Below are 115,343 nucleotides of genomic sequence, written 5' to 3'. Positions count from 1 at the left end.
CACGTTCAGCATCGGCCAGAATCAGGCGCCGCTGACCGTTCCTCCTGAAGACATCGAAAAGGCCGCTGCGAGCGCGCTCGAGCATCAGACCGGGGTTCGCCCTGACATCGACTGCGGCCAGGACCCGATCCCAGTCGAAGTTGACGGAGTCGTCACCTGCCTCCTGGTCGACCCTGTCGCCGGCCTGGAATTCAACACCGTGATCACCTTCGACACGGTCGAGGGTGACAAGTACTCATTCGACATCAAGGTCGCCGACGTTCCGAACAACGTGACGCAGCCGACCGCGGCTCCTGGGGCGAGCGTTCCGGTCACCGACATCGAAGGTCTCGCGATCCGGGCGCTCACCCCGACCCTTGACTTCGTGCCTGAGGTCACCTGCGACGCGACCGAGGTCGAAATCGTCGTCGGCAACACCGTGAACTGCTCCTACGATTCGCCCAATGGCACGGTCAAAGTCGTGGTCACGATTACGCAGTTCGATGGGTCGAACTACTCGATTCGCGTCGACTGACCTGCTGAGCCCCAGCTGGCCTGCTGAGGGTTCGCTGGTCTGCTGAGGGCTAGTCGAGGGCTGCGATGATTCGCAGGATGGTTGCCGCGTCGGCCGCCGCGTGCTCGCCCTTGGCGCTCGAGGGCGCGTAGCCGGCCAACGTCGCTCCGGCGAGCGGGAATCGGGCACGGAGCGCCTTGATCGCGCCGACCAGCGCGCCCACCGACATCCCGAATGGAGCTGGATCCAGCAGGCCGTCGACTTCGGCGGGATCGACAACGTCGAGGTCGACATGCACGTAGACCGAGTCGGCACCGCTCGCCGCGACAGTCTCGACCAAGGTGTCCGGGTCGAGGACCTGCTCGACCGCGAGCGTTGCCAGGCCGGCTCCTGCGGCAAAAGACTCCTCGTCGGGATCCCACGACCGCGCCCCGACCAGCACGACGCGACCGGCGCTCACCTCACCGCCGTCGATCAGTGAGCGCAGCACCATCCCGGAGTAGGCCCCCGACGGCGAACTCTGCGGGGTGTTGAGATCAGGATGCGCGTCGAACCAAACGACGGCGACCTCGGGATGCCGCAGCGCAGCCGTCGCGATTCCCGCCGCGGAGACGCCACAGTCGCCGCCGACGATCACGAACGGATCCGGCACTCCGCCGAGTGCGTCGGTCGTGCGCTCGCGCACCAGTTGGATCGAGGTGAAACGCGCAATGCCGCTGCCCTGGTCGTCGCCCGCCTCAAGCGGCACAGCGACTTCGGTGGTCGCCGAAGTCGGGAGGCCGGAACGCAGGGCGGCGACCCCTTCGGCATGACGCATCGCACGAGGGGAGGGCGAACCCTGCCATTGAGGCACGAGCACGAAATGGAGGGTCACGTGGACACTCTAGATCGCGCCGAGAGGGCGACTTCGAACGGGCGAGCGGTCAGTTGCCCGTCGTGATCGCGGTCGTGCCGCCAGCCTTCAGCGCGGCGAGACGCGTGTCGACTTCGGCTTCCTTGCCGAGGTCGTCGAGGCTCTCGAACTGCGAGTCGAGGCTTGACGCGTCGAGCTCGTTCTGGCCGATGACCTTGGACTCCTCGCGGCGCACCTTGTCTTCGAAGCGACCGAGTTCGCTGGTCGGGTCGAGCACGTCGATGCTCTTCAGTGCGTCATGCACCTGCGACTGGGCCTGGGCGGTCTTTGCGCGGGCGATCAGTTCGTCGCGCTTGCTGACCAGCTCGTTGAGACGCTCGTGCATCTTGTCGAGGCCATCCTTGAGCTGAGCCACCACGGCGGTCTGCGACGCAATCGTGGGCTCGGCGGTCTTGGCTTCGTTCTCGCTGGTGATCTGCTTGCCGAGAGCGATCTTGGCGAGCTTGTCGAACTTGTCGGCATCCTCGGTGCCACCGGCGGTGCGGAGCTCGTCAGCCTTCGCGCTGGCGGCGAGTGCCTTGCGGCCCCAGTCGGCAGCGGCGTCGATGTCTTCGGTGTGGTCTTGTTCCATCATCCGCAGATTGCCGATGGTCTGTGCGACGGCATCTTCGGCCTCGGCGATGGAGTTGGTGAAGTCACGCACCAACTGATCGAGCATCAGTTGAGGGTCCTCCGCCTGGTCGATGAGCGCGTTGATGTTCGCGCGCACGAGCTGAGAGATACGGCCGAGGATCGATTGCTTCGCCATTGAGAATGCCTTCCGTTACGGGGTTCGACGTCGTACCGAAGCCTAGCGACCCCGGCCCACACCGCGACATCCGCGATTTCAGCTCAGGGCGTGTTCAGCTCGGGGCGTGTTCAGCTCGGGCGGCGTTGAGCTCAGGGCGCGCGGAGCACGACGACGGCTGGGGCGCCGATGATTACGATCGGGACCGCGCCGTCGGCAGGATGGAACTCAATCGCGGCGCTGACCGCGAAGAGACCTGGCCCCGCGGCCGGAAGGTCATCCGGGAGTGGGGCGAGATCGTCCGGAGGGGTGCATCGGACCGCTTCGAAGTGCGTCGAGTACACGTAGGTCTCACCGGGCTCCAGGTTGATCACGGCGAAACCGTCGTTCGCGGGAGCCAGCGGATTGCGCCAGAGCACGATTCCGTCCGACGAGAAGGCGATCTCGGGAGTCGCAACCGTGGTCCCGACAATGCGCTCCTGGCCGGCGTTGTGCAGAGTGACGGTCACCGGGATCGCCGACGTCCCGGCCACGGCATCCACCGAGGTCAGCTCCAGGGTCAGACCGTTCGGCGCCGGGTTTTGCTGCGTTGAATCGGGGATGGGCTCGCCGCAGAGCGCTACGGACTCGGCCGCCCGCGAACCCTGATCGGCGTCTCCCGCCATAGGTGCCGCACCGCCAGCCTCCTGGGAGGTGAGGGCGGAGTGATCCGCTGTCGAATTCGCCGTCGGCAGCGACGACAGGACGATCGGCGTGAAAACGCCGACCATCGCGAGCGCGCCAACAGCGGTCGCCGCGATCACGCGGGGGCGGCGGCGCGAATGGGCGCGCCTCAGAACAGCATCGACGTCGATGGCGCCACCTCCACTGTGTTTCCGGGGTTCAGGTTCGGGATCGCGCAGGAGGTCGCGCAGGTCAGATTCGGTGGCCATGGGAAGCCTCCTTCCGTGAGCTCGAAGAGCCGGCCGGGCGCGGCGTCAGCCGGTCTTCAACTGTTCCGTCGTCGGCGAGGGAAATCGCCATCTTCGCGAGACCGTCACTGAGGTAGCGCTTCACCGCGCCCGAGCTGATGCCGAGGGTCTCGGCAATGTCGTCGACCTTGAGGTCGTCGTAATAACGCAGCACCAGACAGGCCCGCTCGCGGGGGGTGAGTTTGCGTAGTTCGTCGTGGAGGTCGAGCCGTGAATTCACGCCGCCCGCCGGCGATTCCTGCTCGTCGGGTCGGTATTCGAGGGGAGCGATGCGGCGCCAGCGCGTCGTACGGCGGCCGCCATCCAAATGTCCGTTGAGGATCGCGCGTCGCACGTACGCCTCGGCACTTTCGACGCTGAATCCGTTGCGAAGTCGACCGAAGGTCCGCACGAGCGCGTCTTGCACCAGGTCGGCCGCGTCGTCGCGATTGCCGCAGAGCAGGGTTGCGTAGCGCACGAGAGCCTCGCCGCGCTGGGCGACCAGCTCGACGACAACTTCTTCCCACGCAGCTCTCGCCGCCATCCACTCCACCTCTCACCTTCTAAGACGAGAAGGTAGGCGGAAACGTTGGGCTAAGTCCGGAATGGCCAAAAAATGAACGGCGCGCCGCCAGCGAGGTCGGCGCGCCGTTCCGTAGGGGACAAAGAATACTCCAGCGCTGCGCGCATCAGTGGTCGAACTTCCCGGCGGTGACGACGACAGTCGGCCGCGCCGCGAGACCGCGCGCTAGGAATGGGTAAGCCGCCGCCTGCGGATCATGGCTGCAGCACCGCGGGAACTCCAGCCTCCGAACGCGAGAAGCGCGAGGCCCAGAGCTACGAGCGAGGATGCCAGCGCCACCGTCGGTGTGATCGTGCTTCCCGTTGACGCCAGCGAGCCGGCGGACCGAATGGTGAGCTGTTGCGTCAGATTGCGGTAGATGCCGCTGGGGCCGACTCCGAGAGCCTGAGCTACGTGAATTCCCGAAAAGTTGCTCGGAAGTGTGGCGCTCAGAACCGCAATTCCCGACGAGTTTGCAATGGCCGAGCCCAGCAACAGCGGTGTGGAGTTGAGCCAGAAATCAACCTGGGTGCCCGGGCGGAATCCGTAGGCGGTGAGCACGATGGTCGTCCCCTCCACCGGATCATGGTCGTTGAGGGTCAGATCGGCCGAATCAGGGTCGGTGGTCGGCGCGACCGCAACGGGAACGCCGGGGGTGAGAGCGGCGCGAGTCGACCACGGGCTATCTCCAATTGCGTTGCTGGCACGCACCTCAACCAGATAGGCGGTCCCGTTGGACAGCCCACTCATGCTGCAGTAGTCGAGTGTGGCCGTTGAACACTCGACGGCTGGAGCAAGGGGGTTGCCCCCGGCGTCAAGAACCCGTGCCTGGTACGTCAGGATGGCGCTGCCCCCGTCGTCAGCGGGTGCTGTCCACGCGAGCGAGACTCGACCGTTTTCTGGCTTCACGCTCAGGCCTGTCGGGGCATCGGGCGCTGCGAGCGCCAACGACGTACAGGTGATCACCGTTGACCCGCTCGGATAGCCCGATCGAGTCGCACTGACGGTGATCGAGACGGACGCCCCGCGAGCGAGACCCGTGACGCTGAGCAAACCCGATGAGTCGATCGTGGCTGACCCCGCGCTGACGGAAGCGGACCAGTCAAACGCGGCGTCGTAGTTTGAGATCGTCGCCGTGCATCCGTCAGTTGTCGAGGTTGGCGTGCCGAGCGCGGGATTGAGCGGGTTCCCCGGGCCCGGGCCAGGGTCTGCCGCGCTCGTGATGAAGAACTCGGAACCGTTGTAGTGACCGACCATGTAGTAGTTGGCGACGTGGTTGTGCGACAAGTAGTGCATATTGTCGAACGGTTGGGTGTAGTTGCCGGCAAACGACACCGAGGCGCTCGAACCGCTCGACAGCTTCCACGACTTGAAGTTCGGATTAAAGTCCCGCCACTGGATGCGGTACAGATACGTGCCGTCCGTGGCGATTCCATGCTCGTCGACGGCAAAATTGTCAGGATCGAACATCACGTAGTCCTCGGACCACGCGATGGTGACCGCTGCCCCCGTGCCCGTTACCTGATAGGTGCGCAGTGTCGACTGATACCCGCCGCTGGTGGACGTGTACTTCGACACTTTGCCGATGCGGCCGTCGGGAAAATCGATCAGACTGCTGAACGTGTAGTAGAACCCCTCGGGAAGAGGGTAGCTCGCGGGTACGGCGACCTCAGTGACCGTCCAGTCAGCGACCGAAATGCAGTAGAGGTGAATAGAGCCTTCGGTGTTGTCGCCACTCGTGATGAATATGCAACCGTGGCTCGCGGCAATGCTGAGCCTCAGGAGGTTGCCGGGAAGCGCAGGTGCGCCAGCCACGCCCCACTGAACCGGATGCACCGTCCCGGTGGCGCTGAACGTCGAACCTGGCGTCAAGGGAATATCAGCGAGCGGAGTGCTGACGATGCTGCCGGAGCCGTTGAGCATGTAGGCGAAGGTGCCGTCGTTCGTCAAACCGGCCATGCCACTCATGCCGCTCACGGTCACCCGCACGCCGGTGGTCGCGTAGGGCTCAGCGATCAGGCGAGCGGCCAGCGGCTCCGGATCGACCGCGCGTGCCACGCTCGGCACTGCCCCCAGGCCGATCGCCGCTGACGCTAAGAGTGCAAGGGCAAGAAGTCCACTTCGCCGCCAAGGCTGCGAGCCAAGGCCGGATGATCGCGGGCTTCCACTGTTCACCGAACCACCCGTTTTTGTGACCAAAGTTGGTAAAAAGTAGCACGAAGTTTGGCCGGGGAATTGCGGTCGTCAGGCCGCGCGCATCCGCCTGCGCAGCTCCTCGAGTTGAGCTCGCACGGCCACCGGCACCCGGTCGCCGAAACCGTCGAAGAAGTCCTCCGCGTCGTCCGCCTCGGCCAGGTGCGCGGCCGGGTCGATCGCGAACAGCTGCTGCCAAGCGGTCTCGCTCACGTCAGCGCCGGTGAGGTCGATGGCGCCCGGCGCAGGGAGCCAACCGAGCGGGCTCGCGACGGCGGGGGCACGGCCCTCGACGCGGTCCAGGATCCAGGCGAGTACCCGGCCGTTGTCGCCGAATCCGGGCCAGAGGAAGCTGCCGTCGTCGCCCTTGCGGAACCAGTTGACCTGGAAGATCCGCGGAACGCCACCTGTCGCCCGGAGTGAGCTGCCGACCTCGAGCCAGTGCGCCCAGTGGTCGGCCATGTTGTAGCCACAGAAGGGGAGCATGGCGAACGGATCGCGACGCAGCTCCCCGAGAGTGCCCTCGGCGGCCGCCGTGCGCTCGGACGAGATCGTGGCGCCCATGAAGACGCCATGTTCCCAATCCCGTGCCTCCGCCACCAGTGGCACGTTGGTGGCACGCCGGCCGCCGAAGATGATCGCGTCGATGACGACGCCTCGCGGGTCTTCCCAGTCGTCGGAGATCGTCGGGCACTGGGAGGCGGCCACGGTAAAACGTGAGTTCGGGTGCGCCGCCGGACGACCGGAGTGCGGCGTCCACGGTTGGCCCGTCCAATCGGTGAGGTGCTCAGGCACCGCGTCGGTGAGCCCCTCCCACCAGACATCCCCGTCCGGGCGAAGCGCGACGTTGGTAAAGATGGTGTTGCCCCAGATGGTGTCGATGGCCGTCGAGTTCGTCGCCACGCCGGTACCCGGGGCGATCCCGAAGAATCCCGCCTCAGGATTGATCGCCCGCAGCTTGCCCTCGGAATCTGGGGCGAGCCAGGCGATGTCGTCGCCGATCGTCTCGACCATCCACCCGGGGATGCTCGGCTTGAGCATCGCAAAGTTCGTCTTGCCGCAGGCGCTCGGGAATGCGGCGGCCACATGAAACACCCGACCCGCTGGGTTGGTGACCTTGAGCAACAACATGTGCTCGGCAAGCCAGCCTTCCTCGCGTGCCATCACCGAGGCGATCCGCAGCGCGAATGCCTTCTTGGCGAGAATCGCGTTGCCGCCGTATTGCGAGCCGAACGACCAGATTTCGCGAGTGTCCGGGAAGTGCGAGATGTACTTGGTGTCGTTGCACGGCCACGCGACGCCGGCTTCGCCCTGCTCGAGCGGGGCTCCCGCGGTGTGCGCGGCCCGCACCCACTGCGTTTCAGGTTCGATCAAGTTCAGCGCCGCCGAGCCCATGCGCGTCATGATCCCCATGCTGACCACGACGTAGGGCGAGTCGGTGACCTGCACGCCGATTCGGGAGAGCGGGCTGCCGAGCGGCCCCATCGAGAACGGCACGACGTACATCGTGCGGCCGCGCATCGAGCCGGCGAACAACCCGTCGAGCGTGGTGCGCATCTCGGTCGGCTCGCGCCAGTTATTGGTGGGGCCGGCCTCGGCCTTCGAGGAGGAGCAGATGAAGGTGCGCGACTCGACCCGCGCGACGTCGTCGGGGTGGCTGCGGGCGAGAAAACTGTAGGGCCGGTGTTCGGCGTTGAGCCGCACCAGGGTGCCCTGATCGACCATCCGGCGGATGAGGTCGTCGGCCTCACGCCGGGAGCCGTCGCACCACACGACGTCGTCCGGGGTGGTCAGATCGGCCATCTGGGCAACCCATGCGACCACGCGGGGGTCGGCTCCGTCGGGCGCTGCCCGGGTCGCGTGGCGCTCAGCCGGGGCGGGAGACTCCGAGTCGCTGCCTTGGGGGCGCCGGTGTGCGGTGAGAGTCACGGTCAGCCCCTTGTCGTCGGCATTTCGGGAAAGCATTGCGGGGAAAAATCCCGCCTATGACAACCCTGCCTCTCGATTTGGTTCGAATCTTCTCGAATTAGAGGGCAAGAATCTCGATTCTTTCCCTATGGTTGATTTTGTGAAGGATCTCGCGATGCTGGGGCAACGGATGCGGTTCTTCCGCACCGAGGCCGGTCTCACCCTCCAGCAACTGGGAAGCGCGGTCGGTATCGCGGGCAGCCAGTTGTCCCTGATGGAGAACGGACATCGGGAGCCTCGGCTCTCGCTACTCGAAGCGATCGCCGGGCGGCTCGGCATCCAGCTCGCCCAGTTGCTCGACGCGAGTGCTCCCACGGAACGCGCCGGACTCGAAATCGAGTTGGAGCGCGCCCAGGCCAGCCCGGTGTACGCGCAGCTCGGCATCCCGGCCGTACGTGCGAGCAAGGGGATGCCGGATGAGACTCTCCGAGCGCTCGTCGGCCTGCACCGTGAGCTCTCTCGCCGGTCCCTCGAAGCGATCGCGACCCCCGAGGAAGCCCGCCGCGCCAACACGGAGCTGCGGGCCCGAATGCGCGAACGCGACAACCACATCCCCGAGATTGAGGATCTGGTCGAAGACACTCTGCGCGGTGTCGGTCACGCCGGCGGCGCCCTCACTCACCGGTCGGTCGGACGAATCGCCGAAAAGCTCGGGTTCGAACTGGTCTACGTCGGCGACCTCCCACATTCCGCACGTTCGGTCACCGATCTCGAGAACGGCCGCATCTACCTGCCGCCGGCATCGATCCCCGGGGGCCACGGACTGCGTTCGATGGCGCTTCAGGCGATCGCCCACCGGCTGCTCGGCCACCAAGCTCCGCTCGACTACGCCGGGTTCCTGCAGCAGCGTCTCGAGATCAACTACTTCGCGGCCGCATGCCTGATGCCCCAGACCCAGTCACTGCAGTTTCTGCGTCAAGCCAAAGACGACCGGGACATCGCTCTCGAAGACTTTCGGGATGCCTTCGGCGTCACCCACGAGGCCGCGGCGCTGCGCTTCACCAACCTCGCGACCGCTCACCTCGGGATGCGCACGCACTTCCTCAGAGTCGGAGGCGACGGCGCCATCGCGAAAGCCTACGAAAATGACGGGCTCCCGCTGCCTACCGACGTCACCGGATCGGTCGAAGGTGAGATCGTCTGCCGGTACTGGAGCGCTCGCCGGGCGTTCGTGCGTACCAACCGCACGACCGAGTTCTACCAGTACACCGATACCCCGAGCGGCACCTTCTTCGAGTCCACCCAGATCGGCACGAGCGCCGCGAACGACGAGTTCTCGATCAGCATCGGGGTGCCGTTCGACGATGCGAAATGGTTCCGCGGACGCGAGACCCAGCGCCGGGAGCAGTCACGGTGCCCCGATGCGTCCTGCTGCCGCCGCCCCCCGGCCGACCTGGCCGCGCACTGGTCGGGCAAGTCCTGGTCGAGCGCCAAGGTGCACGCGCACATCTTTTCGCCGCTGCCATCCGGAACCTTCCCGGGTGTCGATGACCGTGAGCTCTACGAGTTCCTGGAGAGTCACGCCTCGAGTTAGACGGTCTCTGCTGCTTTTCTCCCGGCTTCGATCAGCCAGTGGTGTGGGTCGGCCATGGCGGCTTCCGCTGATCCGGCGAGAACCGAGAGGGAGATGGATGCCACCAGCAGCCCGTCCAGCGACGGCGGCTCGGTCGTGAAACGGCCTGCAATCGCGATCACACCGGTGCTGTTGCGCTGCGCGAGTTCGAATGCGTGGCCGACGACCTTGCCCTGAGTCGAGGTCTGATCGAATGCTCCTTCGCCGGTCATCAGCACGTCAGCACAGCCGAGTTGCCGATCCAACCCGGTCAGCGTCCCGATCTCTGGGGCGCCGGGGTGGATCGTGGCCTGCCAGGCGGCGAGAAACCCGAATGCCGTGCCTCCGGCCGCACCCGCACCCGGGCTGGCCGGATCGGCGTCGAAGGTCGCTGCGAAGCGAGTGAGCCGATCCTCGAGTTCGGCGATCTGGGAGAGCGTCGCGCCTTTCTGCGGTCCGAACGTCGCGGCCGCACCGGTAGGTCCGAGCAGAGGTGCCGTGACATCGGTCAGCAGGCGCACCCCGCCGGCCGGTGGGCGGTAGCCGGCGAGAGCATCCAGAGCACCTGCCCCGCCATCCGTAGATGCCGACCCACCCAACGCGATGATCAGGGCGGTCGAGCCGGCATCCAAGGCGGCCGCGATCGTCTCGCCCATCCCGCGGGTGGTCGCGCCGATGGGGTCGAGACGTTCCATGAGCGCGATGCCCGACGATCGCGCCAATTCGACGACCGCGGTGCCGTCGGGCAGTTCGAGCCATTCGCCGGCAACCGGTCGGCCGTCGGGACCGGTGACCTGGCCCGCCGAACGGAACGTTGTGCCGGGCACCGAGGCAGCGATCGCGTCGAGGGTGCCTTCGCCGCCGTCGGCCTGAGGCAGGAGCACCAGGTCGTCGTCGGCGCGTACCGATCTCCAGCCTTCGCCGATCGCCTCGGCTACCGCTCGAGCATCCAGAGAACCCTTGAACGAATCCGGTGCGACGACGATCCGCATTGGCGAACTCCCGACAATCTGAGGTGCCCCCGACACGATTCGAACGTGCGACCTCTTCCTCCGGAGGGAAGCGCTCTATCCACTGAGCTACGGGGGCGCAGCGCCACCTAGGTTAGCAGTATGACTTCAGCCCAGCCCCGGCGAGAGGTGGGGTCGAGACTGGTTCTCGAGGTCGACGACCCGACCTCATTCGTGCTTGCGGCATCCGTCGCGCAAGGAGTTCCGACGACCGAGGAGTCGCTTCGGGTCTGGCTCGGCGATCAACCGATCCAGGTGCGGGAGATCGATGACGAGCACGGCACGCGCATGCGGCTCTTTGAGACCGGCCCCGGACTTCTGACCATCGAGTACGCCGCGACGGTCATCGGTCGCGCGTCTCGGCCGGGGGTCGACGACCTCGATCTGGTCACCTACCTGCGCCCGAGCCGCTACGTGCAGTCCGACAGCCTGACCGACCGCGCCCGCGATCTGTTCGGCGGCACATCAGGGGTCGAGCGCGTTCTCGCCGTCGAGCAGTGGGTGCACGACAACCTTTCGTACACGCCCGCGATGAGCTTTCCGACCGGCGGAGCGCTCGAAACGCTCGACCTCGGCGCCGGTGTGTGTCGCGATTTCGCGCATGTCACCGCGGCGTTCCTACGGGGGCTCGACGTTCCGGCCCGCATGGTGTCGGTGTATGCGCCGGGGCTCGAACCTCGCGATTTCCACGCCGTGGTTGAGGCCTACGCCGACAACCGGTGGATTGCTGTCGACGCGACCCGGCTCGCTCCGCGACGCAGCCTCGTGCGGATCGCAACCGGGCGGGATGCCACCGACACCGCGTTTCTCACCAACACGCTCGCCGACGTGCGGCTGATCACTCTCGAGGTGCGAGCAACGAGCGACGAAGACCTGACCGATGATCCGAGTGAGATCGTCGAACTGTCCTGATTTTTAGGGGAGGGCCGCGAGCGCCGAATCGATGATGTCGGAGGGTTCACCGGGTTCGGCGAAGGTGACCGACGTCGCGACCAGCCAGTAGTTGCCCTGGAAGACGATCGCGGTTCCGACGCCACCCTCGACAGAGAAGTACGCCTCGTCGCCGTAGGTCGGCACGGGCGTGCTCGTCGCGGAGGCATCGTTCTTCAGGGCGTCGATCCGATTGTCGGAAAGGCTCGCGACCGAGACGTCCATCGTGCCGCCACCCGATTCCAGCACCCAGCGGCAGGCAACTCCGCCGGCTGCCACCGCATCGGCGGCGGCGCTCCCGGCATCCGGCGTCCAGCTGCCGAGCAGCGCGAGGTTCGGATCGAACGCGTAGACCGCGTCGGGGTCGACGAGATCCGCACAGGCGACGTCGATCGGCGTGAGCTGATCGGGCGTCGCGCTCGGCGTGGGGGTAGCCGTTGGGGTCGGGGTGGGCCTCGGGGTACTGGCTGGCGTGGTGGCGGTCGGGGTCGGGATGCACCCCGCCAACACAACGGCGACAGCCACTGCGAGCAGCGCAGCACTCGCCGTGCGAATTGAAATCGTGGATGCGACAGCCATGCCTCCATCATCCCCCGGCTACGATCGAGCGTTGTGACCCCTGCCGAACTCACAGCCACACTTCTCGAGCTGACGCGCTCGGCGGCGGGCGACCGCGCGGTGGAGATCTCTGACGATGACGTGACCCTCGAACGCCCCCGCAATCGGGATCACGGCGACTGGGCCTCCAACGTCGCTCTCAAGCTCGGCAAGCGTCTCGGCATCGATTCACGCGCCTTCGCGGCCGACCTGGCGACGAGACTTGCCGCCACCGACGGCATCGCTTCGACGGATGTCGCGGGCCCGGGCTTTCTCAACATCACCCTGGATGCCGCGGCGGCCGGTCTGCTCGCGAAGAGCATCGTGGATGCCGGGGATACCTACGGCCGCGGTGACCTCTATCCGGGCGTGAGAATCAACCTCGAGTTCGTCTCGGCGAACCCGACCGGTCCGGTTCACCTCGGCAGCACTCGGTGGGCCGCCGTCGGTGACAGCCTCGCGCGCATCTTCATAGCGCAGGGCGCCGACGTCACGCGCGAGTACTACTTCAACGACCACGGCACGCAGATCGACCGCTTTGCACGCAGCCTTGTCGCCGCGCACCTCGGTGAGGCCGCGCCCGACGACGGCTACGGCGGGGACTACATCCTCGACATCGCGGCGCGCGTCGAGGAGGTCTACTCCGGCGACCTCAGCTCACTTCCGAGCGACGAATTGCTCGAGGTCTTTCGCTCGGTCGGGGTCGAGCTGATGTTCGGCGATATCAAGGCCAGCCTCCACGAATTCGGCGTCGACTTCGACGTGTACTTCCACGAGGACTCGCTGCATGAGTCAGGTGCCGTCCAGCACGCCGTCGATCGGTTGCGGGAACTGGGCCACATCTTCGAAGCCGATGGAGCGACCTGGCTGCGCACGACGGAGTTCGGCGACGACAAAGATCGCGTCGTCATCAAGAGCGACGGCGAAGGTGCCTACATCTCGGGCGACCTGGCGTATTACCTCAACAAGCGTGAGCGCGGCTTCGAGCGCAACCTGATCATGCTCGGCGCCGACCATCACGGCTACGTCAAACGGCTGATGGCCATGACGGCGGCATTCGGTGACGAACCGTACGTCAACCTCGAGATTCTGATCGGCCAGTTGGTCAACCTGGTGCGCGACGGCGAAGCTGTGCGCATGTCGAAGCGAGCCGGCACCGTCGTCACGATGGAAGACCTCGTGGATGCTGTCGGCATCGACGCCGCCCGGTATTCGCTCGTGCGGTCCTCGGCTGACTCGATGCTTGACATCGACCTCGACCTGCTCACCAAGAAGACCAACGACAATCCGGTGTTCTACGTGCAGTACGCGCAGGCTCGAACCGGAGCGGTCGCGCGCAACGCCGCGGATGCCGGAGTCACCCAGGACGAGTTCGACGCGAGCCTGCTGAGCCACGAGACGGAGAGCATCCTGCTCGGGGCGCTCGCCGAGTTCCCCCGCATCGTGCGCCAGGCGGCCGAACTGCGCGAACCGCACCGGGTCGCCCGCTACCTCGAAGAACTCGCCGGCGCCTACCACCGCTGGTATGACGCGTGCCGCATCATCCCGCAGGGCGACGACCCGATCTCGACTTTGCACCGCACCCGGCTCTGGCTCAACGCCGCGACCGGGCAGGTGCTGCGTAACGGTCTGGCGCTTCTCGGGGTCAGCGCTCCGGAGCGAATGTGAGCGGCGAACTGGTCGCTGTGCCGCCGACGCAGCCCGCGCCGGCCGCGACCACGGTTGTCGAGGCGCGCCCGCCGATGAAGAAGCGCAATCGCGCGTTGATCGTCGTGCTGATCATTGTCGCGATCCTCGCCGTGCTGACGGTCATCGCTTTTCTGATCGGCGAGAACTTCGCCAAGGACTATGCAAAGAACTACATCCGCACCCAAGTTATTCACGTGCTGGGGCTGCCCGCGGACGCGAAAGTGGATGTCGACCTCCACGACGGCTCGATCATCCTGCAGGCGATCTCGGGTCACGTGAATGACGTCGATGTGAGCGTTCCCGAGCTGGCTTTCGGCCCTCTCACGGGGTCTGCGACGCTGCACGCCGAAAACGTGCCCCTCGACGCGAATGCTCCGGTCGGCGTTCTGAGAGTCGAATTCGCGGCGAGTGAGACGGACCTGGCGAAGATCGCCGGCAACCTCAGCGGCCTCCAGCTCGACTCGATCAAGCTCAACGAACCCAACATCGTGATCGCTTCGTCGTTCACTATTTTCGGCATCCCGGTTCCGCTCGGGGTCAGCATCCTGCCGTCGGCTGCCGATGGCCAACTGGTCTTCACGCCCGACGTCGTGACGGTGGCCGACCAGCAGTTCGCGGTGAAGGACGTGCTCGCCAACCCGCTGTTCGGCGGTTTTGCGGGCGACCTTCTGAAGCAGACGTCGATCTGCGTCGCGGGAAACCTGCCGAAAGCACTCGCGCTGAGCAGCGTCGACGTCGAAGGGCCGCACCTGGTACTCAGATTCACCGCCGACGGCGCGGCACTCGGCGGCACCGAGCTCAGCACGATGGGCATCTGTGGCAACTAGCGCCTCGTTCTCGACTCTGATCCCGATCGTCATCGTCGTCGTCGTCGTGCTGATGGTCGTGCTCGCCGTGGCCGGGTGGCGCGAGCGCGCGAACAGCCTCAAGAAGGTTGACCTGTCGGATGGCGGCATCGCCTTCTCTACCGCGATCACCGAGTCGGTGCTCAGGTACCTTCGCCGGATCGACCCGGCAGTGCCGAAGCTCTCGTTCTTCGTCGAGACATTCCTCAAGCGTCACTACCTGGTGTGGGTCGCGGATGCCGAGTCGATCACGGTCTGGCGATCGGGACGGGAACCACTGCAGGTAATCCGCGTGCTGCCGAGCTGGCTGAAGAAGGCGGAACGCGTTCAGGGCATCGCAGGCGGTCCGCACCTGGATCTGACCTTCGTCGACCCGAACGGGTCCCTCATGGTGATCACCATGATCCCGGTCGCCTACCGGGGATCGAAAGTCGGCGGCGGCGACGTGATGACGCGCGTCGCACGTTCGCTGACCGCGCTGATCTCCGGCAGCCCGTGAATCGGTAGGCTGATCTCGGCTTCAGGGATCAATCCGGGTCCGCTCGCCTCACTTATCCGTATTCCTTCGTGAGGTCTGTCGTGTCTGCCAACCCGCTCGCACCCGAGTGGCTCGTCCACCCGGATGACGCCAACGCGCTCACGCCCGCCGTCTGGCCGCCTTCTGCCGACCGGGATGGCGCTGGTGCGATCACCGTCGCGGGCGCGTCGCTGACGGCGCTGGCATCCGAATTCGGGACCCCGCTGTACGTGGTCGACGAGCAGGATGTGCGCACCCGCGCGGAGACCATCAAGACGCTTTTCAACGAAGCCTTCGCCGCGCTCGGGTCGCGGGTCGACGTGTACTACGCGGGCAAAGCGTTCCTCTGCACAGCCGTCGCGAAGTGGGTCGTCGAAGCCGGCCTGCACATCGACGTCGCCAGCGGGGGAGAACTCGCGGTCGCCCTGGCGGCAGGGGTCGACCCCGCGCTGCTGGGATTCCACGGCAACAACAAGAGCCTCGCCGAGATCGATCGTTCGGTCGGACTCGGCGTGGGCGCGATCGTTCTCGACAGCGTCGTCGAGGTCGATCGCGTGTCGGCCGCCGCCGAGAAACACGGTCGCGTTCAGGCCGTGCGGCTGCGCATCAACTCGGGAGTGCACGCGAGTACCCACGAGTACCTGGCGACTGCCCGCGAAGACCAGAAGTTCGGCATCCCGCTCGCTGACGCCCCCGCGGTGGTCGCGCAGATTCGCGCGTCGAAGAACCTCAGGTTTCTCGGGCTGCATTCACACATCGGGTCGCAGATCTTCGAATCTGCCGGGTTCGCCGAGGCCGCCCGCCGCCTCCTCGCGGTGCACGCCGAACTCCTGAAAGACGGCGAGGTTCCCGAACTCAACCTGGGCGGCGGATTCGGCATCGCCTACACGAGCGCCGACGTTGTCACCCCGATCGCGAGCATCGCCGCCGACTTCGCGCGCGTCGTGTCCGAACAGTGCGCCGAACTCGGCATCCCGATCCCGATCATCGCGATCGAACCGGGCCGGGCGATCGTCGGCCACTCAACCGTCACCGTCTACGAGGTGGGCACGATCAAAGATGTGCGCGTCGATGACTCCATCCGCAAGTACGTGTCGATCGACGGCGGGATGAGTGACAACATCCGCCCCGCCCTGTACGGCGCGGATTACACCGTAAGGCTGGCGAACCGCCGATCGGATTCCGACCCCGCCCTGGTGCGGATCGCGGGCAAGCACTGCGAGTCGGGCGACATCGTTGTGCACGCGGACTACCTCCCGGGCGACGTCGCTCCGGGTGACCTCGTCGCCGTTCCGGCTACCGGTGCCTACTGTTGGTCGCTGGCCAGCAACTACAACTACCTCGGTCGCCCGGCCGTTGTCGCGGTGAAGGATGGCGCTGCGCGCGTCATCGTGCGTCGCGAGACCGAGGCCGACCTCCTTTCACGAGACGTTGGAGTGACCGCATGATCGAGTACCGCAATCTGCGCATCGCGCTGCTCGGCGCGGGATCGGTGGGAGCCCAAGTGGCGTCCCTGCTGATCGAGCACGGCACCGAACTGGGCGAGCGAGTAGGCGCCGGGCTGGAACTGGTCGGGATCGCCGTCCGCGACCTCAAAGCCGCCCGGACTGCCGATCTGCCCGAGCACCTCTTCACGACCGACGCCGAGTCGCTCATTCTCGGCGCCGACATCGTGATCGAACTGATCGGCGGCATCGAGCCGGCCCGCACGTACCTCGAACTCGCACTCAACTCGGGTGCCGACGTCATCACCGCGAATAAGGCGTTGCTCGCCACGCACGGCCCCGAGTTGTTCGAAATCGCCGAACAGGTCGGCGCTCAGCTCTACTACGAAGCCGCCGTCGGCGGAGCGATTCCGATCATCCGGCCGCTCCGTGACAGCCTCGCCGGTGACCGGGTGCGCCGCATCCTGGGCATCGTCAACGGCACCACCAACTACATCCTCGATCGAATGGATGTCGAAGGCGACACCCTGGAGGAGGCTCTCGCCGAGGCGCAGCGACTGGGCTACGCCGAGTCCGACCCGGCGGCGGATGTCGAAGGTTACGACGCCGCCCAGAAGGCCGCGATTCTGGCGAGTCTCGCCTTCCACACCACGGTGCCCCTCGACTCCGTGTACCGCGAAGGCATCCTCGCGATCACGTCGGAGCAGGTTGCCGCAGCCCGCCGGTCGGGTTTTGTCGTCAAACTGCTCGCGATCTGCGAGCGTCTGACCGATCCGGTGACCGGGGTCGAGGGCGTCAGCGCGCGGGTGCATCCGGCCCTCGTTCCTGACACGCATCCGCTCGCCGCGGTGCACGGTGCGAACAACGCGGTGTTCCTTGAGGCCGAAGCGGCCGGCAGCCTGATGTTCTACGGTGCCGGAGCCGGGGGAGTGCAGACCGCCTCCGCGGTGCTCGGCGATGTCGTGTCGGCTGCCCGCAGGCACGTCATCGGAGGCCCCGGGGTCGCCGAATCGACCCGAGCCGACATCCCGATCCTGCCGATCTCGAGCGTCTCGACCCGCTACCGCATCACCCTCGAGGTGGCCGACAAGCCGGGAGTGCTGGCCCGCGTCGCAACCCTGTTCAGTGAGCACGGTGTTTCCGTCGAAGCGGTGCGGCAGGATGCGCGGCCAGACGGCGCGTCGCCCACCGCTACCCTGGTGATTGGAACGCATGAGGCGACCGAGTCGGCGCTCGCGGCGACAGTTGCCGCGCTTGGGGCGACCGACGTCGTCAGCGCGGTATCCAGCGTTCTGCGTGTTGAGGGACTTTAAGTGAACTGCGAAGGACTGTGACCATGCCCGAGGCCAAGCCCACCAGTCGGCAGTGGCGTGGGGTGCTCCGCGAGTACGCCCACCGCCTCGATGTGACCGACGCGACGCCGATTGTGACTCTCGGCGAGGGTGGCACTCCGCTGATTCCGGCACCGGCCCTCTCGCACCGCACCGGCGCCGACGTCTACGTCAAGTTCGAGGGCATGAACCCGACGGGATCCTTTAAAGACCGCGGGATGACAATGGCCGTCACCAAGGCGAAGGAGCACGGCGCGCAGGCCGTCATTTGCGCGTCGACCGGCAACACGTCGGCATCCGCGGCCGCCTACGCGACCTACGCGGGACTCACCGCCGCCGTGTTGGTGCCGGACGGCAAGATCGCGATGGGCAAACTGGCGCAGGCGATCGCGCACGGCGCGCAGCTGTTGCAGGTCAACGGCAACTTCGATGATTGCCTCGACATCGCCCGTGAACTCGCAGCGCATTACCCGGTGCACCTGGTCAACTCGGTCAACAACGACCGCATCGAAGGCCAGAAGACCGCCGCCTTCGAGGTCGTCGAAGTTCTCGGCGACGCCCCCGACTTTCAGTTCATCCCGGTCGGCAACGCCGGAAACTACACCGCCTACACGCGCGGCTACTCGGAAGATCTGGCGGCCGGCAACTCCACGAAGCTGCCGCGGATGTTCGGTTTCCAAGCGTCGGGTTCGGCGCCCATTGTGCTCGGGCACGTCGTGAAAGACCCCGACACGATCGCCAGCGCCATCCGCATCGGCAACCCGGCATCGTGGGAGCTCGCGATCGCGGCCCGCGAACTCAGCAACGGCTACTTCGGCGCGATCGACGACGACAAGATTCTCGAGGCTCACCGCATCCTGTCGCGTGAGGTCGGCATCTTCGTCGAACCCGCCTCGGCGATCAGCGTCGCCGGTCTGCTCGAGCGTGCGGCCGCGGGAGAGATTCCGAAGGGTGCGACCGTCGTGCTCACCGTCACCGGCCACGGGCTCAAAGATCCGCACTGGGCCCTTCGCAACGCAGACGGCAGCGATGTCGTGCCGACCAAGGTGTCGGTCGACCCCGTCGAGATCGCCCGCGTGTTGGGGTTGACGCCCAGCTCATGATGGATCTGGCCTCATGAGTGCAGCCGCCCTGGTCGGGCGCTCGGTTTCTGTCAAGGTGCCCGCGACGACCGCCAACCTCGGCCCGGGGTTCGACACCCTCGGCCTCGCTCTGTCGTTGTACGACGAGCTTGAGTTCACCGCGCGCTCGAAGCCGGGTGCCACGATCCAGGTCGAAGGCATCGGTGTCGGCGAAGTTCCCACCGACGAGTCCAGCCTCGTGATCCGCGCCGCCGCGCACACTTTCGCTCACTTTGGCCAAGAGATGCCGGGCCTGGATGTCGTTGCGCACAACGGCATCCCGCACGGCCGCGGTCTCGGATCTTCGGGAGCCGCGATCGTCTCCGGCATCATGGCCGCGAAGGGGCTGCTTGAGGGCATCGTCGACATCGACGCCAACAGCCTGCTCGCACTCGCGACCGAACTTGAGGGCCACCCTGACAATGTCGCGCCCGCACTTTTCGGCGGGCTGACGATCGCCTGGACCACTCCGGAGGGTCCCCGGCACAAGAAACTCATCGTGCACCGCGGTGTCTCGCCGTTCGTTGCCGTGCCTCGTGAGTCGGTGATGTCGACCGCGCTGGCCCGAAGTCTGCAGCCCCAGTCGGTGCCGCACGAGGACGCGATCTTCAACGTCTCTCGGTCGGCTCTTCTGATCGCCGCGCTCATCCAGAGTCCCGAATTGCTGCTGGCCGCGACCGAAGACAAGCTGCACCAGAGCTACCGCGCAAGCGCCATGCCCGAGACGGATGCGCTGATCCGAATGCTGCGATCGAACGGTCTGGCCGCCGTGGTTTCGGGTGCGGGACCGTCGATCCTCGTCCTGGGTAGCGACCCCGCGCAGCGGCTCGTGGCCACCGACCTGGTCACCCGCAACTCCACCACGCCGTGGGATTGTCTGCTGCTCGCCGTCGATTTTAAGGGTGCTACAGTGGTCACGCGCGAAACCTCGGCCGTGGCATAAGCCCGCCGAAAGTAGCGCACATCCCACCCTCGGTCCCAAGTTTGCTCGCACGATTGTGTGCGACGAAGAACCTGTAGGACCACCCCGGGGCGTTCTAGCACCCGGGTCGAAAGGACACTCCGCCTTGACCGACGTCGACACTTCCGCGACATCCACATCCACTACATCCCCCGACGCGCATGCTGCGCTGAGTCGCCTCAAGCTCTCTGAGCTGCAGGCGCTCGCCGAAGCACGCGGAATCGCCGGCTTCAGCAAACTTCGAAAAGGAGAACTCGTGGAATCTCTGTCCGACGCGCCCCAGTCCGACGCGCCCCAGGCTGACGCTCCAGCCACTGAGGTGCCAGCCACTGAGGTCCCAGCCACAGCGGCGCCGGCACGGCGTTCGCGCCGGGCGACAGCGTCGACCGAGGAGGTCGCCGCACTCGCTGTGGAAATTCCCGTGGAGGCTCCGGCCGATAGCGGTGCGCAGCGTTCGCGCGAAGAGATCGCGGCTGAACTCGACAGTCTGTTGCCGCAGGTCACGTCGGGCAGTGAGTCCGAAGGCGAAGAGGGCACCGGACGCGGTCGTGGTCGCAGTCGCAACCGCCAGACAGCAAATGGCGGCCAGGGCCAGAACGGCCAGAACGGCCAGAACGCTCAGAACGGCCAGAACGCTCAGAACGGCCAGAACGGCCAGCCGAACCAGAACCAGCGTGGCCAGAACAACCAGCGCACGCAAAACAATCAGAACCAGAACAACCAGAACAACCAGCGCACGCAGGACAACCAAAACCAGAACGGTCAGAACGGCCCGGATGGCGAACTCGGTCCCGACGGCGAGCGCAATGGCCGCAGCCGGTACCGCGATCGCAAGCGCGGCGGCGGCCGCATCGGAACCCCCAACGACGAGCTCGAGCCCGAGATCAGTGACGACGACGTCCTGATTCCGGTGGCCGGCATCCTCGACGTTCTCGACAACTACGCGTTCGTGCGCACCAGTGGCTACCTGCCCGGTCCGAACGACGTCTACGTCTCGCTCGGCCAAGTCAAGAAGTACAACCTCCGCAAGGGGGATGCCGTTGTCGGCTCAATCCGTCAGCCGCGCGACAACGAACAGCAGGCTCGCCAGAAGTACAACGCGATCGTGAAGATCGACTCGATCAACGGTCAGACCGTTGAAGAGGCGGCGAACCGCATCGAGTTCGGCAAACTGACGCCGATCTACCCGAATGAGCGCCTTCGTCTTGAGACGACGCCTGAGAAGCTCTCGACGCGCATCATCGACCTGATCGCCCCCATTGGTAAAGGTCAGCGCGGCCTGATCGTCGCTCCGCCGAAAGCCGGCAAGACGATCATTCTGCAGGCGATCGCGAAGGCGATCTCGGTCAACAACCCCGAGGTTCACATCATGGTGGTGCTCGTCGATGAGCGCCCCGAAGAGGTCACCGACATGCAGCGCGCGGTGAAGGGTGAGGTCATCGCCTCGACCTTCGACCGTCCCGCCGAAGACCACACCACTGTCGCCGAGTTGGCGATCGAGCGCGCCAAGCGCCTCGTCGAACTCGGCAACGACGTCGTCGTGCTGCTCGACTCGATCACCCGCCTGGGCCGCGCCTACAACCTGGCCTCGCCGGCCTCGGGGCGCATTCTCTCCGGTGGTGTTGACGCGAGTGCCCTGTACCCGCCGAAGCGCTTCTTCGGTGCCGCGCGCAACCTCGAGGGTGGCGGCTCGCTGACCATCCTCGCGACCGCACTCGTCGAGACCGGCTCCAAGATGGACGAAGTGATCTTCGAAGAGTTCAAGGGCACCGGCAACTCGGAGCTTCGGCTCTCGCGTTCACTTGCCGACAAGCGCATCTTCCCGGCTGTCGACATCGTGGCATCCAGCACCCGTCGTGAAGACGAGCTGCTCACGCCCGACGAGGTGCAGATCACTTCTCGGCTGCGCCGGATGCTTGCCGGGCTTGACCAGCAGCAGCAGCTCGAGGTCGTGCTCAGCAAGCTCAAGGACACGAAGTCGAATGTCGAGTTCCTCGTGCAGATCCAGAAGTCGCTGCCGAACGGCAACGGGCACAAGGACTAGTCGTGTTCGAATCGGTCGCAACGCTGCTGACCGAGTACGAGCAACTCCAGCAGCAGCTCTCCGACCCCGCCATCCATGCGGATGCGGCGCGGGCGAAGAAGGTCAACCGGCGGTATGCCGAGTTGAGCCAGATCATGACCGCGCACACTCTGTGGTCGCAAGCGGAGGGTGACCTCGCGGCTGCGCGCGAGTTCGCGAAAGAAGATGAGGCGTTCGCCGCCGAAGTTCCCGTACTCGAAGCGAACCTGATTGACCGCACCGAGCGGTTGCGCCGACTGCTCATCCCGCGCGACCCCGACGACGGGCGCGACGTGATCATGGAGATCAAGGGCGGCGAGGGCGGCGAAGAGTCGGCACTGTTCGCCGCCGACCTCCTGCGGATGTACCTGCACTACGCCGAATCCCGTGGCTGGAAGACCGAACTGCTCGAACGCACCGAGTCCGACCTCGGCGGCTACAAAGACGTGCAGGTCGCCATCAAGTCCAACGCGACCGATCCGTCGCAGGGCGTGTGGGCATCCCTGAAGTACGAGGGTGGTGTGCACCGCGTTCAGCGCGTTCCGGCGACCGAGTCGCAGGGTCGCATCCACACCTCGACTACCGGCGTTCTCGTTTTCCCCGAGGTTGACGCCCCCGAAGAGATCGACATCAACCCGAACGACCTGCGCATCGACGTGTTCCGCTCGTCGGGTCCCGGCGGACAGAGTGTCAACACGACCGACTCGGCAGTGCGCATCACTCACCTCCCGACCGGACTCGTGGTGTCGATGCAGAACGAGAAGTCCCAGATCCAAAACCGCGAGGCCGGGATGCGCGTCCTGCGCGCCCGACTGCTGGCGCGGCAGCAGGAGGAGATTGCCGCGGCAGCCTCCGACCAGCGCAAGACGCAGATCCGCACGATGGATCGCTCCGAGCGCATCCGCACCTACAACTTTCCCGAGAATCGCATCGCCGACCACCGCACCGGCTACAAGTCGTACAACCTCGACCAACTGATGAACGGCGCACTTCAGCCCCTCATCGACTCCTGCATCCATGCCGACGAAGAGGCTCGTCTCGCTGACCTTTCTTCGGCGGCCGAGTAGTTCACCGCCGACCGACCGATCACTGGCATGAGTACGATTCGCAGCGTTCTTGACGAAGCTATTGCCGCGCTCACCGTCGCGCGCGTCCCGTCGCCAACCGCCGACGCGGAGCTGCTCATCGGGCACGTGCTCGGGTTCAGCCGCGGCCAGGTGCAGGCGGCGGCGATCGCCGGGGCCCGGCTGGATGCGCATCAGCAGGCAACGGTGAGCGACCTGGTCGAGCGGCGTGCAGCCCGCGAGCCGTTACAACACCTCACCGGTGTTGCGGCATTTCGTTCCCTCGAACTCGCCGTCGGACCGGGCGTCTTCGTGCCGCGGCCGGAGACCGAGTACGTGGCACAACTCGCGATCGACGCTCTCCTGGCGGTGCCGGTGCCGACTCCCCGTGGCGTCGATCTCGGTACCGGCAGCGGCGCGATCGCGCTCGCGATGGCAACCGAAGTACCGCACGCCGAAGTCTTCGCCGTCGAGGTCTCGCCGCAGGCCTTTATCTGGGCCCGCGAGAATGTGCGCAGACTCGGGGCCGACAACATCCAGCTGGTGTTCGCCGACCTCGCGGACGCCCTGACCAACCTCGACGGCACGGTGGATGTCGTCATCTCGAACCCGCCCTACATCCCGCTGGGCGCTATCCCGCGTGACCCCGAGGTGCGCCTGCACGACCCCGAGGTCGCCCTGTACGGCGGGCCCGATGGACTCGACGTCGTGCGCGCGGTGTCCGTGACGGCGGCTCGGCTGCTGCGCCCGGGCGGCACCCTCGTGCTTGAGCACGGCGAACTGCAGGGCGCCGACATCCGCGCTCTCCTCACCGCCGACGGCTGGCACGCTGCCGCGACGACGCGCGACCTTCTCGGTCGCGACCGGGCGACGACCGCCCTGCGCTAACTCGCCCCTGCGCTAACTCGCCCTCCGCTAACTCGCCTTGCGCTGACCTGCCGTCACCTTCCGTTTTCAGGAATTCTTGTGACTCGAGTTGCGGGAGTTGCGGATGAACGGCTCGTTGGGACTCCGAGCGATCACCAGTACCAGGGATTCCTGAAAACGGAAGGAACTCACCGCTGGTACCTGCGTGACCCTCCGACCGTGACGGGCGTCGGCGCTGGCGCCCCGACGGAGGTGCGAAAGCGCCTCCGCTATAGCGGGGCGCGCGCTGCAAATTGCTCGATCGCGGCGAGCAGCGCGGGCGCGTCGCGGTAGAGGTGGGCGGAAATTCCGACCGACCTGGCGCCCTCGACATTGACCTCGAGGTCGTCGGCGAAGAACACGTGCTCTGCGGGCTCGTCATACGCGGCGAGAACGGCTTCGAAGACCCGGGGATCGGGTTTACGCGCCCCGTAGTGGCTCGAGGCGAATAGATGCTCAGCGCCGAAGATCGGCACCAGGTCGGGGGCGACAACGCTGAGATTCTCGCCAACGAGTGGCCCGTTGTTCGTAAGCAGAGTGACCCGACCGAGGTCGGCGGCGCGCGAGACGGCAGCGAGGGCATCCGGGCGCACCGTCATTGCCGACCGTCGGTTCGCGAGCCATACCTCGGGACTGAGCGGGGTTCCGACCGCATCGATCCACGCCGAGAGGTAGGTCGCCCCGTCGGGGTAACGCCCGGCCTCAGCAGCCCACTCACCCTCGTCATGCCACCACCGGCGCCGGAGTTCGGGTAAGTCGAGTCCGGTCAGTTCGGTGAGTCCGCGCATCCGGGTTCGCCAGTCGTAGTCGTACAGGACGTCGTCCATATCGAAGACGAAGAGCAGACTCATGGTCGTTCCAGTTTGGTGCACCGCCGGTCGCTCTCGACTCGCGACGCGCACCGCCTAGGGTTGAGAGGTCATGGCTCTGTACGACACGAGCGTCCCGGAACAACTCCTCATCGGGATGCGACTCGCCCGCGGCGCGATCGGGCGTGGGGAACTCGTCGTCATCCCGACCGACACGGTCTATGGGCTGGCCGCCGATGCCTTTGCGCCCGCGGCAGTGCAGCGACTTCTCGATGCGAAGGGCCGCGACCGTACGGCACCGCCGCCGGTGCTCGTTCCCGGCATCCCGACCCTTGCCGCACTCGCCGAGGTGGTGCCCGACGAGGTGCACGAGTTGACGAAGCGCTTCTGGCCGGGCGGACTCACCATCGTGTTGCGTGCTCGCGCCACCCTCAATTGGGACCTCGGTGACACCCGCGGCACCGTCGCGATGCGGATGCCGAGCCACACCATCGCGCTTGAGCTGTTGAGCGAGACCGGTCCGCTCGCGGTCTCCAGTGCCAACCGAACCGGAGAACCCGCTGCGATGACCGCTGCCGAGGCGGAGGTCGCACTCGGCGACGCCGTCGCGGTGTATCTCGAGGCGGGGCTTGCCGGCACCGAGTATCCGGATGCGGGAGTCGGCACCGGCTCGACGATCGTCGACGCAACGGGACTCGAGCATCCTGACGGCAAGTTGCGTATCCTGCGGCACGGCGTGGTGCCGGACTCGGCGATCATCGATGTCGTCGGAGCCGATCGATGCGCATAATTTTCTACCTGCTCGTCGCCGGGGTTGCGGGCGTGGTGTCGGCGGGCGGGTCGTTCGCGATCTGGAAGTTGAGCCACAAGTACCGGCTGTACCCGAAGATCCGCGAGCGCGACGTACACACCCGTCCGACGCCGAGGCTCGGCGGGCTCGCGATGTTCGTCGCGATCGCTGTTGCCTTCGCCGTCGGATCGCAGCTGCCCCCGCTGGCCTTGATCTTCGCCGCGCCGCAGCAGGTGTACGCCGTGCTCGGGGCCGCCCTGTTGATCGTGATCATCGGGGTCGTTGACGACATCTGGGATCTCGACTGGTTCACGAAACTGGCGGGTCAGATCATCGCGGCCGGGCTGCTCGCCTGGCAGGGCGTGCAGATCGCCTCGGTGCCGGTGTTCGGCACGATCGCCCTGCTCGCGCCCTATCAGTCGCTCATTCTGACGATCTTCGTCGTTGTTCTCGTGATGAACGCCGTCAACTTCATCGACGGGCTCGACGGACTGGTCGCGGGTGTTGCCATCATCGCCAGCAGCGCGTTCTTCATCTACGGCTATGCGATCTCGTACGGGCCGACCGAGCAGAGCGACTACTTCAACCTCGCGCAGTTCATCGCCGCCGCGCTGATCGGGGCGTGTCTGGGGTTCCTGCCGTTCAATTGGCGTATCAGCGACGCCCGACCGGCACGCCTGTTCATGGGGGATGCCGGCGCGCTTCTGGTCGGACTCCTGATGGCGACCTCGACCGTCGCGCTCGCCGGCCAGATCGATCCTGAGACGACCAGTGCAACGCATGCGTTGCCCACCTTCATCCCAGTCATCCTGCCGCTCGCGGTTCTGATCGTGCCGATCGTCGACTTCACGCTCGCCGTCTTGCGTCGCCTTCGTGCGGGCAAGTCGCCGTTCAGCGCCGACCGCAAGCACCTCCACCACCGCCTGCTCGATATGGGACACAGCCACCGGCACGCGGTGTGGATTTTCTACGCCTGGACGACCGTTGCGGCAGGCGGGATGCTGCTGTTGATCCCCGCCCCGCTGTGGGTGGGCGCACTCGTGATGGTGACGGGCTTCCTGATCTGCACCATCGTGACGCTCTCGCCGCTCAGCCGACGCAAAGCCGTCGAAGCCGCTGTCCAACTTTCCGATCCGGCGACGGCGGCCGACAAGGCGCTCGCACCGTTCGACGCGCTTGACGCCGCCTCGGAAACGATCGACTCGGCGGCGGAACCGAGCGACGCCCAGACGGATGCCGCGCTGCGGCTGCTGAATGATTCGAAAGGCACGGCGTGACTACCGCTTCGATTCTGATTCGCGCATTGCGCTACGGAGTGATCATCGCCGTCGTCGTCGCGATCGCGTCAGGAGTGATCGGCTGGCTGGTCGCGAACGTCGCGGGTCTGCTCGGTGGCTTGTTCGGGGCTGCACTGTCAGCGATCTTTCTCGGTTTGACCACCATCAGCATGCTGGTCGCCGGTCGAGTGACCAAAGGCCGACCCGGAGATCCGATCTTCTTCGCGATCGTGCTGGGTGCCTGGGGCGTCAAGCTCGTGGTGTTCATCATTGCGGCAGTTCTGCTTCGCGGCGTCTCCACGGTGAACCCCTACGTGTTTCTCGCCGCGGTCATGGCGACGGTGATCGGTTCGCTCGTCGCTGACATCGTCGCGTTGGTGCGCACTCGCGTGCCGTACGTCAGCGACGTGCTTCTGCCTGGAGAACCCGGCGGGCCTGACCTGCCGGACGGGCCCTGACGGTCGGGAGCCCGCACGGGGATTCCTTGATAGGGTGGAGTGACCTTCCCCCCTTATGATCGCCCGCGGTGCCGCGCCCGATTCTGGAGAAAGCCCTGCTAGCCTCGATCTTCCTTCCGACCTTCATGTTGTCGGAATGCCCCCCCGGTGAGTTCTGCGGACCCTCGGTCGATGAGTTCTTTCCCGAGCCGATTCTGTTTGCAGGAACGCCGTTCGAACTGAACCGCGTTCTCCTCATCCGCGTCATCGCGTTCCTCGCCGTCGTCGTCTTGCTCTGGTTGGCGACGCGAGCGCTGAAGGTCGTCCCAGGTCGCGGTCAGGTCGCCGCTGAGTTCATCCTGGGATTCGTCCGTCAGGGCATCGTGTTCGAGACCCTGGGCGAACGCGACGGCAAGCGATTCCTCCCGTTGCTGATGACGATCTTCTTCCTGACTCTCGGGCTGAACCTCACCGGCACCATCCCGGGTCTTCAGATTCCGAGCACCGGTCTGATCGGCCAGGCGCTTCTGTTGGCGGTCATCGCATACGTGACCTTCATCTACGCGGGAATCCGTCGGCACGGCCTCAAGTTCTTCAAGAATGCGACCGTGCTTCCGGGCGTTCCGCTGCTGATCATGCCGATCATCGCGATCCTGGAGGCGCTCTCGACCTTCATCATCCGGCCGGTCACGCTGACCCTCCGACTGACGATGAACGTGGTCGCCGGGCACATGCTGCTGGCGCTGTGTTTTCTCGCGACAAACTTCTTCTTCTTCACCGTGCTCGCCCAGGGCAACTTTCTCGGGCTGATCGGCGTCGGCACCTTTGCCTTCGGCGTGGCCTTCACGGTGCTCGAGATCTTCGTCGCGGCCCTTCAGGCCTACGTCTTCACCATCCTGACCGCCATCTACATCCAGATGGCGCTGGCCGACGAGCACTGAGCTCGCCGCCGTTCGCATTCAACCAACCCCGGAAAGGAACACTCCGTTGAGCATCATCGTCGGACAACTCGCCCCACTCGCCTTCGGCCTGGCCGTCATCGGCTCCGGTATCGGCGTGGGCATCATCGTCGGCAAGACCATCGAATCGGTCGCTCGTCAGCCTGAACTTCAAGGCCGCCTGCAGACCCTGATGTGGATCGGTATCGCCCTCACCGAGGCCCTCTGCTTCATCGCGATCGGTGTCGCGTTCATCCCGTTCCCCGTTCCGGTCACGCCGTAACCCGTCGTTCTCAATTCGTTAGGAGTCTGAATGCTCACCGCATTCATCCTGAGTACCGACGCTGATCCGTCGCCCAGCATCCTGCTGCCGTCGCTGCCGGATCTGGTGTGGGGCACGATTGCGTTCCTCGTGGTCTTGATCCCGATGATCTTCCTGATCGTGCCGCGGCTCACCAAGGCGCTCGACGCCCGTGGCGAGGCGATCGAAGGCGGCATTAAGCGCGCCGACGAGGCGCAGGCTGAGGCTAAGGCGGCGCTCGCGAAGTACACCGAGCAGCTCGCCGGCGCCCGCGCCGAGGCTGGACAGATCCGTGAGGAGGCTCGCGAAGACGCGAAGGCCATCCGTGCGGAGCTGCTCGAGCAGGCTCAGGCGGATGCCGCCCGCATCGTCGCGAACGCTCAGTCGCAGATTGAGGCCGAGCGATCCGCCGCGATGGTGTCGTTGCGTTCCGAGGTCGGCACTCTTGCCCTCGATCTCGCCTCCGGTGTCATCGGTGAGTCGCTCGCCGATGACAAGAAGGCGTCGGGCATTGTCGACCGCTTCCTTGCCGACCTCGCCTCGTCTGAGAAGGCCAAGGCCTGATGGGTTCCGCATCCCGTGTCGCTCTCGCCGCGGCCGTCACCGCTCTCTCCGCCGAGAAGGGCGTTACTCGCGCCACCGGTGAGCAGCTGTTGTCGGCAGGTCGTGACATCGCGGGTTCACTGCAACTGCGTGCAGTGCTCGTCGATCCTTCGATCGACGCGAAAGACAAGACCGCTCTCGTCGGACGCATCTTCGGTTCGCTCGATGCCGCGGCGACTCGCCTGCTCAGTGGCCTCACGACGGCACGGTGGTCGGATTCCGACGAGCTAATCGACGGGATCGAACAGATCGGCATCCGCGCGATCGCCGAATCGGCCGGCGGTGCGGCGATCGAATCCGAATTGTTCGCATTCGCCCGAGCCGTGTCGAGCGACAACGAACTCGAACTGGCAATCGGCAGCACGCTGAGCGCACCGGAGCAGAAGGCGGCCCTCGTCGACCGGCTGTTCGCGAAGAAGGCGCATGCCGGCACCGTCTCGATCGTTCGGCACCTGGTGCAGAGCCCGCGCGGGCGTCGCATCGGCGAACTCATCCAGTCGGCAGCTGAGACGGTTGCAGATTCCTCGGGCGGCATCGTCGCAACTGTCACCGCCGCGGCGCCGCTCAGCGCGGCACACCTCGCGACCCTGACGGCGACCCTCAAGAAGCAGTACGGACGCGAACCGCGGATCGCGCTTCGGATCGACCCCGCCGTGATCGGCGGACTTCGCGTGCAAATCGGCGAAGACGTCATCGACGGCACGATCGCCGCACGCCTCGCCGACCTCCGACTCCAGCTCGCCGGCTGACCCGGCCTCCGCAGATACCACCAACGACCACCTCACAAGCCGAAACGGTAAAAAGGGACTTCCCCATGGCAGACATCACCATCTCTCCGGACGAGATCCGCAGCGCGCTCAAGGACTTTGTCGCCGGCTACAAGCCGTCGGGTGCGAGCAAGACCGAGGTCGGCACCGTTGTCGACGCGGCGGACGGCATCGCTCACGTCGAGGGTCTCCCCGGCGCAATGGCGAACGAACTGCTTCGCTTTGCCGACGGCACCCTGGGCCTCGCGCTCAACCTCGACGAGAGCGAGATCGGCGTCATTGTGCTCGGCGACTTCGCCGGCATCGAGGCCGGTATGGAGGTCACCCGCACCGGTGAGGTGCTTTCGGTTCCCGTGGGTGACGCCTACCTCGGTCGAGTTGTCGACCCGCTCGGTGCGCCCATCGACGGCCTCGGCGAGATCAAGTCCGAGACCCGCCGTGCCCTCGAACTCCAGGCGCCGGGCGTCATGTCGCGCAAGAGCGTTCACGAGCCGATGCAAACCGGCATCAAGGCGATCGACGCGATGATCCCGATCGGCCGCGGTCAGCGTCAGCTAATCATCGGCGACCGCCAGACCGGCAAGACCGCCATCGCGATCGACACGATCATCAACCAGAAGGCGAACTGGGAGTCGGGCGACACCACCAAGCAGGTGCGCTGCATCTACGTCGCGATCGGCCAGAAGGGTTCGACGATCGCGGCTGTGAAGGGCGCCCTCGAAGATGCCGGAGCGATGGAGTACACGACGATCGTTGCGGCTCCCGCCTCCGACGCCGCCGGCTTCAAGTACCTCGCCCCGTACACCGGCTCGGCCATCGGCCAGCACTGGATGTACAGCGGCAAGCACGTCCTGATCATTTTCGACGACCTGACCAAGCAGGCCGAGGCCTACCGCGCCGTGTCACTGCTGCTGCGCCGTCCGCCGGGACGTGAGGCCTACCCGGGCGACGTCTTCTACTTGCACTCCCGTCTGCTCGAGCGTTGCGCGAAGCTCTCCGACGAGCTCGGTGCGGGTTCGATGACCGGACTGCCGATCATCGAGACCAAGGCGAACGACGTCTCGGCCTACATCCCGACCAACGTGATCTCGATCACCGACGGCCAGATCTTCCTGCAGTCCGACCTGTTCAACTCGAACCAGCGTCCCGCCGTCGACGTCGGCATCTCGGTGTCGCGCGTCGGCGGCGACGCCCAGGTGAAGAGCATCAAGAAGGTTTCGGGAACGCTGAAGCTCGAACTCGCGCAGTACCGCTCGCTCGAGGCGTTTGCGCTGTTCGCGTCTGACCTGGATGCGGCATCCCGTCGTCAGCTGGCCCGCGGCGCCCGCCTCACCGAGCTGCTTCGTCAGCCGCAGTACTCGCCGTTCCCGGTTGAAGAGCAGGTTGTCTCGATCTGGGCAGGTACCAACGGTCACCTCGACGAGGTGCCGGTGCCTGATGTGCTTCGGTTCGAGCGCGAGTTGCTCGACACCCTCAAGCGCAACACCAAGATCCTCGACACCCTGCGCGACACCAACGTGCTCTCCGACGAGACCGTCGCCGAACTCGAGAAGGCCGTGACGAAGTTCAAGAAGGAGTTCCAGACCGGCGACGGGCGCATGCTCGACTCGGTCGGTACCGAGCAGTTCGACGAGATCCCCCTGGATGACATCAACCAGGAGAAGATCGTGAAGAGCCGCCGGTAGCCATGGGAGCCCAACTCAGGGTCTATCGGCAGAAGATTAAGACTGCTCAGACCACCAAGAAGATTACCCGCGCGATGGAGCTGATCTCGGCGTCGCGCATCCAGAAGGCGCAGTCGCGCGTCGCGGCGTCCGCCCCCTACGCGCGCGCTGTGACGCGTGCCGTCTCGGCGGTCGCGACGTACTCGAACGTCGACCACATCCTGACGCGCGAAGCCGAGAACCCCAAGCGCGCCGCGATCGTTCTCTTCACCTCCGACCGCGGTCTCGCTGGTGCGTTCAATTCGCAGGTCATCCGTGAGTCGAGCGAGCTGCGCACGCGCCTCGAGCGTGAAGGTAAAGAGGTTGTTCACTTCCTCGTCGGACGCAAAGCGGTTCAGTACTTCGCGTTCCGCCGCCGCGCCTCTGAGCGGGACTGGACGGGTGGCACCGACAAGCCGGAGTTCGGCATCGCCCAGGAGATCGCCGAGGCTGTCGTTGCGAAGTTCGTGCAACCGACCGATGACGGCGGCGTGGACGAAATCCACATCGTCTACAACCGTTTCGTGTCGATGCTCGTGCAAGACCCGCAGACCGTTCGTCTGTTGCCGCTCGAGATCGTCGAGGGCGTTGAAGAGTTGGATGCTGACGCTGACGCCTCGCTTCTGCCGCTGTACGAGTTCGAACCCGATGCCGACGCCGTGCTCGACGCACTGCTTCCGGTTTACATCGAAAGCCGCATCTTCAACGCGATGCTTCAGTCAGCGGCGGCCAAGCACGCCGCGACGCAGAAGGCGATGAAGTCAGCAAGCGATAACGCCGACAACCTGATCAAGGACTACACGCGACTGGCCAATAACGCCCGTCAGTCCGAAATCACCCAGCAGATCTCCGAGATCGTCGGCGGCGCCGACGCTCTCGTGAAGTGACGAAACCGAGAACAGGAAACCTATCGATGGCTACCACTACCCCTGCGAAGAAGCCGACCGCTGCGAAGTCAGCCCCTGCAAAGTCGGCCCCTGCAAAGTCGACACCCGAGAAGGCGAACCACGGCGGCGCGGCAACGCGTCCCGAGGGCGGCATCGGCCGCATCGCGCGGGTCACCGGGCCCGTCGTCGACATCGAGTTTCCGCACGATGCGATTCCCGAGATCTACAACGCGCTGAAGACCGAGATCACCCTCGCTGGTGAGACGATCCTGCTCACGCTCGAGGTTGCCCAGCACCTCGGCGATGACCTCGTGCGTGCGATCGCCCTCAAGCCGACCGACGGTCTGGTGCGCGGCCAAGAGGTGCGCGACACCGGCAACCCGATCTCGGTTCCGGTCGGCGATGTCACCAAGGGCCGAGTCTTCAACGTCATCGGCGAGGTGCTCAACGCGGCACCCGGCGAGAAGATCGAGATCACCGAACGCTGGCCCATCCACCGCAAGCCGCCGCCCTTCGACCAGCTCGAGTCGAAGACGAACCTCTTCGAGACCGGCATCAAGGTCATCGACCTCCTCACCCCGTACGTGCAGGGTGGCAAGATCGGCCTCTTCGGTGGTGCCGGCGTCGGCAAGACCGTGCTCATCCAAGAGATGATCTACCGCGTCGCCGCCAACCACGGTGGTGTGTCGGTGTTCGCCGGTGTCGGGGAGCGCACCCGTGAGGGCAACGACCTCATCGCCGAAATGGAGGAGGCGGGCGTCTTCGACAAGACCGCCCTCGTCTTCGGCCAGATGGATGAGCCGCCGGGAACGCGTCTGCGCGTCGCTCTGTCGGCACTCACGATGGCGGAGTACTTCCGCGACGTGCAGAAGCAGGATGTTCTGCTCTTCATCGACAACATCTTCCGGTTTACGCAGGCCGGTTCCGAGGTCTCGACGCTGCTGGGCCGGATGCCGTCCGCGGTCGGTTACCAGCCGAACCTCGCCGACGAGATGGGTGTGCTCCAGGAGCGCATCACCTCGACCCGTGGCCACTCGATCACCTCCCTTCAGGCGATCTACGTGCCCGCCGACGACTACACCGACCCGGCCCCGGCCACCACGTTCGCGCACCTCGACGCCACGACCGAACTGTCGCGTGAGATTGCCTCGCGCGGTCTTTACCCGGCCGTCGACCCGCTGTCGTCGACCTCGCGCATCATGGACCCCCGCTATTTGGGCGAGGACCACTACCGTGTCGCGACCAGCGTGAAGGCGATCCTGCAGAAGAACAAGGAACTCCAGGAGATCATCGCCATCCTCGGTGTCGACGAACTGTCGGAGGAAGACAAGATCACGGTGTCGCGGGCTCGCCGCATCCAGCAGTTCCTCTCGCAGAACACCTACATGGCGACCAAGTTCACCTCGGTCGAAGGCTCCACCGTGCCGCTCAAGGACACGATCGAGGCGTTCGACGCGATCGTGAAGGGCGACCTCGACCACGTGGCCGAGCAGGCGTTCTTCAACGTCGGCGGACTCGACATGGTCGAAGCACAGTGGGCGAAGATCCAGAAGGAGAACGGCTGAGCATGGCCGATCCCAAGTCGCTCAACGTCAGCGTCGTCGCGGCCGACCACGAGGTGTGGTCGGGCCAGGCGAGGCAAGTCGTCGCGCGCACCACGATTGGTCAGATCGGCATCCTCGCCGGCCACGAGCCGGTGTTGGGCATTCTCGCCTCGGGCGAGGTGCGGGTGACGTTGCTCGATGGCGAGGTCATCACGGCGAACGCTGAGGATGGTTTCCTTTCCGTTCAAAACGACACTGTTACGATCGTCGCCGGTAGCGCGACTCTCGTCTCCTAGCGTCGAAACGCTCCACCGAAAACCAGGGGGAGGGTTCACATGGTCGTGATGGTGGTCATGGCTGGTTTGCCAGGAACGGGCAAGAGTGCGGTTGCCGGCGGCGTTGGTGCGGCGTTGGGAATCCCGGTGGTCTCGGTTGACCCGATCGAGTCGGCGATTCTCTCGGCGGGGATCGACGCCGATCAGCCCACCGGGCTTGCTGCGTACCTCGTCGCTGAAACTATCGCGGAGTCGGTCATCGCGGGGGGCGGCGGGGTCGTGATCGACGCGGTCAACGCGGTCGAGCCGGCACGTGAACAGTGGCTCAAGTTGGCCGCCCGATGTGGGATTGCGATCCGCTTCGTCGAAGTGGTCTGTTCCGACGTGGGCGTGCATCGCGTCCGACTCGAAGCCCGCGGACGTCAGCTCGCACATATCGCCGAACCCACCTGGCACGCCGTCGAGCAGAGTCTCGATGAGTGGGAGGCCTGGACGGGTGAGACCGGTTCCCTCCCGCGAATCACCGTCGACTCGGTGAATCCGCTGCCGGTGTTGGTCGAGCAGGTCATCGCGTTCGTGCGGTCCTGAGCCCCGGACCGAAGCCGGGTGTTCATTCTTCTTCCGCCGTCCGAGACCAAACGCCTGGGCGGCATAGCGGGCTCGACCCTTGATCTCCCGGCCCTGAGCTTCCCCGAGCTGACGTCAGCTCGCAAACAAACGCTCGCTGCCGTGAAGGTGCTCTCGCGCAACCTCGCCGCCGCCGCGGCGATGCTGCGGTTGGGGCCCGCCAGCGCCAGCGAGGCCGGACGCAACCGCACCCTGACGTCGTCGCCCGTGATGCCGGCGATCGACCGTTACGACGGCGTGCTCTTCGAAGAATTGGATGCCGCATCCCTCCCGGCTCAGGCGCGCCAGTTCGCGGCAGAGCATGTCGCAATCGGGTCGGCACTCTTCGGGCTGTCAGGCGCGCTCGACCCGATCCCCGCCTATCGGCTCTCCCACGATTCGCGGCTGCCCGGAACGACGGTCGGCAGAATCTGGCGTACTCCGCTCTCGACCGCCGTCGCCGGAATTCCGGGTCTGCTGCTCGATCTGCGCTCGGAGGGCTACGCCCATCTGGGGCCGATTCCCAATCGACCTGACGCGGTGTATCTGCGGGTGGTGAGCGAGGATGGCGCCGGTCGCACCCGCGCCCTCAACCACTTCAATAAGAAAGGCAAGGGCGCGTTCACTCGTGCGCTCCTTCTGGCCGGGATCGATCATCCCGATGTCGACTCGCTTCTGGAATGGGCACGCAACTCGGGAATTCACCTCGAACCTGGTGTGCCGGGAGAGCTTGATCTCTTCGCGTGACCCGACGCCCGGGACGGGCGTCGGCGCTGGCGTCGCGGCGGAGGTCCGAAAGGACCTCCGCTCTAGTGCTCCAGCGCGCGCCAGCATCCGCTGAGGTGATCGTCAACGAGACCCGCCGACTGCATCAGGGCGTACATCGTGGTCGGCCCGACGAAGCGGTACCCCAACCGGCGTAGTTCTGTGCTGAGAGCCTCGGACTCCTTCGTCACTGCCGGGATCTCCGCCCAGGTTTGCGGTCGCGCCCTGCCGGCAGCGGGGGCGAAACTCCAGATGAGCGCATCGAGCGCACCGGGCGACTCGCGCACCAGGTCGACGGTGAGGCGTGCGTTGCCGATCGTGGCGAGCACTTTGGCCCGATTGCGGATGATGCGGTCGTCGAGCATCAGGCGTTCGACATGGGCCTCGTCGTATGCCGCAACGGCGTCGATCTCGAACCCGTCAAACGCCGCCCGAAAGCCTGGACGTCGGCGCAGGATGGTGATCCACGACAACCCGGCTTGGAATCCTTCGAGCGAGATTTTCTCGAACAGCGGCCGGTCGCCGTGCAGCGCCGTGCCCCACTCCTCATCGTGGTAGCGGGCGTACTCGAGGTCGGAATCGACCCAGCCGCAGCGTGAGCGACCGTCGTCGCCGAGGAGTATTTCTGAGCGCGTCACGCGTGCTCAGCTGCCGAACATCGCGTCATCGAGAGTCGCTGCTCCTCGGGTTGCTGCGCTCCCAAACGCCGGTGTTCCCCGCGGAACTTTGTGCGCAATTCCCTCGTGCGCGAGCAGCCAAGACTTCGTCGGGATGCCCTCACCCCCGCTGTAGCCGGTGATCGTGCCGTCGCTGCCGAGAACCCGGTGACACGGCACGATGATCGGCACGGGATTCGCACCGACGGCGCCGCCCACGGCTCGGCCCGCGGCGGCGCGGCCCGTTCCGCGGCCGAGGTCACCGTAGGACACGACTTCGCCCCACTCCAGGTCGACGAGTTGCTCCCACACTGAGAGTTGGAACGCCGTGCCGGCCAGGTTCACCGGAACATCGAAGTCGTGGCGGTGGCCGGCGAAATACTCATCGAGTTGGGCGACCGCCCGGTCGAGAGTCGCATCGGAGGTTTCGGCAAGCTCGTCGTGGGGGAGCGTGCCATCACTCTCGATCGAGAGCGACACGACGGCGGCACCGTCGCCGACGATTTCGATGCGCCCGATCGGGCTCGGCATCCGCCGTAGGGATACGGGAGCCAGGCTTGCGGGAGCGGGGGTGACGGTCTTCATGATTTCGAGCGTAGACCGGAGGCGCGACACCGACTCGCGGGAATCGGACACCGCGCAGAACGCCCTACGCACAGCGCTTGGGGAGGACGCTGCCTAGGCTGAGCAGATGGAAACACGACGTCTGGGCCGTTCTGATCTCACTGTCTCCGTGGTGGGACTCGGGTGTAACAACCTCGGCCGCCCCGGAGCGCTGACCTTCGAGCAAGAGGGCACCGACGCGGTCATCCACGCCGCTCTCAACGCCGGGGTCACCTTCTTCGACACGGCGGATGTCTACGGCGCCGAGTACGGCTTGAGTGAGACGCGACTCGGTGTCGCGCTCAAGGGGGTGCGCGGCGAAGCGGTCATCGCGACCAAGTTCGGCCACTCCGGGATGGGCAGCGGGCTTGAGGAAGTCGGGGCGAAAGGGTCGCGCGCCTACATCCGAGCCGCCGTCGAGGGGTCCCTGCGCCGACTCGACACCGACCACATCGACCTGTACCAGATGCACACTCCCGACCCGGCGACGCCGATCGCCGAGACTCTCGCGGCGCTCGACGAACTCGTCACCGAGGGCAAGGTGCGGGCGATCGGCAACTCGAACTTCGACGCCGCGCAACTCCGCGACGCGGATGCTGCGGCGACCGGGCTCGGGACGGCGCGCTTCGTCTCCGCGCAAAACCACTACAGCCTCCTCGCGCGCGACGCCGAACTTGAGGTGCTGCCTGCCGTCGAAGAACTCGGCATGGGATTCCTTCCGTACTTTCCGCTCGCGAATGGCCTGTTCACCGGCAAGTTCTCGCGCACCGAGATTCCCGCCGACACTCGGATTGGCCGGCAGCGCCCCGAGGTGCACGAGAGTGCCCCGTGGGACGAGATCGAGGCGTACGTTGCCTTTGCGCGCGAGCGTGGCGTTGACATCCTCGGCGCCACCTTCGGCTGGCTGCTGTCGAAGCCGTACCTGTCGAGCGTGATCGCCGGGGCGACGAGGCCCGAGCAGATTCGAGCCAACGCGATCGCCGGGGATGCGTGGCGCCCGACGCCCGCCGACCTCGACGAGGTCGACTCCTTCTTCGAGCCGCCCGCAGCGCCGATCGACGAGAGCTAACGCTGAACGAACCCTGGGCGTTGCCCGATCCGCTGCTCTCCGAGCGGCTCGAGCTGCGCACCCATCGCGTCGATGATCTCGACGACCTTCTGGTGTTTCACAGTGATGCGGAGGTCATCCGCTACATCCCGTGGCCGGTTCGTACCCGCGACGAGACGGCGGTGGCACTCGAGCGCAAACTCGGCCAAGTCGTCGCGCGTGAGTCGGGGGAGTGGATCGTACGCGCGATCGTCGAACGTACCACTGGCGTGGTCATCGGCGAGGTTCTGCTCAAGCGAGAGGACGCTACGACGGCCGAAATCGGCTACGTGATCCGTCGCGACCGCTGGGGGCACGGACTCGCCTCCGAGGCGGTGCGCACGATGATCGAGGCCGCCGTCCCGTCCCTCGGTTTGACCGAGCTGGTGGCGATGGTCGAGGCCGAGAATCACGATTCGCTGCGCTTGCTTGAGCGGCTCGGTTTTAAGCGACTGGGTTTCAGCGTCAGTGGCGTTCAGGATGATGGCGCTGTGCGGCTCACTCGCCGCATCTGAGTCGCTCGCCCTGAGTCGCCTCGCCCTGATTCGCCTCGCCCTGATTCGCCGCACCCGAATTGCTTTCGCCCGACTAGTCGTGCGAGAGTAGTCGCGTGTCGTCGATTCGGTTGTTCATCCTCGCGGCGCTTGCCGACGGCGGAGAGACGCATGGCCACCAGCTCAAGCAGCTGGCCGAGAAAGAGCACATCGATGAGTGGACCGACATCACGGTCGGCGCCCTGTACGGCGCGATCAAGCGGATGGCGGCCGAAGGTCTCATCGAAGAAGTCCGCGTCGAGCAGATCGGCTCCTACCCAGAACGACAGATCTGGGGCATCACGTCTGAAGGCCGCGTCGCACTCACCGCCCTCCGACTCGAGGCATTCAGCGAGATAGTCCAACGAGCCGACCCGGTCGACCTCGCGATTTCGCGACTTGATCGCCATCGGCTCGACGAGATCCCCGCACTGCTTGAGACACGGGCGGCGAACCTGCGGACCTTGCTCACCGAAACCGACGCGCATCACCGCGGCATCGACCAGTACCTCACCCCGTTGGAACGCGTTGTGATGACGCACCGCACCGCCCGCATCCGTGCCGAGATCGCGTGGCACGACGACCTCCTGAAGAAACTCCCCGAATTGCTCGCCGACGAAGCCTCCCGAAAGGACACACCCCGTGACTGACCCTGCCGCCTCGGTACTGAAGACCACCTCGGTACTGAAGCCTCACGCCGCCGCGACCAGCGTTCCGCGTCGAACCTGGATCGCACTCGCGATCCTGTTGGCGGGAGTGGCGATGAGCATGATCGACAACTCGATCGTGAACGTCGCACTGCCCACCATCCGCACCAGCCTCGATTCGGCGACCGGGGGAGCTTCCGAGGCGACCCTGTCGTGGATCATCTCGGGCTACGCGCTCGCGTTCGGTCTCGCGCTCATCCCGGCAGGGCGTATCGGCGACCGCATCGGTCACAAGTGGGTCTTCCTGGTCGGGCTCGCCGGGTTCACGATCGCGAGCCTCGCCTGTGGTCTCTCCAACGACTCAACCCAGCTGATCATCGCTCGCGTCGCCCAGGGTCTCTTTGGCGGCATCTTCTTCCCCGCGGTGACAGCCCTCATCCAGCTCATGTTTCCGCCGCGCGTTCGCGCCAAGGCGTTCGCCGTACTGGGAGTGGTGATCGGGGTCTCGACCGCCGCCGGACCATTGGTCGGAGGGCTGCTGATTCAGGCGCTCGGCGATCAGGATGGCTGGCGCTCGATCTTCTTCGTCAACATCCCGATCGGCGTGATCGCGGTCGTGGCAGCGCTGTTCTTCGTGCCTTCGGGTGCAGAAGCCCACGGCAAGTCCGGGCTCGACCTGATCGGTGTCCTCCTGCTCGCGGGGTCGCTCGTTGCGATCCTGGTACCTCTCATCCAGGGACAAGACGAGGGGTGGCCGCTGTGGACCTATCTCTCCCTCTCGGCCGGCGTCGTTCTGCTCGCCGTGTTCGCCCTGTGGGAGCGTGGTGTCGCCAGCCGTGGAGCGTTCCCGGTGGTGCCTCCGCGACTGTTCTCGCATGCGTCGTTCACCGGCGGCACGATTCTCGCCCTGGTGTTCTTCGCGGCCTTCACGAGCATCTTCTTCACGATCTCGATCATGTGGCAGGCCGGTCTCGGCCACTCAGCCCTCGAGTCGGGGCTTGTGACGATGCCGTTCGCCCTCGGGGTTCTGGTCGGCGCGACGCTCGGCTCTCGACTCACTGACCGCCTCGGACGAAACGTGCTTTCACTCGGAACGGGCTTGGTTGCTCTCGGGTTGATCGGAACGTGGCTCGTCGTGCTCCTCGTGCCCGCCGCCGACCTGACCAACTGGGAACTGCTGGGACCGCTCGCCCTCGGCGGCATCGGCTCGGGCTTCTTCATCGCCCCGAACGCGCAGTTCATTGTCGCGACAGTCGACCGCACCGAGGCGGGCGCCGCATCCGGAGTGGTCGGAACCGCTCAGCGGGTGGGAAGCGCGATCGGCATCGCGGTCATCGGCAGCGTGCTGTTTGGCACTCTCGACATCACGTCGTCGGTCGCCGGGCCGCCGACTCCCGCCGATATTGCGACGGGATTCACGCACGCTGCGACCTTCGCGCTCGGCACCAGCGCCGCGTTTGCGGTCGCCGCGTTCTTCCTGGTCTTTGCCCTGCCGAAGAAGGTCGCGGCCTACGGTGCGCCGCCGGCAGTCACTGCCGACTAACGCGAACTAGGACTGCAGCACCGCAATGGCGACGTTGAGGGTCGTGGCGAACAGCACCCATGCCCAGTAGGGGATGAGGAGCACCGCTGCGACCCTCTTCACGCGCCAGAACGCGAGCATCGTCAGCAGCACGAAGACGTCGAGTGCGACGATCACGGCGAGTGCCGCCCACAGAGCGGCGACCCCGACCACCGGGTAGAGGGCGAAGAACAGGGGAGTCCAGATCGCATTCAGGGCGAGCTGGATGACATAGATCGTGAGCGGGCGGCGCACATCCGTCGTCCCGCGTTCGCGCCAGACCAGCCAAGCAGCAACGGCCATCAGCGCGTACAGGACGGTCCAGACCGGGCCGAAGAGCAGGTTGGGCGGACTCCACGATGCCTTCTCGGCATCGGCGTACCAGCCGTCGACGTGGGTGATGGTGGCGATGGTGCCGAACGCCGCGACGCCATACGCGATCGCCAGAAAAGCGACCAGGACGAGGGCTGACTTCAGTCTGCTCATCCCCTGACGCTACTCACCGAACTGCGGGTGGCCAGGGGATTGACGACGGGCGTATCGCTAGTGGCCGACCAGCGGACCCATCACCTTCGCGATCACCGAAGGTCGACGCGTGACGCGCTCTTCGAGGTCGGCAGCGGTCATCGCGAGCATCCCCGCATTCGCTCCGAGGAACCGCAAGGGTTCGGGCTCCCAGGACGGGGAGTGGTGCCCGACCCAGGGCAACCGAGTGAGCTGGGTGTCGGCATCGGTGAGCAGGTCGGCGAGGGTGCGCCCGGCCAGGTTCGTGGTCGACAGCCCGTCGCCGACGTACCCTCCGGCGCGCCCGATCCGAGTGGCGCTGTCATAGGTCACGGCCGCGTGCCAGTCCCGAGGGACCCCGAGCGGTCCACCCCAGCGATGGGTGACCGCGGCCTCGGCCGCCGACGGAAATAGGTCGACGAGCGCGCGACGCAGGTGCTCGAATACGCGAGGGGAGCGGTCGTACTGCGGCTGGATGGCGCTGCCCCAGTGATAGCGAGCACCGCGGCCACCGAACGCGAACCGGTTGTCGGCGGTGCGTTGCCCGTAGATCAGCAGGTGGCGGTAGTCGGTGAACGTCGCGCCATGCGGGATTCCGATCGCGTCCCAGAAAGTATCCGGTAGCGGCTCGGTCGCGATCATCAACGAGTACAGCGGCAGGATGCGGCGGTGCGACTGCGGCAACGTCGCGGTATACCCCTCAGTCGCCACGACAATCTTGTCGGCGCGAACGAGACCGCGGGTGGTGGTCACGACACCCGGGTCGACGCGCAGCACTTCGGTCTGTTCCAAAACTCGCACGCCACGGGACTCGAGGGCCGCAGCCAGCCCGCGGACGAGTTTCGCCGGATGGATGCGCGCACAGTTGCGATCGAAGGCCGCCCCCAGCGCTCCCGCAGCGTGCACCGCGTCGGCACCACGCCATCCGAGGTCATCGACGCCGTAGCGCTGGGCTTCGACGATCTCGGCCCGCGCGGCCCGCTCTTGAACACGGGACCTTGCGTAGGCAATCGTGCCCCCTTTGGCGTAGTCGCAGGGAATCAGCTTCGACATCCGGCCGACCTCGTCGACGGTCTCGATCATCGCCCGCCGCATCGCGAGGGCGGCGTCGCGGCCGTGCGCCTTCTCGAGCGACGCCGTCGAGCGGGGAAAAAGTGCCGAACACCAGCCGCCGTTGCGTCCCGAGGCGCCGAACCCGGCGATCTCCTTCTCGAGCACGACAATGCGCAGCGTCGGATCGCGCTCCAGCAGGTACCACGCCGTCCACAGCCCGGTCAGGCCGCCCCCCACGATCGCGACATCAGCCTGGGTGTCGCCGTCGAGTGCCGCCCGTGGGGCGAGGTCGCCGACGGTCTCGTGCCAGAACGACAGGCCGCCATAGAGGGATCCATGCGCGGTTGGACCCTCTCGGCCGGGGGTCCAACCCGCCCTAGATGGATCTAAGGCGGAAGGGTCGGCAGCGTTCAGAGTCGAGTCCACGCCTCGGTCAACACCCCGCGCAGAATGCCCTCGATCTCGTCGAACTCTGGCGGCCCAATGGTCAGCGGGGGAGCGAGTTGGATGACGGGGTCGCCGCGGTCATCCGCCCGGCAGTACAGGCCCGCATCGAACAACGCCTTGGAGAGGAAGCCGCGCAGCAGACGCTCTGACTCGTCGTCGTCGAAGGTCGCCTTGGTCGCCTTGTCTTTGACCAGTTCGATGCCGAAGAAGTACCCGTCGCCGCGCACGTCACCCACGATCGGCAGGTCTTTCAGCTTCTCCAGAGTTGACCTGAAAATCGGCGAGTTTTCGCGCACCCGCTCGGGCAGCTTCTCTTCTTCAAAGATGTCGAGGTTTTCCAGCGCCACCGCAGACGAGACCGGATGCCCGCCGAAGGTGTAGCCGTGATAGAACGTTGTCGAGCCATGGCGGAACGGTTCGAAGATTCTGTCCGAGACGATCGTTGCGCCGATCGGCGAGTATCCCGAGGTCATCGCCTTGGCACAGGTGATCATGTCGGGCACGTAGCCGTAGGCGTCGCAGGCGAACATCTCGCCGATGCGGCCGAAGGCGCAGATCACCTCGTCTGAGACGAGCAGCACGTCGTACTGGTCGCAGATCTCACGCACCCGCTTGAAGTAGCCGGGCGGGGGAGGAAAGCATCCACCAGCGTTCTGAACCGGCTCGAGGAACACCGCCGCGACAGTCTCCGGCCCTTCGAAAAGGATCATCTCTTCGATGCGATTCGCCGCCCAGAGTCCGAACTCGGCCTCGGTTTTGCCGGTGAACCCCATCTCGTCGGAACGGTAGAAGTTGGTGTTCGGTACCCGGAAGGCGCCGGGCACCAGAGGTTCAAACATTTCTTTGATAGCCGGGATACCGGTCAGCGACAGCGCGCCGTGCGGGGTGCCGTGGTACGCGATCGCCCGGGAAATGACCTTGTGCTTCGTCGGACGGCCCTGAAGCTTCCAGTAGTACTTGGCGAGCTTGAACGCGGTCTCGACAGCCTCGCCGCCACCGGTGGAGAAGAACACCCGGTTGAGATCGCCCGGGGCGTAGTTCGCGAGCCGGTCGGCGAGTTCGATCGCGCCGGGGTGGGCGTACGACCAGATCGGGAAGAACGCGAGCTCCTTCGCCTGACGTGCCGCGGCATCCGCCAAACGGTCACGACCGTGGCCGGCGTTGACGACGAACAGGCCGGAGAGGCCGTCGATGTACTTCTTGCCCTTCGAGTCCCAGATGTGGTGACCCTCGCCCTTGACGATGATCGGGGCGCCGCTCTCTTCGACGGCGGAATGCCGCGTGAAGTGCATCCAGAGGTGGTCTTTCGCCTTCTGCTGAAGGTCGGCTTCGTTCAGTGTCACGTGCTTCTTCTTCCCGTAGCCTGCGGCTACCGAGTTCCCCAGTTGTAGAACTGCTTCTGCAGTTTCAGATAGACAAATGTCTCGGTTGAGATCACGCCCGAGATAGCACGGATGCGGTGGTTGAGCAGTTCGATCAGGTCGTCGTCGCTCTCGCAGACGACCTCGGCCAGGATGTCGAAACTGCCCGCGGTGAGCACGACGTAGTCGACCGACGCCATCGCGCCCAGTTCTTCGGCGACTCGGGTGGTGTCGCCGGTGACGCGAATGCCGATCATCGCCTGGCGGTAGAAGCCCAGTTGCATCGGATCCGTCACCGCAACGACCTGCATGACGCCGGATTCGGTGAGCTTCTGCACCCGTTGGCGTACGGCTGCTTCTGACAACCCCACGACCTTGCCGATGTCGGCGTACGAGCGTCGGCCGTCTTGCTGTAGCTGCTCGATGATGCCTTTCGACACGTCGTCGAGCGCAGCGGATTTAGGGCGCGCCATGGTCCGATCATGGCAGCCGGGAAGGTCGCTCACAAGCGATTCCGCAATTTCTGGCGGCCAAAAGTGACGAAATCGGCAGTTTCAGCACCGAAGGGTCGCCGGTAGGGTGTGGTCATGGTCGATCGAATCCTGCGCAACTTCATCAACGGCGAGTACGTCGACGCGAAGGGTGACGATTCGTTTCCCGTCGTCGACCCTGCGACCGAAACGAGCTACGCGACCTCGCCCGTCTCGGGGGCCGCGGATGTCGACGCCGCCTTCTCGGCAGCCGCGGCGGCCTTCGAGGAGTGGGGCGAATCGACCCCATCCGAACGGCAGCTCGCCCTGTTTCGCATTGCCGATGCGATGGAGCAGCGTGCCGACGAGTTCGCCGACCTCGAGTCGCAAGACACCGGCAAACCGCGAACCACCCTCGTCGACGACGAGATCATGCTCTCCGTCGACCAGATCCGCTTCTTCGCCGGCGCCGCTCGCATCCTCGAAGGTCGTGCGACGGGTGAATATATGAAAGACCACACGTCGTCGGTTCGGCGCGAGCCGATCGGAGTCATCGGCCAAGTCACCCCGTGGAACTATCCGCTCAACATGGCGGTCTGGAAGTTTGCGCCCGCGATTGCCGCCGGTAACACGACGGTGCTGAAGCCCTCAGACACGACCCCGCAGTCGACCCTGCTCCTCGCCGAGATCGCCGCAGAGTTCCTCCCCAAGGGCGTGCTCAATGTCATCACCGGTGACCGCACAACCGGCGCCGCGATGATCGAGCACAAGACCCCGCAGATGGTCTCGATCACCGGGTCAGTTCGGGCCGGCATGGAGGTTGCCAAGTCCGCGGCATCCGACCTCAAGCGCGTACATCTCGAACTCGGGGGTAAAGCTCCGGTCATCGTCTTCCCGGATGCCGACATGGCCAAAGCCGCCGAAGGCATCGCGATCGCGGGATACTTCAACGCCGGCCAGGACTGCACCGCCGCGACCCGCGTGCTCGTGCACAAGGATGCCCACGATGACTTTGTCGCGGCGCTCGCTGCTTACGTTGCCGCGAACGTGACTACCGGAGACCCGAAAGACCCCGACACCTTCTTCGGCCCGGTCAACAACTTCAGCCAGATGGAACGCGTGCTCGGGATGCTCAACGCGCTCCCGTCGCACGCCAACGTTGTGACCGGAGGCGACCGCAAGGCCGGCAAGGGCTACTTCATCGAACCCACGATCGTCGACGCCCTCAACCAAAACGACGACGCCATCCAGAACGAGATCTTCGGCCCGGTCATCACCGTGCAAACCTTCAGCGACGAGACCGAGGCGCTCACCTGGGCGAACGGCGTGCAGTACGGGCTTGCCTCGTCGGTGTGGACGGCCGACCACGGCCGGGCGATGCGCTTCGCGAAACACCTCGACTTCGGCTGCGTCTGGATCAACACCCACATCCCGCTCGTCGCCGAAATGCCGCACGGCGGGTTCAAACACTCCGGCTACGGCAAAGACCTCTCGATGTACGGGTTCGAGGACTACACGCGGATCAAACACGTCATGTCGTATATCGGCTCGTAGTTTTCCTCCGGGTCTTGCGCTCCGCGCTGAGGACCGGCGGTGTCCTCGGGCCGAAGGAGCGGGGACCCCTACCCCGATCGACCCGAGGACACCGCCGGACCTCAGCGCTGCGTGACTCCGGTCTCGGGCAAGTGGAGGACAATGGGGCGCGTGGAGCCCGACCTCGACGACACTGTCAGAGGTGTCCCGCGTGCCCCCGTCGCGAGGCCGGAGTCGGATGTTGAGGACACCGTCGCACGGGGGAGCGTGCCTCCGCCCCTCGTTGAGCCGCCTTCCGCAGATACGGCGGCGCGCATCCCGTCGGGTGCGGTCGTCGTGGCGCCGATCAACTCCATCGTGCCGGCCGCCCCGCGCGTGGTTGCGCTGGCGCCGCCGTATCGGATCGTGCTGCCCGACGGCACCGAGGTCGCCGTGGTGGGGCGGGTCTATGTCGGCCGAAAGCCCAGCGCTCCGCGCATCCATGTGGGACCGGAGCCGACACTGATCTCGCTGCCGTCGCCGTCGAAAGAACTCTCCAGCACCCACCTCGAACTCAGGATCGTCGGGGGAGCGCTGGTAGCAAGCGACATGCGATCCACCAACGGCACCATCGTGCAGTTCCCCGGCGCCGCGCCGCGCACTCTCATCCGCGGGGAGTCGGCCGTCGTCCCGGTCGGAACGCGCATCGACCTGGGTGAAGGTGCGGTGCTGGGTGTGCTTCCGCCCCTTGTGCTCGCGCCCCTTGCGGTCGAGGCGGAGTTGTCGTGAGCATCGTCGGCAGAGATCGCACCGGGTACAAATTGATGGTGCCCGGGAAGCGTCGGGGATTCGTACTCGATTGGGCGGGGCGCAGCGATATCGGGCGCAAGCGCGCCGTGAATGAAGACAGCGTCATCTTCGGCCCACCGGTGTTTGCGGTCGCCGACGGAATGGGTGGCCACGCCGCGGGGGATCGAGCAAGCGCCGCTGTCGTCGAGCGACTCGCCGCGCTGCGCGCCGCCGCCGAGCACGGCTACGTCGACTTTGAACGCGTCGAGGGCGCTCTGTCTGCGGCTGCTTCTGACATTCAACTTTTCGCCGCGCACATTCCGATCGGTGCGGGCACAACCGTGACCGGCGCGGTACTGGCGATGCACAACGGCAAGCCGCATTTTGCGGTCTTCAACATTGGCGACAGCCGGGTCTACCTGCTCGACGGCCACGCGTTCTCGCGGGTCACCGTCGACCACTCCGTTGTGCAGGAGCTGATGGATGCCGGGCTCCTCGCCGAGGCCGAGGCTGAACATCATCCCGACAGCAACGTCATCACTCGAGCGGTCGGATTCCGCGAGGAACCGCGTCCCGACCTGTGGATGCTGCCGGTGCACGCCGGGATGCGGCTGCTGCTGTGCTCAGACGGTCTCACCAAAGAGCTGGACGATCGCATGATCCGCGAACACCTCGCCGCGGGTGAGTCGGCCGCCGCAACCGCCGACTCGCTGATGGATGCCGCCCTCGCCGCCGGGGGTCGCGACAACGTGACCGTCGTGATTATCGATGTTGTCGCCGCGGCGGTGAAACCCAAGAAGCACCCGCAGACCTCGTCGTCCGGCTCCGTACCCACCCCCCGATGAGGGGTCAAGCCCCCCGTAAAGGCGGGTGTTAGGCCAGGATCGTCGTCTTACAATGAGGGGACCCGCGGCTTGAGAGGGGGGTCTCGTGGCGAGACGCCTTCCATCTCAACCACCCGTACTGCCCGGATTCTCGTACGTCCACATCCTGGGTTCCGGGGGATTTGCGGATGTCTTCCTGTACGAGCAGAACATGCCGCGCCGCCAAGTCGCGGTCAAGGTCATGCTCAGCGAAGTCGTCAACGACCAGGTGCGGCAGATGTTTCAAGCCGAGGCGAACCTGATGGCTCAGCTCTCCAACCACCCGTCGATCCTCACGGTGTACGAGGCGAGCGTCTCAAGCGACGGTCGCCCCTATCTCGTGATGGAACTGTGTTCAGCCTCGCTCTCGGAGCGTTACCGGCGCGAGCGCATCCCGGTACCCGAAGTACTGCGCATCGCTGTCAGGATCGGCAGCGCGATCGAAACGGCCCACCGCTCCGGCGTTCTGCACCGTGACATCAAGCCGTCCAACATCCTGATGACGGCCTACGGCCACCCGGTGCTCTCCGACTTCGGTATCGCGTCGACGCTCACCACGCAGCGTGAAGAAGATTCCGTCGGCCTGTCGATTCCGTGGTCTGCCCCCGAGGTGCTGCTCGACGAGACATCCGACCCGATCGCGTCCGAAGTGTGGGCCTTCGCAGCGACCGTCTACTCGCTGCTTGCCGGACGCTCGCCGTTCGAGGACCCCGAGGGGTCAAACTCCTCAAGCGACCTGATGGCACGCATCGCGCGCGCCAAACCGCACCCCATCGGACGCGACGACGTTCCGGCGAGCCTTGAGCAGTTGCTGCGTCGCGGGATGTCGCGGCGTCCCGAGGCTCGACCGCACAGCATCATCGAGTTCGTGCGTGCGCTTCAGACCATCGAAGCCGAGCTCGGTGTTCCGCAGACTCAACTCGAGATTGCGATGGACGAGTGGGCACTGGGCACCGCATCCGACCTCGAGGATCGCACTCGACTGCGCCCCATCGCTGGGGTCTCACTCAAGCCCGCGAAGAAGCGACGTCGTCGACCGGTTGCGCAGTCTGCGCAGTACGCCGGAATCGGTTCGGTGCGCGATGCCTCGCCGACGCCTCGCCGTTTCTCGCACACTCGTCCTGCTGCGCCGCGCCGTCGACTTCAGATCACCACCTGGGTCCTCATCGGCGCCGCTGCTCTGGTCATCGGGTTCGGTGCCATTGCGCTCGCGGTCGTGCTCCGCGCCACGGGAGCAGACGGCATCCCGGTGGTCAGCGATATCCAGGCGTCCCAAACTCAGGGCACGATCGAGTTCTCGTGGCGCGACCCAGGAATTGACGACGGCGACCTCTACCAGATCGCGGTCGGAGGGGTCTCGTCGAGCATTCAGGAGCAACCGCGCTTCGTCGTGGATGCCGACCCCGGGCAGACTGTCTGCGTCACGGTCACCGTGAACCGGCAGGGAAAGAGCGGCGCACCGAGTTCGGAAAAATGCGTCGACGTCACCGATAGCCGATGAAGATCCTGGAATGGATCGCCGGCCACCGGTCGCTCGTGGCGACGGCTACGAGTGGTACCGTCGTCGTCGCGCTCGTCGCTGGCCTCGCGATCGCGTCGACCGGCTACACCGCTCACAAGCTCGACCTCGGTGACGGGTCGGTCTGGGTCACTAATGACACCGCCCAGGCCGTCGGGCGAGCGAACCCCGAAGTGCTCGAACTCAACAGTGTCGTGCGAGCGGGGGGTCAAACTCTCGAGATTGTGCAGAACGGCGACACCGTGCTGGTCGTCGATCACGCGAACGCGACAGTGCAGGTTCTCGACCCGGCGTCATCCACTCTCGGGGATGCGATTGCGCTGCCGCCCGACGACCCGCAGGTTTTCCTCGCCGGAAGCCGGGTCGTCATCCACTCTGCCGGTACCGGCGAACTCTGGATCGTCCCGCTGGGCGAGCTCAACACTTTCGACACCACCCAGCCGGTGTCGCTCAGCCTCGGGCTGAAGTCAGTCGTGAACGTCGGACCTGACGGCATCCTCTACGCATATTCCGCAGAGGTGGGTGAGGTCTTCCGGGTGGATGCCGCGCACACCGACGTCGTCGACTCGCGCTGGAAGGTGGACTTCGGTTCAACGACCGAGGTGCAGGTCAGCTCGGTCGGCAGTTCGTGGGCGGTCCTCGACGCGACCGGGCGTCGTCTCGCGCTCGAGCGAGGCACCGTCGACCTCTCAAACGTGATGCCGGTGGGCACCCGTGCGGTTCTGCAGAAGCCCGCTGCCGCGGGCAACCGCGTCCTGGTTGGGACTGACACCGGTCTGCTCGCGGTTCCTCTGGCATCCGGTGATCCGGTCGTGCTGGTCGACGGCCAGACCGGAGTACCGGCGGCGCCGCTCGCGCTGGGCGGTTGCGACTACGCGGCCTGGGCCTCGGGAGAAGCCTGGCGTCGTTGTGCCGCGGATGGCGACGGAGTTTCGTTCGCTCTGGACGGCGCGACCGGAGGTGCTCTCAACTTCGCGGTCAATATCGATCGCGTGGTTCTCAACGATGTGCAGCGCGGAACGTCGTGGGCGATTCAGGATGAGGCGCAGCGGATCGACAACTGGGACGCACTCCTCGTGCAGGAACCCGACGCCCAGTCGCCCGAGAACGACCCGAATATTCCACCAACGATCGACGAGGTGCAAAAGCCGCCCGTTGCTGTCGACGACCAGTTCGGTGCGCGCCCCGGTCGCGCGACCGTGCTCCCGGTTCTGCTGAACGACTACGACCCGAACGCCGACGTGCTCGTGATCGACCAGGTTGACCCGATCGACGAAAGCATCGGGCGCCTCGACCTTGTGACCCGCAACCAACAGATTCAGCTCACTCTGCAACCCGGAGCGTCGGGCACCGTCGGCTTCCGTTACACGATCTCCGACGGCCGCGGCGGCATCGCAACAGCGAGTGTGGTCGTCACGATCCGCACCGATGCCGAGAACTCGCCCCCGCGTCAGGTGCGCGCCACCCGGTCAGCGGTCACCGCCGGCGGGCGGGTGAGTACCCAGGTTCTCAGCGACTGGGTGGATCCCGACGGCGACGCCTTCTATCTGACCTCCGCGACCACGGCCTCGCCCGACCAGGTGAGCTACAAACCGGATGGTGTGGTCGTCTTCGCCGACTCCGGGCTCGGCGGAGAGCTCAAGTCGGTGACTCTGACCGTGACCGACGGTCGGGAGGAGGCCACGGGCAGTCTCGCGATCGGGGTCAGCCCTGCGGGTCAACTCCCGATCCTGATCGAGCCCTGGTTCGCGATCGCGACGGCCGGCCAGGAGATTACCGTTCGGCCGATGTCGCACGTCACGGGCGGCAACGGACCGTTGCGCCTCAACGCAGTTCCGGCGCGCGCCGGATCCACGGTTACTCCGAGCTTCGAGGCGGGAACCTTCACCTTCTCGAGTGACGAGGTACGCACCCACTACGTCGAGTTCACCGTCACCGACGGAGACCAGACCGCGACGGGTTTGGTGCGCATCGATGTCTCGGCGCCGCCCGATGCCAACACTCGACCGATTACGGTGCCGCGCACCGTTTTCGTGACCACGCTCTCGAGCGATCTGATCGATCCCACGACTACCGACATTGACCCGGCGGGTGGCGTGCTCGTCGTCACGGGCGTCACCAATCCGGCGAGCAATCGCGGGGTGCGCGCTGAGGTGCTCGACCAGCGGCAGATTCGGGTCACGCTGACGGCTCCGCTTAACGGGCAACCCGTGACCCTCAACTACCGCATCAGCAACGGCCTCGCTGACGCTGAGGGCACCATCACCGTGGTGGAGATTCCGGACCCCGCACAGTTGCAACCCCCGATCGCGGTCGACGATACGGCGACAGTTCGAGTCGGGGATGTCGTCGACATCCCGGTCTTGGCCAACGACGAGCAGCCCGAGGGCAAGCCGATCATGCTGCTGCCCACCCTGGCCGAGCCGTTGCCGGAGGGCGCTGGACTGTTGTTCGTCGCGGGGGACCAGTTGCGCTATCTGGCTCCCGAAGTCGCGGGCAACTACGTCGCCGCGTATAGCGTCGCGGGCCCTGACGGCCAACACTCCGAAGCACGGGTCACGATTTCCGTTCGAGAAGAAAACCCGGCAACGAACAGTGCTCCGGTGCCCCGCCAGGTCACAGCTCGCGTTCTCGCGGGCGCGACCATTCGCATCCAGATTCCTCTCACCGGCGTCGATCCCGACGGCGACTCGGTGCAGCTGATCGGCATCACGAGCAATCCCGATAAGGGAATCGTGTTGGGGAGCGGCCCGACCTACATCGAATACGAGGCCGGCGACTACTCGTCCGGAACCGATCAGTTCACGTACGCCATCGTCGATACTCTCGGCGCGCGCGCGGAGGGCATTGTGCGAGTCGGCATCAGCCCGCGTCTGGATGGCGCGCGAAACCCCGTCGCCAATGAGGATGCCGTCTCAGTACGGCCCAATCGCACGGTCAGCGTTCAAGCTCTGGTTAACGACTCTGACCCTGACGGCAGCCCGCTGAGAATCATCTCGGTCGATTCTCGCTCGACGGGCACGACGGCGACGATCGTGAACGATTCGGTCGTCGATATCACCCCGCCCAGTGCTCCGGGCAGCTATTCGGTGATCTATACGATCCAGAACGAGTACGGCGGCACGAGTCAGAACTTCATCAATGTCGAAGTCGATCCCACCGCGCCGCTCTCGTATCCCCTAGCAGAAGACAGCGTCCTGACCGCGAGCGACGTCGTTGACCGCACGACGGTCGACGTCAACGTGCTCGACAACGTGTTCTTCGCTGACGGGGCGGTGTCGGCACTCGGCGTCACCCTGCTCCCGGGATTCGCCACGACCGCCCAACTGTTGCCGAACAAAAGCGTGCGGGTGACGATCGGCGACAAGAGCCAGATCATCCCGTTCTCGGTGTCGCATCCCGACGACGACACGATCCGTTCGTACGCGTTCATTTGGGTGCCCGGCTATGACGACGCGCTGCCGCAGATCAACCGAACAGCGCCGCTTCTCACGGTCGCGAGCGAGTCCACCCTGACGATCGACCTGAACGCGTACATCGTGACTCTGCGCGGCCGGGGCGTGCGGCTCACCGATTCCAGTACCGTGCGTGCAACCCACGCCAACGGCGACAGCCTGGTCGTCGACGGCGACACCCTGGAGTTCACCTCGGCGGACCAGTATTTCGGGCCCGCCTCGATCACGTTCGAAGTCACCGACGGGTCCAGCGCTTCCGACCCGAACGGACGCACCGCGATCCTCACCCTGCCCATTGACGTCAAGCCGCGCGAGAACCAGCCGCCGGTATTCATCGGCGGCGTCGTCGACTTCGAACCGGGACAAGAGAAAGAGCTCGACCTCGTCAAGCTGACCAACTATCCGTACGACGACATCGACGAGCTCGCGTACACGGTGCTCGAGCCGTTGCCCGAGGGCTTCACCTTCGAGCTCAATGGACAGCGCCTCGTGATCCGCGCCGCCGAAGACGCCCCCAAAGGCACGACGACGGATATCACTCTTGCCGTGCGAGACGCGCTCAACGGCGGGCGTGCGGGGCGCATCAAGTTGCAGGTCGTGCCGTCGACGCTTCCCCTCGTGAAACCCGTCGCGGATGTGGCGATCACCCCGCGCGGAACAACGACGACGATCGACGTACTCGCCAATGATGAGGCGAATAACCCGTTCCCCGAGACCCCTCTTCACGTCGTCGACATCCGCGGTCTTGATGGAGCCTCGCTGCCCGACGGCGTGACCGTCGTGCCGAGTGCCGACAAGTCGCGGCTCACCGTCACGGTGAGCGACACCGCACTTCCGGCAGATGTACGACTGCAATACGAAGTCGCCGACGCGACCCAGGACGCCGATCGCTATGTCTGGGGCTCGATCACGATCTCGATTCAAGACGTTCCCGATCCCGTGACCGGAGTAACGGTGACCGAGTTCGGCGACCACGTGCTCAAGGCATCGTGGGTCCCCGGTCAGTTCAACAACTCGCCCATCAGCCGGTACGAGGTCGCGATGACGTCCGTCGCGACCGACACTCTGCTGAGCGTCACGTCGTGTACCTCGAGCGTCAACTGTGCTCTCGCGACCCCGGGCAACGGCCCGGCCTACGCCGTGCGGCTCGCGGTGATTGCGGTGAATGCGATCGGACCCTCATCGCCGACCTCTCTGGCCGGCCAGATCTGGTCGGATGTCATCCCACCCCCGCCGAGCAACCTCACCTGGACCCCGCTTGATCAAGGTCTGAGGTTGACCTGGGCGAAGCCCGCGGATACCGCAGGAAGCCCGATTGACATGTACGTGGTCACTGTCGGGGACGCCGTTCAGAGTCTCAGCGTTGGCGCGTCCGACCCGATCGGCACCGTGTACTCCGCCAACCTGACGTCGGCTTCGATCGCGAACGGCAGTTCGGTCGGATTCTCGGTCAGCGCCCGCAATAGTGCCCCGAACTCCCTGGCGACCTGGAATCAGGCCACGGGGGCGGGCGTGCCTGCCGGGGCGCCGACGCTGTCGGGTACAGCGGTCTCGGCGTCGGCATCGCTCACCGACGGGTCGACGGCAAACGCGTCCTGGGCCGGAGTGTTCGGTGGAAACGGAAAGCCGGTCAGCGACTATTGGGCAGTCATCCGTAGCGATTCGAGCGTGCCGAACTGCACCGTGACCGGTGTCGAGAGCGGGTCGCCGGTTGTGGCGCCCCCGAGCGGAGCCCAGCACTTCACGAGCGAAGCCGCGACAGTGACCTTCACCGGTCTGTCGGCCAACCAGACCTACACGATCTGGGTGTTTGGGTACAACGGGCAGGGCTGCACGGCGGCGACCGCAGTGCAGGTGACGCCGCGCGCGGTTCCCGGCACTGTCACCGCCATCGACACCACCGGTCCGTCTCTGAACGGCACCGACGACGAGTTCTTCGACTTCCGGCTCAACGGCTTCACGATCGCGAGCGGTTCGACCGACGCCGACATGTTCAGCTACCGGTTCACCGACGGCACGACGGATGGCAGCCAGAGCGCCGTGCTCAGCCCGGCCGCCTTCTTGACCGCGGGGACCAGCCAGTACGGCCATCCGGTGACGGTGGAGGTCAAGGCATGTCGGGCCTACCCGGAGGGCACGCTGTGTAGCGCTGACTGGTCGGCCGACTTCGCTCTGGGCGTGCCGGTTCGGAACTCGACCCCCGGCGGACTGCAGTTCGACGGCGGAATCCTCGGGAGCGGCGACGGCTGGAGCTGGACCTCGATCCCGGGACCTGGCTACGACGCCGTCGCGTACCGCTGCGATTTTGGCAACGACGCGGCGGGTTGGATGCCCATGCCCGACGTCGGATCCTGCGATCCGGGCGTCGTGCCCCTCACCTTGCGGGTGCGAATCTCCGCCAATGAACAGACCTATCAACGAAGCTATGACACGGGCCCGTAGCCCGCGTCACGACAATCAAAAGGACGACCGAAGATGACCATGACCCCCGAGCAGGCCTCTGCCTTTCAGGAGACCTTCGGTCGCCTCGTGACCAACGTTGAGCAGGTCCTGCTCGGAAAGACGTTCGTCATTCGCCTGGGATTTGTCGCGCTCTTCAGCGAGGGCCACCTGCTCTTGGAGGATTTCCCGGGCACCGGCAAGACGTCGATGGCGCGAGCGATCGCCCAGAGCGTCGATGGCACGCACAACCGCATCCAGTTCACCCCCGACCTTCTTCCCGGCGACATCACCGGTGTGAGCGTCTACGACCAGAAGGGCGGGACTTTCGAGTTCCACCGCGGGCCGGTCTTCGCCAATATCGTGCTCGCCGACGAGATCAACCGCGCGTCGCCGAAGACCCAGGCAGCGCTGCTCGAAGTGATGGAAGAGGGCCGCGTCACCGTCGACGGCGAGACCCATGAGGTCCCCAGCCCGTTCATGGTGATCGCCACCCAGAATCCGATTGAACAGGCGGGCACCTATCGCCTTCCCGAAGCGCAACTCGACCGGTTTCTGTTGAAGGCATCCATCGGCTACCCGGATCACGCGTCAACGCTGCGCATCTTGGAGGGGTCGAGCGTCAAGGCGCACGACGTCATCCTTCCTGCTGTGGTGACGGCGGATGCCGTGCTCGAGATGGCGGGCCTCGCACGCACCGTGCATGTCGACCCCAGCGTCAACGACTACGTTTCGCGGCTGGTCGAGGCGACTCGTTCGGCGACCGAAGTTCGGCTGGGTGTCAGCGTGCGCGGGGCGCTCGCTCTGGTTCGGGCCTCGAAGGCGCTCGCAGCCGCGAGTGGACGCCACTATGTCGTCCCCGACGACGTGAAGTCGCTCGCTGAACCGGTGCTCGCGCATCGCCTGGTCCTCGACCCTGAGGCGGAGTTCGACGGCGTGACCTCCTCGAGCATCATCGGGCAGCTGCTGCTCGAAACGGCCCCACCGAGCGACCGGCAGGCCGTGTGAGCACTCCCGCACCGGGTCGTTCCGCTCGGCGTCCGCGCACCGCGAGCGCCATTCGCGCCGAGCCTCCCGTCGGCACCGGGGTCTCTGGGCCGACCAACATTCGCTCCCGCATCGTCGGGGCGCGCACCGGTGTGCTCGCTGATTTCGTTGTCGCCGTCGTACGGTTCTTGACGATCGCCGGAGCGTTGGCGGCGCGGATCGGCTCGCGCGTGACCGCCGTTGTGACACCGCTCGGCTGGGTCATGGTGGGTGTCATCCCGGCCGCGTTCGCGTTCGGATATGGGCTCGGTTGGCTCGAACTCGTTGTCGTCGGGTGGGCAGGCGTTGTGCTCGTAGTCATCGCGGCGCTGTACCTGATCGGGCGCTCCCCGTTTCGAGTGACGCTCTCGCTCGTGCACCGTCGCGTGATTGTCGGCGAGCCCGCTCTGGGTGCCGTCACCCTTCACAACCCGACGGGTCGACGCGTGCTGGGCGTGAAGGTTGAGGTGCCGGTCGGCGACGGCCTGGCCGAATTGGCGATGCCCAGTCTCAAAGCGCACGCCCAGTTCACAAACGACTTCGCCATCCCGACGCTTCACCGCGGCGTCATCCCGGTTGGCCCGGTTCGTACCGTGCGCGCCGACCCGATCGGTCTTGTGCGGCGAGAGCTGATCTGGACCGACACGACGGAACTCGTCGTGCACCCGCGAACGATCGGCGTTCCCTCGACCAGCACCGGGTTGATCCGCGACCTCGAAGGCGCGACCACGAAAGACCTCACCTCGTCCGATGTCGCGTTCCACTCGTTGCGTGAGTACCAGGTCGGGGATGAGCGTCGCTACATCCACTGGAAGTCCACCGCCAAGACCGGCACTTACATGGTGCGGCAGTTCGAAGAAACTCGACGGAGTCACCTCGTCGTTGCGCTGTCGCTGGCCACCTCCGACTACGCGAGCGAGGTCGAGTTCGAACTTGCCGTGAGTGTCGCCGGCTCGCTCGGAGTGCGCGCCATCCGCGACGGCCGCACGGTGTCGGTGGTTGTCTCCACCGTCACTCCCGACTTTGCCAAACGGCGCACGTATGCCGTGCGGTCGCTGTCGACTCTGGTGCCCGCGCGACTGCTCGACGACCTCGCCGTCGTGGATGCCTCGTCGGCAGCACTCGGACTTCGGGATGTCGGGCGCATCGCCGCCGAAACCAGCGCCGGAATCTCGGTCGCCTTCCTGGTCTGCGGTTCGCTCGTGACGGCGACCGAGCTGCGGGCGGCCTCGAACTCGTTCGCCGTTGATGTCTCGGTTGTCGCGATCGTCTGCAACCCGGAAGCCGTGCCCGGTTTCCGCCGGATTGCTGGCCTGAGTGTGCTGACGATCGGCTATCTCGAAGACCTTCGGATCGCCCTCGCCCGCAGCGCGGCGGTCGCATGAGGCCGCCGCGCACCGTCGGGTCGACGATTCTCAGCGTCGTCCTGATCTGGGTAATGACCGCGATTGCGGCGGCCGCCTTCTGGCCGGTCTATCGGGATGTGCGGTTCGTCATCCTGGTCGTCGGTGCTCTGATTGGCGGCACCCTGGTCGCTGCGCTGGGAGCACGCTTCCGGTGGCCGTCGTACGTCGTTGTGGCGGCGACGTTCGCGGTCTTCCTGCTGAGCGGTGTGCAGCTCGCCGTGCCCGCTCGCGCCATCGCCGGTGTCCTGCCGAGCCTCGGCGGTCTGGCCGACCTTTTGGGCGGGGTAGCCCTCGGCTGGAAGCAGCTACTCACCATCACCCTGCCGGTTGGCGCCTACCAGGCTCTCTTGGTGCCCGCCTTTGTGCTGCTCCTCACGACAACGGTCGTGGGTATCAGCGTCGCGTTGCGCGCCCGGTTCGGCGAGCTCGCCGTGATTGCGCCGGTGGTTGCCTTTCTGGTCGCGATCGCTTTCGGCTCCGCCGAGCCGCTCTGGCCGGTCCCGCTCGCCCTGGGCATGCTCGTCACCGTCTTGACCTTCCTCATCTGGCGCCGCTGGCGCCGCCGACGCGAGGCGATCCGCGCGCTGGCACGGGCGACACCGGATGCCGCCGGCCGCCCGCTCGAGACGGCTGGTGACGGCGTCCTCGGCGTGCGCACGATCGTTGCCGGGGGTGTCATCCTCGCTATCGCGGCGGCATCATCGGTCGGTGCGACCCTCATCGCACCCGTCACCGGGGGTCGGGATGTGCTGCGCACCGCGATCGAGCAGCCCTTCGATCCGCGCAATTATCCCAGCCCGCTGGCTGGCTTTCGTCGCTACCTCCGCGAGGACCGCGCCGACCAGGTCATGATGCGCGTTCAGGGTCTTCCCGACGGCGCGCTGGTGCGTATTGCGACTCTCGACAGCTACGACGGCGTCGTCTATGCCGTGGGAAGTGCCGCCGTCGACAGCGCCTCCGGCACCTTTGTGCGCATCCCGCAAGCCGTCGACCAGTCGGCAGTCGCGGGTAAGCCGGTCGATGTGAACGTTGAGATCGAGAACTACAGCGGAGTCTGGGTTCCGACCGTCGGTGACTTCTCGTCGATCGACTTTGGCGGTGCCGACGCGGCGTCGCGTGCCGACTCGTTCCGCTACAACGCCTCCTCCGGGACGGCCGCCGTGCTAACCGGGTTGTCTTCGGGGGATTCCTATCGATTGCACGCCGTCATCCCAGACCAGCCGGCCGAGGCGAGCCTCGCCGACGCCTCACCCGGGGATGCGGTCGTGCCGCGCGTGCAGGGACTCCCCGAGGAGCTCTCGCTCTACCTCGAAGACAAAGTGCGGCTGCTCTCCTCGCCCGGTGACCGACTTCTCGCGATGCTGGCGGCGCTGCGCACCGATGGTTACATCAGCCACGGGCTGAGCCCTGACGAGCCGTCGAGCCGATCGGGGCATGCCGCAGACCGCATCGCGGAGTTGGTGACGGCGCCGCAGATGATCGGCGATGCCGAGCAATACGCCGTCGCGGCCGCTCTAATGGCACGGCAGCTCGGATTTCCGGCCCGCGTGGTTTTCGGCTTCGCTCCGCAGAACGGCGTGGTCACCGGCGCCGACGTCACGGCCTGGATCGAAGTCGACACTGCGCAGTACGGCTGGGTTGCCGTGAACCCGGTCCCGCAAGATCGCCCGATTCCCGCCGTGGTTCCCGAGGAGCAGAGCCAGGTGGCCCGTCCTCCGTCGGTCGTGCCGCCGCCCCCGGACCGTCCCGATCAGCAGGTGGATCAGTCCGCTCCCGACAGTGCCCAGGACACTCCCGATGCGCTCGATCCGCTGCTCGTCGCCCTGCTCACGGTCGCGCGGGTCACGGGAATCACCCTGTTGGCCGCCGGAGTTCTCCTGGCCCCATTCCTCGTCATCATCGCGGCCAAGGCACGCCGCCGACGACTGCGTCGCACCGCGCCGACGGTCGTGCAACGAATTAGCGGCGGCTGGGATGAGTTCGCTGACGCCGTCGTCGATCACGGATTCAACCCGCCCCCGGCGGCGACGCGTTCCGAGTTGGCCGCGGTTGCCGGAGGCCTGCCGTCGCGCGTCCTGGCAGCGGTAGCCGACCGTGCCGTGTTCGCGCCCGAGCAGGCGGAGTCTGTCGATGCCCATCGAGTGTGGGACACAGTTGCTGATCTTCGCCTCACGCTCGATCAGGGTCTCACGCGCCGGCAGCGCCTTCGCGCACTCGTCTCGGTTCGCTCGCTCGGTGCATATAGTGTTCGCAGTCTGTTCCGGCGAGAGGCGAAGCAACGGTGACCTGCACGTTCTGCGACACGGCGCTTCCCGATGGCGCCCTGTTCTGCGGCGAATGTGGTCGAGCCGTGAGCGCCGATGCGACGACGCACAGCGTCCCGGCGGTGCCGATCGAAACCCGGTCAGAGCCAGATGCGGCGCCTGGCGCAGCAGTGAGTGTTGAGAACATCGTGCGCTGCCCGCAGTGCGGCGAACCGATTTCTGACGAGGATGTCTTTTGCGGCGAATGCGGTTTTGTCCTCAGTCTGACGCCAGCACCTGGTGCACCCGCGGCAGCCGAATCCGCGGCACTCGTTGAACCCGGTATGACCCCTCCTCCGGGCGGCGAGCCCGCGGTCGACGAGGCCGACATCGAGTCCGAACCCGAGGTCGATGACGGCGCGCCGCGTCGATCTGTTCCTCCGATCGTGCTCGCGAAGAAGTCGTTGCGCAAAGTGCCTGACCCGTTCCCCTGGGGCGGGGGCGTCGGAGGTGTCGGGGGCGCGGCCGAGGTCGGGGGAGAAGGGTCCCACGAGGGCCGTTCCGACCTGGAGGCCACTCGCGTCTCGGCACCGAGGTCGCTTGAGCAACGCTTCGTGTTGCAGTTCAGCACGGGTGAGAGCATCACGGCCGTGGGCGCGGGACTTGTCGGCCGCAACCCCTCGTCCCAACCGGGCGAGTTCGTCGACCAGTTGGTGTCGATCTTCGACGCCGGAAAATCGGTTTCGAAGACTCACCTCGAGTTCGGTCAAGACAGCGGTCGGTTCTGGGTGAGCGACCGTTTCTCGACGAACGGGTCGACCGTGCGCCAGCCCGACGCCGACCCGAGGCGCTGTGAACCCGGACGTCGGTACTTTGTCGTTCGCGGGACGCGAGTCGATATCGGCGACCAATTTTTCGTCGTGAGTTAGTCCTCCCCACCCACCCCCTGACTCACCCCGGCCCCCGGTCGCAGAGCCGGGGGTTCGCGGCAACCGTTGAGGTCCGACCCTGGACCGATGATCGAGCCGCCGGCCATTCGCATCCCGTTGCCCGTCGAGTCGCCCGAACTGCCGCGCGCCGGGTTCCCGCTCGTGGCCACCCTCGCGCCGTTAGTTGTCGCGGGGGTTCTGTTTGCGGTGACCGGTTCGCCATACATGTTGCTGATGGCGGTGCTGGGCCCGGTGATCGCGGGGGCTTCGATGCTCGACGGGCGACGTCAGCGCGCAAAAACGCGGCGAGCAGCCGTTGGGCACCAGGCCTCGACACTCGCGGCGGTGCGAGACCAGGTGCGCGAGGCCCATGATGCGGAACGCCAGCGACTGCGAGGTTTTGCTTCGACAACGCCGGTGTGGATGTCGTCGGCAGACGGCCCGCTCGAGCTCGCGATCGGGCGGGGGAATGCCCCGAGTGGGATCGTGCTGGGTGACGGAACACGCGGGACTCGTTCGCCGGAGTCCGACGCCCTGCGAGAGGAGGCCGCCTGGGTCGCGGGAGCGTCAATCGTTCGTGATGTTACGGGCGGGATTGAGGTCGTCGGATTCGGGGTCGTCGCGGCGGCTGCGGCCCGGTTGATCGCAATCCGCCTCGCCGCCCGCCTCTCCCCGGTTTCAACCATCGTGACCGCGCCACGCGGCGAGACCTGGGCGCGCGCACTTCCGCACGAGGTGCGCGACGGCCCCGACCAGCGGTTCTCGTTCGCCGTCGACGGCCGGGTCACCGCCATCGACTGGAGCGCGGGTCACGGCGCGGGCCACGGCGCGGGTCACAGCGTTCCAGGTCACCGCACCGCCGCCGTCGCAGGAGTGATCGTCGACGCGCCGGGCGCTGACACCATGACGGCAGCCGGTGCGCGGAAGGTCGCACTCCGCCTGGCCGAGACGGCCGATGCCCGCGGCATTCGCTCGCCGTCCCGCGCGTTGCCTGAGCAGGTCGTCCTTGCCGATCTGTTGACGGCCGCACCTGCGGGCCCGGGACTCACGGCACCGCTGGGCTGTGACGACACCGGCGTCTTCCTGCTCGATCTCGTCACCGAGGGTCCGCACGCGGTGGTCGCGGGCACGACAGGTTCGGGCAAGAGCGAACTGCTCGTCTCGTGGGTGCTCGGGATGGCGTCAGGTCGGTCTGCCGACGAGGTCGCTTTCGTGCTGGTCGACTTCAAGGGCGGAGCCGCTTTTGCCCCGCTCGAGAAGTTGCCGCATGTGCTGGGGACCCTGAGCGATCTCGATGGTCGGCTCGCCGGCCGGGCGATGGAGTCACTGCGCGCCGAGGTTCTGCGCCGCGAGCGGGTGCTCGCTGGCGCAGCGGCTCGGTCGATTGACGAACTTCCCGCCGGCACGCTGGCCCGTCTCGTCGTGGTCGTCGATGAGTTCGCTGCAGTCGTCACCGACCGTCCCGAGTTGCACGGGCTGTTTGCCGATCTGGCAGCCCGCGGTCGCTCGCTGGGCCTTCATCTCATCCTGTGTACCCAGCGACCGGCCGGAATCGTGCGGGATGCCGTGCTCGCCAACGTTGCCGTGCGCATCGCGCTGCGTGTTTCGGACCGGGGCGACAGCATCGGCTTAATCGGATCGGATGCCGCAGCCCGACTGCCCGTGACGCCGAAGGGACGGGCGATCGTCATCGACGGCGCCGGGCAAGAGCGTCTCGTGCAGCTGGCGATTGCGGTGCCAGACGACGTGTCGCGGATCGCGGCGGCAACTGTCCCGTCGGTTGCCTTCAGGCCGTGGACCGATCCGCTCCCTCCCGTCATCGCACACGACGCCCTCCCCGCCGCGACCGAGGGCATCCCGTTCGGACTTCGGGATCTGCCCGCCGAACAGCGGCAGCCGGTTGCCGCCCTCGAGCCCCGCCATGGTCACCTTCTGGTGTTGGGCGCACCGGGATCGGGGGCGACGACGACTCTGGAATCGATCGCCGCGGGCGCTCAGGGCGCCGCCCAGTGGCTTCCCTCCGATCCGGTGGCGTTGTGGCAGGCGCTGGTCGACCCCGCGGTGGCGTCACGCGGGGGCGTCCTTCTGCTCGATGACCTCGATCTGGTGCTGGCGCGGTGCGGCGCCGATCACTCCGTCGAGTTGACCGAGCTGGTCGCCCGACTGCTGCGCGAGGCTACTCAGCGCGGCACTCGGGTTGTCGCTTCGGCACGCCGCCTGACCGGACCGTTGCACGCCCTCGGTCCGCTCTTCGTGTCGCGACTCCTGCTGCGCCTGGCATCGCGCGAGGAGCATCTGCTCGCGGGCGGTGATCCCGCGTCGTACGACTCCCGCGCCCTCGCCGGCGCGGGTACCTGGCAGGGAGCCGCGGTTCAGGTTGCGCGTCCCTCACCCGCGCCACGTCGCGCGGTGCCGGTCGAGTCGCCCGTGCGCATCCGCCTGCCCGTGTCAGGAGAACTGGCCGTCGTATCCACCCGGCCGCGCGCTCTCGCCGGTCGTTGGGATGCGGATGTCGTGAGGGTGAGGGTGATCGGCGAGCCGGCCGACGCGAGCCTCGTGATCGCGGCGCAACAGGTGGTGCTGCTCGGCGATCCCGACGGCTGGCAGTCGGACTGGGCAGAACTCGCCCGCGCCCGACGCGACCTGCCGATCGTGCTGCATGAATGCGGGGTGTCGGAGCACAGGTCGATTACCCGGTCCCGCGAGATGCCGCCGCCGCTGGGCCCCGGCGAAGTGTGGCTGGTCGAGCACGGTCGCACCCGGCGCGCCGTTTGGGACTAGTTCGCGAGGGCGCTCTCGAGCGGAGTCGCGTCGAGTCCGTGCGCTGTCGCGACAGCGCTATTGACGACGTGGCCGGCATGCACGTTCAGCCCCAGTGCGAGAGCGGGGTCGGCGCGCAGCGCATCCCGCCACCCGGAGTCGGCGATGGCTCGCACGTAGGGGAGGGTCGCGTTGGTCAGCGCGTAGGTCGAAGTATGGGCAACGGCGCCCGGCATGTTCGCGACGCAGTAGAAGATCGAGCCGTGCACCGCGTACGTCGGGTCGGCGTGCGTCGTCGGCCGGGTGTCCTCGAAGCATCCGCCCTGGTCGACGGCAATGTCGACGAGAACGCTCCCCGGTTTCATCCGGGCGACCAGCGCGTTGCTGACGAGTTTGGGGGCCTTAGCGCCCGGCACCAGAACCGCTCCAATGACCAGGTCGGCAGCGAGCACGGCTCGTTCGATCTCGAAGGCGTTGGAGGCGATCGTGATGATTCGCCCCGCGTAGTCGTCATCCATTTCGCGAAGCCGCTGGATGTTGGTGTCGAGCACCGTGACTTGGGCGCCCAGTCCGACGCTCAGCGCAACGGCGTTAGTGCCGGCGACACCTGCGCCAATGACGACGACGTTCGCAGGTCGGGTGCCGGCAACTCCGGGCACCAGCAGTCCCGGTCCGCCGGCCGAGCGCAGCATCGCGTTGGCGCCCACGATCGGGGCGAGCCGTCCGGCCACCTCGCTCATCGGAGCCAGCAGCGGAAGCGCCCGGTTGGCAAGTTGCACGGTCTCGTAGGCGATTGCCGTGACGCCGGCATCGACGAGCGCCGTAGTGAGCGGCGCCTCGGCCGCGAGGTGGAGGTAGGTGAAGAGCACGAGGTCGGTGCGAAAGTGGGGGTACTCACTCTCGATCGGCTCCTTGACCTTGAGCAGGAGATCGGCAGCATCCCAGACCTCGGCGGCCGTCTTCGCGATCCCGGCTCCGGCGCCCCGGTAGTCGTCGTCACTGATCGAGGACCCCAGGCCCGCGCCCTGTTGGATCAGCACTTCATGGCCGCGTGCAACCAGATCATGCACCCCCGACGGCGTGATGGCGACGCGGTACTCGTTGTTCTTGACCTCGGCCGGGACGCCCACCTTCATGTGCGTCAGTGTAGGTCGCGACTACGGATTCCGCACCGATTAGGCCTGAGAACGGCGCTTTACGTGAAATTCGTGTTACAAAACCCGCGATTTGTTCCGTCAGCGGGCCTCGCTGTGTCAGGATCGTGCCAGCCGGAAGGAGTCGTTTCATGACCAGGTCGCTTCCCGAGGATCCCCTGATCCGTCGTCTCGTTCAACAAGCGCGTGCGTCACAGGTGTCGCGCCGTGCCGTGCTTGCCGGGGGAGTTGGGGGCGCCACCGCTCTCGCCCTCGCCGCCTGCGCGCCGGGCGGAGCTGCTGCGCCGACTTCGCCTCCGGATGTTTCCGACAGCGACAAGACCATTCGTTGGTCGAACTGGCCGCTCTATCTCGACACCGACGACGCCAAGAATCACCCGACGCTCGACCAGTTCAAGACCGCGTCCGGGATCACGGTGACCTATACCGAAGATGTCGACGACAACAACACGTACTACGGCCGGGTCAAAGACCAGCTCGCCCTCGGGCAAGACATCGGTGCCGACACGGTCTGCCTGACCGACTGGATGCTCGCGCGGATGATCCGCTTCGGGTACACGCAAGAGTTGACCGCAGCCAACATCCCGAACAGGTCAAACCTCAACCCCGAGCTTTTGAATGTCGATTTCGACCCGGGCCGGAAGATGTCGATGCCCTGGCAGGGCGGGTTCGGCGGGATCTGCTGGAACAAGGAACAATTCCCCAACGGGCTCACCCACGTTTCGGAGCTGTGGGACTCTGCGCTCAAGGGCAAGATCTGCGTGCTCAGCGAGATGCGCGACACGATCGGTCTGATCATGCTCGAGGCGGGTATCGATATCTCCGGTGACTTCACCGATGACCAGTTCACGGCGGCACTTGAGACATTCAAGAAGCAGGTGACGAGCGGTCAGATCGGCGCGGTCAAGGGCAATTCTTACGTCGAAGATCTCACCAACGGCGACGCTGTCGCCGGCATCGTCTGGTCGGGCGACATCGCCAACCTCAACGCCGAGCTGGGCGAAGAGAAGTTTGGATTCGCCGTCCCCGACGCCGGGGGCACGCTGTGGAACGACAACTTCATGGTGCCGATCGGCTCGCCGCGCAAGAAGAACGTCGAGAAGATGATCGACTTCTACTACGAACCCGAGATCGCAGCGCAAGTCGCCGCGTACGTCTATTACATCTCGCCGGTTGTGGGCACGCAGGAAGCGATGGCAACTGTTGATGAGTCTCTCGTCGACAACCCGCTGATCTTCCCCGACCAAAAAACGTTGGCGAAATCCCGCGTTTTCCGCACGCTCACTCCCGCGCAGGAACAGTCCTACGGGTCTGCCTTCCAGTCCGTGCTGCTCGGGGCCTGACCCTGGGCGAGTCGGGTGGCGCTGAGTCGGGTGGGTTCGACGCGGGAGGTGTCGCGCCCGGCGGAGCCGACCTCGAATTGGTCGGTGTCACCAAACGCTTCCCGGGTTTCACCGCGCTCGAGGGCCTCAACCTGACGATCCCGTCGGGATCGTTTTTCGCACTGCTGGGTCCTTCGGGGTGTGGCAAGACGACGACTCTGAGGCTCGTGGCTGGGCTTGAGGAGCCCACTGCCGGTCGGATTCTGATCGGCGGCAAGGACGTCACCGATACCAAGTCGTACCGGCGTCCGGTCAACACGGTGTTTCAGAGCTACGCGCTGTTCCCGCACATGTCGGTGCTCGAGAACGTCGCGTTTGGCCTGAAACGTCGCGGGGTTCGGGATGCCGGCGCGCGCGCCCACGAAGCACTGCGGTTGGTGCAACTCGATCATCTGTCGGCGCGGCGCCCCATCCAGCTCTCCGGCGGTCAGCAGCAGCGGGTTGCTCTGGCGCGCGCCGTCGTGAACCGTCCCGCCGTGCTGTTGCTTGATGAACCGCTCGGCGCTCTCGACCTGAAGTTGCGGCGCGAGATGCAGATCGAGCTCAAGCAGATTCAGAACGAGGTCGGTCTGACCTTTCTGCACGTCACGCACGACCAGGAGGAGGCCATGACCATGGCCGACACCGTCGCCGTGATGAACCGCGGCGAAATCGAGCAGCTCGGTGCTCCCGAAGAGTTGTACGAACTTCCGAAGACGGCGTTCGTGGCCAACTTCCTCGGCCGCTCGAACCTGCTCACCGGCCCCGTTGTTGCGTCGAAGGGCGACACGATCGTCGTTGATGTGGCGGGCACCAAAATCGAGGTGCCGAAGGCGCGCGCGCAGCGTCACGCCGGTCATGTCACCATCGGGGTGCGCCCCGAGAAGTTGCTGCTCCATGTGAGCAAGCCGCAGCCCGCTGCGGGTGTCAATGTTCTCGGACCCGGCCGCGTCATCGATGTGTCGTTCACCGGGGTCAGTACCGACTACCTGATCGACGTTCCCGGCATCGGCACCATGAGTTTGTTCGCCCAAAACATGGTGTTCGGTCCGGTCGTACAGACAGGTTCGGAGGTCTGGGTTGCCTGGACCGTCGACCACGGTTTCGGCCTATCGGACGGACCTTCGTCAGATGTGTCGACGGCTTCTGATACCCCCACCGAAACGGACGACTGAGCATGGCTTTCGGGGCGTTCGGCAGTTCGGCGCCCACAGCAGAGGTGGCGGTGCCGAGTCGGCGCAGCCCCGTCGCCATCCTGTTGTTGCTGCCCGGACTTGCGTACCTGACCCTGTTCTTTTTAGTACCGCTGGTCTCGCTGATCATCACGAGCCTCGAAACCCCCGACCTGCGCGGTGACTTCGGCGAATACATCTACGCGTTCCGTTGGCAGAACTACGCCGACGTGATCGTCCAGTACTGGCCCATCATCGTGCGCTCGTTCGTCTACGCGCTGATCGCGACGGTCTGCGCGCTGCTGATCGGCTATCCGATCGCGTACTTCATCGGCGTCAAGCTACGCAACTACAAGCTCATTCAAGCGCTCGCGCTGACGCTGGTCATCGCGCCGTTCTTCATCTCTTTCCTGCTGCGGACTCTCGCCTGGAAACAGATCCTCTCCGATGAGGGTCCTGTGGTGTCCTTCCTGCAGAACCTGTCGATCCTGCCGCCGGACGCGCAGATTACGGGCACCTCGTTCTCGGTCATCTTTGGCCTCACCTACAACTTCATCCCGTTCATGACGCTGCCGATCTACACCTCACTCGAGCGTCTCGACCTGAGGTACGTCGAGGCTGGCGGTGACCTGTATGCCAGCCCACGCTCGACCTTCTGGCGGGTCACGCTGCCGCTGTCGCTGCCGGGCGTGATCTCGGGAACGCTGCTGACCTTCATCCCCGCGGCTGGCGACTACGTCAATGCGAGTCGCGACTTTCTGGGCGGAACCGAGACGGCGATGATCGGCAACGTGGTCGAGGCGAACTTCCTCGCGCTCGGCAACTATCCGGTTGCCGCGTCGCTGTCCATCATCCTGATGGCTGCGATCCTGCTGGTCGTCGGGTTGTACGTGAGATTCGCCGGCACGAAGGATCTCGTCTGATGCGCCGGTTCCGGATCGGAACGTGGGGGCTTGGCCTCTTCACGACGGTGATCTTGGCCCTGCTGCTGGTACCGATCGTTTACACAATCGTGTTCTCGTTCAACGACTACCGACGTACCAACATCGTTTGGCGCGGCTTCACGCTGAACAACTGGCTGGGGGTGTGTAACGCGGATGTCGTGTGCCAGTCGTTCGGGACCAGCCTGTTCGTTGGCGCGATTGCCACGCTGGCGGCGACGGCGATGGGCACCGCGATCGCAATCGCACTCGTGCGCTATCGACTGCGCTTCCGGGCAGCGGCGTCGCTGCTGCTCTTCCTGCCGATGGCGACCCCCGAGGTCGTTCTCGGGGCGGGTCTCGCAGCCCAGTTCCTGACCGCCGGAGTGCCCAAGGGCGTCGTCACGATCATCCTGGCCCACACGATGTTCTGCATCAGTTTCGTTGTCGTGACGGTTCGCGCTCGGGTGGCAGGTCTCGATCCTGCGATCGAGGAAGCCGGTCGCGACCTCTACGCCAGCCCCGCGCAGGTGTGGTGGCGCATCACCTTCCCGCTGCTGCTGCCCGGCATTATCGCGGCCATGCTGCTGTCGTTCGCCCTGTCGTTCGACGACTTCATCATCACAAATTTCAACGCCGGAGCCGCGTTCACCTTCCCGAAGTACATCTACATCCAGGCTGCGAAGGGCATCCCGGGTGAGGCGAACGTGATCGCGAGCGCTGTCTTCTTCTTCGCGATCATCCTGGTCGTTGCCACGCAGGTCGCCTCGGCGGTGCGCCGCAAGCGGCTTGCTCGGGGTTGAATGAAGGCATGGTCCGTGCTGCTGCCGCCACCTCGTATGGCGGTCCCGAATCCATCGAGCTGATCGACGTCGCATCGCGCGCTCCCGTGGGTGGTGAGGTCGTGATCTCGGTTCGAGCAACCGCACTCAACCCCTACGACGCCAAGCTGGTGGCCGGGGTTGGCACGAAAGATCCGGCGCGTCTTCCGATTCGACTCGGCAGCGAGGCATCCGGCGTCATCACCGCGGTAGGACCGGATGCCGTGGCTCTCGACGGCTCACCCCTCGCAGTCGGCGACGAGGTCTACGGACACCGACTTTCGGGGGCGCAGGCCGACGAGCTCACCGTTCACGCCGACCGGCTGCTGCACAAGCCCGAGGCTGCGTCGTTTGCGGAAGCGGCCGGACTGCTTGCCGTCGGCACGACCGCCGTGCACGCTCTCGAAGCGGTGCGAGTCGGCGCCACCGACGTAGTGCTCGTCCATGGCGCGAGCGGGGGAGTCGGCCGGATGGCGGCCCAACTCGCGATTCTGCGCGGTGCCCGAGTCATCGGCACCGCCTCGGTGAAACGCCACGCCGAGCTCGAGGCGCTCGGGGTCGAGCCGGTGGAATACGGCGAGGGGCTGCTGGACCGCGTGGTGGCACTCGCCCCGAACGGCATCGACGCCGCGATTGACACGGTCGGTACCGATGAAGCCCTCACGGTTTCGCTGCAGCTGATGACTGATCCCGCGCGGTTCGTCTCGATCGTCAACTTCGCTGCGGCGCTGGCAGCCGGCGGTCAGGCGATCGGTGGGGGTCCTGGCGCGGATCCGGGCCGCGAGATCCGGGCCGCCGCGCAAACGACTCTCGGCGAGCTCTTTGCCGACGGGCAGCTCGCTGTCGAGATTGCCGCGGAGTTCCCGCTTGCGGAGGTTCGAGCCGCCTATGAACTCCTGGTCGGCGGCCACGCTGGCGGCAAGATCATCCTCGTCCCGTGAGAGCCTCGCTGCTAGCATCACGGGGTCGGCGCCTAGCGGCCGGAGGCAGTTGCCTCTCCCGGTCCCGCGAGTCGGGGTCGACGAGAGTCTAAAAAACTCATTTGGTTCAGCCGTTCGACTCGGCACTCATGGAAAGGCCCGTCCTCCGCAGGAACATCGACGACGGGCTCTGCGCGACTTCGGGTCGCCCGCTCCTCGTGGATCTGCGGAGGGCGGGTCACCCCCAATCCGTCACAAGGAAACAGGATGCTCACCCGACAAGTCACCGCCGGACGCTGGGTCGTCGTGCAATCGGGCGAACGCGCCGTCGTCCGCAAAGACGGAACATACGTTCGTACCGAAGTAGAGGGTCGGCACCGTCGCCACCGCCGCGAAGAGTTCTGGGTCGTCGACATCCGGGAACGTCGCATCGTCATCCCGCCCCAAGAGGTTCTCACCTCTGACGGTCTTCAGGTGCGCACGTCGCTCTTCCTCGCGTTCTCGATCACTGACCCCACGGCATGGTTGACCAACGTCGCCGACGCCCAGGGCGAGTTGCATGCGCTTGCGCAGGTCGCCTTGCGCAAGGCGGTCGCCGCGATGACCCTCGACGAACTCCTCGCAGCACGGGACACGATCGCGACGACCGACGTGCTCGGCGAAAATGCGACCCGGCTCGGCGTCGCGATCACCTCGTTCGAGCTGCGCGACCTCACCCTCCCGCAGGAGTTGCGTCGTGCGTACTCCGAAACCGCGCTGGCGAGGGCCGAAGCTGGCGCCCGGCTTGAACGCGCCCGTGGTGAGGCGGCGGCGGTGCGATCTCTGGCCAATACCGCCCAGGTGCTCGAGGCGCACCCCAGCATCCTGCAATTGCGCGCACTAGATGCCGCGGCTCAGGTCATCGTCAAGATCGTCCCGGCGGGCGACACCGAAAGTTAGCTACAGCCCGGCGAATGATCTACAGCGCCGCGAAACAGGCGTCGAGTACCGACAGGGCATCCGCGAGCTGCACGTCGGTAATCGCCAGACTCGGCAGGAACCGCAGCACGTTGCCGTAGGTTCCCGCAGTCAGCACGATCACGCCCTGCTGTGCGGCAGCGGCGGCGATCGCCGCAACGGCGTCGGCCCGCGGCGCGTGAGTCGACGGGTCGAGCAGTTCAACGGCGAGCATCGCGCCGATGCCGCGCACCTCGGCGATGATCGGGTACTTCGCCTGTAGGGCGAGAAGCCCGGTCTTCAGGGTGCCTTCGATCCGCGCTGCCTCGGCCAACAGACCGTCTGACTCGATGCGATCGAAGACGGCGATCGCGGCCGCGCAGGCGACGGGATTACCGCCGAACGTGCCGCCGAGGCCGCCGGGCTGGCTGGCATCCATGATTTCGGCGCGGCCAGTGACAGCTGCGAGCGGGAGGCCGCCCGCGATGCCTTTCGCGATCAGCACGAGGTCCGGCACGAGTCCCAGGTGCTCCGACGCGAAGTACGCACCGGTGCGTGCCATTCCGCTCTGGATCTCGTCGGCGATGAACACGATGCCGTTTGCCGTGCACCATTCCTGCAGTGCGGGGAGGTAGCCGTCGGCGGGAACGACGAAGCCGCCCTCGCCCTGGATCGGCTCGACCACGAGACAGGCCAGGTCCGACGCACCGACGGTCTTCTCGAGGTACGCGATCGTGCGCGCGGCCGCGTCCGCTCCCGACAGCCCGTCGTGAAGCGGATACGAGTTCGGGGCGCGGTAGACGTCGCCCGCGAACGGCCCGTATCCCAGGGAGTACGGCATCGCCTTGAAGTTCATGGCCATCGTGAGGTTGGTGCGGCCGTGGTACGCGTGCTCGAGCACCGCGACCCCGCCGCGTCCGGTGTACTTGCGGGCGATCTTGACGCCGTTCTCGACAGCCTCGGCGCCTGAGTTGACGAGCACCGACTTCTTCGCAAACGATCCCGGAGTGTGAGCGGCCAGCAGCTCGGCGACCCGCACGTACTCTTCGTACGGTGTGATCGTGAACAGGGTGTGGATGACTTCCCCGAGCTGAGCTCGCGCTGCCGCAACGACGGCGTCGTCGGTGTGTCCGATCGTCGTGACACCGATCCCCGCCCCGAGGTCGAGGAACGCGTTGCCGTCGACATCCACGATGATCGCGCCGTGCGCCCGCTCGATGTAGACCGGGAGAGCCGACGAAACACCGTTCGATACGGCGGCCGAGCGACGCTCCTGAAGAGCGCGCGACTTGGGGCCGGGGATCTCGGTCACCAGCCGTCGCTGCAAGGGAACTACCGTGGGATCGACGAGCGTGTCAGCCATGCTGTTGATTCTACGGAGGAGTAAAGGGATGGCTCAGGACCACACGTTCTCCGTGGCACTCTCCTGGACCGGTAACCGCGGAACGGGCACAAGTGGCTCCCGCGACTTCGGTCGTGATCATGTCGTTTCCCTCGATGGCAAGCACCTGATCGAAGGTTCGGCTGCCCGGGCGTTCCATGGAGATCTGGAGCGGTGGAATCCGGAGGAACTTCTCATTGCCGCCCTCAGCCAGTGCCATCTGCTGAGTTACCTCTATGTCGCGGTGCAGAACGGCATCGTCGTCGCGAGCTACACGGATGCTGCCGTCGGCACTCTGGTCACCGACGCGGATGGCGGCGGACGCTTCACCGAAGTCGTTCTGAGGCCCGTTGTGACCATCTCGGCGGGGGATCCGGATGTCGCGACCCGCCTCCACGCGGAGGCGAACCGCCTGTGCTTCATCGCATCGAGCGTCAACTTTCCCGTTCGCCACGAGCCGAGCATCCAGGTGGTCTCAGCGCCGACGGCCGTCGATGGGTGAGCGAATCTGGACCGCCCTTCCTGCCTTGTTGCGGGTCGGACCTCACAGTGAGGAGGGCGCAAGGGTCACGACTTTCGAGTTGTTCTTCGATCTGGTGTTCGTGTTCTCGTTCACCCAGGTCAGCAGGCTGATGGCGCAACAGCACAGCGCGTTCGGGGTGCTGCAAGGCATTCTGGTGCTCGGGATGCTGTGGCAGCTCTGGGTGTCGTACGGCTGGCTGGCAAATGAAACCCGTGCCGATCGCGGCATCGTACGGTTCGGTTTCGTGCTGGCTTCAGTGCTGATCTTCGTGCTCGCGTTGACGATCCCGGCGGCGTTTCCTGAGGCGGGGCAGTCGTCGGCACTGCCGCTGATCCTGCTCGCTGGATATTTCGGCTCCCGCCTCATCCACGGCCTGCTCTACCTCAAGGCTGCGGGTCGCAGCCGCGAGCTGCGCAGCGCAGTGATCCGCAACTCGTTGCTGCCGATCCTGCCGAGTGCCGCGATCTTTGCGACCGGGGCACTGATCGGCGGACCCTGGCAGACCTGGATTTGGCTCGGGATGTTCGCCCTCGACTCTTTCGGGGTCTACCTCGGCACAGCGTTGAATGGCTGGCGGGTGCACTCTGCCGCGTATTGGTCGGAGCGATTCGGGCTGATCATCATCCTGGGGTTGGGGGAGTCGATCGTCGCTCTCGGCGTCGGGGCTGCCCAGGTTGAGTTGAGCCCCGCCCTGATCGGTGGGGTGGCTTTTGCTGTGCTGATCGGCTTCGCGCTGTGGTGGGCCTACTTCGAGCGAATGCAGCCAGCATCTGAGCACATCCTGAGCGAGGCCCGCGGCCAGGAGCGCGCCAAACTCGCGGGCGACGCCTACACCTACCTGCACTACCCGTTGCTCATCGGCATCATCCTGACCGCGCTCGGGATCGAGGTCGCGATCGGCCACTTGGGCAGCGATCATCCACTCGGCTTTTACGGCGCGATTGCGCTCGCTGGCGGGATCTCGCTGTATCTCGCGAGCACCGGTTTCTACTGGCGCAGGATGGCGCACTGGTGGGTGTGGACCCGCTTCATTTCCGGCACGATCATGCTCGCGATCATCCCGGCGCTTGCCGCAGTGCCGCCGTTCGCGGCGCTCGCCCTCGCGACCGGCGTCTTCGTGCTGCTGCTGGTCGCCGAGGAGGCAGTCCACAAGTTGTGGACGACCCGCGGGGCCGCTACGGCGTGATGGTTTCGGGATCGTCGCTCGGGTCGAGGGCGCTGTACAGGTCGGCGTAGTCGGAGTCGAGCGTCGTGAGTTGATCCACCAGCGAGTTGTAGTGCTGGATGTCGGTGTCGAGCGTCGCATACTCCGCGTCGAGTGCGGCGCCGCGATGGTTGAGCGCGTTGTATTGGCGGGTGGCCTCTTCTTGACTGTCGAAGACCCGATTGTTGTACGCGGTCACGTCGGAGTTGAAGGCATCCAGCTTCGCCTCGTAGGCCGCGATCCGCGCGTCGAGCTGAGGAGCCGACGCGTCGATCTCGGTGACGAGGGCGTCGATCTTCGCCTGGAGTTCGCGGAAGGCCGCTGTCGACTTCACATTGAGCGCGACGACCTTGGTGCGGTCGTCGAAGTAGAGCGCGTAATGCGCCTCGAGGTCGGGGGAGAGGTCGGCGAACTCAGTCCCCAGTCGTGAATGCCACTCGCTGGCGAGCTGGTCGTCGGGGTAGAGCGCCATATCTTGGTAGACCGGATCGTCGGCGGGAATTTCGGCGACCCGCGCGGCGACAAGCTTGTCGACCGCCGCACGTTCGGAGTCCGAGAGTCGCTCGTAGGCGGCGTGCAGCATCTCGTGGGCGCCGGTCACCTCTGCGGTTCCCGCGAGCCGCGCATCGGTCACGTGGTAGATGAAAATGTTGCCCTGGTAGTAGCAGCCGAGTACCGCGCCGCCCTCGACCGAGCAGTTGGCATTGAACTCGGTTCCTTCCTCGACATCGGGCGTTGAGGCTCGGAAGATCAGTTCGCCCTCCGGACTCATCCCGGTCTCGTCGGCGATCGCCGCAACATCCGCCGGGATCGGTTGCGCCCACGCAACGTAAGAGTCGTGGAACCACTGGATGCGGTCCGGCGTGACCGCGAGCACGGCCGCCACCATGCCACCCAGTACCGCAAACGCCATTGCGCCCAGCAGAAACGGCCAGATCGGGATGCGGCGGCGCGGTCGCGCGTCGTGGACGGGATCTGCGGAGGCCAGCGGCGTGGCAGCCGAGGGTGGCGCTGGGTGGCTCGGCGGAGTCGTATCGATTGCCGGACCAACGGGCGGCGGCAGCATGGCTAACTCGCCCTCGCGAGAGCGTCTTCGATGACTCCCGCGGCGTCATCGATCAGTTCCTCACTGATGACGACGCTCGGCATGATGCGCAGCACCGAGTCCCACGATCCGGCGTCGAGGGGGATGACGCCGTTGGTGGTGGCGTGTTTCAGCACTGCCGTGAGGGCTTCCGGGTTGGGTTCCTTGGTGCCGGGCTTGACCAGTTCGACGCCGAACATCGCACCCTTACCGCGTACGTCTCCGACCACGGGGAACTTCTGCGCCCAGTCGCCGATCCGCGCGAGGAGTGCCTTCTCGACCCGCTGCGCTTCACCGAGCAAGTTGTCGCGCTCAATGACCTCGAACACCGCGAGTGCGGCCGCGGTCGAGACCGGGTTGCCGCCGAAGGTGCCGCCGATTCCGCCGGGCTGCACGGCATCCATGATTTCGGCCCTGCCGGTGACGGCGGCGAGCGGGAAGCCGCCGGCGATGCCTTTGGCGCTCGTGATCAGGTCGGGTACGACACCGTGGTGCTCGATCGAGTACCACGTGCCGGTGCGCCCGATGCCCGCCTGGATCTCGTCAGCGACGAACACGATGCCGTTCTCCTCGCAGAACGCCTTGATCGTCGAGAAGAATCCGGGGGCCGGGATGATGATGCCCCCATCACCCTGGATCGGCTCGGCGAAGAAGGCGGCCACTTCGGTCGCGCCGATGTGGGTGACGATGTAGTCGATCGTCTTGGCCGCGGCTTCTTCGCCCGACAGCCCGTCGCGGTAGGGGTACGAGATCGGCACCGAGTAGATCTCGCCCGGGAATGGACCCATGCCGGCGCGCTCCGGCCACGGGCGGTAGGTCATCGCCATCGTCAGATTGGTGCGGCCGTGAAAGGCGTGGTCGAGGGTGACGATTGCACGACGACCGGTGTACTTGCGCGCGATCTTGACGGCATTTTCCACCGCTTCGGCGCCCGAGTTCACCAAAATCGAGTGCTTCTCGAAGTCACCCGGAGTGATCTGCTGCAACTTTTCAGCGACCCTCACGTAGTTCTCATACGGGGTCACGGTGAACAGAGTGTGCGTGAGTTTCGACGCCTGGGCGGCCGCCGCGGCGGCGACGTCGGGATGCGCGTGCCCGATCGTCGTCACGCCGATGCCGCAGCCCAGATCGATCAGCTGGTTGCCGTCAACATCCACCAAAATGGCGCCTGAACCGTGGTCCATGTAGATGTTCGCGAGCGTCCCGGCACCGCGCGACACGCTCTTCACGCGGCGCTCCTGGAGGGCCACAGAGTTCGGTCCCGGGAGTTCGGTCACGAGCTTGCGCTCCTGCGGCACGCTGAATTCCATGCCTTCAGCCTACGACCGCCGGATCGGCGCGTCGGTGAAAATGGGAGCGCCATGCACCGACTCACGTCCATCCCGATTCTGGCGCTCACGACGGCTCTCATCCTGGTCGGCGGCGCGCTCGTTGGCTGCGCCGCGCATCCGGTGAGTATCGATTCGCCAACGCCGACCGCGACGCCGAAAGCTGAGTGCGCTGCCCCGGGTGCCGCGTCGGATGCTGTCACGGCCACGGGTGCGCTCGGCGAGGCCCCGAAGATTACCGCGAACGGGCCGTTCGACGTCGACACGGTGCAGCGCACCGTCCTGAGCACGGGCCCCGGGGATGTCGTGCAGCGCGGCGACTACGTTCAGTTGGCGGTCACGATCCTGAACGCGACCACGGGGGATCAAGCCCCGGGAACTGCCGTCGCACGCACGCTGCTCGACCCGGGTTCGATGCAACCGGGTTTGCTCGACACGGTCCTGTGCTCGACCGTCGGCAGCCGCGTGGTGGGGGTCGTCCCGTCCGACGAGGCGTACGGGACGGCAGGGCAACCCGACCTCGCGATCGGCCCCGACGACGACGTCGTGTTTGTGGTCGACGTGATCGCCGTCATCCTTCTGCACGCGAGTGGAACACCCCAGGCGCTGCCCGACGGGTTCCCGAGCCTCCGACTCGACTTCGACACCGCGGGGCGGCCGACGGTCGGCATTCCGGCGGTGGATCCGCCGGCGACTCGGCAGGTCGCGACCCTCATCGTCGGGCCGGGCACGGTCGTGGCTGCGACCGATGAGTTTCTCATCCAGTTCGAGGCTGTCAACTGGCGTACCGGTGCGGTCTTCGACCAGACCTGGGGCGACGCACCGCGGTCGCTGCTCAGTGTCGTGCCCGGGGTCACCTCGGCCATCATCGGCAGCACCGTTGGCTCCCGGCTGATCGTGATCTGCCCGCCGGTCGACGGGTTCGGCGCGATCGGCGATCCCGCGGCGGGAGTACTCGGTACCGACACGGTTGTCTACGTCGTCGACATCCTCGCGGTCACAGCAATCCCATAACTGCGCCCGGATACGGTAGCTCTCGTGCGTCCACTCAATCACCGCCTCCTTCGCCGTCTTCCGATCGCGTCCTTCACCCTTGCCGCCGCGCTCGTGCTGGCCGGCTGCGCGGGTACCCCGGCACCCGCCGGGTCGGCGACCCCGACGACGACGTCAGTCGCCACCGCTGATATCTGCGACACGGCGGGTGGTGCAGGAGTCGACGCCGTTACGGTGACCGGCGCCTTCGGCAGTGCGCCGAACGTCACCTTCGCGACTCCACTCACCGTCGACACGACCCAGCGCACGATCGTCATCGATGGCGGCAAGACGGTGGCCCCCGGAGCCAACGTTGAGGTCGCGTACACGCTGATCAACGGCACGACCGGCGCCACCATCGACGCCGGCGGCTATGACGGCACGGCGTTGACCCAGTTCCGCGCCTCACTCGACACGTTGCGCGCCGGTTTCGTGCGCACACTTGCCTGTGTGGGTCCCGGCAGCCGCGTGGTCGGCGTCATCCCTCCTGCCGAAGGCTTCGGCTCGGACGCCACTGACTCCGGCGTTGGCGCGGACGACTCGATCGTCTTTGTGGCTGACGTCGTCAACGACCTCTCACCCGCCGTCTGGACGACCGACCTTCCGACGATTGGCGGTTCGGCAACGGCTCCCGTGCTGACTCTGCCCGCAACCGCACCGAAGGCCGATCTCGAACTCGCCGTGCTGACGCAGGGCGACGGCGCTGTGGTCGGACCCACCGATTCGGTGACCGTGAACTACTTGGGCATGAAATGGGAAGACGGTCAGGTCTTCGACGAGAGCTTCAGCAAGTCGCCGGCCACCTTCTCGGTGACCAAAGTTGTGGATGGCTTCGCGGCCGCGCTGATCGGCCAGAAGGTCGGCTCGCGCGTCCTAGTGACGATGCCCCCGGCGCTCGGCTACGGCCTCGCCGGAAGCAGCACGAACGCGTTGGCCGGTTTCACGCTGGTGTTCCTGATCGACATCCAGGCGACCAAGGGGTAAGGGCTCCCCTAAAATCGGGGCATGCGTCGCGTCCTCGTCCTCGGTTCCACCGGATCGATCGGCACCCAGGCACTCGAGGTCATTGCGGCGAACCCCGAGCTGTTCGAACTCGTCGGTCTCGCCGCGGGATCTGACCGCGTCACGCTCGAGGCGCAGGGCGTCGCGACGGGTGTGACACGTCTCGCGTTGGGTATCGACGAAACCGTGCACTTGATCCGCGATACCCCGGCGGATGTCATCCTGAACGGCATTACCGGGTCGGTTGCGCTCGCGGCGACCCTCGCTGCTCTTGAGACCGGCGCGATCCTCGCGCTCGCGAACAAGGAGAGTCTCATTGTCGGAGGCGACCTCGTGCGCGCCTCCGCGAAGCCCGGCCAGATCGTGCCGGTGGACTCCGAGCACTCTGCGATCGCCCAGGCACTGCGGTCGGGCACAGCGGCGGAGGTGCGGCGGCTGGTGCTGACCGCGTCGGGCGGACCGTTCCGCGGGCGCAGTCGCTCCGAGCTGGGCGCGGTCACTCCGGACGAGGCCCTGGCCCACCCCACCTGGAACATGGGTCGAGTCGTCACCACGAATTCGGCGACCTTGGTCAACAAAGGGCTCGAGGTGATCGAGGCCCACCTGCTGTTCGACGTTCCGTACGAGCGGATCGATGTGGTCATCCATCCGCAGTCGATCGTGCACTCGATGGTTGAGTTCGTCGACGGCTCGACGATCGCTCAGGCATCGCCGCCCGACATGCGCCTGCCGATCTCTCTCGGTCTGTCGTGGCCCGATCGCGTACCGGGGGTTGGCGCGCCGCTGGACTGGTCACACGCCCAGTCCTGGACCTTCGAACCCCTTGACGAGCAAGCGTTTCCGGCGGTCGCCCTCGCGAAGCGCGTCGGCATGGCGGGCGCGACCTATCCCGCAGTCTTCAATGCCGCCAACGAGCAGGCGGTGGACGCGTTCCACGCGGGGCGAATTGGCTATCTCAACATCGTCGACACGATCGCCCGGGTGGTCGATGCTCATGAACCGGGAGAGATGACTCTCGAGGGCGTTCTCGACGCCGAACGCTGGGCGCGCGCGACCGCAGATGGCATCCTGGCTGCATGAGCCCTCCACTCGACGGGTCGCCCACCCGACGGCGTCGCGCCGGCGCCATCTCCGTCGTGATCGGCTGCGCCCTGGGCCTGCTTCTCGCCGCGCTCCCCGCGGTTCCTGCGGCCGCGTGCGCCTGTGGCGGTGTGGCGCCGTCGCCCGGATCTCAGGTCGCGGTCAACGAGGAGCACGCGATCGTGTCGCGCGCCGGCGGGGTTGAGCAGATCGATCTGCTGCTCGGGATGCTGAGCACCGACACCCAGACCGGGCTGATTTTTCCGACGCCGACGCCCGCGACGGTGACGCTCGGCGACCGTGCCGACTTCGAGGCACTCGACCGGGTGACCACGCCCACCCGCGTCGAGGACTACGACCCATGGACCACGAGAGGCGACGGGTATGGGGCACCTGCGGGCGGCGCTCCACAGGTCTTGGCTGACGTCGACCTCGGCCCGATCCGGGCGGTCACCCTCGCCGCCGACGACGCGGGTGCGCTCAGCACCTGGCTTGCCGACAACAATTTTGTGCTCCCGGATGCCGTGTCGGCTCTGCTCGGGTCGTACGTCGAGCGCGGCTGGTATTTCGTCGCGATGAAATTGACCGGGGAAGCACCGCTCGAGGGCGACCTCGACCCGATCCGCTTCACCTTTGACAGCGACACTCTGGTCTACCCGCTCGAACTCTCGCGGGCCGCCACCGACCCGCAGACTGTGCGCCTGTACGTCGTCGACGACCACCGTCAAGTCGTGGCGTTCGACGATCACCACCCTGTTGACACGGCCTCGGTGACCTGGGCCGCTCCGGTCACCGGTACCGAGGTCGGCCACTTCGGTGACTTCCTCACGGTGTTCGACCTGTTCTTCCCGGACCCCGGCTCGCAGATCACGGGGGACCTCACCTTTACCGACGACACGACGGATGCCACCTTCGGCACCGAGGTCCACGTGTCGGTGCCGCTCGGGATCTTCGGCATCCCGCTGGGCTGGTTGCTCATCGCGCTCGGTGGGATCCTGGTGCTCGCCGTGTTGCTCGTCGTCGGAATGGTCAACACCAAGCATTCCTAAACAGGTTTCACAGGAACGCTGCCGTACCCTGAGCCCGTGGAATCCGCGCTGCTCTATGTGCTCGGTGTGGTCATCATCGTGGTGGGCCTCGTCATCTCGATCGGACTGCATGAAGTCGGACACCTGATTCCCGCCAAGCGGTTCGGGGTGCGGGTCGGGCAATACATGATCGGCTTCGGTCCGACGGTCTTTTCAAAGAAGGTCGGCGAGACGCAGTACGGGTTCAAGGCGATCCCGCTCGGCGGCTACATCTCGATGGCCGGGATGTTTCCTCCCGCTCGTGCCGGTGAGAAGCCGCGCACGGCATCCACCGGATTCTTCGACACACTCGTTCAGGACGCGCGCGACGCCTCGCTGGAGACCTCGAAGGAAGCCGGGATCGAGGGGATTCCAGCGGGCCAACGAGACCGACTCTTCTACAAACTTCCGTGGTGGAAGCGCATCATCATCATGCTCGGTGGGCCGTTCATGAACCTGATCCTCGCGTTCGTGTTTTTCGGCATCGTGCTCGTCGGCTTCGGTCTGCCGCAGTCAACATCGACCGTCGGCACCGTCTACCAGTGCGTCGTCGCCGCGACCAGTACGCAGACCGAGTGCACGGCTGCCGACCCCGCGTCGCCGGCCGCGGCGGCAGGCCTCGTGCCCGGTGACCGCATCGTGTCGATCAACGGCACGCCGGTTTCGGGTCCGGCCGACGCGTCGCCGATCATCGCGTCGGCCGCAGGCACGCCCCTGACCTTCGCGATCGTGCGCGGCGGCAAGGACCTCACCCTCACCATCACGCCGTTGCTGACCGACCGGCCGGTCGTCGATGCCGACAACAAGCCCGTCACCGACGCCGACGGCGTGATCGTCACGCACAAGGTCGGATTCATCGGAATCGGGTATGCGGTACAGAACGTGCAGCGGCCTGTCACCGAAGTTCCGGGGTTCGTGCTCGACAGCGCTCGCCGAATCGGCTACTCGATCATCACCCTCCCCGGACGCGTCGTCGAACTCGCGCAATCGACCTTCGGCGGCACACCGCGCGACCCGAACGGCATCATCGGGGTGGTCGGCATTGGCCGCCTAGCTGGCGAGATCACCAGTCTCGACACCCTTCCGGTCGCGGATCGCGCCTCGAGCCTGATCGGTCTGCTCGGCAGTCTTAACCTCGCACTCTTCCTGTTCAACCTCGTGCCGTTGCTGCCGCTGGACGGCGGGCACGTCGCGGGGGCGCTCTGGGAAGCAATCCGGCGACGGTTCGCGAAATGGTTCAAGCGTCCCGATCCGGGACCGGTGGATGTCGCGAAGCTGATCCCGTTGACGATGGCGATTTCGAGCGTGCTCCTGGTGCTCACGGTTTTCGTGGTCTTCGCCGATATCGTCAACCCGGTCAGTTTGTTCTAGCCCGCGTAGGCTGAAGCCCGTGCCTGCGATCAACCTCGGGATGCCCAAGCCGGCCCCCGAAACCCTCGCCCCTCGTCGTAAGTCGCGCCAGATCAAGGTCGGCAAGGTGTTGGTCGGCGGCGACGCGCAGGTGAGCGTGCAGTCGATGTGCACGACACCGACGACGAACATCAACGCGACGCTTCAGCAGATCGCCGAGCTGACGGCATCCGGCTGTGACATCGTGCGCGTTGCGGTGCCGAGCCAAGATGACGCCGATGTGCTGCACATCATCGCTAAGAAGAGCCAGATCCCGGTCATCGCCGACATCCACTTTCAGCCGAAGTACGTCTTCCAGGCGATCGACGCCGGGTGCGCGGCGGTTCGGGTCAACCCCGGCAACATCCGCAAGTTCGACGACCAGGTCGGCGCGATTGCGAAGGCCGCGAAAGATGCCGGGGTGTCGATTCGGATCGGCGTGAATGCGGGCTCGCTCGAACCGTCGATCATGGCGAAATACGGCAAGGCGACCCCCGAGGCACTCGTGGAGAGCGCCCTGTGGGAGGCGAGTCTGTTCGAGGAGCACGACTTCCACGATTTCAAGATCTCGGTCAAGCACAACGACCCGGTGATCATGGTGAAGGCCTACCGACTGCTCGCCGCGGCGGGGGACTGGCCCCTGCACCTCGGAGTGACCGAGGCCGGGCCCGAGTTCCAGGGCACGATCAAGAGCGCGACCGCTTTCGGCATCCTGCTCGCTGAGGGGATCGGCGACACCATCCGGGTCTCACTCTCGGCCCCTCCCGCACAGGAGGTGAAGGTCGGTCTGCAGATTCTGCAGTCGCTCAACCTCCGCGAACGCAAACTCGAGATCGTCTCCTGCCCGTCGTGCGGACGTGCGCAGGTGGATGTTTACACCCTCGCCAACGACGTCACCGCAGGTCTTGAGGGCATGACCGTGCCGCTGCGTGTCGCCGTGATGGGGTGCGTCGTGAACGGCCCAGGGGAGGCCCGCGAGGCCGACCTGGGCGTCGCCTCGGGTAACGGCAAGGGTCAGATCTTCGTGAGGGGTGAAGTCATCAAGACCGTTCCGGAATCCGAGATCGTCGCGACTCTGATCGAAGAGGCGAACCGTCTCGCGGCTGAAATGCCGGCCGGCGAATTGGGGAAGCCCGAAGTCATCACCGCATGATTCCGCTGAGATTCGTCGGGTTTGGACTGGCGGGTCTGCTGGTCATCGGCGTGGCCGCAGGGGCGGTCGCGGGTTCGGTGACGAGAACCCAGACGTGCGTGTCGTGGGTCAGTTACGCCGACGAGGCCGCGATGGCGAAGGACTCGGATGTGGTGGTCGAAGGAGTCGTCGGCGCGGTGACCGGAAAAGTCGACCTACTGGGCGGCCCCGGTGACGGCCACGTTTTCGAGGTGAGCGCGGTACGTCAGGGCGTCCTTGACGCCACGACGATCACCGTCGTGTCACCCCGTGACTGGTGCACCGCGAACCCGCCGCAACCGGCCGACCCGTTGCGCGAAGGAGACAGGGTGGTGCTTTACCTGCGTGACCTGCCGACCTCCGACGCGTGGTCGACCCTGACTCCGTTTCAGGGCGTCATCCCTCTCGATTCGTCGGGGTAGCCGACCGGCCTCGGTAGGCTCGACAGGTGTCAACGCGCCTCTCCCAACTCTTCGTCCGCACCCTACGTGAGGACCCCTCCGACGCCGAGGTGACCTCGCACCGGCTGTTGGTGCGTGCCGGGTACATCCGCCGTCAGGCGCCGGGGATTTTCGCGTGGCTGCCGCTGGGGCTCAAGGTGCGTCGCAAGGTCGAGGCCGTCATCCGCGACGAAATGGATCGCGCCGGCGCTCAAGAGGTGCTGTTTCCCGCGCTGCTTCCCCGCGAGCCCTACGAGGCGACAGGTCGGTGGGAGGAGTACGGCGACGGCATCTTCCGGCTGAAGGATCGCAAGGGTGCCGATTACCTTCTGGCACCCACTCACGAGGAGGTCTTCACCCTTCTGGTGAAAGACCTCTACAGCTCGTACAAAGACCTGCCGCTCTCGATCTACCAGATCCAAGACAAGTATCGGGATGAGGCCCGCCCCCGTGCTGGCCTCCTGCGCGGCCGCGAGTTCTCGATGAAAGACGCCTACTCGTTCGACGTGTCGGATGAAGGATTGGACGTCTCCTACCAGGCGCAGCGTGACGCCTACGAGCGCATCTTCACCCGCCTCGGACTCGACTACGTCATCGTGCAAGCCGATGCGGGCGCCATGGGTGGTTCACGGTCGGAAGAGTTTTTGCACCCCACCCCGATCGGCGAAGACACCTTTGTGCGGTCAGCCGGTGGGTATGCCGCGAACGTCGAAGCCTTCACGACCCTGGTGCCGCCGATGGATGTCGACCTCGCCACGCTCCCGGCACCCCGAGTGTTGCCCTCGCCCGGCACCGCGACGATTCAGACCGTGGTCGATCTCGCGAACGCCGAATATCCCAAGCCGGGCTATGCCTGGACGGCTGCCGACACCTTGAAAAACGTCGTGCTTGCCCTCACTCATGTCGATGGCAGCCGCGAGATCGTCATCGTCGGGCTGCCGGGTGACCGCGAGGTCGACCTCAAGCGCGCCGAGGTGGCGTTCGCTCCCGCCGAGGTGGAGCCGGCTACCGAGCAAGACTTCGAGAAGAATCCGCTGCTGGTCAAGGGCTACATCGGCCCCTGGTCGGCGCTCGGCCCGATCCTCGGCGAAGAGTCGGCGACCAACATCCGATATCTGCTTGACCCTCGCGTCGTCGACGGCACCGAGTGGATCACCGGCGCCAACGAAGACGAGCGGCACGTGTTCGGGCTCGTCGCCGGCCGCGACTTCACGTCGGACGGCACGGTCGAGGTAGCGGCGGTACGTGCGGGTGACCCCGCACCCGACGGCTCCGGCCCTGTGGAACTCGCGCGCGGGATGGAGATCGGGCACGTCTTCCAACTCGGACGTAAGTACGCCGAAGCGCTCGGACTCAAGGTGCTCGACGAGAACGGCAAGTTGGTGACGGTCACGATGGGCTCCTACGGCATCGGCGTCACCCGCATCTTGGCGGCGATCGCTGAGGCGACGGCCGACGACAAAGGTCTGCTGTGGCCCAAGGAGATCGCGCCCTACGACGTGCACCTGATCGCGACCGGTCGCGAGGAGATCGTGTTCGAGGTCGCCGAGAAGCTGGTTGCCGATCTCGAGGCGGCGGGCCACGACGTGCTGTTCGACGACCGACCGAAGGTGTCGCCTGGTGTGAAGTTCGGCGACGCCGAGCTGCTCGGAGTGCCGACCATTGTGATCGTGGGACGCGGTGCCGCCGACGGCCTGGTCGAGCTCTGGGATCGCCGCTCGGGAGACCGCACCGAGCTCCCGGTCGCTGACGTGCTCGGGGCGCTCGCCGGGTAAGCTCGGTACCCAGAACTGAAGAGTGGAGATTTACCTTGGACATCGACCTTTCCGTGCTTCGGCTCATGGAGCGCGAACGCGAGATTCCGTTCGAGGAACTCGTTCAGATCATCGAGCAGGCGATCCTGACCGCCTACCTCAAGCACACCGACCAGGCTCCGGAGCTCGGCGCTCGCGTTGAGCTAGACCGCAAGACAGGTCACGTCACCGTTTTCATTCCGGAAACTGACGATGACGGCGAAGTGATCGGCGAGGCCGTCGACAGCCCCGAAGACTTTGGTCGCATCGCCGCGTTCGCCGCGAAGCAGGTCATCAACCAACGGCTGCGCGACATTGGCGACGAGAAGGTACTCGGCGACTTCCGCAACCGCGAGGGCGATATCGTCGCCGGGGTCATTCAGCAGGGACCAAACCCGCGGATGATCCACATCGACCTGGGGTCGGTCGAAGCGATCCTCCCGCCCGAAGAGCAAGTGCCGGGCGAGGACTACAGCCACGGCAACCGCATCCGCGTCTATGTCACGAGCGTGTCGAAGGGTCTCAAAGGCCCGTCGATCACGGTGAGTCGCACGCATCCCGGACTCGTTCGAAAGTTGTTCGCGCTCGAGGTTCCCGAGATTGCGTCGGGCGTCGTCGAGATCGCAGCGCTCAGCCGCGAGGCTGGCCACCGTACCAAGATCGCTGTCCGTGCGACCGAACCGGGGATCAACGCGAAGGGTGCGTGCATCGGCGAACTCGGGTCGCGGGTTCGGGCGGTGACGGCGGAACTCAACAACGAGAAGATCGACATCGTGGACTGGTCGGACGATCTGGCGACCTTCGTCGCGAACGCCCTGTCTCCGGCGAAGGTGTCGAGCGCCTTCATCGTCGATGAGGCGACGAGGGCCGTGCGCGCACTGGTTCCCGACTACCAGCTGTCGCTTGCGATCGGTAAGGAAGGGCAGAACGCCCGACTTGCCGCGAAACTGACCGGCGCCCGCATCGACATCCAGCCTGACTCCGTGATGGAGTCCTGAGCGCATACAGTCCGGGTCTCTGCAGTTCGGCGCTCTACAGTTCGGCGACGATCGCCGTCGCGAGCGCGAGAAATGCCTCGACGCTGATCCCGGGGTAGGACCCGGTCACAAAGACGCCGACCCCACCCTTCACGACGACGAGGGAGCCGTCGACGGCGTATCCCCGATCGGCACCCGGTACCGGAACGGAACCGGGGAGATCATGGCCGTCGTAGAGATTTGCGGGGAGATAGAGGTCAGGACTGGTCGTGACCTGCACATTCATTTGCAGGTCGGCGTACTTGCACGACGGCGGTCCGCCGGTGAAACTCGCCTCCACCTCCGCAGCACCTGCGGCAACCCCGAGCGTCGACTGCAGTAGCTCGGGGGTGACGAGGTCGCAGCCCGCAGGCCCGTTGGCGACGGGAGCGGTGGAGGGCGCGTCACTCGGTGCGTCGGATGCTGCCGTCGGGGGAGTGCTCCCGTGATCGGATGCCGGTGCCGAGCACGCGACGAGGGCGAACGTCAGCAGGGCGGCAGCTCCGAGGCCAGCGAGGACACGCGTCATGGAGCCAGCATGAACGGCGCTACCGTGCCGCGCAATGAGGGGAATCCCTCAGGGGACGTCGCCGTGGAGTCGGCGCAGCGCGGCGATCCGGTTGGTCACGCCAAGCCGCCGATAAGCCTCCTGCAGATGGTTCTCGAGCGTCTTCTCGGAGATCCCGAGCTGCTGGGCCGCCTGGCGCGCCGTCTCGCCATTTTCGAGCGCGTGCAGGGACTCGCGCTGGCGCCGGGTGATCCCGAGTTCGTCGTTGGTGCGCACCTTCTGCGACATGCGGGTCGTCGCGAGGCGGAGGTGTCGGGTCAGCTCGGCCACGACGCCCACCTCGCGGTCGGAGAAGTCACGGTCCGAGCGGAACAACGACAGACCATGAAGCACCGACCCGCGGAAGGCGAGTCGCGAAGCCACCTGATACTCGCCACCATTGGGACCGTAGAGCTCCGCCCAGATCGGCATCGCGTGCCACTCGGAGCGGCTCCACACGTCGCTGATCCGCACCGGGGAGCCTGTGACTCGAAGAGGACCGACGAGCGGAACGACGGAAAGGTCGCGCGGGACGGCATCCAGGAGATGCGGGATCGGGGTTGGCCAGTGGACTCCGCGCAAACGGCCGCCGTGGAGGTCGATTTCGACCCATCCAGCTCGCTCGACGGAGAGCAGCTCGAATGCGACGTGGGCGGTTGTTTGTCGCAGCGCGGCCACGTCATGCGCCGCCCCGATCTCGGCGAGCGCATCAAGTACTCGCCGAGCGTCGCGAGCGTTGAGGGCGACCATGGCGCCATGTTAGACGAGGTCAGGAAGTGGTCATACCGAGGCCGAAACGGCTCGCTGGCCGCTCGCCAACAGCTGAACTGTAGAGCGACCGGCTCCGGGCCATAGCGCCCAGTTCCGGGTTCCGGCTCAGTGCAGCAAGTCGTCGGAACTTGCCATGAACATCCTGGTGATGGTGTGGTCGTTCCCGATAAACGAGAAGACGTGGCCGTCGTGGGAGCGCGCAACGATCGCTCCCACCGGAAAGTAGCCGCCGTACGGTCCAGCGCGGTATCCGGCAAGGGTCGCGTCGGAGAGCGCGAGATCCCACGGGTTGGGGTCGGAGGGCGTGAACATGAAGTTCATCGCGGCGACGGCATCCGACGGCGACATGTTCTGCGTTAGACCGCTGTTTGCCGCCAACACGAAGACCGGGTTGCTGAAGGTTCCGCCTTGATCGAGCACGGCGGTGTTCTGAGAGTCGAGAACCGACGACAGGTAGGCATCCATTCCGCTGTCAAAAGTGCCCTGCCCCGACGCATCCGGCGTTTCGGTGGGGGTCGGGCTCAGGGTCGGCGTCTCGCTCGCGGTGGGGCTCGGCGAAGCGGCGGATGGGGTGGGACTGGGGCTCGACGATGCCTCGCCCTGGGCGCCACCGGAGAACAGGCGGACCCCGATGAGCAGCAAACCGACCACCAGAACCATCGTGATGAGTACCCAGGCCCAGACGGGCAGCGGACCGAGCCAGCCACGTCGACGATCATTGGTGTTGACCGGTGTCTCGCTCATGAAGCGCAAGGTACCGGACATCACCGCGCGACGCACGGATTGCAGACGCTCGGGATACCAACCGGCATGATGGGGGTAGCATGGAAGCCGTTAGAACCTGCCTGGGTTGCCGGCAGCGCGCTCCCCGAACCTCACTTCTGAGAGTCGTCGCGCGCGAAGGACGAGTCGTGGTCGATACCGCGGCACGACTTCCAGGCAGGGGCGCATGGGTGCATTCAGACCCCGGATGCGTTGATACGGCAGTAAAGCGTCGGGCCTTCGGGCGGGCGCTTCACGCCGAGATCACGGATACCACCACATTGTCAGAACTTCAGAAATGGACTGATCGGCACATGGACAACTAATGAGCAACTCGAAATGAGTTTCCTCACCCTTTAGCGTCCGACCCTGTCTAGGGCTGGACCCCAGACAGGAGAATTGTGGCCAACCCACGAGTTCACGAAGTCGCCGCCGAACTCGGCATCGACTCGAAGATCGCTCTCGACAAGCTCAACGACATGGGCGAGTTCGTGAAGAGCGCATCCAGCAGCATCGCGCCGCCGGTCGCGCGGAAGCTCAAGGCGGCACTTGAGGCCGACGGCTTCAAGGCACCGGCAGCGCCGGCCGCCGCCGTACAAGCCCCCACCGCCCCGCGCCCGGGCCCACGCCCCGCGCCCGCGAGCGAAGCAGCGGCGCCCGCAGCCGCATCCGCTCCGACCGCGTCAGCACCTGCTGAGACCACCCCGGCCGCTGCACCCGCGGCCGCCGCGCCCGCACTCCCGGGACCCGCCGCTGACGGCGACCGGCCGGCCGGCATCCCGCGCCCCGGTACACCGCGTCCGGGCAACAACCCGTACGCCTCCGCTCAAGGAATGTCGCGACCCGGCGCACCGCGCCCGGGCAACAACCCGTTCGCGAGCACTCAAGGTATGGCACGGCCCGGTCAGGGCGCGATCCCGCGTCCGGCCGCACCGACTTCGGGCGCTCCGCGACCCGGCGCGCCCGGAGCCCGTCCCGGTGCACCCGGACGTCCGGGCATCGGATTCCAGCAGCGTCCCGGCGGCCCCGGCCGTCCCGGCGGCGCGCCCGGCGGCTTCCAGCGTCCCGGCGGCGGGGCTCCTGGCACCACAACCGGTGGCTATGCCGGTCGTCCCGGTGGCGGCGGCGGTCGTGGCCGCGGACCCGGCGGTGGTACCGCAGGTGCCTTCGGTCGCGGTGGCGGCAAGAGCAAGGCACGCAAGTCGCGTCGTACGAAGCGCGCCGAATTCGAAATGCGGGAGGCCCCGACGATCGGTGGCGTGAGCGTTCCCCGCGGCGATGGCAACACCATCATCCGGATGCGTCGCGGTTCCTCGATCGCCGACTTCGCCGAGAAGATCGAGCAGCTCACCGGCTTCACGGTGCTGCCCGGCACGCTCGTGACCGTGCTCTTCGCCCTCGGCGAGATGGCGACGGCGACCGAATCTCTGGATGAGTCGACCTTCGAACTCCTCGGTGCCGAAATCGGCTACAAGGTGCAAGTTGTCTCGCCGGAAGACGAAGACAAGGAACTGCTCGAAGCCTTCGACATCGACCTCGACGAGGACGAAGACGAAGACGACCTCGAGATTCGTCCGCCGGTCGTCACCGTCATGGGGCACGTCGACCACGGCAAGACCAAGCTGTTGGATGCCATCCGCGAAGCAAACGTGGTCGCGGGCGAAGCCGGCGGCATCACCCAGCACATCGGTGCCTACCAGGTATGGACCGAGCACGAAGGCATCGAGCGTGCCATCACGTTCATCGACACCCCGGGCCACGAGGCGTTCACCGCCATGCGTGCCCGTGGCGCGCAGGTGACCGACATCGCGATCCTGGTGGTCGCCGCCGACGACGGCATCATGCCGCAGACGGTGGAGGCGCTGAACCACGCGCAAGCGGCAGGCGTCCCGATCGTCGTCGCCGTCAACAAGGTCGACAAGGAAGGCGCAAACCCCGCCAAGGTGCGTCAGCAGCTCACCGAGTTCGGCTTGGTCGCCGAAGAGTTCGGTGGCGACACGATGTTCGTCGATGTTTCGGCGCTGCAGAAGCTCGGCATCGACAAGTTGCTCGATGCCGTGCTACTGACCGCGGATGCCGGACTCGACCTGGTCGCGAACCCCAACCGGGATGCGCGCGGTGTCGCGATCGAAGCGAAACTCGACAAGGGTCGCGGCGCGGTCGCAACCGTCCTCATCCAGAACGGAACCTTGCGCATCGGCGACCCGATTGTCGCGGGAACCGCCTACGGACGCGTGCGCGCGATGCACGACGAGAACGGCGAGATCGTCGAAGAGGCGTACCCGTCGCGTCCCGTGCAGGTGCAGGGTCTCTCCTCGGTGCCCCGAGCCGGCGACACCTTCATCGTGACCGAAGACGACCGCACGGCTCGCCAGATCGCCGAGAAGCGTGAAGCCGCCCGGCGGAACGCGCAACTCGCGAAGGCTCGCAAGCGCATCTCGCTCGAGGACTTCACGCGCGCGCTTCAGGAAGGCAAGGTCGAGTCGCTCAACCTCATCATCAAGGGTGACGTCTCCGGTGCCGTCGAGGCACTCGAAGAGGCGTTGCTCAAGATCGAGGTCGACGACAGCGTTCAGCTGCGCATCCTGCACCGCGGTGTCGGCGCGGTCACCGAGTCGGACATCGACCTGGCGACCATCGACAACGCGATCGTCATCGGGTTCAACGTGCGGCCCGACGTCAAGGCGCGCGAACGTGCCCGACGTGAAGGCATCGACGTGCGGTTCTACTCGGTCATCTACGCAGCGCTCGAAGACGTCGAGAACTCGCTCAAGGGCATGCTCAAGCCCGAGTTCGAAGAAGTGCAATCGGGTATCGCCGAGATTCGCGAGATCTTCCGCTCGTCGAAGGCTGGCAACATCGCCGGTGTCATCGTGCGCAGCGGAACGATCACCCGCAACGCCAAGGCCCGGGTCATCCGTGACGGGGTCGTCGTCGGGGACAACCTGGCCATCGACTCGCTGCGCCGCTTCAAGGATGACGTCACCGAGGTCCGCACGGACTTCGAGGCCGGCATCGGCCTCGGCAAGTTCAACGACATCCAAATCGGTGACGAGATCGAGACGATTGAGTTGAAAGAGAAGATCCGGGCGTAACTCGGGTTTCGGGGTGCCCCGCTCTGCGCGAGTCAAGAGCGGGGACCCCTACCCCGATTGACTCGCGCAGAGCGGGTCACCCCTTCACATGTTGCTCGCGAACCTTTCGTCTCATCGAAATACAGGGGGAGCGGTTTCATCCCCAGCTCATTTTTGGAGGTAATGGAATGGCCAGTGGTGATCGGGCGGCTAAGGTCGCGGACCGGATCAAAGAAGTCATCGCCGAGAGGCTCGAGAAGGGTCTTCGTGATCCTCGGTTGGGGTTCGTGACGATCACCGACGTTCGCGTCACCGGCGATCTTCAGATGGCGTCAGTCTTCTACACGGTGCTCGGGACGGCGGAAGAGCGGGCCGATTCTGCCGCCGCGCTCAAATCGGCGACCGGCCTGCTGCGCACCGAGGTCGGCAAGAACCTCAACACGCGGCTCACCCCATCTCTGGAATTCATCGCGGACGCGATCCCGGAGAACGCGGCGTCGATCGCGGGGTTGCTGCGTGAGGCGCAGGTCCGTGACGAAGAGGCGCGAGCCCTCGCGGCGACAGCCTCCTACGCGGGCGATTCAGATCCGTACGTGAAACCTCGCGACTTCGACGAAGACGACGAAGATGACGACGACGACGATGATGATGATGACGACGACGAGGCCGAACCGGAGTCGTGAGGCATCTGATCCCGATCGTGCGATTCGTCCGTTGACGGAATCGGCGACCCCTCGAGCGTGTTGAGGAGAGAGATGTCACTCGCGCTCTCCGTTCTCGACCTCGTTCCGGTCACCACACCTCAGACCTCGGCGGATGCCGTGGCCGCCTCGCTGGCTCTGGCCGATACCGCCGATCGCCTCGGGTACGCGCGCTATTGGTTCGCCGAACACCACAACATGCCGGCGGTTGCATCGACAGCACCGCCGGTGCTGATCGCCGCCGTCGCGGCCCGCACTTCCCGCATCCGCGTCGGCTCGGGCGGTGTCATGCTGCCCAACCACGCCCCGCTGACGGTAGCCGAGCAGTTCGCCGCCCTCGAGGCGATCGCCCCGGGCCGAATCGATCTCGGCATCGGCCGCGCACCGGGATCGGATCCGGTCATCACGGCGCTACTGCGCTCGAGTGGCCCAACCAGCGACGTGGAGAATTTCGAGCAGAACCTCATCGACATCCGCGCGCTGGCCGGCGACGGCGCAACGATCAGTCTCCGCACCGGCGACGGGCTCCGCGACTACGACGTCAAAGCCACCCCAGCGGCGGCGGGGGTGCCCGAAATGTGGCTGCTGGGCTCGAGTGACTACTCCGCCCATCTCGCCGCGAAGTTGGGCCTGCCGTACGTCTTCGCCCACCATTTTTCGGGGGAGGGCACCGAACGCGCGATCGGCATCTACCGTTCCGAATTCGAGGCGTCGGAGACTCTCGCGGCGCCGCGCACGTTCCTCACCGTAAACACGATCGTCGCCGAGACGGCCGAGGAGGCGCTCGCCCGCGCGATGCCGGCTCTGCAGAACATGGCTCGCCTGCGAACCGGGCAGCCGCTGCGTGCGATCGACACGGTCGAGGCGGCGCAGAGCGAACCGCTGAACCCTGCGGCGCAGTCGGTGGTCGATCAGATGCTGAACCGGTGGATCGTCGACTCGCCGGATGCCGCCGCCGAGCGCATCCAACGGCTGGCGACCGAGTTCGGCGTCGACGAGGTGATGGTCTCGCCCGGGGCGGGTTCTCGCGACGGCGAACCTGTGGCTCGGGCCCTCGGTCGTGAGCGGACACTCGAGTTGCTCGCGGACCGACTGCTCTAAGCGCTCTCGGCGTGCCATCGCTTACGGCGTAAACGCTGAGCGTACGATGGCCGCGTGCCGACCTCCGGGAGTGCGCCGACCACGCGGGAGCCGCTCAGCCGCCCCCGCGTCATCGCCGCCGCCGTTGCATTGGCCGACCGCGAAGGCCTCGAGGGCATCAGCATGCGACGCGTCGGACGCGAGCTCGGCGTCGAGGCGATGTCGCTCTACCGGTACGTCTCGAGCAAAGACGACCTCATCGATGCGATGGTCGACCAGGTAATCGGGGAGTTCCCCGCTCCCGACGAGGCACTCGACTGGAACGAACGCTTGCGGACTCTCGTGCTGGGCGCCTACCTGGTATTGCTCGACCACGGCTGGGCGGCGTCGCCCGCGACCAGCCGTCCGTCGGCAGGGCCCGCCCGACTCAGTTACGTGGATGCCATCCTCGGTGCGTTGCTCGACGGCGGCTGCAGTCACCAGCTTGCGCACGATGCGCTGCACGGGATCGACAGCCATGTGTTCGGTTTCACGCTGCAGGAGTTCCGGCTGGAATCCGGCGTCTCGGGGCGCGGTTACGAACTGGATGCGATTGTGGCTGGCGGTGATCCGGAGGTCTACCCCAACATCGCGCGGGTGATCGGTGACGCGCATCACGATCGCGACCAAGAGTTCGTCTTCGTGCTCGACGTGCTGATCTCCGGAATCGAACGCGCGATCGCGGGAAGCCCTCGGACTATTTGAGGAGTCGCGAGAGCACCCGGTCGGCGAGCGGCTTGCCCCCGGTCTGACAGGTCGGGCAGTACTGGAACGTCGAGTCGCTGTAGATGACCTGACGGATGGTGTCGCCGCACACCGGACACGGCAGACCGTTGCGGGCGTGCACACGCAGGTTCGACTTCTTCTCGCCCTTGAGCTCTGAGGCCGCGAGTCCGTCTGATCGTTCGACGGCCTCGGTCAGCGTCGACCTGATCGCGACATACAGCTCGTGGATGTCGTCGGGCCCGATGCTTGCGGGCTTGAAAGGCGACATCTTCGCGACGTGCAAAATCTCGTCTGAGTACGCGTTGCCAATCCCGCCGATCTGCCGTTGGTCGCGCAACACGCCCTTGATCTGAGAGCGGCCCGCAGCGGCCAGGATGCTGGCCAGCTTGGCTTCGGTGAAGTCTTCCGCCATCGGATCGGGGCCGAGCATTGCCAGCCGCGGTACCTCGGCGGGGTCGCGCACCACCCAGATGGCGAGGCTCTTCTTCGTCCCCGCTTCAGTGAGGTCGAAACCGGAGCCGTCGCCTGCCAGCACCAGGCGCGCCGCGAGTGGCCCGGCACCCCGCCGAACTGTCGCCAGCGGGGCGCTGTTGCGCCAACGCAGCCAGCCCGCACGTGCGAGGTGCATCACGATGTGCAGGTCGCCCGCACAGATGTCGAGAAACTTGCCGTGTCGTGCGATCCCCGTGATGGTCAGCCCCTCGAGCGCCGACACGGGCGGGTCGTAGGTCTTGAGGGCGGCGAACGCGACGACGTCGAGCCGCTGAATCCCGCGACCGATCAGGCGACGGCTCAGATCGGTGACGAGAGCCTGCACTTCGGGCAGTTCCGGCATGCCGTCGAGTATGCCGCGCTCCTGCCCGTTGTGCCGAGTGCAGTTACCTGACCAGGCTGACCTGCACGGTTCCTTTCGCGATGTCGGTCGCCTCGATCCGCACCCGTACGGCGGTTCCGGGTTGCTGCGGACTCGGTGCTGCCGTTTGGACGGCCGGATCAAGAAGTTGCAGCGTGGATCCCGTGATCGCCACCGCGTCGAAAGTCTCGCCCAGATGCGGGGCGAGCACCGCGGCTTCGACAGCATCCAGGGTCATCCGGTCGAGGCGGCCTGACAGGTTCGTCGACCTCGCCATCGCGGTGGGAATTTCGGGAAGCGCCGCCCGCACCTCGTCCGGCACCGGCACGTTCGCGCTCAGTGCGACGCAGACTTCGAGGGCAAACCGGTCGACGAGCCGGCGCAGCGGGGCGGTCACGTGCGCATACGGCGCGGCGATCGCCGACTGGATGGTCTGCTCAGGTGGCGCGCCATCGAAGGCACGGTAGGTCGCTCCGCGAAAGAGCGACGCCGCGGCGTACCGAATTGCGAGGTGCTGCGGGTCGTCGCCCGAGAGCCGTCGCAGGTAGTCGCCGTAGCTCTCGCCCACGGGCCACGGCGTGCCCCGCGCCACGGTTTGACGTCGAAACCGGTCAACGGCTTCGGGCTCCGCCGGGGGCATGGTGCGCAGAATCCCGATTCCGCCGTCGAGCATCATGCGAGCCGCCTCCATCCCGGTGAGGAGTGAGAGTTGTGCGTTCCACGATTCGATCGGCAGCGACACGCGGCGCTCGAGCCGATACCCGTTGCCGTCAGGCTCGACCAGAATTTCGGGCGTCGACAGGCTGGCCCCGCCGCGCTCGGCTTCGAGAGTGAGGCGCGCCTGCCCGAGGTCGCGCAGCATCCCGAACATCGGCTCGTGATCGACCGCCAGGTGTGCGTCGTCGTAGCTCCAGCGGCGGCGACTGCGCACCCGCGCTCGCGTCACCGTTGTCGAGGTCGGGCGGCCCGCCGAGTCGAGGTCGATTTGCCAGAGGTACGACCCGCGCACCTGGTCGGGCAACAGCGAGGCGGCACCCTCGCTGATCGACACCGGGTGCAACGGGATGCGGCCATCCGCCGCGTAGAGCGTCTGGCCACGCAGGCGCGCTTCGGCATCGATCGCGCCACCGGTCGCCACAAACCCCGGCACGTCGGCGATCGCGTAGAAAAACCGCCACCCGTCGCCGTTGGGCTCGATCGCAAGCGCCTGGTCGAGATCCATCGACCCGGCCGGGTCAATTGTGACGAGCGGAATATCGGTGCGGTCGTCGTCGGGAAGTCGGTAGCCGGCGATCGCCCGCGTGGCTTCAGCCTCGACCTCCGCGGGGAAGGCCTCGGGGAGCTCGAGTTGGGTACGAATCGCGGCGAGCGCCGTGCTGAGTTCGGTGGCTGCGGCCTCCCGCGTGACGACAATTGACTGGGCGGGCACCGGCTCAGCCTAGGCTCGCCGGATGGATGGGTATCGACGGCCGCACCTCGACATCCGCGAGTTTCGCGGTGCCGATGGCGAGGTCATCCCGTACGGTCATCGCTGGCCCGGCCACCCCGCGGAGGAGACCTACAGCGTCACCGCTCATCCTGAGCGGTTTGCGCCCCTCCTCGACGTCGCACGGAGTCTCGCCGAGGCCCTCCCGCCTGCCAACCGGCCGGGCGGCGACGGCATTCTGATTGACATTGTTGAGACGCCCTTTCCGAGTGTGATCGTGAACGTCGGCGATCTTGATTTTCCGTTTCCGCGCTGCGGATGCGATGCGTGCGACGAGGACATTGAGGAGGTCGCGGCCAGGATGGAAGAACTCGTGGATGCCGTGGCCGACAACCGCTTCGAGGTCACCCGTGAGGGCTACTACTACTGGGGCGAGTGGGGCAGCGTCCGCACCGGGTCGGCCTAAAGACTCGGTCTACGGCAGTGCGTAGTCGTCGCCGTCCAGCACGACGAGACCGTCGCGCAGCAACCCGCTGACCGCGCGGTCGAGTTGCACGGCATCAGCCCACAACCCGGCGACCACCTCGACGGGCACCGGAGTGTCGCTCGCTCGCAGTTCGCGCAGCACGATCCCACGCACCTGGCGGTCGGATCCCTCGTACTTCTTCTGAACCGCCGCGCGCGGCCCCTCGTACGACGGATACCCGGCGGCCCGCCAGGCGCACAGGTGCGCGATCGGGCAGTCGTCGCAGCGTGGTGTCCGCGCGGTGCAGATCGTCTGGCCGAGTTCCATCGTCCCGGCGTTCACGAGCCGTGCCCGCGCGGGATCAGTGGGCAACTGCGCGGCCATTTCGGCAAGATCGGCCGTCGTGCGGGCCGGGCCGGCATCCCCCTGTCCGCGGAGTGCCCGGGCGAGCACCCGCCGCACGTTGGTGTCGACAACCGGCGTGCGCACCCCGTAGGCGAAAGCCGCGACCGCCCGCGCGGTGTACGGCCCGACGCCCGGGAGTTCGAGGAGGGCATCGACATCCGCCGGCACGACGTTGCCGTGGCGTTCAGCGATCACGGTCGCGGCGCCATGCAGGGCGAGCGCGCGGCGCGGGTAGCCCAGCCGCTCCCAGGCGCGAACCGCCTCACCGGGCGGAACCGAAGCCAGGTCGGCAGGCGTCGGCCAACGCGAGAGCCAGCGTTCGAGCGCCGGGATGACTCGCGCCACCGGTGTCTGTTGCAGCATGAACTCGCTCACGAGAGTTCCCCAGGCCGAGAATCCGGCCCGACGCCACGGCAGGTCGCGGTGACCCGCAGCGAACCATTCGGCGATCGAACCGGCCACCTTCGATTCGGCGACTTTGGTTTCCACACAGTGAGGCTAACTAGGCTGGCGGCGTGTCGTACTGGTCGCAGCTTCCCCAGGCGCGTCGCGACGTGCTCGAATCCCTCGTGGCCGAGTTCTCCCACAACTACGCGAAAGGTCGAACGACCCTCGCGGTGGACGGCCCCGATGGCGCTGGGAAGACCCGGTTCGCCGACGACCTGGCACTCGCGTTTCGACGCGTGGGGTTCGAGGTGTTTCGGGCATCGATCGACGACTTCCACCGACCTCGAGACCTCCGCTACGTCGCGGGACGGTTTTCGGCCGAGGGCTACTACCGCGAAGCCTTCGACTATTCGTTGTTTCGCCGGGTGCTCCTCGAGCCGTTTCGGATGGCAGGCAGCACCGGGTTCGTGCTGGCAGCTTTCGACGTCGCCCGTGATGCCCCGATCGAACCCGTCTGGACCACGGGGGAGGCCGACGCGATCCTGCTCGTTGACGGGGTGTTTCTGAACCGGCCCGAGCTCCACGGCTACTGGAACTTTTCGATCTGGCTCGATGCGGATGCGGAGGTCCGTTACGCCCGAATGGTCGAGCGCGACGGTGCCGACCCCGATCCCGCCGCAGAGTCGAACCAGCGCTACATCGGTGCTCAGTCGCGGTACGTCCGTGACGCGCATCCGAACATCGTCGCAAGCGCCATCGTCGACAACACCGACCCGGATCATCCGGTGCGGCGATTCGCCGACTACTGCAGCATCGAGCCGTCGCCGCTCTAGGAGATCCCACTCTCGGCGGTCGCCGCAGGCACCATCGTGTCGGGCAGGGCGCGCATCCCAAGCAGAGGTGAGAACACCACAAACGCGGCCGACAGCAGAGTGCCGACCGCGCCGATCCACATCGTGGGCACGACGCCGATCGTTGCCGCGAGTACTCCCGACAGCAGTGCACCGATCGGCATGACGCCCCAGACAAAGAACCTGATCGAGGCGTTCATTCGCCCGAGCAGAGCGGGTGGGCAGATGCGCTGGCGAAAACTCACCTGCGTCACGTTGTAGACCAGCACGGTAACGCTGAGCACGAATTCCATCGCGATCAGGAGCGGGATGGCGGCCGTGGGAAACATGCCGGCCAGCGGCGTGAGCAGCAGGGCGAAGCCGAGCAGCGTGGCCGACAGCGGGATGACCGTGCCTTCGCCGAGAATCTTGCCGAGCCGAGCCGCGAATAGGGCCCCGAGGATGCCGCCGATCGCCCCGATGGACCCGATGAGTCCGAAGAGCGGGGCGCCCAGCCCGAGGTGACGCAGCACCAGGATGGGCAGCATCGTCAGCGCGATCGTGTTGAAGAAGTTGCCGACGCCCGTGCAGAGCACGATTCGACGCAGCAGAGGCTGACGCACGACAAACGCGACCCCCTCGCGGATCTCGACAACGAGCGGCCGCCGCTCCGAACGCGGCTTCGGTGTTTCGCGATCCCGGATGCTGAGCAGAGCGGTCATCGAGAGCAGGTAGGTGAAGGCGGTTCCGGCGAGGAGCACCGGCGCCTGCACGATTGCGAGCAGTCCACCGGCGAGGGCGGGCCCCCCAACGCGAGCGATCTGCGACGTGCCCTCGAGTTTCGAGTTGGCTTCTGCGATGTCATCGCGCGGTACCAGCACCGGAAGGAAGCTCTGATACGAGACATCGAAGAAAACTGTCGCGACACCGATGACCGTGGCGATCACCAAGATGTGCCAGAACTCCAGGATGCCGGCGAACCACAGCACCGGGATGAGAGCGAGCGAGAGCGCGCGCACCAGGTCGGCGAGGATCATCACCCGACGCTTGATCCAGCGGTCGATCCACGCACCGGCCGGGAGCCCGATCACCAGGAACGCTGCGGTCTGGAGAGCGTTGAGCAGCCCGATCTGGAATTCGGTCGCCGCCAGCACCTGCACCGCGAGAACCGGGATGGCGAGGCCCCCGAGCTGGGCGCCGAACTGGCTCGCGGTCTGGCCGGCCCACAGTCGCAGGAAGCCGCCGTGCCGCCACAGCGAGGTGCGGGTTGAGGGAGCTGCGACGAGCAGCGAAGGATCGTCGCCGGGGATCGGTTCGGGGGAGGGGTCCGTCACGCCGCCAGTATGCCTGATGCGATTGGGATTTGCCAATCACTCGGTTGTGCTCCGCTAACCTGGTCGCATGAAGCCCGTGCCGGTTGAGACGGTGCCAGGTGAGATGGTGCCGGTTGAGACGGTGCCGGTCCCACCTGGCACGCGCGACGACGGCGCGGGAGCGGATGTCGCCCTCGCCGATCGACGCGCTCGGGCCCTCGGATCGGCGCTTCGGCTGCGCATCCTGCGTTTTTGTCTGCATGAGCCTCACACCAACCGGGAGATCGCCGCAGAGTTCGGTCTCAACCCCGGAACCTCCCTGCACCACGTTCGTACCCTCATCGACACGGGATTGCTCGCGGCCGGCGACCCGCGCCGCGGCACCCGGGGTGCCCGCGAGGTGCCCTACCGCGCGACCGGGATCTCGTGGCGCACGCATGTTCCGGGGATCTCTGCGGTGCTGGTGCGCGCGTTTCTCGACGACATCGAAGGCGTCGCGGCCGACGACATCCAGGCCTGGCGGATGGGGTTTCTGCTGGGCGACGAGGATCTTGCGGAACTGTCGGCCGATATCACCAACCTGATCGTGAAATATCGAGCACGCCCGATCGACCCGCGCGCGCATCCGGTGTCGCTCTTTGTCGGACTGCACCCCGAACGCCGAGGTCGCGCGACCCCTTAGGCGGGCACCCGCCGCGCGACCTCATCGACCGCGAGGAAAGCCCCAGCGCGCTCCACCTCGTGCACGAGCGCGACGATTGCGGTGTTTACCGGTGCCGACAACCCGTGCTCACGCGCCACCCGCAGCACGGCGCCGTTAAGAAAATCGATCTCGGTGAGCTGTCCGCGGCGGATGCTTTGCAGAGTCGAGCCGGGGTTAGGCACCTCGCCCATCCGTCGGGCCAGCATCCTGGGCAGAAGTGCCGTGACCGCGACGGGGGAGCGCCCTAGCCAACTCAGGATCCACCCGGGGATCCCCTGAAGCCCGGAGAACCGGATGCCCAGACGGTTCGCGATCCCGACTGTCTCGTGCATGCTCGCGGCGACCACCCGCCGCAGTCGCCGGTCGGCGATGGTCTGCTGCACGCTCAGCCCCGTGATCGCCGGAAGGGCGTTCACATGGTTGATGAGCAACTTCGTCCACTGTGCACCTTCGAGGTTCGCGACCACCTCGATCGGCATCGCCGACCTCATCAACTCGGCGACGAGGTCGAGTGTCGTGGCCGACGTTCCTTCGGCAGCGCCGAGCACGAGCGGCAGGGCAGCAGTCACGGTGATCTGTCCGGGGGAGAGGTACGACGACGCGAACAGCGCGAGACCGCCGACCAGCTCGGAGGTGGGAAGTACCTCGTGGGCGACCCGCATCCCGCCCAGTCCGTTCTGTACGACCAGCAGGGTGACGCCCTCAAGAACGCCAGCATTCGCTCGCAGTGCGGCTTCGGCATCCTGCGCCTTCGTCGCCAGAATCGCCACCTCCGGACGCCGCGTGAGCGTCGGCCCAGCGGTCACCTTCGCCACGTGGCTGCCGTAGCCGCCATCGAGCTGGATGCCGTGCTGCTGAATCGCGGCAAGATGATCCCCGCGCGCGGTGACCTCGACCTCGTGGTGGGCGCGATCGAGGAGGGCGGCGATCAGGCCGCCCACCGCCCCTGCTCCGATGACTGCGACTCGCACTCCGCCAGATTACGGAGTACGAGTCGCGCGCGCTTAAGCCGAGACGCGTTCTTCGCGCGTGAGCGGTGCCGACTCTGCGTGCTGCACGGTGCGGCCCGCAGGAAGGAACAGCGCGACGATCGCGGTGGCGAACATCACAACGGCTCCGACCGCGACCGCCGGAATTGCTGCGTCGACGTAGCCGGTCGGTGTCAGCTGTCCGCCAGCGCCCGTGAAGATCGCGGTCATCACGGCGATGCCGAGCGCGATTCCGATTTCTCGGAGGGTCGAGTTGGTGCCTGTCGCCTTGGCGCTATCGGCCTCGACGATGTTCGCAAGGACGGCTGTCGACGAGGGCGCGAACACGAGCCCCATGCCGATGCCTGCGCAAATGAAGGCCGGCAGCATCGTGAGGTACGGGGTATCGGCCGACATCGTCGCGGCCAACCAGCCGAGGCCGAGGGTCTGAAACAGTAGCCCCGCCACAATGAGATTGCGCGTCCCGATGCGTCCGGCGAAGATGCCGGCGAGCGGGGCGACGATCATCGGAGCCATGGTCCACGGCGTCGTTTGAATAGCCGCCTCGAGCGGAGAGGCGCCCTGCACGACCTGCAGGTACTGGATCAAGATGAAGACCGCGCCGAACATGCCGAACGAGAAGCCGAATCCGACGACGTTCGCGATCGTGAAGCTGCGGTCGCGGAACAGTCGCAGTGGCAACAGCGGGTTCTTCGTGCGGCTCTCCCAGACGAGGAACGCGGCGATCAACACGGCGCCGGCAATGAGTGACCCGACGACCTGCATCGAGTCCCAGCCGGCGTCGTTGCCGCGCACGATGCCGAAGACGATCCCGAGTACGCCCAGGCCAGCGAGGAAGACGCCGGGAACATCGAGTCGCGCCCGCGCGCCGAGAGCGTTGGGCAGTACGAGCAGAGCAAGCGGGATCGCGAGGATGCCGACCGGCACGTTGATCCAGAAGATTGCCTGCCAGTTCCAGCCCTCGACGACTGCGCCACCGATCAGCGGTCCGGCGGCAACACCCAGCCCGGCGATGCCACCCCAGATGCCAATCGCGAGTGGGCGTCGACGGGGCTCGACCGAGCCCGCCAACAGCGAGAGCGACAACGGCATGATGGCCGCGCCGCCCAGCCCCTGCACGGCACGCGCGACGATCAGCTGAGTCGGGTCGGTGCTGAGTGCTGCGAAGACCGACGCGAGGGTGAAGATCGCGATACCGGCCGCGAACACCGTGCGACGGCCGAGCCGGTCGCCGAGTGCGACCGCGAACAAGATCAGGCTCGCGAACGAGAGGGTGTAGGCGTTGACCAGCCACTGAAGCTGCTCGACGCTGGCGCCGAGCTTTTCGTGGATCACCGGCAGCGCGTTCGTGACGACGAGATTGTCGAGCGTGGCCATGAACATCGGGATGCCGGTCGCGGCCAGAGCGAGACCAAACGGCACGCGGCGGGCAATCGGAGGGAGGGACATCGCGGATCCATTCCAGGAGGAGAGGGAGGTAATCGAATGATTACTAGGGAGATTAGTAATCAGTTGATACCATGTCAAGCGTGACCCTGATCAAGCCGTCAACGTCGACAGCGCATCCGACGCCGCCCACCTCGGCAACAACTCGAATGCGAGTCGAAGACCGCCGAGAGCTGGTCATTACCGCAGCGATGGCGGTGTTCGGAGAGCGCGGCTACGTCGGCGCGACAACCGACGCGGTGGCCAAAGCCGCCGGAGTGAGCCAGCCCTACGTCGTGAGGATGTTCGGCACCAAGGAGGCGCTCTTCCTCGCCGTCCTGCATCGTGCCGTCGATCGCCTGCTGACCGACTTCACTGCCGTGATTGACGCGAACCCAGACTCCGACACCGAGCAACTGCGCCTCGGATTGGGTAACGCTTACGGTGATCTGCTCGCCGACCGCGGGCTGCTGCTGAGCCTCATGCATGCCTTCGTTGCCGGGTCGGATCCCGCGATCGGCGCCACGGCCCGCGCGGCGTTCTTGTCGGTCTACAGTCTCCTGCGCAGCCGGGCACGGTTCACGGCCGAAGAAGCGCGTGACTTTCTCGCGCACGGGATGATGCTCAACACCATGGTCGGGATGCGAATGGGGCTGGAGATTGATGACCCCGTTGCTCGCGAACTGGTCGAATGTGTCTCCCCGATCAATGCCGACCTCATCGTCCGGCTAGCCACCGACCGATGACGCGGTCCGGCATCCTGCTGCTCGACAAGCCGCAGGGCCCCACGAGCCACGACCTGGTCGGGATGACGCGCCGCGCGCTCGGGACGCGTCGGGTCGGTCACGCCGGCACCCTCGACCCGATGGCGACTGGCCTGATGATTCTCGGGGTCGAGAGTTCTACCCGGCTGCTGACCTACCTGGTCGGGCTCGATAAGGAGTACACCGCGACGATCCGGCTCGGGCAAGCGACCGACACCGACGACACCGAAGGGTCGGTCGTGTCGAGTGCTGACGCCTCGGCGCTCGAGGAAGCGGCGATCACGTCGGCCATCGCGGGACTCACCGGCGACATCCTGCAAGTGCCCAGTTCGTTCAGCGCGATCAAAGTCGACGGGGTGCGCTCCTACGACCGGGCGCGCGCTGGCGAAGAGGTCGCGCTGGTGGCTCGACCGGTACGGGTCTCGATCTTTGAGGTACTCGCCTCGCGCCACGAGGGTGCGCTGCTCGATCTCGACGTGCGCGTTGCTGTGTCGTCGGGTACCTACGTACGCGCTCTCGCGCGTGATCTGGGCGCCGCGCTCGGGGTCGGCGGCCACCTCACGGCACTGCGCCGCACCATCGTTGGCCCATTCTCAGTCGCCGATGCCGTCCCGCCGCGTGCTGAGGTGGCAGATGCTGAGCTGGAGGCGCGACTCCTCGACCCTGCCGATGTCGCGCGGCGCCTCTTTCCTGTTGTCGAGCTGGATGCGCCGGAGATTACGGCGCTCGCTCAGGGCAAGCGCATCCCGGTTGCCACCGCCGATGCACCTGTCGTCGCGACGATCGGACCGGATCGGCGGCTTCGGGGGTTGGTGTCCGTCGACAATGGGATCGCACGCGTTCTGTTCAATTTTCCGACAGCGGAGGTTCTGCCGTGATCGACGGTTTCACGATCGTGCTCGTGGCCGTCGCCACCCTCGTCGGCTTGCTCTGCGTGGTGCTCGGGCTTGTCGGCCGAAAGCCAGCCGACGTCACGATTCTGGCGGTCGTGCTGGTCGAGGCGCTGGTGGTTGCGCAGGTCGTGATCGCGCTGGTCGCACCAGCCGTTGGTAACCAGCCCACCGGAAGTCTGGGGCTGTTTTGGATCTATCTCGGCGCTGCCGCCGTCATCCCACCCGCCGCGATCATCTGGGCGCTCGCCGACCGAAGCCGGTGGAGTACCGTCGTGCTCGGTGTCGGGGCGCTAGCCATCGCCGTGATGGTTTTCCGCATGAGCGAGATCTGGAACGTACCGCTGGCGTGAGCGCCACCGCGTATTCTTGACCCGATGTCTTCCCGTGGTTCGAGCGGTCCTGGCCGCGTTCTCGTTGCCGTGTACGCCGTGCTCGCCATCGGGGCCAGCGGCCGAAGCGTGTTCCAGATTGTCGACCGCTTCCGCGAGGCGCCCGTGGCCTTCACTTTGTCGGCACTTGCCGCCGTCATCTACATCGTCGCAACTCTCGCGCTCGCCCTGAGCATGCGTCGCAACGGAATGAACCAACAGAGCTGGGATCGCGTTGCCTGGGTGACCATTGGTTTCGAACTCGTTGGGGTGCTGGTGGTTGGCACCCTCAGCGTCGTATCCCCCGGGGTGCTCGGCCTGCAATCAGTCGACCCCTTCGGGCGCCAAGCGACGGTGTGGAGCCTGTACGGCGCCGGGTATCTCGGCATCCCTCTGGTGCTTCCCATTCTTGGCCTCTTCTGGCTTGACCGCCGGCGCCGCGAGTCGGCAGCTTGATGGAGTTGTTCGAGGGACTCGGTACCGTCCCCCCCGAGTTCGGCCCCAGCGCCGTCACGATCGGCAAGTTCGACGGCGTGCACCTCGGGCACCGCAGCGTCATCGCTCAATTGGTGGCCCAAGCAGACGCTCACGACCTGACGTCGGTCGCCGTGACGTTCGACCGGCATCCGATGGCTCTCTTGAATCCCGAGGCGTGCCCGTCGCCGCTGGTGTCGAACGCGCAACGCGCCGAACTGCTTGCCCAGACCGGCGTCGACGTCACTGTGGTGCTCGAATTCACCCGCCAACTGAGCGCTCTCGAACCCGCAGAGTTCGTCGACGCGGTGCTGGTGCGAGCGCTCAACGCACAACTGGTGCTGGCCGGTCGTGACTTTCGCTTCGGCCACCGGGGCTCCGGTGATATCACCACGCTCCGCGAGCTGGGCCGTCAGGCCGGCTTCGAGGTCGTGGAACTCGATGACGTCGACCGAGATGGGGACCGAGTTTCGTCAAGCCGAATCCGGAGCCTCATCGACGCAGGCGCAGTCCGCGAAGCAGCGGAGCTGCTGGGACGACCCCCGCAGGTTCGCTCAACCGTGGTGCGCGGCGATCAGATCGGTCGCGAGATCGGCTTTCCGACGGCGAACCTCGACCCGACGATGGAAGGACTTCTCCCGGCCGACGGGGTCTACGCGGCGCGGGCCGCGATCGATGGCGTCAGCTACGGAGCCGCCGTCTCGATCGGCAACAATCCGACATTCGAAGGCGTGCCCGACCGGCGGACCGAGGCGCACCTGCTCGACTACTCGGGCGACATCTACGGGGAGACGATCGAACTCGACTTCATCGACCGCATCAGATCAATGAAGAAGTACGACTCTGTCGACGATCTGGTCGTCGCGCTCGCCGCGGATGTTGTGCGCGTGCGTGACATCCTCGCCGGGGAGTGAGCCGACGCCGGGCCCGGCCGGATACCTAGAATCGGGTCCATGCCCGGATTGATTCGCAGAAGCGACATCGACGAAGTCCGGGCTCGCACCAACATCGCCGACATCGTGGGAGATTTCGTGACGCTCAAGAGCGCCGGAGTCGGATCGCTCAAGGGTCTGTGCCCCTTTCACGAGGAGCGCAGCCCGAGCTTCCACGTGCGACCGCAGGTCGGGCTGTACCACTGCTTTGGCTGCAACGAGGGGGGAGACGTCTTCTCGTTCCTGCAGAAGATGGATCACGTCACCTTCGCCGAAGCCGTCGAACGGCTGGCAGGGCGACTCGGCTACGAGTTGCACTACGAAGACGGTGGTCAGGCCAGTGACCACGGCAACCGCGCCCGGCTGCTCGCGGCCAATGCCGCCGCCGAAGTCTGGTTCCAGGCGCAACTCGGCACGCCTGCGGCTCAGATCGGTCGCGACTTCCTCGGGGCTCGAGGTTTCGATCTCGTCGCCGCGCAGCGCTTCGGCATCGGCTTCGCCCCCAAGTCGTTCAATGCTCTCGCTGATCACCTCCGCGGCCTCGGCTTTACCGACGCCGAACTCCTGGGCGCGGGGCTGCTGGCCGCGGGGGAGCGCGGAAGTCCCTATGACCGGTTCCGCGGACGACTGATCTGGCCGATTCGCGACGTCACCGGCCAGACCGTCGGATTCGGTGCCCGCAAACTGCTCGGCGACGACGATGACAAGGGTCCCAAGTACCTCAACACCCCCGAGACGCTCGTTTATCACAAGAGCCAGGTGCTCTACGGGCTCGACCTGGCTCGCCGCGACATCGCGAAGGCGAAGCAGGTCGTGGTCGTCGAGGGCTATACCGACGTGATGGCCTGCCACCTCGCTGGAGTCACAACCGCGGTCGCGACCTGCGGCACGAGTTTCGGGGTCGACCACATCAAGGTCATCCGCCGCGTGCTGGGGGATGTCGACAACGTCGACACGGGCGGCACCGGGGAGGTGGTCTTCACCTTCGATCCGGATGAGGCAGGTCAGAAGGCTGCGAGCCGGGCATTCGCCGAAGAGCAGCGTTTTGCCGCGCAAACCTTCGTCGCGGTCGCCCCGGACAACCTCGACCCGAGCGACCTGCGCACGCAACGCGGTGACGAGGCGGTGCGAACCCTCATCGCGAATCGCAAGCCGATGTTCGAGTTCATGATTCGGCGGGTGATCGCGCGTTTCGACCTGGAGACTGTCGAGGGTCGGGTCGCAGCGCTCCGTGCCGCAGCGCCGGTCGTGGCCGGCATCCGGGATCGCGCACTGTCGGTCGGCTACGTCCGCAACCTCGCGGGCTGGCTGGGCATGGAGCCCAGCGAAGTCAGTCGGGCGGTTCGGTCGGCGCCAAAGGCTACCGCTCCTGTCGTGACCGACAGTGGTGACGAGGCGTCGGAGCAGAGCGAGGTGCGCTTGCTCGACCTTCCCACCGACCCGGAGACGCGCATGGAACGCGATGCGCTCATGGTCATGCTCCAGCGTCCGAGCGCGGTCGGTGCCGACCTGCTCGAGCGCGCCACCCGGGTTCGGCTACGCAGCACGCTTCTGGATGTCGTGCGCGACGGGATTGCAACCTCACTGCCCGACTGGGAACGCCCCGATTGGATCGCCCGGGTCGGTGACGCGGTACCCACTCGGTATGCGGGACTCGTCTCGCAGCTCGGTGTTGCACCCCTGCCGGAGACTCGGGAATCGAACCTCGACAAGTACTGTCGGGCTCAGGTGGCCGACCTGATCGCGGTCGATATCGTGCGCTTGAAGTCAGAACTGACGGGAGCGTCGCAGCGCGCGGCTGCCGAAGGTGACCAGGTTCGTGCCGATGCGATGCGGGAACAACTTGCCGCCCTCGAACTGGAGCGGCGCCGACTTCGCAACGAGTGACCTGGCGTGCAGGTCGATTGTGTTATTACTGGAGGACCGGTCAGTCAGCGCCCTGCGGCGAGGATGTTCGGGCGGCTACCCGAGGAGTTGCGATGAACCACCGGTTGTTGCGCGCGTTTGCGGCGATAGCTGTCGTCGCCGTCCTCGGGACTCTGGCCGCTTGCGCGTCAGGCCCCGCCAATTCGATCAAGTTGGGCTGGGTTGGCGACCTGCCGCCGCTTGATCCCGCAGCGAGTGCTTCCGTCTCCTCGTTTGCTCTCCTCAGCCAGGTCTACCCGTCGCTGCTCACCGTCGAGGCGGGAGATTCGGTGCCGGTTCCCGATCTCGCGGTATCCGCGGATTGGACGGCTGATGGCGTCTACACGGTTGTCCTGAAAACCGGTCTGAAGTTCGCCAACGGTGACGACTTGACGACATCCGATGTGCAGTTCAGCATCGAGCGCCAGCTTGCTCTTCAATCCGAAGACGGCGCCTGGCGGCAGCTCGGCAATATCAGCACCGTCGTGCCGGTCACTGCGACGACGATCGAGTTTCATCTGAAGACGGCGACGGATGCCTCGTTCCCGTACGTGCTCGCGGGACCCGCCGGGCTCATTCTCGACGAGGAACAATTCTTCGCTGACGAACTCACGAGCGATGCCGACATCCTGACCGCCAAGCCCTTCGCCGGTCCGTTCACGCTCAGTGGTGACCGCGCGGGCACCCTCACACTGACGCCGTACGACCAGTACGCCGGAATCGGGGTGGCGGCCTTCGTGATCGAGTTGCACTCGGGCACCAGCGCCGATCTCGCGACGCAGTTGCACGGCGGCTCGATCGACGCCCTTACCGGCCGGATGGATGCCGACACCATCACACAACTCGCCGCCGACCAGGCAGTTCTGATGACCCGAGCCGCGTCCGGGCGCACTCGACTCCTGGCTTTCGACTTCGAGCACATGCCGTTTGGCACTAAAGACGCGTCCCCCGACGAGGGCAAGGCGCTCGCCATCCGGACCGCGATTGCGGATGTCATCGACCGCAGCGCTCTCGCCCTTTCCATCGGCGGCAGTTGGGTGCGGCCCCTCGGCGGCTATCTCCCCGACGGGGTTCCGGGCGTGTCGACGGTCGTTGCGGGCCTGTACGGCGATGGCAAGGGCGGACCCGCTGTCGAGACCGCGACGCAACTTCTGGCCGCCGCTGGCATCGCGACGCCGTTGGCATTCAGCATCCACGTCGACCTCGACGCGGTCGGCGATCCCGGAAGCGCCGAGGTTGCCGGCATCGCCGCCCAGCTCGAGGCCACCGGGCTGTTCACCGTCAACGTCATCACGACCGACAGCGCGGGGCTCGACAAGGCGAGTGCGGCTGGCGAAGTGCAGGCGAAGTTCATCAGCGTGTTGCCCGCCAACTCGGATCCGCTCGGATACCTCACCCCGTTCCGCACCGGGGGGCCGATTGCGACCGGGTATACCGACACTGACGTGGATGCACTTCTCAGCAGTCTGTCGCTCGAACTCGATCCCGGCCGGCGCGCGCAAGGCCTCACCGACGTTCAGGCGTTGATCGCGGCGAAGTTGCCGGCCATCCCGATCGGTCAGGGGGTTCGGGTGGTGTTCGCGGGCTCGTCGATCCAGGCGGTCCGGCTCGACGATTCGCTTCCTTTGGAACTCAATCGTTTGATGCGCTAGCGCCCGGTAGCGTGAACCTCGTGAGGTCAAGCATGCGAGGTCGGCGCTATGAATGGCGTGCGATGAGTGACGTGCGATGAGTGATGAGTGACGTCGCAGTTCGCGCCGAAGACCTGACCCTGGGCTACGGCGATGGCGGAGTCGCCGTCAGTGGGGTGTCGTTCGAGATTCCGCTGGATGGCATCCTCGGCATCGTCGGCGAGGCGGGCTCGGGAAAGTCGACGCTCGCCCGCGCGGTCGCCGCCCAGTGGGTACCCGGTGAACGCACCGCCCCGCACATCGTCGGCGGAAGTCTGCAGGTGCTGGGCCGCGAGGTGCGGGATCTTTCGCCGCACCGTCGCGACAAACTGACGCTCAAGGTCGGCTACCTTCCGCAAGACGGCGGCGGCACGCTCGAACCGCATCTGACGGTCGGCGAGAACGTGGCCGCGCCGATTTACCAGCGGGATGAGCACTACGACGCGCAACTCGCGGGCGCGCTGGTCGCGCAACTCGTGGATGCCGTGCGCCTGCCACTCGGAGTGATGGCGAAGATGCCGCACGAACTCAGTCGCGGTCAACGCCAGCGCATCGCCCTCGCCCGGGCCTTGATTCTCGAGCCGCACCTGCTGGTGGCCGACGACCCGACCATGGGTGTTGACGTCTTGGTGCGGGGTCGCATCCTCACCGTCATCGCCGACCTGCAACGGGAGCGGGCGTTCTCGGCTCTCGTGATCGGTCACGATCTGCGCGAACTGCGCACCATGACCGACCAGATCGCGGTTATGCACGAAGGCATCTTCGTCGGCTACGGCCAGGTGGATGACGTACTGGCGACGCCGTTGCACCCGTACGTCGAAGCCCTTGCCGCGACCGTGCGATGAGTCGAGTCGCCCCAGGGGTTTGCTACGATAGACCGGCTGTGCAGACAGCTAATCCTCGATAGCTCAATTGGCAGAGCAATCGGCTGTTAACCGATAGGTTCTTGGTTCGAGTCCAAGTCGGGGAGCCAATCCATCCACCTCCTGACCCCTGTTTGCGGAGTTACCGTCAGGTTCCGGTGCTCATATCGTCGTGAGCGTGAAGGTTCTCGGGGGAGTCATCCTGATCGGCGTGCTCGTTCTGAGCGGATGTTCGGCCGCGCCGTCACTTCCCGAGGCGGGTTCCGACCTCGTTATCTCCGACGTCAATCCAGACTCAGTGCCCGCGTTCCTCTCGACGCCGCAAGGCGAGGACGACGTCCTTCCTGATGAGGCGTCGGCCTTGAGCATCGCCCCGCAGACGATTCGGTATCAGGGCGAATGGTCGGGCAAGTCGGTCTATCTCGGGGTGAATGGGACATCAACGGTCGTCATCATCAGCGGGGTACCCGGCGACCCGGCAACGTGGGGAGCCGGTTCCTCCATCGGTAACGTCGTGATCGGGATGAGCGACTGGCCGAGCGACAGCGACCCAAGCGACAGCGACCCAAGCGACAGCGACGACGTGGCCCTTCAATACCTTCCGCAGGGTTCCGCGAACCCGCCCGACGGCTGGATCGCGCTCTCGCCGTTTCTGATCGTTCGTTCCTGATCGTTCGTTTCTGATCGTTCGTTCCCGATCGTTCCAAGTTCCCGATCATTCCCGTCAGAACGGCGGGGGATCCGCGGTGCTGATGTGACCGGTCGGGCTGGTCCAGGTGATCGTGCCGTCGGTACTGTGCTCGACGCTCCACCGCGACCGGTGTTTCAGGGTGTGATGTCGGCGCGAGAGGTGCGCGAGATTGCGGGCCGAGGTGGTGCCGCCGTCTGACCAGGCGAGGGTGTGATCGAGGTCGCAGTGTTTCGCCGAGCGGCCGCAGCCGGGGAATCGGCAGGTCCCGTCGCGAAGTGCCAGCCAGCGCTTGAGGTCGGCCGGCGGGCGATAGGTCGTGCGGTCGACATCCATCACTGTGCCGGACACCGGATGCGTGAGGATGCGGTGGAACGAGGGCGCGTGAGCCGCGAGTCGGCGGGCGGTGTCGGCGTCGATCGGTCCGTAGCCGTCGAGGGTTGCCGGCTCGTCGGAACGGCCGAGCAGCGTCAGCATCGGGATGAGCACGCCGACCGTGACGTGAGGCTCGGTGCCCGCGTCGATTCGCCCGGTGAGGATGTCGGCTGCGACGTCGGCGCGCAGTTGGGCGAGTGTGCGGGACTCGTCAACGCAGTCCGCGAGGTGGCGGGCCGCCTGGTCGATGCGCTCCCAGGCGGTCTGCGCATCGGGTGCCGCGAGTCGGATCCCCAGCCACGCCATCCCGTCGGGTTCGGCGTCGAGCACCACCGAGCGACCCTCCGACGCCTCACGGTGCCGTTCGTCGAGCGCGCGGGGGTGAAGTCGCTCGCGCAGGACCCGCATCCGCTCACGGAACCGCGCCGGAGCTAGCCCGGCAAGTTCGATGGCCTTCGCGTCAAGTTTCGAGTCTGCGCCCGGTTTCGAGTCTGCGCCGGCTTTCGAGCCGGCGTCGCCATGCACCGGGAGCGTCTCGAGGGTATCGGCGACCCGGCGCGCGTTGGCTGTCGAGATCTCGCCCTCGTGGAACGCCGCCCAGACCCGAGGGGCGCGCGTACGCAACGCGATGCCCTGGCGCTCCAGAATGACGACGGTGCCCTCGGCGATCGAGAGCCGCACCGCCAGATCGGCGATTGCCGCGTCGAGGGCGATCTCGACATCCCGTTTCGTCGGTTCGTCAGCGAGGTGCAGATAGACCTCGGGATGCCGACGCGCTTCGTCGAGCACGTGAACGATTGCGGCCATCTGCTCGGCTGCCGCGCGCGTCAGTTGCCAGGTCGCGAACTCGGCGCGTGCGAGCTGGAAATCGATGCGATCGGATGCTGTCGACTCGTCGAGCACTGAGGAGCGCTCGTCGAACAAGGAGGAGCGCTCGTCGAAATGCGAGGCTGGCTCGTCGAACACGGCGGAATGCGCGCCCCAAGTGGCGGTCGCTTCCGGCAAGTTCGTCATGCCTTCACGGAATCGACCACCCCCGACATCCCGACCGATTTTCGGGGCAAAACAGGCACCGCGAACCTGATCGTTACCGTTCTGTGACCGGGGTGAGCGAGAATCTGATGAATTCCACGTCCGAGTCGCCGATCGCCGTGGGGTAGTACTCGAGGAGCAGGTCACGAAGCCCGTCGGCTGACGCGAGACCCTCCTCGCGGGCATCGTCGTCAGACAGGTCATCCCACCGCTTCGTCACAATTTCGTCGATCGTGGCGGCCAGCTGTCGGGGCTCGTCGAACTCGAACACCAGCCAGATCGGACCGAGCTCGACGGGCTCATCAATGCGCGTCGTCGCCCGCTTCCGGCCCTCCGCCACGGGCCTGTAGTGGCGCGGATCGAAGCTCAGCACCTGCTCAGCTCTCGCCTCAACCATGCTCAGAGCCTAGAGAGCCGCTCCGCAGAGTTACTCCCCGGGGCGTACGGGCGCCCGCGTAGCCTGAACTCATGCCGCATCCGCACGCCTACTTCGCGCAGCAGCGCTGGGCCAATGGCGGAGGCGGCGGCTGGCACGGCCCGCCCTCCGATTGGAGCGCCCCGAAGTGGGTGACTCTCTGGATTCCGGTGTTGGTCTCGTTCGTGGTTCAGGTACCGTTCGCGATCTACACGGTGCGCACCGCCGATCTCACGCCGCGCGAATCTGCCGTCGTCGTCGCGCTCGCCTTCGTGGGGCCGATCGCCCTGATCGGCGCGCGCCGATTCCCAGGCCCGGTCGTCGCGGCGGTTGCTCTCGCGAGCGGACTCGACCTGTTCGTCAACCAACACGGCGGTCCGCCCTACCTGGCGTTGGGTTTCGCGATCGTCACCTCCATTGCTCGGGGCGCGCGGGTGTGGGCCTGGGCCTCGGTCGGCGCCGTGTGGGTGATCAGCGTCGGTGCGGCGATCATCCTGGCCCGCGAAGATTTCACACCGGGGCGAGTCGCCGCGACCACCCTGGGCATCCTGATCATGTTCGGCGTCGGCGAGGGCATTCGAAGTCGCCGGGATGCCGTGGCCGAATACCGCAGGCTGACCAGTCAACGCGAGCAAAGCGAGGTGCAGATGGAGCGGGTGCGCATCGCCCGGGAACTCCACGACGTCCTCGCTCACTCGCTCAGCCAGATCAACGTGCAGGCGGGCGTTGGTCTGCATCTGATGGCGCGCCAGCCAGAGAAGGCGGCCGAGGCGCTGGCGAGCATCAAGGAGACCAGTAAGACCGCTCTGGATGAGGTGCGTTCGGTTCTGGGCGCGCTGCGGTCCGACGGCAGCAGCGATGCCCCGCTCGTGCCCGAGCCGGGGCTCGACCGCCTCGCCCCGCTGGTGGCCGGCATCCGAGGAGTCGAGGTGAGTCTCGACAACCGCATCGAGTCAGCGTCGAAGCCCGTGCAGCTCGCGCTGTACCGGATTGCGCAGGAGTCGCTCACCAACATCACCCGCCACGCGAACGCCCACCACGCGACGGTACGGCTGTGGACCGCGGACGGCAGCTACCACCTCGAGGTGAGCGATGACGGCGCGGGTGCCGCCTCGCCGGCCAGCGAAACCGGGGGCCGCGGGCTGCTCGGCATGCGCGAACGCGCCGAACTCCTCGGTGGCAAACTCAGCGCCGGCCCTGCCGATGGCGGCGGATTCCGGGTGAGCGCGAACATCCCCATGGAAGGTTTCTCATGATCCGCGTCGTGCTTGCCGACGACCAGCACCTCATCCGCGCCGGCTTCAGCAGCCTCCTGGAGGCCGAACCGGATCTCGAAGTTGTCGGCGAGGCCGCCACCGGTCGGGATGCCGTTGCGCTCGTGAAGCGCACGAAACCGGACGTCGTGCTGATGGACATCCGGATGCCGGATGGGGATGGCCTCTGGGCGACCGAGCAGATCGTCGCCGACCCCGCGCTCGCCGGGACTCATGTCGTCGTCGTCACGACGTTTGAACTCGACGAGTACGTCGCTCAGGCGATCCGCGCCGGGGCGAGCGGGTTCCTCGTGAAAGACACCGAACCGGCCGAGCTGATCCGGGCGGTGCGGGTCGTAGCCGCAGGCGAGGGACTGCTGTCGCCGGGCGTGACCAGGCGGCTGCTCGAACGGATGGCGCGAGGCTTGCGCGATGCCAACGGCACGGTCTCGCTCGACGCGGTCACCGAGCGCGAACGCGAGGTGCTCGGTCTCGTCGGTCGCGGGCTCAACAATGCCGAGATCGGCGAGCGCCTGTTCCTCAGCCCGCTCACCGCGAAGACGCACGTATCGCGGATCATGATCAAGCTCACCGCCCGCGACCGGGTGCAGCTCGTCATCATCGCCTACGAGGCCGGACTGGTCAGCCCGGCCTGGTGACGTGTGCCTTGTCAGCTGGCCGCGTGGTCGTACGCCCGCGTTGACCTGCACCCGCGTTGACCTGCGCCCGAGGGTGTATCCGAAGTGTCTCCCGGCGGCGGATTCGCCCCGGGGCTGGCGCGACGATTCTGGAGGTATCGGTTCCGCCGGAACCTCCAACGAATGGACACACAATGCTTACGACAGTTCTCACCACCGGGCTCGCCGCCCACGCGATGGGCTGGGGCCATGCAGGCTGGTTGTTCCTGCTGATACCGCTCTTCTGGGTGATCTTCTTCGTGCTGCTCTTCACCTTCCTCGGGCGCCGTATGCGGCGCGGCTGGGCTGGGCCGGGCTACGGTCATGCCGCCTGGCACGCGG

The 115,343-nt window shown here is 66.1% G+C and carries 106 protein-coding genes, 2 tRNA genes and 1 pseudogene (1 of these 109 running past the window's edge); 78 read left to right on the top strand and 31 right to left on the bottom strand.

Annotated elements, in window-relative coordinates:
* Positions 1-514, top strand: partial view of a hypothetical protein gene (locus tag ABIR17_RS08795; protein WP_348004005.1) — the 3' portion only. 65 nt of this gene lie to the left of the window's left edge; the window shows 514 of its 579 coding nt (coding positions 66-579); the start codon falls outside the window, past its left edge; it ends in the stop codon at positions 512-514.
* Positions 515-563: 49 nt separating this feature from the next.
* On the opposite strand, the gene ABIR17_RS08790 is transcribed toward ABIR17_RS08795, so the two are convergent.
* From ABIR17_RS08790 to ABIR17_RS08765, 6 genes are all read right to left on the bottom strand, one after another.
* Positions 564-1,367, bottom strand: coding sequence for an arginase family protein (locus tag ABIR17_RS08790; protein ID WP_348004004.1), 804 nt, complete (start codon positions 1,365-1,367; stop codon positions 564-566).
* A 49-nt stretch (positions 1,368-1,416) separates the two neighbouring features.
* On the bottom strand, positions 1,417-2,154 hold the full coding sequence (locus ABIR17_RS08785) for a PspA/IM30 family protein (RefSeq protein ID WP_348004003.1): 738 nt from the start codon (positions 2,152-2,154) through the stop codon (positions 1,417-1,419).
* Between the two features lie 131 nt (positions 2,155-2,285).
* A complete protein-coding gene (locus ABIR17_RS08780; RefSeq protein ID WP_348004002.1) occupies positions 2,286-3,065 on the bottom strand; it encodes a hypothetical protein in 780 nt (259 codons plus the stop codon).
* The gene (locus ABIR17_RS08775; protein WP_348004296.1) at positions 3,049-3,627 is read right to left on the bottom strand and encodes a sigma-70 family RNA polymerase sigma factor; all 579 of its coding nucleotides are present in this window, start codon (positions 3,625-3,627) and stop codon (positions 3,049-3,051) included. Before ABIR17_RS08775 ends, ABIR17_RS08780 begins: the two co-directional genes overlap by 17 nt.
* A gap of 204 nt (positions 3,628-3,831) precedes the next feature.
* Positions 3,832-5,703, bottom strand: coding sequence for a fibronectin type III domain-containing protein (locus tag ABIR17_RS08770; RefSeq protein ID WP_348004001.1), 1,872 nt, complete (start codon positions 5,701-5,703; stop codon positions 3,832-3,834).
* Positions 5,704-5,889: 186 nt separating this feature from the next.
* Positions 5,890-7,767, bottom strand: a complete 1,878-nt coding sequence (locus tag ABIR17_RS08765; RefSeq protein ID WP_348004000.1) for a phosphoenolpyruvate carboxykinase (GTP) — start codon at positions 7,765-7,767, stop codon at positions 5,890-5,892.
* A 127-nt stretch (positions 7,768-7,894) separates the two neighbouring features.
* Between ABIR17_RS08765 and ABIR17_RS08760 the strand changes: the two genes are divergently transcribed.
* Positions 7,895-9,340 (top strand): helix-turn-helix domain-containing protein, encoded by a 1,446-nt coding sequence (locus tag ABIR17_RS08760; RefSeq protein ID WP_348003999.1) that lies wholly within the window; start codon positions 7,895-7,897, stop codon positions 9,338-9,340.
* Here ABIR17_RS08760 and ABIR17_RS08755 read toward each other — a convergent pair.
* Together ABIR17_RS08755 and ABIR17_RS08750 are read right to left on the bottom strand one after the other, a co-directional pair.
* Positions 9,337-10,350 (bottom strand): glycerate kinase, encoded by a 1,014-nt coding sequence (locus tag ABIR17_RS08755; protein WP_348003998.1) that lies wholly within the window; start codon positions 10,348-10,350, stop codon positions 9,337-9,339. The genes ABIR17_RS08760 and ABIR17_RS08755 overlap by 4 nt on opposite strands.
* Before the next feature lie 24 nt (positions 10,351-10,374).
* Positions 10,375-10,447: transfer RNA gene (locus ABIR17_RS08750), tRNA-Arg, on the bottom strand.
* 23 nt (positions 10,448-10,470) lie between these two features.
* Between ABIR17_RS08750 and ABIR17_RS08745 the strand changes: the two genes are divergently transcribed.
* A complete protein-coding gene (locus ABIR17_RS08745; RefSeq protein ID WP_348003997.1) occupies positions 10,471-11,280 on the top strand; it encodes a transglutaminase family protein in 810 nt (269 codons plus the stop codon).
* A 3-nt stretch (positions 11,281-11,283) separates the two neighbouring features.
* Here the strand turns inward: ABIR17_RS08745 and ABIR17_RS08740 are convergent, their stop codons facing one another.
* Positions 11,284-11,877 (bottom strand): arginyl-tRNA synthetase, encoded by a 594-nt coding sequence (locus ABIR17_RS08740; RefSeq protein ID WP_348003996.1) that lies wholly within the window; start codon positions 11,875-11,877, stop codon positions 11,284-11,286.
* Between the two features lie 69 nt (positions 11,878-11,946).
* Between ABIR17_RS08740 and argS the strand changes: the two genes are divergently transcribed.
* The 10 genes from argS to prmC all read left to right on the top strand — a co-directional run bounded on the left by argS (position 11,947) and on the right by prmC (position 23,818).
* Positions 11,947-13,563, top strand: coding sequence for an arginine--tRNA ligase (argS, locus tag ABIR17_RS08735; protein ID WP_348004295.1), 1,617 nt, complete (start codon positions 11,947-11,949; stop codon positions 13,561-13,563).
* Positions 13,560-14,411 (top strand): DUF2993 domain-containing protein, encoded by an 852-nt coding sequence (locus ABIR17_RS08730; RefSeq protein ID WP_348003995.1) that lies wholly within the window; start codon positions 13,560-13,562, stop codon positions 14,409-14,411. The genes argS and ABIR17_RS08730 overlap by 4 nt, the downstream gene beginning before the upstream one ends.
* Positions 14,401-14,928: a hypothetical protein gene (locus tag ABIR17_RS08725; protein ID WP_348003994.1), complete on the top strand. Its 528-nt coding sequence runs from the start codon at positions 14,401-14,403 to the stop codon at positions 14,926-14,928. The genes ABIR17_RS08730 and ABIR17_RS08725 overlap by 11 nt, the downstream gene beginning before the upstream one ends.
* Positions 14,929-15,008: 80 nt before the next feature.
* Entirely contained in the window at positions 15,009-16,394 is a 1,386-nt protein-coding gene (gene lysA, locus ABIR17_RS08720; RefSeq protein ID WP_348003993.1) for a diaminopimelate decarboxylase, read from the top strand.
* Positions 16,391-17,704, top strand: a complete 1,314-nt coding sequence (locus tag ABIR17_RS08715) for a homoserine dehydrogenase (protein ID WP_348003992.1) — start codon at positions 16,391-16,393, stop codon at positions 17,702-17,704. Before lysA ends, ABIR17_RS08715 begins: the two co-directional genes overlap by 4 nt.
* A 23-nt stretch (positions 17,705-17,727) precedes the next feature.
* Positions 17,728-18,825: a threonine synthase gene (thrC, locus tag ABIR17_RS08710; protein WP_348003991.1), complete on the top strand. Its 1,098-nt coding sequence runs from the start codon at positions 17,728-17,730 to the stop codon at positions 18,823-18,825.
* 13 nt (positions 18,826-18,838) lie between these two features.
* Positions 18,839-19,786 carry a homoserine kinase gene (gene thrB, locus ABIR17_RS08705; RefSeq protein ID WP_348003990.1) on the top strand — a complete coding sequence of 316 codons (948 nt, stop codon included), beginning with the start codon at positions 18,839-18,841 and terminating at the stop codon, positions 19,784-19,786.
* A 124-nt stretch (positions 19,787-19,910) separates the two neighbouring features.
* Positions 19,911-21,848, top strand: a complete 1,938-nt coding sequence (gene rho, locus ABIR17_RS08700; protein ID WP_348003989.1) for a transcription termination factor Rho — start codon at positions 19,911-19,913, stop codon at positions 21,846-21,848.
* A 2-nt stretch (positions 21,849-21,850) separates the two neighbouring features.
* Positions 21,851-22,933, top strand: a complete 1,083-nt coding sequence (prfA, locus tag ABIR17_RS08695) for a peptide chain release factor 1 (RefSeq protein ID WP_348003988.1) — start codon at positions 21,851-21,853, stop codon at positions 22,931-22,933.
* Between the two features lie 27 nt (positions 22,934-22,960).
* Complete coding sequence (gene prmC / locus ABIR17_RS08690) at positions 22,961-23,818, top strand: peptide chain release factor N(5)-glutamine methyltransferase (RefSeq protein WP_348003987.1); 858 nt, start codon at positions 22,961-22,963, stop codon at positions 23,816-23,818.
* Between the two features lie 248 nt (positions 23,819-24,066).
* Here prmC and ABIR17_RS08685 read toward each other — a convergent pair whose 3' ends face one another.
* Positions 24,067-24,687, bottom strand: a complete 621-nt coding sequence (locus tag ABIR17_RS08685) for an HAD-IA family hydrolase (protein ID WP_348003986.1) — start codon at positions 24,685-24,687, stop codon at positions 24,067-24,069.
* A 70-nt stretch (positions 24,688-24,757) separates the two neighbouring features.
* On the opposite strand from ABIR17_RS08685, the gene ABIR17_RS08680 reads away from it, so the two are divergent.
* The 13 genes from ABIR17_RS08680 (at position 24,758) to yaaA (ending at position 35,520) form a co-directional block, all read left to right on the top strand.
* Positions 24,758-25,435: an L-threonylcarbamoyladenylate synthase gene (locus ABIR17_RS08680; RefSeq protein WP_348003985.1), complete on the top strand. Its 678-nt coding sequence runs from the start codon at positions 24,758-24,760 to the stop codon at positions 25,433-25,435.
* Positions 25,426-26,712 carry an MraY family glycosyltransferase gene (locus ABIR17_RS08675; protein WP_348003984.1) on the top strand — a complete coding sequence of 429 codons (1,287 nt, stop codon included), beginning with the start codon at positions 25,426-25,428 and terminating at the stop codon, positions 26,710-26,712. Before ABIR17_RS08680 ends, ABIR17_RS08675 begins: the two co-directional genes overlap by 10 nt.
* Entirely contained in the window at positions 26,709-27,170 is a 462-nt protein-coding gene (locus ABIR17_RS08670) for a hypothetical protein (protein ID WP_348003983.1), read from the top strand. Before ABIR17_RS08675 ends, ABIR17_RS08670 begins: the two co-directional genes overlap by 4 nt.
* Before the next feature lie 68 nt (positions 27,171-27,238).
* The gene (atpB, locus tag ABIR17_RS08665) at positions 27,239-28,090 is read left to right on the top strand and encodes a F0F1 ATP synthase subunit A (protein ID WP_348003982.1); all 852 of its coding nucleotides are present in this window, start codon (positions 27,239-27,241) and stop codon (positions 28,088-28,090) included.
* 46 nt (positions 28,091-28,136) lie between these two features.
* Positions 28,137-28,370: a F0F1 ATP synthase subunit C gene (gene atpE / locus ABIR17_RS08660; protein ID WP_348003981.1), complete on the top strand. Its 234-nt coding sequence runs from the start codon at positions 28,137-28,139 to the stop codon at positions 28,368-28,370.
* A 30-nt stretch (positions 28,371-28,400) separates the two neighbouring features.
* Positions 28,401-28,952, top strand: a complete 552-nt coding sequence (locus tag ABIR17_RS08655) for a F0F1 ATP synthase subunit B (RefSeq protein WP_348003980.1) — start codon at positions 28,401-28,403, stop codon at positions 28,950-28,952.
* A complete protein-coding gene (locus tag ABIR17_RS08650; protein WP_348003979.1) occupies positions 28,952-29,740 on the top strand; it encodes a F0F1 ATP synthase subunit delta in 789 nt (262 codons plus the stop codon). Before ABIR17_RS08655 ends, ABIR17_RS08650 begins: the two co-directional genes overlap by 1 nt.
* 65 nt (positions 29,741-29,805) lie before the next feature.
* Entirely contained in the window at positions 29,806-31,443 is a 1,638-nt protein-coding gene (gene atpA / locus ABIR17_RS08645; protein WP_348003978.1) for a F0F1 ATP synthase subunit alpha, read from the top strand.
* A gap of 2 nt (positions 31,444-31,445) precedes the next feature.
* Complete coding sequence (locus ABIR17_RS08640) at positions 31,446-32,348, top strand: F0F1 ATP synthase subunit gamma (RefSeq protein ID WP_348003977.1); 903 nt, start codon at positions 31,446-31,448, stop codon at positions 32,346-32,348.
* A 26-nt stretch (positions 32,349-32,374) separates the two neighbouring features.
* Positions 32,375-33,913, top strand: a complete 1,539-nt coding sequence (gene atpD / locus ABIR17_RS08635; RefSeq protein ID WP_348003976.1) for a F0F1 ATP synthase subunit beta — start codon at positions 32,375-32,377, stop codon at positions 33,911-33,913.
* A gap of 2 nt (positions 33,914-33,915) precedes the next feature.
* Positions 33,916-34,188 (top strand): F0F1 ATP synthase subunit epsilon, encoded by a 273-nt coding sequence (locus ABIR17_RS08630; protein WP_348003975.1) that lies wholly within the window; start codon positions 33,916-33,918, stop codon positions 34,186-34,188.
* Positions 34,189-34,227: 39 nt separating this feature from the next.
* On the top strand, positions 34,228-34,755 hold the full coding sequence (locus ABIR17_RS08625; RefSeq protein WP_348003974.1) for an AAA family ATPase: 528 nt from the start codon (positions 34,228-34,230) through the stop codon (positions 34,753-34,755).
* 18 nt (positions 34,756-34,773) lie between these two features.
* Positions 34,774-35,520 (top strand): peroxide stress protein YaaA, encoded by a 747-nt coding sequence (gene yaaA / locus ABIR17_RS08620; protein ID WP_348003973.1) that lies wholly within the window; start codon positions 34,774-34,776, stop codon positions 35,518-35,520.
* A 62-nt stretch (positions 35,521-35,582) separates the two neighbouring features.
* Here the strand turns inward: yaaA and ABIR17_RS08615 are convergent, their stop codons facing one another.
* The gene (locus tag ABIR17_RS08615) at positions 35,583-36,176 is read right to left on the bottom strand and encodes a DNA-3-methyladenine glycosylase I (RefSeq protein WP_348003972.1); all 594 of its coding nucleotides are present in this window, start codon (positions 36,174-36,176) and stop codon (positions 35,583-35,585) included.
* 6 nt (positions 36,177-36,182) lie between these two features.
* Complete coding sequence (locus ABIR17_RS08610) at positions 36,183-36,779, bottom strand: methylated-DNA--[protein]-cysteine S-methyltransferase (RefSeq protein WP_348003971.1); 597 nt, start codon at positions 36,777-36,779, stop codon at positions 36,183-36,185.
* A 106-nt stretch (positions 36,780-36,885) separates the two neighbouring features.
* Between ABIR17_RS08610 and ABIR17_RS08605 the strand changes: the two genes are divergently transcribed.
* The 4 genes from ABIR17_RS08605 (at position 36,886) to ABIR17_RS08590 (ending at position 40,607) form a co-directional block, all read left to right on the top strand.
* Entirely contained in the window at positions 36,886-37,866 is a 981-nt protein-coding gene (locus ABIR17_RS08605; protein WP_348003970.1) for an aldo/keto reductase, read from the top strand.
* Between the two features lie 20 nt (positions 37,867-37,886).
* A complete protein-coding gene (locus ABIR17_RS08600) occupies positions 37,887-38,399 on the top strand; it encodes a GNAT family N-acetyltransferase (protein ID WP_348003969.1) in 513 nt (170 codons plus the stop codon).
* 95 nt (positions 38,400-38,494) lie between these two features.
* Positions 38,495-39,067, top strand: a complete 573-nt coding sequence (locus ABIR17_RS08595; RefSeq protein ID WP_348003968.1) for a PadR family transcriptional regulator — start codon at positions 38,495-38,497, stop codon at positions 39,065-39,067.
* Positions 39,060-40,607 (top strand): MFS transporter, encoded by a 1,548-nt coding sequence (locus ABIR17_RS08590; RefSeq protein ID WP_348003967.1) that lies wholly within the window; start codon positions 39,060-39,062, stop codon positions 40,605-40,607. Before ABIR17_RS08595 ends, ABIR17_RS08590 begins: the two co-directional genes overlap by 8 nt.
* 6 nt (positions 40,608-40,613) lie before the next feature.
* On the opposite strand, the gene ABIR17_RS08585 is transcribed toward ABIR17_RS08590, so the two are convergent.
* The 4 genes from ABIR17_RS08585 to ABIR17_RS08570 all read right to left on the bottom strand — a co-directional run bounded on the left by ABIR17_RS08585 (position 40,614) and on the right by ABIR17_RS08570 (position 44,463).
* On the bottom strand, positions 40,614-41,111 hold the full coding sequence (locus ABIR17_RS08585) for a TspO/MBR family protein (protein ID WP_348003966.1): 498 nt from the start codon (positions 41,109-41,111) through the stop codon (positions 40,614-40,616).
* Between the two features lie 57 nt (positions 41,112-41,168).
* Positions 41,169-42,608 carry an FAD-binding oxidoreductase gene (locus ABIR17_RS08580; RefSeq protein ID WP_348003965.1) on the bottom strand — a complete coding sequence of 480 codons (1,440 nt, stop codon included), beginning with the start codon at positions 42,606-42,608 and terminating at the stop codon, positions 41,169-41,171.
* Positions 42,593-43,921 (bottom strand): aspartate aminotransferase family protein, encoded by a 1,329-nt coding sequence (locus ABIR17_RS08575; protein ID WP_348004294.1) that lies wholly within the window; start codon positions 43,919-43,921, stop codon positions 42,593-42,595. Before ABIR17_RS08575 ends, ABIR17_RS08580 begins: the two co-directional genes overlap by 16 nt.
* Before the next feature lie 77 nt (positions 43,922-43,998).
* Entirely contained in the window at positions 43,999-44,463 is a 465-nt protein-coding gene (locus tag ABIR17_RS08570) for an Lrp/AsnC family transcriptional regulator (RefSeq protein WP_348003964.1), read from the bottom strand.
* A gap of 114 nt (positions 44,464-44,577) precedes the next feature.
* On the opposite strand from ABIR17_RS08570, the gene ABIR17_RS08565 reads away from it, so the two are divergent.
* The 10 genes from ABIR17_RS08565 to ABIR17_RS08520 all read left to right on the top strand — a co-directional run bounded on the left by ABIR17_RS08565 (position 44,578) and on the right by ABIR17_RS08520 (position 63,422).
* Positions 44,578-46,014 carry an aminobutyraldehyde dehydrogenase gene (locus tag ABIR17_RS08565; RefSeq protein WP_348003963.1) on the top strand — a complete coding sequence of 479 codons (1,437 nt, stop codon included), beginning with the start codon at positions 44,578-44,580 and terminating at the stop codon, positions 46,012-46,014.
* A gap of 150 nt (positions 46,015-46,164) precedes the next feature.
* Entirely contained in the window at positions 46,165-46,761 is a 597-nt protein-coding gene (locus tag ABIR17_RS08560; RefSeq protein ID WP_348003962.1) for an FHA domain-containing protein, read from the top strand.
* A complete protein-coding gene (locus ABIR17_RS08555; RefSeq protein WP_348003961.1) occupies positions 46,758-47,606 on the top strand; it encodes a protein phosphatase 2C domain-containing protein in 849 nt (282 codons plus the stop codon). The genes ABIR17_RS08560 and ABIR17_RS08555 overlap by 4 nt, the downstream gene beginning before the upstream one ends.
* 85 nt (positions 47,607-47,691) lie before the next feature.
* Positions 47,692-49,125: a protein kinase gene (locus ABIR17_RS08550; RefSeq protein ID WP_348003960.1), complete on the top strand. Its 1,434-nt coding sequence runs from the start codon at positions 47,692-47,694 to the stop codon at positions 49,123-49,125.
* A complete protein-coding gene (locus ABIR17_RS08545) occupies positions 49,122-55,040 on the top strand; it encodes an Ig-like domain-containing protein (protein ID WP_348003959.1) in 5,919 nt (1,972 codons plus the stop codon). Before ABIR17_RS08550 ends, ABIR17_RS08545 begins: the two co-directional genes overlap by 4 nt.
* Positions 55,041-55,073: 33 nt before the next feature.
* Positions 55,074-56,045: a MoxR family ATPase gene (locus tag ABIR17_RS08540; RefSeq protein WP_348003958.1), complete on the top strand. Its 972-nt coding sequence runs from the start codon at positions 55,074-55,076 to the stop codon at positions 56,043-56,045.
* Positions 56,042-57,448, top strand: a complete 1,407-nt coding sequence (locus ABIR17_RS08535) for a DUF58 domain-containing protein (protein WP_348003957.1) — start codon at positions 56,042-56,044, stop codon at positions 57,446-57,448. The genes ABIR17_RS08540 and ABIR17_RS08535 overlap by 4 nt, the downstream gene beginning before the upstream one ends.
* A complete protein-coding gene (locus ABIR17_RS08530; protein ID WP_348003956.1) occupies positions 57,445-59,754 on the top strand; it encodes a transglutaminaseTgpA domain-containing protein in 2,310 nt (769 codons plus the stop codon). The genes ABIR17_RS08535 and ABIR17_RS08530 overlap by 4 nt, the downstream gene beginning before the upstream one ends.
* A gap of 302 nt (positions 59,755-60,056) precedes the next feature.
* On the top strand, positions 60,057-60,641 hold the full coding sequence (locus ABIR17_RS08525) for an FHA domain-containing protein (RefSeq protein WP_348003955.1): 585 nt from the start codon (positions 60,057-60,059) through the stop codon (positions 60,639-60,641).
* A gap of 87 nt (positions 60,642-60,728) precedes the next feature.
* Positions 60,729-63,422, top strand: a complete 2,694-nt coding sequence (locus ABIR17_RS08520; RefSeq protein ID WP_348003954.1) for an FtsK/SpoIIIE domain-containing protein — start codon at positions 60,729-60,731, stop codon at positions 63,420-63,422.
* On the opposite strand, the gene ald is transcribed toward ABIR17_RS08520, so the two are convergent.
* On the bottom strand, positions 63,419-64,537 hold the full coding sequence (gene ald / locus ABIR17_RS08515; RefSeq protein WP_348003953.1) for an alanine dehydrogenase: 1,119 nt from the start codon (positions 64,535-64,537) through the stop codon (positions 63,419-63,421). The genes ABIR17_RS08520 and ald overlap by 4 nt on opposite strands.
* A gap of 149 nt (positions 64,538-64,686) precedes the next feature.
* Between ald and ABIR17_RS08510 the strand changes: the two genes are divergently transcribed.
* From ABIR17_RS08510 to ABIR17_RS08485, 6 genes are all read left to right on the top strand, one after another.
* Positions 64,687-65,898, top strand: a complete 1,212-nt coding sequence (locus ABIR17_RS08510; RefSeq protein WP_348003952.1) for a spermidine/putrescine ABC transporter substrate-binding protein — start codon at positions 64,687-64,689, stop codon at positions 65,896-65,898.
* 77 nt (positions 65,899-65,975) lie between these two features.
* Positions 65,976-67,091 (top strand): ABC transporter ATP-binding protein, encoded by a 1,116-nt coding sequence (locus ABIR17_RS08505; RefSeq protein WP_348003951.1) that lies wholly within the window; start codon positions 65,976-65,978, stop codon positions 67,089-67,091.
* Between the two features lie 2 nt (positions 67,092-67,093).
* Positions 67,094-68,011, top strand: coding sequence for an ABC transporter permease (locus tag ABIR17_RS08500; RefSeq protein ID WP_348003950.1), 918 nt, complete (start codon positions 67,094-67,096; stop codon positions 68,009-68,011).
* Positions 68,011-68,811, top strand: coding sequence for an ABC transporter permease (locus tag ABIR17_RS08495; RefSeq protein WP_348003949.1), 801 nt, complete (start codon positions 68,011-68,013; stop codon positions 68,809-68,811). The genes ABIR17_RS08500 and ABIR17_RS08495 overlap by 1 nt, the downstream gene beginning before the upstream one ends.
* A gap of 8 nt (positions 68,812-68,819) precedes the next feature.
* Positions 68,820-69,770 carry an NADP-dependent oxidoreductase gene (locus ABIR17_RS08490; protein WP_348003948.1) on the top strand — a complete coding sequence of 317 codons (951 nt, stop codon included), beginning with the start codon at positions 68,820-68,822 and terminating at the stop codon, positions 69,768-69,770.
* A 246-nt stretch (positions 69,771-70,016) separates the two neighbouring features.
* Positions 70,017-70,688, top strand: coding sequence for an SPFH domain-containing protein (locus ABIR17_RS08485; RefSeq protein WP_348003947.1), 672 nt, complete (start codon positions 70,017-70,019; stop codon positions 70,686-70,688).
* A gap of 19 nt (positions 70,689-70,707) precedes the next feature.
* On the opposite strand, the gene gabT (ABIR17_RS08480) is transcribed toward ABIR17_RS08485, so the two are convergent.
* Entirely contained in the window at positions 70,708-72,048 is a 1,341-nt protein-coding gene (gabT, locus tag ABIR17_RS08480; protein WP_348003946.1) for a 4-aminobutyrate--2-oxoglutarate transaminase, read from the bottom strand.
* Positions 72,049-72,076: 28 nt separating this feature from the next.
* Here gabT (ABIR17_RS08480) and ABIR17_RS08475 point away from each other — a divergent pair, with 28 nt between their 5' ends.
* A complete protein-coding gene (locus tag ABIR17_RS08475) occupies positions 72,077-72,568 on the top strand; it encodes an OsmC family protein (protein WP_348003945.1) in 492 nt (163 codons plus the stop codon).
* A complete protein-coding gene (locus tag ABIR17_RS08470) occupies positions 72,561-73,775 on the top strand; it encodes a low temperature requirement protein A (RefSeq protein WP_348003944.1) in 1,215 nt (404 codons plus the stop codon). The genes ABIR17_RS08475 and ABIR17_RS08470 overlap by 8 nt, the downstream gene beginning before the upstream one ends.
* Here ABIR17_RS08470 and ABIR17_RS08465 read toward each other — a convergent pair.
* Positions 73,765-74,859: a hypothetical protein gene (locus ABIR17_RS08465; protein WP_348003943.1), complete on the bottom strand. Its 1,095-nt coding sequence runs from the start codon at positions 74,857-74,859 to the stop codon at positions 73,765-73,767. The two genes, ABIR17_RS08470 and ABIR17_RS08465, sit on opposite strands and share 11 nt — an antisense overlap.
* A gap of 2 nt (positions 74,860-74,861) precedes the next feature.
* A complete protein-coding gene (gabT, locus tag ABIR17_RS08460; protein ID WP_348003942.1) occupies positions 74,862-76,187 on the bottom strand; it encodes a 4-aminobutyrate--2-oxoglutarate transaminase in 1,326 nt (441 codons plus the stop codon).
* Positions 76,188-76,238: 51 nt separating this feature from the next.
* On the opposite strand from gabT (ABIR17_RS08460), the gene ABIR17_RS08455 reads away from it, so the two are divergent.
* From ABIR17_RS08455 to nusA, 9 genes are read left to right on the top strand one after another with little or no spacing between them, the layout of a single operon-like run.
* Positions 76,239-77,219: a hypothetical protein gene (locus ABIR17_RS08455; protein WP_348003941.1), complete on the top strand. Its 981-nt coding sequence runs from the start codon at positions 76,239-76,241 to the stop codon at positions 77,217-77,219.
* Between the two features lie 24 nt (positions 77,220-77,243).
* Positions 77,244-78,221 (top strand): FKBP-type peptidyl-prolyl cis-trans isomerase, encoded by a 978-nt coding sequence (locus ABIR17_RS08450; protein ID WP_348003940.1) that lies wholly within the window; start codon positions 77,244-77,246, stop codon positions 78,219-78,221.
* A gap of 21 nt (positions 78,222-78,242) precedes the next feature.
* Positions 78,243-79,319, top strand: a complete 1,077-nt coding sequence (dxr, locus tag ABIR17_RS08445) for a 1-deoxy-D-xylulose-5-phosphate reductoisomerase (protein ID WP_348003939.1) — start codon at positions 78,243-78,245, stop codon at positions 79,317-79,319.
* Positions 79,316-80,368 carry a DUF2330 domain-containing protein gene (locus tag ABIR17_RS08440; RefSeq protein WP_348003938.1) on the top strand — a complete coding sequence of 351 codons (1,053 nt, stop codon included), beginning with the start codon at positions 79,316-79,318 and terminating at the stop codon, positions 80,366-80,368. The genes dxr and ABIR17_RS08440 overlap by 4 nt, the downstream gene beginning before the upstream one ends.
* A 36-nt stretch (positions 80,369-80,404) precedes the next feature.
* On the top strand, positions 80,405-81,757 hold the full coding sequence (locus tag ABIR17_RS08435; protein ID WP_348003937.1) for a site-2 protease family protein: 1,353 nt from the start codon (positions 80,405-80,407) through the stop codon (positions 81,755-81,757).
* A 19-nt stretch (positions 81,758-81,776) separates the two neighbouring features.
* On the top strand, positions 81,777-82,928 hold the full coding sequence (gene ispG, locus ABIR17_RS08430; protein ID WP_348003936.1) for a flavodoxin-dependent (E)-4-hydroxy-3-methylbut-2-enyl-diphosphate synthase: 1,152 nt from the start codon (positions 81,777-81,779) through the stop codon (positions 82,926-82,928).
* Positions 82,925-83,368, top strand: coding sequence for a hypothetical protein (locus ABIR17_RS08425; RefSeq protein ID WP_348003935.1), 444 nt, complete (start codon positions 82,925-82,927; stop codon positions 83,366-83,368). The genes ispG and ABIR17_RS08425 overlap by 4 nt, the downstream gene beginning before the upstream one ends.
* A gap of 26 nt (positions 83,369-83,394) precedes the next feature.
* On the top strand, positions 83,395-85,161 hold the full coding sequence (locus ABIR17_RS08420) for a proline--tRNA ligase (protein WP_348003934.1): 1,767 nt from the start codon (positions 83,395-83,397) through the stop codon (positions 85,159-85,161).
* A 35-nt stretch (positions 85,162-85,196) separates the two neighbouring features.
* The gene (nusA, locus tag ABIR17_RS08415; RefSeq protein ID WP_348003933.1) at positions 85,197-86,177 is read left to right on the top strand and encodes a transcription termination factor NusA; all 981 of its coding nucleotides are present in this window, start codon (positions 85,197-85,199) and stop codon (positions 86,175-86,177) included.
* A 34-nt stretch (positions 86,178-86,211) separates the two neighbouring features.
* Here the strand turns inward: nusA and ABIR17_RS08410 are convergent, their stop codons facing one another.
* From ABIR17_RS08410 to ABIR17_RS08400, 3 genes are all read right to left on the bottom strand, one after another.
* Positions 86,212-86,724: a hypothetical protein gene (locus ABIR17_RS08410; protein ID WP_348003932.1), complete on the bottom strand. Its 513-nt coding sequence runs from the start codon at positions 86,722-86,724 to the stop codon at positions 86,212-86,214.
* A 48-nt stretch (positions 86,725-86,772) separates the two neighbouring features.
* Positions 86,773-87,492, bottom strand: a complete 720-nt coding sequence (locus tag ABIR17_RS08405; RefSeq protein WP_348003931.1) for a LuxR C-terminal-related transcriptional regulator — start codon at positions 87,490-87,492, stop codon at positions 86,773-86,775.
* A 126-nt stretch (positions 87,493-87,618) separates the two neighbouring features.
* On the bottom strand, positions 87,619-88,257 hold the full coding sequence (locus ABIR17_RS08400) for a hypothetical protein (RefSeq protein ID WP_348003930.1): 639 nt from the start codon (positions 88,255-88,257) through the stop codon (positions 87,619-87,621).
* A gap of 80 nt (positions 88,258-88,337) precedes the next feature.
* Here ABIR17_RS08400 and ABIR17_RS08395 point away from each other — a divergent pair, with 80 nt between their 5' ends.
* The 5 genes from ABIR17_RS08395 (at position 88,338) to ABIR17_RS08375 (ending at position 93,874) form a co-directional block, all read left to right on the top strand.
* Complete coding sequence (locus ABIR17_RS08395) at positions 88,338-88,601, top strand: YlxR family protein (protein ID WP_348003929.1); 264 nt, start codon at positions 88,338-88,340, stop codon at positions 88,599-88,601.
* Between the two features lie 75 nt (positions 88,602-88,676).
* The gene (infB, locus tag ABIR17_RS08390; protein ID WP_348003928.1) at positions 88,677-91,370 is read left to right on the top strand and encodes a translation initiation factor IF-2; all 2,694 of its coding nucleotides are present in this window, start codon (positions 88,677-88,679) and stop codon (positions 91,368-91,370) included.
* 167 nt (positions 91,371-91,537) lie between these two features.
* Positions 91,538-92,032 (top strand): 30S ribosome-binding factor RbfA, encoded by a 495-nt coding sequence (rbfA, locus tag ABIR17_RS08385; RefSeq protein ID WP_348003927.1) that lies wholly within the window; start codon positions 91,538-91,540, stop codon positions 92,030-92,032.
* 72 nt (positions 92,033-92,104) lie between these two features.
* On the top strand, positions 92,105-93,151 hold the full coding sequence (locus tag ABIR17_RS08380; RefSeq protein WP_348003926.1) for an LLM class flavin-dependent oxidoreductase: 1,047 nt from the start codon (positions 92,105-92,107) through the stop codon (positions 93,149-93,151).
* Positions 93,152-93,205: 54 nt separating this feature from the next.
* On the top strand, positions 93,206-93,874 hold the full coding sequence (locus tag ABIR17_RS08375; RefSeq protein ID WP_348003925.1) for a TetR/AcrR family transcriptional regulator C-terminal domain-containing protein: 669 nt from the start codon (positions 93,206-93,208) through the stop codon (positions 93,872-93,874).
* Here ABIR17_RS08375 and ABIR17_RS08370 read toward each other — a convergent pair.
* Both ABIR17_RS08370 and ABIR17_RS08365 read right to left on the bottom strand, forming a co-directional pair.
* Positions 93,867-94,730 carry a DNA-formamidopyrimidine glycosylase family protein gene (locus ABIR17_RS08370; protein WP_348003924.1) on the bottom strand — a complete coding sequence of 288 codons (864 nt, stop codon included), beginning with the start codon at positions 94,728-94,730 and terminating at the stop codon, positions 93,867-93,869. The genes ABIR17_RS08375 and ABIR17_RS08370 overlap by 8 nt on opposite strands.
* Positions 94,731-94,773: 43 nt before the next feature.
* Complete coding sequence (locus ABIR17_RS08365) at positions 94,774-96,177, bottom strand: RNB domain-containing ribonuclease (protein WP_348003923.1); 1,404 nt, start codon at positions 96,175-96,177, stop codon at positions 94,774-94,776.
* A gap of 22 nt (positions 96,178-96,199) precedes the next feature.
* Here ABIR17_RS08365 and ABIR17_RS08360 point away from each other — a divergent pair, with 22 nt between their 5' ends.
* Positions 96,200-96,640 carry a DUF6226 family protein gene (locus ABIR17_RS08360; protein ID WP_348003922.1) on the top strand — a complete coding sequence of 147 codons (441 nt, stop codon included), beginning with the start codon at positions 96,200-96,202 and terminating at the stop codon, positions 96,638-96,640.
* Between the two features lie 9 nt (positions 96,641-96,649).
* On the opposite strand, the gene ABIR17_RS08355 is transcribed toward ABIR17_RS08360, so the two are convergent.
* Entirely contained in the window at positions 96,650-97,507 is an 858-nt protein-coding gene (locus ABIR17_RS08355; RefSeq protein ID WP_348004293.1) for an A/G-specific adenine glycosylase, read from the bottom strand.
* Between the two features lie 53 nt (positions 97,508-97,560).
* On the opposite strand from ABIR17_RS08355, the gene ABIR17_RS08350 reads away from it, so the two are divergent.
* On the top strand, positions 97,561-98,265 hold the full coding sequence (locus tag ABIR17_RS08350; protein WP_348003921.1) for a uridine kinase: 705 nt from the start codon (positions 97,561-97,563) through the stop codon (positions 98,263-98,265).
* Here the strand turns inward: ABIR17_RS08350 and ABIR17_RS08345 are convergent.
* Entirely contained in the window at positions 98,262-99,596 is a 1,335-nt protein-coding gene (locus ABIR17_RS08345; RefSeq protein ID WP_348003920.1) for an MFS transporter, read from the bottom strand. The two genes, ABIR17_RS08350 and ABIR17_RS08345, sit on opposite strands and share 4 nt — an antisense overlap.
* A gap of 67 nt (positions 99,597-99,663) precedes the next feature.
* Here ABIR17_RS08345 and ABIR17_RS08340 point away from each other — a divergent pair, with 67 nt between their 5' ends.
* On the top strand, positions 99,664-100,257 hold the full coding sequence (locus ABIR17_RS08340) for a winged helix-turn-helix domain-containing protein (RefSeq protein WP_348003919.1): 594 nt from the start codon (positions 99,664-99,666) through the stop codon (positions 100,255-100,257).
* Here ABIR17_RS08340 and ABIR17_RS08335 read toward each other — a convergent pair.
* Positions 100,254-101,249, bottom strand: a complete 996-nt coding sequence (locus ABIR17_RS08335; protein WP_348003918.1) for a 2-dehydropantoate 2-reductase — start codon at positions 101,247-101,249, stop codon at positions 100,254-100,256. The two genes, ABIR17_RS08340 and ABIR17_RS08335, sit on opposite strands and share 4 nt — an antisense overlap.
* A 33-nt stretch (positions 101,250-101,282) precedes the next feature.
* Positions 101,283-102,716 (bottom strand): DHA2 family efflux MFS transporter permease subunit, encoded by a 1,434-nt coding sequence (locus ABIR17_RS08330; RefSeq protein WP_348003917.1) that lies wholly within the window; start codon positions 102,714-102,716, stop codon positions 101,283-101,285.
* Between the two features lie 80 nt (positions 102,717-102,796).
* Between ABIR17_RS08330 and ABIR17_RS08325 the strand changes: the two genes are divergently transcribed.
* The 10 genes from ABIR17_RS08325 to ABIR17_RS08280 all read left to right on the top strand — a co-directional run bounded on the left by ABIR17_RS08325 (position 102,797) and on the right by ABIR17_RS08280 (position 111,231).
* A complete protein-coding gene (locus ABIR17_RS08325; protein ID WP_348003916.1) occupies positions 102,797-103,438 on the top strand; it encodes a TetR/AcrR family transcriptional regulator in 642 nt (213 codons plus the stop codon).
* The gene (gene truB / locus ABIR17_RS08320) at positions 103,435-104,334 is read left to right on the top strand and encodes a tRNA pseudouridine(55) synthase TruB (protein ID WP_348003915.1); all 900 of its coding nucleotides are present in this window, start codon (positions 103,435-103,437) and stop codon (positions 104,332-104,334) included. The genes ABIR17_RS08325 and truB overlap by 4 nt, the downstream gene beginning before the upstream one ends.
* Positions 104,331-104,699: a hypothetical protein gene (locus tag ABIR17_RS08315; protein WP_348003914.1), complete on the top strand. Its 369-nt coding sequence runs from the start codon at positions 104,331-104,333 to the stop codon at positions 104,697-104,699. Before truB ends, ABIR17_RS08315 begins: the two co-directional genes overlap by 4 nt.
* Before the next feature lie 24 nt (positions 104,700-104,723).
* On the top strand, positions 104,724-105,173 hold the full coding sequence (locus ABIR17_RS08310) for a hypothetical protein (RefSeq protein ID WP_348003913.1): 450 nt from the start codon (positions 104,724-104,726) through the stop codon (positions 105,171-105,173).
* Positions 105,173-106,105, top strand: a complete 933-nt coding sequence (locus ABIR17_RS08305) for a bifunctional riboflavin kinase/FAD synthetase (protein ID WP_348003912.1) — start codon at positions 105,173-105,175, stop codon at positions 106,103-106,105. The genes ABIR17_RS08310 and ABIR17_RS08305 overlap by 1 nt, the downstream gene beginning before the upstream one ends.
* A 39-nt stretch (positions 106,106-106,144) precedes the next feature.
* The gene (gene dnaG / locus ABIR17_RS08300) at positions 106,145-108,010 is read left to right on the top strand and encodes a DNA primase (RefSeq protein WP_348003911.1); all 1,866 of its coding nucleotides are present in this window, start codon (positions 106,145-106,147) and stop codon (positions 108,008-108,010) included.
* A 92-nt stretch (positions 108,011-108,102) separates the two neighbouring features.
* Positions 108,103-109,680, top strand: coding sequence for an ABC transporter substrate-binding protein (locus ABIR17_RS08295; RefSeq protein WP_348003910.1), 1,578 nt, complete (start codon positions 108,103-108,105; stop codon positions 109,678-109,680).
* An 83-nt stretch (positions 109,681-109,763) separates the two neighbouring features.
* Positions 109,764-110,543: an ATP-binding cassette domain-containing protein gene (locus tag ABIR17_RS08290; RefSeq protein WP_348003909.1), complete on the top strand. Its 780-nt coding sequence runs from the start codon at positions 109,764-109,766 to the stop codon at positions 110,541-110,543.
* A 52-nt stretch (positions 110,544-110,595) separates the two neighbouring features.
* Positions 110,596-110,671, top strand: a tRNA-Asn gene (locus ABIR17_RS08285).
* 68 nt (positions 110,672-110,739) lie between these two features.
* Entirely contained in the window at positions 110,740-111,231 is a 492-nt protein-coding gene (locus ABIR17_RS08280; RefSeq protein WP_348003908.1) for a hypothetical protein, read from the top strand.
* Positions 111,232-111,285: 54 nt separating this feature from the next.
* Here the strand turns inward: ABIR17_RS08280 and ABIR17_RS08275 are convergent, their stop codons facing one another.
* Together ABIR17_RS08275 and ABIR17_RS08270 are read right to left on the bottom strand one after the other, a co-directional pair.
* Positions 111,286-112,638, bottom strand: a complete 1,353-nt coding sequence (locus tag ABIR17_RS08275; protein WP_348003907.1) for a DUF222 domain-containing protein — start codon at positions 112,636-112,638, stop codon at positions 111,286-111,288.
* A 73-nt stretch (positions 112,639-112,711) separates the two neighbouring features.
* On the bottom strand, positions 112,712-113,053 hold the full coding sequence (locus tag ABIR17_RS08270; RefSeq protein ID WP_348003906.1) for an ASCH domain-containing protein: 342 nt from the start codon (positions 113,051-113,053) through the stop codon (positions 112,712-112,714).
* Between the two features lie 71 nt (positions 113,054-113,124).
* On the opposite strand from ABIR17_RS08270, the gene ABIR17_RS08265 reads away from it, so the two are divergent.
* From ABIR17_RS08265 to ABIR17_RS08255, 3 genes and pseudogenes are all read left to right on the top strand, one after another.
* Positions 113,125-114,327: a sensor histidine kinase gene (locus tag ABIR17_RS08265; protein WP_348003905.1), complete on the top strand. Its 1,203-nt coding sequence runs from the start codon at positions 113,125-113,127 to the stop codon at positions 114,325-114,327.
* Positions 114,324-114,983, top strand: a complete 660-nt coding sequence (locus tag ABIR17_RS08260; RefSeq protein ID WP_348003904.1) for a response regulator transcription factor — start codon at positions 114,324-114,326, stop codon at positions 114,981-114,983. Before ABIR17_RS08265 ends, ABIR17_RS08260 begins: the two co-directional genes overlap by 4 nt.
* 173 nt (positions 114,984-115,156) lie before the next feature.
* Positions 115,157-115,343: pseudogene (locus ABIR17_RS08255) on the top strand (hypothetical protein); the annotation flags it as partial.

The sequence above is a fragment of the Pseudolysinimonas sp. genome (assembly GCF_039912695.1).
Taxonomy (GTDB): Bacteria; Actinomycetota; Actinomycetes; order Actinomycetales; family Microbacteriaceae; genus Pseudolysinimonas_A.
The sequence above is the reverse complement of the archived record's forward strand: the minus strand, read 5'-3'. Positions and strand labels throughout refer to the sequence as shown.

Bases quoted from the DNA above. Each gene is read 5' to 3' on its own strand.
- thrC (WP_348003991.1), top strand. From the start codon at position 17,728: ATGCCCGAGGCCAAGCCCACCAGTCGGCAGTGGCGTGGGGTGCTCCGC.
- ABIR17_RS08495 (WP_348003949.1), top strand. From the start codon at position 68,011: ATGCGCCGGTTCCGGATCGGAACGTGGGGGCTTGGCCTCTTCACGACG.
- ABIR17_RS08585 (WP_348003966.1), bottom strand. From the start codon at position 41,111: ATGAGCAGACTGAAGTCAGCCCTCGTCCTGGTCGCTTTTCTGGCGATC.
- ABIR17_RS08360 (WP_348003922.1), top strand. From the start codon at position 96,200: ATGGATGGGTATCGACGGCCGCACCTCGACATCCGCGAGTTTCGCGGT.
- ABIR17_RS08510 (WP_348003952.1), top strand. From the start codon at position 64,687: ATGACCAGGTCGCTTCCCGAGGATCCCCTGATCCGTCGTCTCGTTCAA.
- ABIR17_RS08520 (WP_348003954.1), top strand. From the start codon at position 60,729: ATGATCGAGCCGCCGGCCATTCGCATCCCGTTGCCCGTCGAGTCGCCC.
- ABIR17_RS08490 (WP_348003948.1), top strand. From the start codon at position 68,820: ATGGTCCGTGCTGCTGCCGCCACCTCGTATGGCGGTCCCGAATCCATC.
- ABIR17_RS08440 (WP_348003938.1), top strand. From the start codon at position 79,316: ATGAGCCCTCCACTCGACGGGTCGCCCACCCGACGGCGTCGCGCCGGC.
- ABIR17_RS08475 (WP_348003945.1), top strand. From the start codon at position 72,077: ATGGCTCAGGACCACACGTTCTCCGTGGCACTCTCCTGGACCGGTAAC.
- ABIR17_RS08330 (WP_348003917.1), bottom strand. From the start codon at position 102,716: ATGTCCCTCCCTCCGATTGCCCGCCGCGTGCCGTTTGGTCTCGCTCTG.
- ABIR17_RS08295 (WP_348003910.1), top strand. From the start codon at position 108,103: ATGAACCACCGGTTGTTGCGCGCGTTTGCGGCGATAGCTGTCGTCGCC.
- ABIR17_RS08605 (WP_348003970.1), top strand. From the start codon at position 36,886: ATGGAAACACGACGTCTGGGCCGTTCTGATCTCACTGTCTCCGTGGTG.
- gabT (WP_348003946.1), bottom strand. From the start codon at position 72,048: ATGGCTGACACGCTCGTCGATCCCACGGTAGTTCCCTTGCAGCGACGG.
- rbfA (WP_348003927.1), top strand. From the start codon at position 91,538: ATGGCCAGTGGTGATCGGGCGGCTAAGGTCGCGGACCGGATCAAAGAA.
- ABIR17_RS08425 (WP_348003935.1), top strand. From the start codon at position 82,925: ATGATTCCGCTGAGATTCGTCGGGTTTGGACTGGCGGGTCTGCTGGTC.
- ABIR17_RS08410 (WP_348003932.1), bottom strand. From the start codon at position 86,724: ATGACGCGTGTCCTCGCTGGCCTCGGAGCTGCCGCCCTGCTGACGTTC.
- ABIR17_RS08310 (WP_348003913.1), top strand. From the start codon at position 104,724: ATGTCTTCCCGTGGTTCGAGCGGTCCTGGCCGCGTTCTCGTTGCCGTG.
- ald (WP_348003953.1), bottom strand. From the start codon at position 64,537: ATGAAGGTGGGCGTCCCGGCCGAGGTCAAGAACAACGAGTACCGCGTC.
- ABIR17_RS08740 (WP_348003996.1), bottom strand. From the start codon at position 11,877: ATGGCTGTCGCATCCACGATTTCAATTCGCACGGCGAGTGCTGCGCTG.
- atpD (WP_348003976.1), top strand. From the start codon at position 32,375: ATGGCTACCACTACCCCTGCGAAGAAGCCGACCGCTGCGAAGTCAGCC.
- ABIR17_RS08340 (WP_348003919.1), top strand. From the start codon at position 99,664: ATGAAGCCCGTGCCGGTTGAGACGGTGCCAGGTGAGATGGTGCCGGTT.
- ABIR17_RS08650 (WP_348003979.1), top strand. From the start codon at position 28,952: ATGGGTTCCGCATCCCGTGTCGCTCTCGCCGCGGCCGTCACCGCTCTC.
- ABIR17_RS08675 (WP_348003984.1), top strand. From the start codon at position 25,426: ATGCGCATAATTTTCTACCTGCTCGTCGCCGGGGTTGCGGGCGTGGTG.
- ABIR17_RS08305 (WP_348003912.1), top strand. From the start codon at position 105,173: ATGGAGTTGTTCGAGGGACTCGGTACCGTCCCCCCCGAGTTCGGCCCC.
- ABIR17_RS08685 (WP_348003986.1), bottom strand. From the start codon at position 24,687: ATGAGTCTGCTCTTCGTCTTCGATATGGACGACGTCCTGTACGACTAC.
- ABIR17_RS08530 (WP_348003956.1), top strand. From the start codon at position 57,445: ATGAGGCCGCCGCGCACCGTCGGGTCGACGATTCTCAGCGTCGTCCTG.
- ABIR17_RS08545 (WP_348003959.1), top strand. From the start codon at position 49,122: ATGAAGATCCTGGAATGGATCGCCGGCCACCGGTCGCTCGTGGCGACG.
- ABIR17_RS08485 (WP_348003947.1), top strand. From the start codon at position 70,017: ATGCTCACCCGACAAGTCACCGCCGGACGCTGGGTCGTCGTGCAATCG.
- dnaG (WP_348003911.1), top strand. From the start codon at position 106,145: ATGCCCGGATTGATTCGCAGAAGCGACATCGACGAAGTCCGGGCTCGC.
- ABIR17_RS08260 (WP_348003904.1), top strand. From the start codon at position 114,324: ATGATCCGCGTCGTGCTTGCCGACGACCAGCACCTCATCCGCGCCGGC.
- ABIR17_RS08275 (WP_348003907.1), bottom strand. From the start codon at position 112,638: ATGACGAACTTGCCGGAAGCGACCGCCACTTGGGGCGCGCATTCCGCC.
- ABIR17_RS08775 (WP_348004296.1), bottom strand. From the start codon at position 3,627: ATGGCGGCGAGAGCTGCGTGGGAAGAAGTTGTCGTCGAGCTGGTCGCC.
- gabT (WP_348003942.1), bottom strand. From the start codon at position 76,187: ATGGAATTCAGCGTGCCGCAGGAGCGCAAGCTCGTGACCGAACTCCCG.
- dxr (WP_348003939.1), top strand. From the start codon at position 78,243: ATGCGTCGCGTCCTCGTCCTCGGTTCCACCGGATCGATCGGCACCCAG.
- ABIR17_RS08680 (WP_348003985.1), top strand. From the start codon at position 24,758: ATGGCTCTGTACGACACGAGCGTCCCGGAACAACTCCTCATCGGGATG.
- ABIR17_RS08500 (WP_348003950.1), top strand. From the start codon at position 67,094: ATGGCTTTCGGGGCGTTCGGCAGTTCGGCGCCCACAGCAGAGGTGGCG.
- ABIR17_RS08610 (WP_348003971.1), bottom strand. From the start codon at position 36,779: ATGAAGACCGTCACCCCCGCTCCCGCAAGCCTGGCTCCCGTATCCCTA.
- ABIR17_RS08525 (WP_348003955.1), top strand. From the start codon at position 60,057: ATGACCCCTCCTCCGGGCGGCGAGCCCGCGGTCGACGAGGCCGACATC.
- ABIR17_RS08405 (WP_348003931.1), bottom strand. From the start codon at position 87,492: ATGGTCGCCCTCAACGCTCGCGACGCTCGGCGAGTACTTGATGCGCTC.
- ABIR17_RS08760 (WP_348003999.1), top strand. From the start codon at position 7,895: ATGGTTGATTTTGTGAAGGATCTCGCGATGCTGGGGCAACGGATGCGG.
- ABIR17_RS08570 (WP_348003964.1), bottom strand. From the start codon at position 44,463: ATGGCGCGCCCTAAATCCGCTGCGCTCGACGACGTGTCGAAAGGCATC.
- prmC (WP_348003987.1), top strand. From the start codon at position 22,961: ATGAGTACGATTCGCAGCGTTCTTGACGAAGCTATTGCCGCGCTCACC.
- ABIR17_RS08655 (WP_348003980.1), top strand. From the start codon at position 28,401: ATGCTCACCGCATTCATCCTGAGTACCGACGCTGATCCGTCGCCCAGC.
- ABIR17_RS08470 (WP_348003944.1), top strand. From the start codon at position 72,561: ATGGGTGAGCGAATCTGGACCGCCCTTCCTGCCTTGTTGCGGGTCGGA.
- ABIR17_RS08400 (WP_348003930.1), bottom strand. From the start codon at position 88,257: ATGAGCGAGACACCGGTCAACACCAATGATCGTCGACGTGGCTGGCTC.
- ABIR17_RS08455 (WP_348003941.1), top strand. From the start codon at position 76,239: ATGCACCGACTCACGTCCATCCCGATTCTGGCGCTCACGACGGCTCTC.
- ABIR17_RS08625 (WP_348003974.1), top strand. From the start codon at position 34,228: ATGGTCGTGATGGTGGTCATGGCTGGTTTGCCAGGAACGGGCAAGAGT.
- ABIR17_RS08780 (WP_348004002.1), bottom strand. From the start codon at position 3,065: ATGGCCACCGAATCTGACCTGCGCGACCTCCTGCGCGATCCCGAACCT.
- ABIR17_RS08265 (WP_348003905.1), top strand. From the start codon at position 113,125: ATGCCGCATCCGCACGCCTACTTCGCGCAGCAGCGCTGGGCCAATGGC.
- ABIR17_RS08270 (WP_348003906.1), bottom strand. From the start codon at position 113,053: ATGGTTGAGGCGAGAGCTGAGCAGGTGCTGAGCTTCGATCCGCGCCAC.
- ABIR17_RS08395 (WP_348003929.1), top strand. From the start codon at position 88,338: ATGGAAGCCGTTAGAACCTGCCTGGGTTGCCGGCAGCGCGCTCCCCGA.
- ABIR17_RS08785 (WP_348004003.1), bottom strand. From the start codon at position 2,154: ATGGCGAAGCAATCGATCCTCGGCCGTATCTCTCAGCTCGTGCGCGCG.
- ABIR17_RS08575 (WP_348004294.1), bottom strand. From the start codon at position 43,921: ATGCACTTCACGCGGCATTCCGCCGTCGAAGAGAGCGGCGCCCCGATC.
- ABIR17_RS08380 (WP_348003926.1), top strand. From the start codon at position 92,105: ATGTCACTCGCGCTCTCCGTTCTCGACCTCGTTCCGGTCACCACACCT.
- truB (WP_348003915.1), top strand. From the start codon at position 103,435: ATGACGCGGTCCGGCATCCTGCTGCTCGACAAGCCGCAGGGCCCCACG.
- ABIR17_RS08745 (WP_348003997.1), top strand. From the start codon at position 10,471: ATGACTTCAGCCCAGCCCCGGCGAGAGGTGGGGTCGAGACTGGTTCTC.
- ABIR17_RS08465 (WP_348003943.1), bottom strand. From the start codon at position 74,859: ATGCTGCCGCCGCCCGTTGGTCCGGCAATCGATACGACTCCGCCGAGC.
- atpA (WP_348003978.1), top strand. From the start codon at position 29,806: ATGGCAGACATCACCATCTCTCCGGACGAGATCCGCAGCGCGCTCAAG.
- ABIR17_RS08640 (WP_348003977.1), top strand. From the start codon at position 31,446: ATGGGAGCCCAACTCAGGGTCTATCGGCAGAAGATTAAGACTGCTCAG.
- ABIR17_RS08755 (WP_348003998.1), bottom strand. From the start codon at position 10,350: ATGCGGATCGTCGTCGCACCGGATTCGTTCAAGGGTTCTCTGGATGCT.
- ABIR17_RS08565 (WP_348003963.1), top strand. From the start codon at position 44,578: ATGGTCGATCGAATCCTGCGCAACTTCATCAACGGCGAGTACGTCGAC.
- ABIR17_RS08630 (WP_348003975.1), top strand. From the start codon at position 33,916: ATGGCCGATCCCAAGTCGCTCAACGTCAGCGTCGTCGCGGCCGACCAC.
- ABIR17_RS08370 (WP_348003924.1), bottom strand. From the start codon at position 94,730: ATGCCGGAACTGCCCGAAGTGCAGGCTCTCGTCACCGATCTGAGCCGT.
- ABIR17_RS08290 (WP_348003909.1), top strand. From the start codon at position 109,764: ATGAGTGACGTCGCAGTTCGCGCCGAAGACCTGACCCTGGGCTACGGC.
- ABIR17_RS08715 (WP_348003992.1), top strand. From the start codon at position 16,391: ATGATCGAGTACCGCAATCTGCGCATCGCGCTGCTCGGCGCGGGATCG.
- ABIR17_RS08540 (WP_348003958.1), top strand. From the start codon at position 55,074: ATGACCATGACCCCCGAGCAGGCCTCTGCCTTTCAGGAGACCTTCGGT.
- thrB (WP_348003990.1), top strand. From the start codon at position 18,839: ATGAGTGCAGCCGCCCTGGTCGGGCGCTCGGTTTCTGTCAAGGTGCCC.